111 protein-coding genes and 1 pseudogene (1 of these 112 running past the window's edge) are annotated in these 115,343 nt (G+C 53.1%); 26 read left to right on the top strand and 86 right to left on the bottom strand.

The annotated features are described in order from the left end of the window. A protein-coding gene (locus AC0LWM_RS15000) for a hypothetical protein (protein WP_474675769.1) crosses the window boundary here: on the top strand, positions 1–62 show its final stretch. The gene continues 67 nt to the left of window position 1, outside the view; 62 of the gene's 129 nt are visible here — the last part of the coding sequence; the start codon falls outside the window, past its left edge; its stop codon occupies positions 60–62. Here the strand turns inward: AC0LWM_RS15000 and thrC (AC0LWM_RS14995) are convergent. The 5 genes from thrC (AC0LWM_RS14995) to AC0LWM_RS14975 all read right to left on the bottom strand — a co-directional run bounded on the left by thrC (AC0LWM_RS14995) (position 32) and on the right by AC0LWM_RS14975 (position 7,073). After that, a complete protein-coding gene (gene thrC / locus AC0LWM_RS14995; RefSeq protein WP_474675768.1) occupies positions 32–1,312 on the bottom strand; it encodes a threonine synthase in 1,281 nt (426 codons plus the stop codon). The genes AC0LWM_RS15000 and thrC (AC0LWM_RS14995) overlap by 31 nt on opposite strands. Then, positions 1,312–2,082, bottom strand: a complete 771-nt coding sequence (locus AC0LWM_RS14990) for a DeoR/GlpR family DNA-binding transcription regulator (protein WP_474675767.1) — start codon at positions 2,080–2,082, stop codon at positions 1,312–1,314. The genes thrC (AC0LWM_RS14995) and AC0LWM_RS14990 overlap by 1 nt, the downstream gene beginning before the upstream one ends. 295 nt (positions 2,083–2,377) lie before the next feature. Continuing rightward, positions 2,378–3,397, bottom strand: coding sequence for a YeiH family protein (locus tag AC0LWM_RS14985; protein WP_474675766.1), 1,020 nt, complete (start codon positions 3,395–3,397; stop codon positions 2,378–2,380). A 327-nt stretch (positions 3,398–3,724) separates the two neighbouring features. Then, positions 3,725–6,073, bottom strand: a complete 2,349-nt coding sequence (helD, locus tag AC0LWM_RS14980) for an RNA polymerase recycling motor HelD (protein ID WP_474675765.1) — start codon at positions 6,071–6,073, stop codon at positions 3,725–3,727. 148 nt (positions 6,074–6,221) lie between these two features. Further along, positions 6,222–7,073, bottom strand: coding sequence for an AraC family transcriptional regulator (locus AC0LWM_RS14975; protein ID WP_474675764.1), 852 nt, complete (start codon positions 7,071–7,073; stop codon positions 6,222–6,224). Between the two features lie 193 nt (positions 7,074–7,266). On the opposite strand from AC0LWM_RS14975, the gene AC0LWM_RS14970 reads away from it, so the two are divergent. After that, entirely contained in the window at positions 7,267–8,034 is a 768-nt protein-coding gene (locus AC0LWM_RS14970) for a transporter substrate-binding domain-containing protein (protein WP_474675763.1), read from the top strand. A gap of 54 nt (positions 8,035–8,088) precedes the next feature. Here the strand turns inward: AC0LWM_RS14970 and AC0LWM_RS14965 are convergent, their stop codons facing one another. From AC0LWM_RS14965 to AC0LWM_RS14930, 8 genes are all read right to left on the bottom strand, one after another. Beyond that, entirely contained in the window at positions 8,089–8,802 is a 714-nt protein-coding gene (locus AC0LWM_RS14965; protein ID WP_474675762.1) for a response regulator transcription factor, read from the bottom strand. A 160-nt stretch (positions 8,803–8,962) separates the two neighbouring features. Then, positions 8,963–9,940, bottom strand: coding sequence for an ABC transporter ATP-binding protein (locus tag AC0LWM_RS14960; RefSeq protein ID WP_474675761.1), 978 nt, complete (start codon positions 9,938–9,940; stop codon positions 8,963–8,965). Between the two features lies 1 nt (position 9,941). After that, a complete protein-coding gene (locus tag AC0LWM_RS14955; RefSeq protein ID WP_474675760.1) occupies positions 9,942–10,946 on the bottom strand; it encodes an ABC transporter ATP-binding protein in 1,005 nt (334 codons plus the stop codon). A gap of 28 nt (positions 10,947–10,974) precedes the next feature. Further along, positions 10,975–11,904: an oligopeptide ABC transporter permease gene (gene opp4C / locus AC0LWM_RS14950; RefSeq protein ID WP_474675759.1), complete on the bottom strand. Its 930-nt coding sequence runs from the start codon at positions 11,902–11,904 to the stop codon at positions 10,975–10,977. 14 nt (positions 11,905–11,918) lie between these two features. Then, entirely contained in the window at positions 11,919–12,893 is a 975-nt protein-coding gene (locus AC0LWM_RS14945; RefSeq protein ID WP_474675758.1) for an ABC transporter permease, read from the bottom strand. A 115-nt stretch (positions 12,894–13,008) separates the two neighbouring features. Next, positions 13,009–14,649 (bottom strand): ABC transporter substrate-binding protein, encoded by a 1,641-nt coding sequence (locus AC0LWM_RS14940; RefSeq protein ID WP_474675757.1) that lies wholly within the window; start codon positions 14,647–14,649, stop codon positions 13,009–13,011. A 28-nt stretch (positions 14,650–14,677) separates the two neighbouring features. Then, on the bottom strand, positions 14,678–15,931 hold the full coding sequence (locus AC0LWM_RS14935; protein ID WP_474675756.1) for an S-layer homology domain-containing protein: 1,254 nt from the start codon (positions 15,929–15,931) through the stop codon (positions 14,678–14,680). 381 nt (positions 15,932–16,312) lie between these two features. After that, complete coding sequence (locus tag AC0LWM_RS14930) at positions 16,313–17,119, bottom strand: DUF92 domain-containing protein (RefSeq protein ID WP_474675755.1); 807 nt, start codon at positions 17,117–17,119, stop codon at positions 16,313–16,315. 132 nt (positions 17,120–17,251) lie between these two features. Here AC0LWM_RS14930 and AC0LWM_RS14925 point away from each other — a divergent pair, with 132 nt between their 5' ends. Then, entirely contained in the window at positions 17,252–18,367 is a 1,116-nt protein-coding gene (locus AC0LWM_RS14925) for an HD domain-containing phosphohydrolase (RefSeq protein WP_474675754.1), read from the top strand. 15 nt (positions 18,368–18,382) lie between these two features. Here AC0LWM_RS14925 and AC0LWM_RS14920 read toward each other — a convergent pair whose 3' ends face one another. The 8 genes from AC0LWM_RS14920 to AC0LWM_RS14885 form a co-directional block, all read right to left on the bottom strand. After that, positions 18,383–19,018 carry a fumarylacetoacetate hydrolase family protein gene (locus AC0LWM_RS14920; protein ID WP_474675753.1) on the bottom strand — a complete coding sequence of 212 codons (636 nt, stop codon included), beginning with the start codon at positions 19,016–19,018 and terminating at the stop codon, positions 18,383–18,385. 18 nt (positions 19,019–19,036) lie between these two features. Then, positions 19,037–19,762, bottom strand: coding sequence for a glycerophosphodiester phosphodiesterase (locus AC0LWM_RS14915; protein ID WP_474675752.1), 726 nt, complete (start codon positions 19,760–19,762; stop codon positions 19,037–19,039). After that, positions 19,759–21,198, bottom strand: coding sequence for a CapA family protein (locus tag AC0LWM_RS14910; protein ID WP_474675751.1), 1,440 nt, complete (start codon positions 21,196–21,198; stop codon positions 19,759–19,761). Before AC0LWM_RS14910 ends, AC0LWM_RS14915 begins: the two co-directional genes overlap by 4 nt. A 226-nt stretch (positions 21,199–21,424) precedes the next feature. Continuing rightward, a complete protein-coding gene (locus AC0LWM_RS14905; RefSeq protein ID WP_474675750.1) occupies positions 21,425–21,805 on the bottom strand; it encodes a glyoxalase superfamily protein in 381 nt (126 codons plus the stop codon). 20 nt (positions 21,806–21,825) lie between these two features. Beyond that, the gene (gene hemG / locus AC0LWM_RS14900; RefSeq protein ID WP_474675749.1) at positions 21,826–23,265 is read right to left on the bottom strand and encodes a protoporphyrinogen oxidase; all 1,440 of its coding nucleotides are present in this window, start codon (positions 23,263–23,265) and stop codon (positions 21,826–21,828) included. A gap of 5 nt (positions 23,266–23,270) precedes the next feature. Beyond that, positions 23,271–24,239 (bottom strand): ferrochelatase, encoded by a 969-nt coding sequence (gene hemH / locus AC0LWM_RS14895; RefSeq protein WP_474675748.1) that lies wholly within the window; start codon positions 24,237–24,239, stop codon positions 23,271–23,273. Between the two features lie 17 nt (positions 24,240–24,256). Next, positions 24,257–25,318 carry a uroporphyrinogen decarboxylase gene (gene hemE / locus AC0LWM_RS14890; RefSeq protein WP_474675747.1) on the bottom strand — a complete coding sequence of 354 codons (1,062 nt, stop codon included), beginning with the start codon at positions 25,316–25,318 and terminating at the stop codon, positions 24,257–24,259. A 195-nt stretch (positions 25,319–25,513) separates the two neighbouring features. Continuing rightward, entirely contained in the window at positions 25,514–25,714 is a 201-nt protein-coding gene (locus tag AC0LWM_RS14885) for a hypothetical protein (protein WP_474675746.1), read from the bottom strand. A gap of 211 nt (positions 25,715–25,925) precedes the next feature. Here AC0LWM_RS14885 and AC0LWM_RS14880 point away from each other — a divergent pair, with 211 nt between their 5' ends. Both AC0LWM_RS14880 and AC0LWM_RS14875 read left to right on the top strand, forming a co-directional pair. Beyond that, complete coding sequence (locus AC0LWM_RS14880; RefSeq protein WP_474675745.1) at positions 25,926–26,765, top strand: SPFH domain-containing protein; 840 nt, start codon at positions 25,926–25,928, stop codon at positions 26,763–26,765. Between the two features lie 14 nt (positions 26,766–26,779). Then, the gene (locus tag AC0LWM_RS14875; RefSeq protein WP_474675744.1) at positions 26,780–26,968 is read left to right on the top strand and encodes a type II toxin-antitoxin system antitoxin; all 189 of its coding nucleotides are present in this window, start codon (positions 26,780–26,782) and stop codon (positions 26,966–26,968) included. Between the two features lie 84 nt (positions 26,969–27,052). On the opposite strand, the gene AC0LWM_RS14870 is transcribed toward AC0LWM_RS14875, so the two are convergent. Beyond that, positions 27,053–28,183 carry a Gfo/Idh/MocA family protein gene (locus AC0LWM_RS14870; protein ID WP_474675743.1) on the bottom strand — a complete coding sequence of 377 codons (1,131 nt, stop codon included), beginning with the start codon at positions 28,181–28,183 and terminating at the stop codon, positions 27,053–27,055. Between the two features lie 197 nt (positions 28,184–28,380). Between AC0LWM_RS14870 and AC0LWM_RS14865 the strand changes: the two genes are divergently transcribed. Beyond that, positions 28,381–29,274, top strand: coding sequence for a helix-turn-helix domain-containing protein (locus AC0LWM_RS14865; RefSeq protein WP_474675742.1), 894 nt, complete (start codon positions 28,381–28,383; stop codon positions 29,272–29,274). Between the two features lie 37 nt (positions 29,275–29,311). On the opposite strand, the pseudogene AC0LWM_RS14860 reads toward AC0LWM_RS14865, so the two are convergent. The 3 genes and pseudogenes from AC0LWM_RS14860 to AC0LWM_RS14850 form a co-directional block, all read right to left on the bottom strand. Next, positions 29,312–29,401 (bottom strand): annotated as a pseudogene (locus AC0LWM_RS14860) (metallothiol transferase FosB); the annotation flags it as partial. A gap of 4 nt (positions 29,402–29,405) precedes the next feature. Continuing rightward, positions 29,406–30,152 carry a type I methionyl aminopeptidase gene (map, locus tag AC0LWM_RS14855; RefSeq protein WP_474675741.1) on the bottom strand — a complete coding sequence of 249 codons (747 nt, stop codon included), beginning with the start codon at positions 30,150–30,152 and terminating at the stop codon, positions 29,406–29,408. 132 nt (positions 30,153–30,284) lie between these two features. Next, positions 30,285–32,015, bottom strand: coding sequence for a right-handed parallel beta-helix repeat-containing protein (locus AC0LWM_RS14850; RefSeq protein WP_474675740.1), 1,731 nt, complete (start codon positions 32,013–32,015; stop codon positions 30,285–30,287). Between the two features lie 228 nt (positions 32,016–32,243). Between AC0LWM_RS14850 and AC0LWM_RS14845 the strand changes: the two genes are divergently transcribed. From AC0LWM_RS14845 to AC0LWM_RS14815, 7 genes are all read left to right on the top strand, one after another. Continuing rightward, positions 32,244–32,789 (top strand): hypothetical protein, encoded by a 546-nt coding sequence (locus AC0LWM_RS14845; protein ID WP_474675739.1) that lies wholly within the window; start codon positions 32,244–32,246, stop codon positions 32,787–32,789. An 89-nt stretch (positions 32,790–32,878) separates the two neighbouring features. Continuing rightward, positions 32,879–33,136 carry a hypothetical protein gene (locus AC0LWM_RS14840; RefSeq protein ID WP_474675738.1) on the top strand — a complete coding sequence of 86 codons (258 nt, stop codon included), beginning with the start codon at positions 32,879–32,881 and terminating at the stop codon, positions 33,134–33,136. Between the two features lie 345 nt (positions 33,137–33,481). Continuing rightward, positions 33,482–33,925, top strand: a complete 444-nt coding sequence (locus tag AC0LWM_RS14835) for a CS domain-containing protein (protein ID WP_474675737.1) — start codon at positions 33,482–33,484, stop codon at positions 33,923–33,925. A 196-nt stretch (positions 33,926–34,121) separates the two neighbouring features. Continuing rightward, positions 34,122–34,565: an Hsp20/alpha crystallin family protein gene (locus tag AC0LWM_RS14830; protein WP_474675736.1), complete on the top strand. Its 444-nt coding sequence runs from the start codon at positions 34,122–34,124 to the stop codon at positions 34,563–34,565. 15 nt (positions 34,566–34,580) lie between these two features. Then, entirely contained in the window at positions 34,581–34,805 is a 225-nt protein-coding gene (locus tag AC0LWM_RS14825; RefSeq protein ID WP_474675735.1) for a hypothetical protein, read from the top strand. Positions 34,806–34,857: 52 nt separating this feature from the next. After that, entirely contained in the window at positions 34,858–35,235 is a 378-nt protein-coding gene (gene gerPC, locus AC0LWM_RS14820; RefSeq protein ID WP_474675734.1) for a spore germination protein GerPC, read from the top strand. Positions 35,236–35,268: 33 nt separating this feature from the next. Continuing rightward, on the top strand, positions 35,269–35,589 hold the full coding sequence (locus AC0LWM_RS14815; RefSeq protein ID WP_474675733.1) for a hypothetical protein: 321 nt from the start codon (positions 35,269–35,271) through the stop codon (positions 35,587–35,589). A 77-nt stretch (positions 35,590–35,666) separates the two neighbouring features. On the opposite strand, the gene AC0LWM_RS14810 is transcribed toward AC0LWM_RS14815, so the two are convergent. Together AC0LWM_RS14810 and AC0LWM_RS14805 are read right to left on the bottom strand one after the other, a co-directional pair. Then, complete coding sequence (locus AC0LWM_RS14810; protein ID WP_474675732.1) at positions 35,667–37,097, bottom strand: endonuclease/exonuclease/phosphatase family protein; 1,431 nt, start codon at positions 37,095–37,097, stop codon at positions 35,667–35,669. 39 nt (positions 37,098–37,136) lie between these two features. Next, positions 37,137–40,232 (bottom strand): beta-galactosidase, encoded by a 3,096-nt coding sequence (locus AC0LWM_RS14805; protein ID WP_474675731.1) that lies wholly within the window; start codon positions 40,230–40,232, stop codon positions 37,137–37,139. Between the two features lie 268 nt (positions 40,233–40,500). On the opposite strand from AC0LWM_RS14805, the gene AC0LWM_RS14800 reads away from it, so the two are divergent. Together AC0LWM_RS14800 and AC0LWM_RS14795 are read left to right on the top strand one after the other, a co-directional pair. Further along, on the top strand, positions 40,501–41,553 hold the full coding sequence (locus AC0LWM_RS14800; RefSeq protein ID WP_474675730.1) for a LacI family DNA-binding transcriptional regulator: 1,053 nt from the start codon (positions 40,501–40,503) through the stop codon (positions 41,551–41,553). Positions 41,554–41,677: 124 nt separating this feature from the next. Continuing rightward, positions 41,678–42,403: a response regulator transcription factor gene (locus AC0LWM_RS14795; RefSeq protein ID WP_474675729.1), complete on the top strand. Its 726-nt coding sequence runs from the start codon at positions 41,678–41,680 to the stop codon at positions 42,401–42,403. Positions 42,404–42,514: 111 nt separating this feature from the next. Here AC0LWM_RS14795 and AC0LWM_RS14790 read toward each other — a convergent pair whose 3' ends face one another. Next, a complete protein-coding gene (locus AC0LWM_RS14790) occupies positions 42,515–43,636 on the bottom strand; it encodes a glycerate kinase (RefSeq protein WP_474675728.1) in 1,122 nt (373 codons plus the stop codon). Positions 43,637–43,680: 44 nt separating this feature from the next. Continuing rightward, on the bottom strand, positions 43,681–44,505 hold the full coding sequence (locus tag AC0LWM_RS14785; protein ID WP_474675727.1) for a phytanoyl-CoA dioxygenase family protein: 825 nt from the start codon (positions 44,503–44,505) through the stop codon (positions 43,681–43,683). A gap of 84 nt (positions 44,506–44,589) precedes the next feature. On the opposite strand from AC0LWM_RS14785, the gene araC reads away from it, so the two are divergent. Continuing rightward, positions 44,590–45,591, top strand: a complete 1,002-nt coding sequence (araC, locus tag AC0LWM_RS14780) for an arabinose operon transcriptional regulator AraC (RefSeq protein ID WP_474675726.1) — start codon at positions 44,590–44,592, stop codon at positions 45,589–45,591. 602 nt (positions 45,592–46,193) lie between these two features. After that, the gene (locus tag AC0LWM_RS14775) at positions 46,194–47,423 is read left to right on the top strand and encodes an MFS transporter (protein WP_474675725.1); all 1,230 of its coding nucleotides are present in this window, start codon (positions 46,194–46,196) and stop codon (positions 47,421–47,423) included. Between the two features lie 75 nt (positions 47,424–47,498). Here the strand turns inward: AC0LWM_RS14775 and AC0LWM_RS14770 are convergent, their stop codons facing one another. Beyond that, the gene (locus AC0LWM_RS14770; RefSeq protein ID WP_474675724.1) at positions 47,499–49,646 is read right to left on the bottom strand and encodes an alkaline phosphatase PhoX; all 2,148 of its coding nucleotides are present in this window, start codon (positions 49,644–49,646) and stop codon (positions 47,499–47,501) included. Positions 49,647–49,831: 185 nt separating this feature from the next. On the opposite strand from AC0LWM_RS14770, the gene AC0LWM_RS14765 reads away from it, so the two are divergent. Beyond that, positions 49,832–51,046, top strand: coding sequence for an MFS transporter (locus AC0LWM_RS14765; protein WP_474675723.1), 1,215 nt, complete (start codon positions 49,832–49,834; stop codon positions 51,044–51,046). 58 nt (positions 51,047–51,104) lie between these two features. Here AC0LWM_RS14765 and AC0LWM_RS14760 read toward each other — a convergent pair whose 3' ends face one another. Further along, a complete protein-coding gene (locus tag AC0LWM_RS14760) occupies positions 51,105–51,755 on the bottom strand; it encodes an O-methyltransferase (protein ID WP_474675722.1) in 651 nt (216 codons plus the stop codon). A 166-nt stretch (positions 51,756–51,921) separates the two neighbouring features. Between AC0LWM_RS14760 and AC0LWM_RS14755 the strand changes: the two genes are divergently transcribed. Then, positions 51,922–53,091 (top strand): THUMP domain-containing class I SAM-dependent RNA methyltransferase, encoded by a 1,170-nt coding sequence (locus AC0LWM_RS14755; protein WP_474675721.1) that lies wholly within the window; start codon positions 51,922–51,924, stop codon positions 53,089–53,091. A gap of 64 nt (positions 53,092–53,155) precedes the next feature. Here the strand turns inward: AC0LWM_RS14755 and AC0LWM_RS14750 are convergent, their stop codons facing one another. From AC0LWM_RS14750 to AC0LWM_RS14740, 3 genes are read right to left on the bottom strand one after another with little or no spacing between them, the layout of a single operon-like run. After that, on the bottom strand, positions 53,156–54,280 hold the full coding sequence (locus tag AC0LWM_RS14750; protein ID WP_474675720.1) for a Ger(x)C family spore germination protein: 1,125 nt from the start codon (positions 54,278–54,280) through the stop codon (positions 53,156–53,158). After that, a complete protein-coding gene (locus AC0LWM_RS14745; RefSeq protein ID WP_474675719.1) occupies positions 54,277–55,380 on the bottom strand; it encodes a GerAB/ArcD/ProY family transporter in 1,104 nt (367 codons plus the stop codon). The genes AC0LWM_RS14750 and AC0LWM_RS14745 overlap by 4 nt, the downstream gene beginning before the upstream one ends. Then, positions 55,377–56,921 (bottom strand): spore germination protein, encoded by a 1,545-nt coding sequence (locus AC0LWM_RS14740; RefSeq protein ID WP_474675718.1) that lies wholly within the window; start codon positions 56,919–56,921, stop codon positions 55,377–55,379. The genes AC0LWM_RS14745 and AC0LWM_RS14740 overlap by 4 nt, the downstream gene beginning before the upstream one ends. A 198-nt stretch (positions 56,922–57,119) precedes the next feature. Here AC0LWM_RS14740 and AC0LWM_RS14735 point away from each other — a divergent pair, with 198 nt between their 5' ends. After that, positions 57,120–59,090, top strand: a complete 1,971-nt coding sequence (locus tag AC0LWM_RS14735) for an LTA synthase family protein (protein WP_474675717.1) — start codon at positions 57,120–57,122, stop codon at positions 59,088–59,090. Between the two features lie 118 nt (positions 59,091–59,208). Here the strand turns inward: AC0LWM_RS14735 and AC0LWM_RS14730 are convergent, their stop codons facing one another. From AC0LWM_RS14730 to AC0LWM_RS14695, 8 genes are all read right to left on the bottom strand, one after another. After that, positions 59,209–60,888 (bottom strand): hypothetical protein, encoded by a 1,680-nt coding sequence (locus AC0LWM_RS14730; RefSeq protein ID WP_474675716.1) that lies wholly within the window; start codon positions 60,886–60,888, stop codon positions 59,209–59,211. 72 nt (positions 60,889–60,960) lie between these two features. Next, complete coding sequence (locus AC0LWM_RS14725; protein ID WP_474675715.1) at positions 60,961–61,299, bottom strand: hypothetical protein; 339 nt, start codon at positions 61,297–61,299, stop codon at positions 60,961–60,963. Positions 61,300–61,443: 144 nt separating this feature from the next. Beyond that, the gene (locus tag AC0LWM_RS14720; protein WP_474675714.1) at positions 61,444–62,265 is read right to left on the bottom strand and encodes an EcsC family protein; all 822 of its coding nucleotides are present in this window, start codon (positions 62,263–62,265) and stop codon (positions 61,444–61,446) included. 106 nt (positions 62,266–62,371) lie between these two features. Next, positions 62,372–62,593 carry a YuzB family protein gene (locus tag AC0LWM_RS14715; RefSeq protein ID WP_474675713.1) on the bottom strand — a complete coding sequence of 74 codons (222 nt, stop codon included), beginning with the start codon at positions 62,591–62,593 and terminating at the stop codon, positions 62,372–62,374. After that, positions 62,593–62,895, bottom strand: coding sequence for a HesB/IscA family protein (locus AC0LWM_RS14710; protein ID WP_474675712.1), 303 nt, complete (start codon positions 62,893–62,895; stop codon positions 62,593–62,595). Before AC0LWM_RS14710 ends, AC0LWM_RS14715 begins: the two co-directional genes overlap by 1 nt. 312 nt (positions 62,896–63,207) lie before the next feature. Beyond that, a complete protein-coding gene (locus AC0LWM_RS14705; RefSeq protein ID WP_474675711.1) occupies positions 63,208–63,438 on the bottom strand; it encodes a hypothetical protein in 231 nt (76 codons plus the stop codon). A gap of 90 nt (positions 63,439–63,528) precedes the next feature. Further along, positions 63,529–65,049 (bottom strand): DHA2 family efflux MFS transporter permease subunit, encoded by a 1,521-nt coding sequence (locus AC0LWM_RS14700; protein WP_474675710.1) that lies wholly within the window; start codon positions 65,047–65,049, stop codon positions 63,529–63,531. Between the two features lie 12 nt (positions 65,050–65,061). Continuing rightward, entirely contained in the window at positions 65,062–65,700 is a 639-nt protein-coding gene (locus tag AC0LWM_RS14695; RefSeq protein ID WP_474675709.1) for an HlyD family secretion protein, read from the bottom strand. 172 nt (positions 65,701–65,872) lie between these two features. On the opposite strand from AC0LWM_RS14695, the gene AC0LWM_RS14690 reads away from it, so the two are divergent. Beyond that, entirely contained in the window at positions 65,873–66,424 is a 552-nt protein-coding gene (locus tag AC0LWM_RS14690; protein ID WP_474675708.1) for an NAD(P)H-dependent oxidoreductase, read from the top strand. Positions 66,425–66,441: 17 nt separating this feature from the next. Further along, positions 66,442–66,906, top strand: a complete 465-nt coding sequence (locus AC0LWM_RS14685; RefSeq protein WP_474675707.1) for a hypothetical protein — start codon at positions 66,442–66,444, stop codon at positions 66,904–66,906. Positions 66,907–66,958: 52 nt separating this feature from the next. Here the strand turns inward: AC0LWM_RS14685 and racE are convergent, their stop codons facing one another. From racE to AC0LWM_RS14535, 30 genes are all read right to left on the bottom strand, one after another. Beyond that, positions 66,959–67,768 (bottom strand): glutamate racemase, encoded by an 810-nt coding sequence (racE, locus tag AC0LWM_RS14680; protein ID WP_474675706.1) that lies wholly within the window; start codon positions 67,766–67,768, stop codon positions 66,959–66,961. Between the two features lie 121 nt (positions 67,769–67,889). Further along, on the bottom strand, positions 67,890–69,107 hold the full coding sequence (locus tag AC0LWM_RS14675) for a polysaccharide deacetylase family protein (protein ID WP_474675705.1): 1,218 nt from the start codon (positions 69,105–69,107) through the stop codon (positions 67,890–67,892). A gap of 198 nt (positions 69,108–69,305) precedes the next feature. Next, entirely contained in the window at positions 69,306–69,638 is a 333-nt protein-coding gene (cyoD, locus tag AC0LWM_RS14670; RefSeq protein WP_474675704.1) for a cytochrome o ubiquinol oxidase subunit IV, read from the bottom strand. Position 69,639: 1 nt separating this feature from the next. Further along, positions 69,640–70,260, bottom strand: coding sequence for a cytochrome o ubiquinol oxidase subunit III (gene cyoC / locus AC0LWM_RS14665; protein WP_474675703.1), 621 nt, complete (start codon positions 70,258–70,260; stop codon positions 69,640–69,642). After that, positions 70,260–72,233, bottom strand: coding sequence for a cbb3-type cytochrome c oxidase subunit I (locus tag AC0LWM_RS14660; protein WP_474675702.1), 1,974 nt, complete (start codon positions 72,231–72,233; stop codon positions 70,260–70,262). Before AC0LWM_RS14660 ends, cyoC begins: the two co-directional genes overlap by 1 nt. Positions 72,234–72,251: 18 nt before the next feature. Next, positions 72,252–73,166 (bottom strand): ubiquinol oxidase subunit II, encoded by a 915-nt coding sequence (cyoA, locus tag AC0LWM_RS14655; RefSeq protein WP_474675701.1) that lies wholly within the window; start codon positions 73,164–73,166, stop codon positions 72,252–72,254. A 268-nt stretch (positions 73,167–73,434) separates the two neighbouring features. Further along, positions 73,435–73,698, bottom strand: a complete 264-nt coding sequence (locus AC0LWM_RS14650) for a hypothetical protein (protein ID WP_474675700.1) — start codon at positions 73,696–73,698, stop codon at positions 73,435–73,437. Between the two features lie 191 nt (positions 73,699–73,889). Then, entirely contained in the window at positions 73,890–76,271 is a 2,382-nt protein-coding gene (locus AC0LWM_RS14645; RefSeq protein ID WP_474675699.1) for a LysM peptidoglycan-binding domain-containing protein, read from the bottom strand. A 166-nt stretch (positions 76,272–76,437) separates the two neighbouring features. Beyond that, positions 76,438–77,343, bottom strand: coding sequence for a prephenate dehydratase (pheA, locus tag AC0LWM_RS14640; RefSeq protein WP_474675698.1), 906 nt, complete (start codon positions 77,341–77,343; stop codon positions 76,438–76,440). Next, a complete protein-coding gene (gene thrB / locus AC0LWM_RS14635; protein ID WP_474675697.1) occupies positions 77,340–78,308 on the bottom strand; it encodes a homoserine kinase in 969 nt (322 codons plus the stop codon). The genes pheA and thrB overlap by 4 nt, the downstream gene beginning before the upstream one ends. Next, positions 78,309–79,376 (bottom strand): threonine synthase, encoded by a 1,068-nt coding sequence (thrC, locus tag AC0LWM_RS14630; protein WP_474675696.1) that lies wholly within the window; start codon positions 79,374–79,376, stop codon positions 78,309–78,311. It lies immediately after the preceding gene. 53 nt (positions 79,377–79,429) lie between these two features. Next, complete coding sequence (locus AC0LWM_RS14625) at positions 79,430–80,716, bottom strand: homoserine dehydrogenase (protein WP_474675695.1); 1,287 nt, start codon at positions 80,714–80,716, stop codon at positions 79,430–79,432. Positions 80,717–80,740: 24 nt separating this feature from the next. Next, a complete protein-coding gene (locus AC0LWM_RS14620) occupies positions 80,741–81,175 on the bottom strand; it encodes an ACT domain-containing protein (RefSeq protein ID WP_474675694.1) in 435 nt (144 codons plus the stop codon). A gap of 172 nt (positions 81,176–81,347) precedes the next feature. Continuing rightward, entirely contained in the window at positions 81,348–82,649 is a 1,302-nt protein-coding gene (gene obgE, locus AC0LWM_RS14615; protein WP_474675693.1) for a GTPase ObgE, read from the bottom strand. A gap of 12 nt (positions 82,650–82,661) precedes the next feature. Next, on the bottom strand, positions 82,662–83,402 hold the full coding sequence (locus AC0LWM_RS14610) for a Spo0B domain-containing protein (RefSeq protein ID WP_474675692.1): 741 nt from the start codon (positions 83,400–83,402) through the stop codon (positions 82,662–82,664). Positions 83,403–84,154: 752 nt separating this feature from the next. Then, the gene (gene rpmA, locus AC0LWM_RS14605) at positions 84,155–84,466 is read right to left on the bottom strand and encodes a 50S ribosomal protein L27 (RefSeq protein WP_474675691.1); all 312 of its coding nucleotides are present in this window, start codon (positions 84,464–84,466) and stop codon (positions 84,155–84,157) included. A gap of 15 nt (positions 84,467–84,481) precedes the next feature. After that, positions 84,482–84,817 (bottom strand): ribosomal-processing cysteine protease Prp, encoded by a 336-nt coding sequence (locus tag AC0LWM_RS14600; RefSeq protein ID WP_474675690.1) that lies wholly within the window; start codon positions 84,815–84,817, stop codon positions 84,482–84,484. A 13-nt stretch (positions 84,818–84,830) separates the two neighbouring features. Continuing rightward, positions 84,831–85,142 carry a 50S ribosomal protein L21 gene (gene rplU, locus AC0LWM_RS14595; RefSeq protein ID WP_474675689.1) on the bottom strand — a complete coding sequence of 104 codons (312 nt, stop codon included), beginning with the start codon at positions 85,140–85,142 and terminating at the stop codon, positions 84,831–84,833. 216 nt (positions 85,143–85,358) lie between these two features. Beyond that, on the bottom strand, positions 85,359–86,546 hold the full coding sequence (locus AC0LWM_RS14590) for an Rne/Rng family ribonuclease (protein ID WP_474675688.1): 1,188 nt from the start codon (positions 86,544–86,546) through the stop codon (positions 85,359–85,361). Between the two features lie 79 nt (positions 86,547–86,625). Further along, positions 86,626–87,468 carry a M50 family metallopeptidase gene (locus AC0LWM_RS14585; RefSeq protein ID WP_474675687.1) on the bottom strand — a complete coding sequence of 281 codons (843 nt, stop codon included), beginning with the start codon at positions 87,466–87,468 and terminating at the stop codon, positions 86,626–86,628. Further along, positions 87,461–88,480 carry a peptidoglycan DD-metalloendopeptidase family protein gene (locus AC0LWM_RS14580; RefSeq protein WP_474675686.1) on the bottom strand — a complete coding sequence of 340 codons (1,020 nt, stop codon included), beginning with the start codon at positions 88,478–88,480 and terminating at the stop codon, positions 87,461–87,463. Before AC0LWM_RS14580 ends, AC0LWM_RS14585 begins: the two co-directional genes overlap by 8 nt. A 161-nt stretch (positions 88,481–88,641) precedes the next feature. Continuing rightward, positions 88,642–89,775 carry an FtsW/RodA/SpoVE family cell cycle protein gene (locus AC0LWM_RS14575; RefSeq protein ID WP_474675685.1) on the bottom strand — a complete coding sequence of 378 codons (1,134 nt, stop codon included), beginning with the start codon at positions 89,773–89,775 and terminating at the stop codon, positions 88,642–88,644. A 5-nt stretch (positions 89,776–89,780) separates the two neighbouring features. Next, positions 89,781–90,575: a septum site-determining protein MinD gene (gene minD / locus AC0LWM_RS14570; RefSeq protein ID WP_474675684.1), complete on the bottom strand. Its 795-nt coding sequence runs from the start codon at positions 90,573–90,575 to the stop codon at positions 89,781–89,783. Between the two features lie 5 nt (positions 90,576–90,580). Continuing rightward, the gene (gene minC / locus AC0LWM_RS14565; protein ID WP_474675683.1) at positions 90,581–91,240 is read right to left on the bottom strand and encodes a septum site-determining protein MinC; all 660 of its coding nucleotides are present in this window, start codon (positions 91,238–91,240) and stop codon (positions 90,581–90,583) included. A gap of 71 nt (positions 91,241–91,311) precedes the next feature. Beyond that, the gene (gene mreD / locus AC0LWM_RS14560) at positions 91,312–91,836 is read right to left on the bottom strand and encodes a rod shape-determining protein MreD (RefSeq protein ID WP_474675682.1); all 525 of its coding nucleotides are present in this window, start codon (positions 91,834–91,836) and stop codon (positions 91,312–91,314) included. A 2-nt stretch (positions 91,837–91,838) separates the two neighbouring features. Beyond that, complete coding sequence (gene mreC / locus AC0LWM_RS14555) at positions 91,839–92,717, bottom strand: rod shape-determining protein MreC (RefSeq protein ID WP_474675681.1); 879 nt, start codon at positions 92,715–92,717, stop codon at positions 91,839–91,841. Positions 92,718–92,781: 64 nt separating this feature from the next. After that, positions 92,782–93,816, bottom strand: a complete 1,035-nt coding sequence (locus AC0LWM_RS14550) for a rod shape-determining protein (RefSeq protein ID WP_474675680.1) — start codon at positions 93,814–93,816, stop codon at positions 92,782–92,784. 194 nt (positions 93,817–94,010) lie between these two features. After that, complete coding sequence (gene radC / locus AC0LWM_RS14545; protein ID WP_474675679.1) at positions 94,011–94,700, bottom strand: RadC family protein; 690 nt, start codon at positions 94,698–94,700, stop codon at positions 94,011–94,013. Positions 94,701–94,766: 66 nt separating this feature from the next. Then, positions 94,767–95,366: a Maf family protein gene (locus AC0LWM_RS14540; protein ID WP_474675678.1), complete on the bottom strand. Its 600-nt coding sequence runs from the start codon at positions 95,364–95,366 to the stop codon at positions 94,767–94,769. A 23-nt stretch (positions 95,367–95,389) separates the two neighbouring features. After that, positions 95,390–95,632 (bottom strand): DUF4321 domain-containing protein, encoded by a 243-nt coding sequence (locus AC0LWM_RS14535; protein WP_474675677.1) that lies wholly within the window; start codon positions 95,630–95,632, stop codon positions 95,390–95,392. Positions 95,633–95,899: 267 nt separating this feature from the next. On the opposite strand from AC0LWM_RS14535, the gene AC0LWM_RS14530 reads away from it, so the two are divergent. After that, the gene (locus AC0LWM_RS14530) at positions 95,900–97,285 is read left to right on the top strand and encodes an N-acetylmuramoyl-L-alanine amidase (protein WP_474675676.1); all 1,386 of its coding nucleotides are present in this window, start codon (positions 95,900–95,902) and stop codon (positions 97,283–97,285) included. A gap of 98 nt (positions 97,286–97,383) precedes the next feature. On the opposite strand, the gene AC0LWM_RS14525 is transcribed toward AC0LWM_RS14530, so the two are convergent. After that, on the bottom strand, positions 97,384–98,667 hold the full coding sequence (locus AC0LWM_RS14525) for an SPOR domain-containing protein (protein WP_474675675.1): 1,284 nt from the start codon (positions 98,665–98,667) through the stop codon (positions 97,384–97,386). 146 nt (positions 98,668–98,813) lie between these two features. Here AC0LWM_RS14525 and AC0LWM_RS14520 point away from each other — a divergent pair, with 146 nt between their 5' ends. Continuing rightward, positions 98,814–99,053 (top strand): hypothetical protein, encoded by a 240-nt coding sequence (locus AC0LWM_RS14520; protein ID WP_474675674.1) that lies wholly within the window; start codon positions 98,814–98,816, stop codon positions 99,051–99,053. Between the two features lie 28 nt (positions 99,054–99,081). After that, entirely contained in the window at positions 99,082–99,390 is a 309-nt protein-coding gene (locus AC0LWM_RS14515; RefSeq protein WP_474675673.1) for a hypothetical protein, read from the top strand. 63 nt (positions 99,391–99,453) lie between these two features. Here the strand turns inward: AC0LWM_RS14515 and AC0LWM_RS14510 are convergent, their stop codons facing one another. The 13 genes from AC0LWM_RS14510 to AC0LWM_RS14450 form a co-directional block, all read right to left on the bottom strand. After that, a complete protein-coding gene (locus AC0LWM_RS14510; protein ID WP_474675672.1) occupies positions 99,454–99,993 on the bottom strand; it encodes a glycerol-3-phosphate responsive antiterminator in 540 nt (179 codons plus the stop codon). A gap of 29 nt (positions 99,994–100,022) precedes the next feature. Further along, complete coding sequence (locus AC0LWM_RS14505; RefSeq protein WP_474675671.1) at positions 100,023–101,723, bottom strand: glycerol-3-phosphate dehydrogenase/oxidase; 1,701 nt, start codon at positions 101,721–101,723, stop codon at positions 100,023–100,025. 50 nt (positions 101,724–101,773) lie between these two features. Next, the gene (glpK, locus tag AC0LWM_RS14500) at positions 101,774–103,276 is read right to left on the bottom strand and encodes a glycerol kinase GlpK (protein WP_474675670.1); all 1,503 of its coding nucleotides are present in this window, start codon (positions 103,274–103,276) and stop codon (positions 101,774–101,776) included. Between the two features lie 244 nt (positions 103,277–103,520). Continuing rightward, entirely contained in the window at positions 103,521–104,270 is a 750-nt protein-coding gene (locus AC0LWM_RS14495) for a GntR family transcriptional regulator (protein WP_474675669.1), read from the bottom strand. Positions 104,271–104,363: 93 nt separating this feature from the next. Further along, on the bottom strand, positions 104,364–105,305 hold the full coding sequence (locus AC0LWM_RS14490; protein WP_474675668.1) for an ABC transporter permease: 942 nt from the start codon (positions 105,303–105,305) through the stop codon (positions 104,364–104,366). Positions 105,306–105,308: 3 nt separating this feature from the next. Beyond that, positions 105,309–106,388 carry an ABC transporter permease gene (locus AC0LWM_RS14485; RefSeq protein WP_474675667.1) on the bottom strand — a complete coding sequence of 360 codons (1,080 nt, stop codon included), beginning with the start codon at positions 106,386–106,388 and terminating at the stop codon, positions 105,309–105,311. Then, complete coding sequence (locus tag AC0LWM_RS14480) at positions 106,385–107,914, bottom strand: ABC transporter ATP-binding protein (RefSeq protein ID WP_474675666.1); 1,530 nt, start codon at positions 107,912–107,914, stop codon at positions 106,385–106,387. The genes AC0LWM_RS14485 and AC0LWM_RS14480 overlap by 4 nt, the downstream gene beginning before the upstream one ends. Before the next feature lie 67 nt (positions 107,915–107,981). After that, the gene (locus AC0LWM_RS14475; protein WP_474675665.1) at positions 107,982–109,037 is read right to left on the bottom strand and encodes a BMP family lipoprotein; all 1,056 of its coding nucleotides are present in this window, start codon (positions 109,035–109,037) and stop codon (positions 107,982–107,984) included. A 32-nt stretch (positions 109,038–109,069) separates the two neighbouring features. Further along, positions 109,070–110,011 carry a nucleoside hydrolase gene (locus tag AC0LWM_RS14470; protein WP_474675664.1) on the bottom strand — a complete coding sequence of 314 codons (942 nt, stop codon included), beginning with the start codon at positions 110,009–110,011 and terminating at the stop codon, positions 109,070–109,072. Then, positions 110,008–110,967, bottom strand: a complete 960-nt coding sequence (locus tag AC0LWM_RS14465) for a nucleoside hydrolase (protein WP_474675663.1) — start codon at positions 110,965–110,967, stop codon at positions 110,008–110,010. The genes AC0LWM_RS14470 and AC0LWM_RS14465 overlap by 4 nt, the downstream gene beginning before the upstream one ends. 47 nt (positions 110,968–111,014) lie before the next feature. Continuing rightward, a complete protein-coding gene (rbsK, locus tag AC0LWM_RS14460; RefSeq protein WP_474675662.1) occupies positions 111,015–111,959 on the bottom strand; it encodes a ribokinase in 945 nt (314 codons plus the stop codon). A 157-nt stretch (positions 111,960–112,116) separates the two neighbouring features. Beyond that, positions 112,117–112,806: a deoxyribose-phosphate aldolase gene (gene deoC / locus AC0LWM_RS14455; RefSeq protein ID WP_474675661.1), complete on the bottom strand. Its 690-nt coding sequence runs from the start codon at positions 112,804–112,806 to the stop codon at positions 112,117–112,119. Positions 112,807–112,880: 74 nt separating this feature from the next. After that, positions 112,881–114,188, bottom strand: coding sequence for a DUF455 family protein (locus tag AC0LWM_RS14450; RefSeq protein WP_474675660.1), 1,308 nt, complete (start codon positions 114,186–114,188; stop codon positions 112,881–112,883). Positions 114,189–114,353: 165 nt separating this feature from the next. Here AC0LWM_RS14450 and AC0LWM_RS14445 point away from each other — a divergent pair, with 165 nt between their 5' ends. Beyond that, positions 114,354–115,247, top strand: a complete 894-nt coding sequence (locus AC0LWM_RS14445; protein ID WP_474675659.1) for a sugar phosphate isomerase/epimerase family protein — start codon at positions 114,354–114,356, stop codon at positions 115,245–115,247. Positions 115,248–115,343: the final 96 nt, after the last annotated feature.

Below are 115,343 nucleotides of genomic sequence, written 5' to 3'. Positions count from 1 at the left end.
TAGGCGGCAAATCCACGTTCATGCAAAAATCTCAGCAAGAAGCCCCCGATAAAAGCGCCTGAACATTCGATAACGTCAATGCGGCATGGTGAACCGGATTCGCATATTGCCCGTTCCACAATGCATCTGTATGATACTCGCGCAGCGCATCCGTATCCTTGAGCATATTCCCGGTTAAAATACATGCCGCGGTTTCTTCCCGATGAATCACACCTTGCGCAACTAACTTCTTCAAGCCGGCAACCGATGCCGCCGAAGCAGGCTCGCAGCCGATGCCGCTGCGGTCGACCACCGCTTTCGCTTCGAATATTTCCTGATCCGATACCGAAACCGTTACTCCGTTCGTTTGCTCAATCGTATATTGGTATGCTTTTTTCCAGCTGGGCGGATTGCCGATATTCATCGCCGTCGCCCGAGTGTAAGGCGAGACGCGTGCCGTTAGCACCTTGTTGTCACGGCTGCACATATCATGAAACGGACTGGCGCCTTCGGCTTGAACGACCGCTACCCGCGGCAGGCGACTGATGAAACCTAACGTATACAAATCCTGCAACCCTTTGCCCAGCGCCGTTGCATTGCTCAGTGCGCCTCCGGGAACAATGATCCAATCCGGGAGCTGCCAGCTCAAGGATTGCGCCATTTCATATACGATACTCTTCTGCCCTTCAATGCGGAACGGGTTAATCGAGTTGCAAATGTACATGCCGAGCCGGTCGCCGTATTCCCCATAAAATCGAATGCCGTCGTCATACGTCCCGTCAAAAGCGAACACCTTCGCGCCATATGCCTGCGTTTGCAGCACTTTATTCGGCGAAATGTCGCTGCCCGGCACAAGCACGACCGCTTCGCTGTCCGCCAGTGCCGCATACATCGCAAGCGAAGACGACGTATTGCCTGTCGAGGCGCATGTAAATCGGCGGAAGCCCAAAGCACGCCCATGCGACACCGCTACCGTCATCCCGTTATCCTTAAACGATCCGCTCGGATTTTCGCTTTGCGCCTTCAGCCATAACTTGCGAACTCCCGCATACGCCCTAACCGGTTCCGATGCATACAATCCGGTATTCCCTTCATATTTGGTCACAATGTGCCCTTCGTCCAGCTCCGGGTAGATCAGCTCTTTATACCGCCACACCCCGCTTGCATAAGGCGTCATTCGCTGCGACAGTCTTTGTTCGAACAGCCGTTTCAGCCGTTCGCCGTCGACTGCCTTCCAATCGTGAACAAGGTCGAGCATCCCGCCGCATTCGCAATAATACCTGACTTCCATGCCGTCGTAAACCGCTCCGCAATCCACGCAAACCATATTCATCAGGATTCTCCCATTTCCGCGATAACATGTATATTTTTTTTCGCCAGGTGGCCAATCGTCTGCGGATCGGCTCCGTTCGTAACGACGACGTCGATTTCATCCATGCCGCATACGTTATAGATTCCCGGGCGACCCCAGTCCTGCTCCTCGACCAAAAGAATGACCTTTTGCGATTGTGCAACCGCCGTTTTTTTGATCGCCAAACTTTCTTGAAATCCGGTCGTTACCTTCCAGTCGGCCGTAATGCCCGCAGGCTTCAGAAACGCTTTGTCAAAATTCATTTGCTGCAGCAGCTGCAGCGCGAATGGTCCGCCGCTGGACTCGTCCTCCCGGTGAATCGTGCCGCCCAGATGGATGACGTTCACCTTGCGCACAAGCTCCGGCAAGCCGTAAATGCTGTTCGTGACGACGGTAACCCCTGGCAGGTCGGCGATTTCATCGAACATCAGGTTCGTATAACTCGAGGACTCGATAAAAATCGTATCGCCGGGTTCGATCAAAGCGACCGCCGCGCGGGCAATCGCCTTCTTCCGTTCCGTTGTCCCGCGTTCCCGATAAGGAACGAACCCGGTAACTTTCGCAGGCAGCACCGCGCCGCCATACGTTTTATTGGCCAGTCCCTGCTTCTCCAAATAACGCAAGTCCTTGCGAATCGAATCTTCCGTGACGCGAAATTGCTCCGCCAGCTCCTTCACCTGAACCCGGCCGTTTCTTTTCAACTGTTCGATAATTTGCTGGCGCCTTTCCTCGATAAATAACGGTTCGGACATGCTGCTTCCCGCCTTCCCGCTCGGCCTGTACTATTACTTTCGACCTCGCATTCTATCTTTGTCTTATTGTTTGTTATTATTTTATATTATTTATTATCGTTTATCTACACTCTATCACAAAATAATGATAAAAAACTCCATTCGCTTCAAAGTCTTCTTTTCGCGAGTGGAGTTTTTTCATTGACAGATCACCTTACACTTGGATTCATCCGTCTGCGGGTCAAGCTTATTCCAAGTGAAACTTTTTCATTTTCTGATTACGCCTAATTCCGGATAAAGCTCGCATATCAGCGAGTCACGCTTCGCTTGTCGCCGCGATCATCGCCATACTGACGGCAATGACAACGATCCATACGAGGAAGCCGAAGACGAACGGGCGGAAGCCGCTTTTGGCCATTTTCCGAAAGTCGGCGCTAAGCCCGACGGCCGATAAAGCAACGACAATGCAAAACTTGCCGACGTGATTTAACGCCGTAATAACGGATTCGTTAAAAACACCCAGCGTATTCATCAGCGATCCGATCAGGAACAAAATAATAAACGTAGGGACAATCTTTCTCCAGGAAAAACTCAAATGATGATCCGCTGCATCGTTGGAATCGGCCGTGCGCTTTTTCCGAAGACCGCTTATAATCGCAAATCCAATCGAAACGGGAATGATCGTCATCGATCTGGACATTTTGACTATGGTAGCAAAATCGCCGGCCTGATCGCTGTAAGCATATCCCGCCGCAATGACCGACGAAGTATCGTTGACCGCCGTGCCTGCGAATACGCCGAATTGATGGTCCGTGTATCCGAATAAATGGCCCAAAGCCGGGAACAGGAACGCTGCCATCATGTTGAACAAAAAAATAACCGAAACGGAATACGCGATTTCCGTTTCTTCCGCCTCGATAATCGGAGATACGGTCGCGATCGCCGAGCCTCCGCAGATCGCCGTACCGACGCCGATCAAATTGCGGACGTTCGTGCTTAGTTTCATCCAGCGGCCGATTAGAAACGAAGCGGTTAATGCCGCAGCCAGCGTCGCCAGCATGATCGGAAGCGTCTCCCGGCCTACGATGGCCACTTGGGTCAAGCTCAAACCGCAGCCAAGCAATACGACGGCGACTTGCAATATATATTTGCTGCTGAACGCAACTCCCGCTTCGGTACGGCGCGGCTTGCCCGTCAAATTGTTCACGAGCAGGCCTAGCAGGATGCCGAAGATCGGTCCGCCGACAAGCGGGGCCCATTCGCCAAGAACAAAAGCGACAGTCGCAACGAACAATACGAGTACTGCTCCGGGGAGCAGCTTCTTCAACTGGTTCATGTCAACACCTCGAGTGGTTTGTCTTCTGGTTTGTCATCTGTTTCGATGGATTGTACGCGTACGTTGTTCTGTCGTTAATGTTAAGCCTTGCCCGCGAATAAAGCCAATTGCACTATTTTATTATATTTATAATATTGTCTTATAAATAAAATCTTCTGAAAATAAGGATTTAATAAATAAATTATATTTATTCCTATAGAAATAGAAGGATTATGATGCCCCGAAAACACAACAAAAAAAACGATCCGAGATGCCGAGGGCAGACATATACCCTTGATCGGCACCGGATCGCTCTGTCCGAGAAATATATGATGGAGCTTGTATTCGCTATCGTTTCAAGCAGCTTTCCAGGCTTTTCGCCGGAATGAACGGTGTTAAGTTCCCGGTGTAGTATACGAGAAGCCGGTGCATCGCACGCGTGCAAGCCGTATAAAATAGTTTGCGCTCCTGTTCCCGGACGTAATGCCCGCTCCCCGCATCGTATAGGAGTACAGCGTCGAACTCTACGCCTTTGGCCAAATAAGCCGGGATGATTAGCGTCCCCTCCGCGATGGCACGGGAATGCTTGCCGATCAAGCTTACCGGGAACAGCTTGCTTAATTCATCGTATGCTTCCAGACTCTGCTGCTCGGTTTTGCACAGGATCGCGACGGATTGTATGCCTTCCGCCCGCAGTCTTTCGACGTCTGCGGCGATAACCCGGTGCAGTTCGTCCCGGCTGCCGGCCGAAACGATTTCCGGGGGTTCCCCCGAACGGTTGAACGGCTCGATGGATTCTCCATCCGGCAGCATGCTCCGGGTAAAATCAACGATTTGCCGCGTCGATCTGTAGCTGCGGAACAGGTTGAACGTCTCCGTTTCCTCTTCGCCGAACAACCGCTGAATCGGAAGCAGAGCACGATCGTATGATCCGTGAGCCATGATCGCTTGGTTAAAGTCGCCGAGAATCGTAAACCGGCTGAACCGGAACATACGCCGCAGCAGCAAATATTGAAACGGGGTAAAATCCTGACCCTCATCGATAAATACATATTTGACCGAAGCTACCGTATCGAAACCTTCAATCAACTGCTTGAGCAGGAGCAGCGGAGGCGCATCCTCGTACGCCAACTCGCCGCGCTCAAGCTTTGCTGTCGTTTCGGCGCATATGCCATCCCACATTTCCGGTACCTCGCCGGTTAGGCCGCTCGCAAGCAGCTCAACTAACGGCCGATTCGTGAATAGCGCCGCGTAAGTTCCAACAATGTCTACAAAGGCCAGTCCTTTAACGCTGTCCCGAAGCGGTTGGAACTGCTCCTTCACGATCATCTTCGCGAGAATGAGATGCTCCTGCGTTGCATCGTCGAACGTATCGCCTTCCATCCGGCCTTGCTTGCGCAGCATTCGCATCGCATGGGCATAGTCGTCTTTGTCGAGAAGCTCGATTTCATTCGCCACCCACTCTTCGTAGATAACGCTTTGCTCGATCCGATCCAATTCCTGCTGCAGCCATTGCTGCAGCGCCTCTACCCGATTGGCCAGCTTTTTGCCCGCATCGATGCCATAAAACCGCTCGCTCATTTGCTCGCCCGAGATGAGTACCCGCTCTCGGAACACGATATCGCGAAACAGAAGCCTTCCCTTCTCCAGCTCCAGCTTATAAGCTTCGAGCAGCCGATAGAACCGCTCGGAAGCTTTGAATCGAATGCCTTGCATTCGCGCCTCGTATCCCGGCTGGTCGACGGAAGTCAGCGTATACTCGAGCTGCCCGAAGCTGTCCTCCAGCTTCAGAAGATTCCCGAGCCGATGCTCTACGTATTGCTGGAACGTCGTTTGCTGGACATTGGACTCCCCAAGCTCGGGCAGCACGTTCGAAACGTAAACATTAAATATCGGATTCGGCGAAAACAATACCATTTGCTCTACGCCGACATTCTCACGGAATTTATATAGCAAATAGGCGATGCGCTGCAGCGCGACGGACGTTTTGCCGCTGCCGGCCGCCCCTTGGACGATGACGGTTTTGCCGCGGCTGCGAATAATTCGATTTTGCTCCTTCTGGATCGTCGCCACGATGCTTCGCATGTGCGTATCGGCTTGCTTGCCGAGCACTTGATGCAGCACCTCGTCGCCGATGGACTCGGTTGTATCGAACATGTAACGGATCTGCCCGTTCCGGATCATATACTGCCGTTTCAGCTCAATCGTTCCGCGGACCGTATCGAACGGAGCAATATATTCCGCTGGCCCGGTCGCATAATCGTAGAACATGCTCGAGATCGGTGCGCGCCAGTCATATACGTAGTAGGCGTCCGCTTCTTCATCGATGAAAGATGCGATGCCGATATAGATGGACTCCACCTCGCGCTGTCCCTCTTCCCGAAAGTCGATTCGGCCAAAATAAGGAGACTCATGCAATCGGGTCAGCTTAAGCAGCGATTCGCTCGAATGTTTATGGCGGCGCTCCGATTCGGCCAGCACCATCGACATTTGCCGGATCGAATCAAACGTTTCTTGGAAATCCTCAAACGTTTCCACATTGATCGAAATCTCGTCCCAGAAATGCTTGCGCCCTTCCACAACCGTCGTTTTTATTGCGCCGACGTCAGCTTGAAGCTGTTCAAGCCGTTCTGCGACTTTACCGATCACCAGCTGTACGCGCTGCTCTTCCAACTGCTTGTCGTTTTCCGTCATCATGAGACCACTCCTTCAAAAAATAAGTTGACACCATTTGTCTTTTGTGATAATATAATATTAGGATAATTATGATTATAACAATCGAAACAACGCATTCTAATTTAGATTACCACAATTATAATTCGATTTCAATACAGAAAAGGAACCTTCACAATGTGAAGGTTCCTTTATTTTTTGGCGCCAGCGCCCGAAATGATGTCGGGGTGTAGCCCGTATGCTCCTTAAACATGCGCGAGAAATAGAACAGCTGGATGCCTACCTTTTCCGCAATATCCGAAATGCTCATCTCCGTTGACGTCAGCAGCTGCTTCGCCCGTTCGATGCGGGCCCGGTTCATATACTGGATCGGCGAGCAGCCCGTAAAGTTTTTGAACACTTGAATGAAATAATTCGGATGGAAATGTACGATTTTGGCCAGCTCCTCTACGGTTACGTCTTCGGCCAACCGTTGTTCCATGATTTTCAGCACGGTATTCATTTTGTCCATGGAGGACGAAGCCTTCAAGTTCAGCTTCACGCCTTCGCACCGTTCCAGAAAATAGGAGATAATCTCCAGCATCGCCGCCTTAAGCCGGAAAGCCGAGGCCAGCTCATCGCTTCGAAAGTGACGGATCAGCACTTCGAATGCTGTCGATAGCGATTCCGTATCCTCGACCTCGACATAAGCCGGTGTTTCAATCGCCTGAAACAGATTTAATTCCCCTACCCTTGCCGTAAAATGGCACCAATATTTCCTAAACGTGTTATTTTCATTCGTAGTAGAGTAAGACTGCTTCACATCGGCAGGAAGCAAATACAGCTGATTCGGTTTCGGATAATACTCTTGGCCTTTCACCTTTAAGTAACCTTCGCCTTCGCGTATGAAGTAAAACCGGTTGAAATCGTGGACGAAATCGATATCTCTCCAACTGGGCGAAACTTTCGTGAACGAAGCGTGATCCACGTCGATCTGCGTATTGGCCAAATAATTTTTCCAAAATTTCTTGTCATCATCATTCATGGAATCGCCACCATATCCTCGTTACATTGCCGTTCGGTCCCCCCTATTATAATCGATAGTCGTATGAATGTAACGGTGGTTTTTTTTGTCCACCTGTCAATTTCCATATTCCAGTCCTACCTATTATTTGGTATATTATAAGAGTACAGCGTTTTCAGTTTAACTAAAACTTTTGCCAGGAGGGTCTTATTTCATGAAGAAATGGTTGATGCTCACACTAACGGCAATTCTCGCAGTAACGGTTACGGCATGCGGCGGAGGGAAGAAAGATTTGGGGGGAACGGACAAAGACGGCAAAAAAATCAAGCTTGTCATGGCTACCTCTCCGGACTATGCGCCATACGGTTCTCTTGACGAAGCAGGCAACATTGTCGGATTTGACGTGGACATCGCCAAATACTTAGCGCAAAAACTGAATTTTGACCTCGAAATCAAAAACATACCGTTCGACGATCTCATCAAAACTTTGACCGATAAACAAGCCGATTTTGTAATGGCGGGCATGATCCCGAAGGAAGACCGCAAGAACGACGCGGATTTCTCCGATATTTATTATGAAGCACACAACTCCATCGTATCGAAAAAAGACAGCGGCCTGAAGAAAAAGGAAGATTTGTCCGGCAAAAAAATCGGCGTAAAAGCAGGCACGGACCAAGAATCGTTCGCCGGCGAGCTGGGAGCCGAGGTTGACTCCGCGGAACAAACATCCGAATTAGTCGACCAGTTGAAATCCGGCGATATCGATGCAGCCATTATCGAAACTCGCGTCGCCAAAAAAATCGTCGAGGCCATTCCGGAGCTTTCGTCCAGCGATATTGAAAAGGAACAATCCGAGGAGCCGGCCGGACCTGCAATCGCCTTCCCTAAAGGCTCCGATTATGTGGACGATATTAACGGCGCGCTGAAAGAAATGAAGGACAGCGGCGAATTGGATAAACTGATTGCCAAATGGTTCGAATAAAATTGCTTTACCCAAACACAAAAGCCATCGATTCGATGGCTTCTTTTTTTTCGTTTAGTTGGTGTGTGCTTTTTGGGCCGGACTGAATACCCATTCGATTTTGTAGCCGATGCCCCACACCGTTTTGATGACGATGCTCTGGTTGTAGCTGCTCAGCTTCTTGCGGATCCGATTGAGATGCGTATCGATCATACGGTCGTCGCCTAAATGATCGTAGCTCCAGACGATTCGCAGCAGCTCGTTCCGGCTGACGATTTGATTCTGCTTGGACACGAGCATCCATATAATCGAGAATTCCTTGCGCGTCAGCATCAGCTCCTGCTGATCGATGTAGGCTCTGTGCGTCATTTTGTTCATGACAAGCGGCCCGAGATGGATCGAGTTTCGTTCATCCTCGATCGATTGCTGCTGAACCGACCGCCGAAGCAGCGCATTCATCTTGTACAAGAGCTCCTTGTCCCCAACGGTCCGATCCACCACATCGTCAGCGCCCGACTCGAAGCAGGCAATTCTGTTTTCTTGCGGCCAGCCGTCCGAAATAACGACAATGACAGCTTGGGTATGCTGGCGAAGCTGCTCGCATAAGTCATAAACCGAAATTTTCGTCGCTTCGCAATGGAGCAATACGATATCCGGATTCGATTGAACAGCTTTTACAATGCCGGTTAAGCTGTCGGCTTCGGCATGCGTATCAAAGTGAACTTGAAAGAATTGCTGGAATCGCCTTCGTTGCATTTCATCCGATACAATCATGAGCATACGATTCATTCGCTGACCCCACCCGTATGAAATTCATTCAGACAAAAACAAATTACGTTCACAATTCGTTCATAGTTCAATTATTCTACGGCTGCTACTATTTTCCTTCTTATTTTTTAGAATATTGTAAAAATTATCTTCGTCGGAATTGCCGCCGTTTGAAGTTTTTTTACAGCGGGAAATGACAGGCGGCGAAATGGCCCCCTCCATGATCTTTGAACTCAGGCTCTGCCTCTTTGCATTTGCTTTGTACATAAGGGCAGCGCGTATGGAACCTGCAGCCCGCAGGAGGATTGATCGGACTCGGCACTTCGCCTTCAAGGACGAATTTTTCGTCGCTGCGCTGCTGCGGTTTGGCAATCGGATTCGCCGAGATCAACGCCTTCGTATACGGATGCTTCGGATTGTCGAACAGTTCGTCCGAAGTTCCGAGCTCCACCAGTTTACCCAAATACATCACGCCTACACGATTGCTAATATGACGGACGACGTTCAGACCATGCGACACGAATAAATACGTCAGCCCCAGCTGCTTCTGCAAATCCTCCAGCAAATTGACGATTTGCGATTGGATCGAAACGTCCAAGGCCGACACTGGCTCGTCCAGAACGATCAGCTTCGGATTTAATGCAAGTGCGCGCGCGATGCCGATCCGCTGCCGTTGCCCTCCGCTGAATTCGTGCGGATACCGGCGAATATGGTAGGGACTTAAGCCGACAAGCTCAAGCAGTTCTTGTACTCTCGTTTCGCGTTCTTTGGCATTGCCGAGTCCGTGGATCTTCAGCACGCGTGCGATCGTTTCGCCTACGCTGAGCCTCGGATTGAGCGAGGAGAACGGGTCTTGGAAAATCAACTGCATATGCCGGCGCGTCGATCGCAGTTCTTTGGGCGACAACGAGAATAAATCTTTGCCGTCAAAATGGACAGCCCCTTCGCTCGCATCGATGAGCCGCAAGATGGTCCGGCCGATCGTCGACTTGCCGCAGCCGCTCTCGCCGACAAGACCAAACGTTTCTCCGCGCATAATTTGAAAGCTCACTCCGTCTACCGCCCGGACATGGGCCTGTACTCGATCCAGCAGCCCACCGCGTATCGGAAAATGTTTTTTTACATTTTGCACGTCAACTAGCACTTCGCTTTGGACCATCTTATTGCCCCTCCCACAAATCCGTATATTTCAAGCAGCGAACCGCTTCGTTGTCGCCTATTGGAATCATCTCCGGCTTTGTTTTGCGGCATAGGTCTGTCGCGTATTCGCATCTTGGGGCAAAACGGCAGCCGGCAGGAAAATGGAGCGGATTCGGTACGACGCCTTGGATGGCATAGAGCTTATCGGTGCGTTTGCCCGAATCTGGCATAGATCGAAGCAGTCCCTCCGTATAAGGGTGCTTCGGTTTCTCGAATAACGTGAACACGTCGGCTTGCTCGACGATTTGTCCGGCGTACATGACGACGACGCGGTCGGCCATTTCCGCCACAACGCCCAAATCATGCGTAATGAGCACAATGGACATTTGTATTTCGTTTTTCAGCTTTTTCATCAGCTGCAGAATTTGATTCTGAATCGTGACGTCAAGCGCCGTTGTCGGCTCGTCGGCGATAAGCAGCTTCGGGTTGCAGGCGAGCGCCATCGCGATCATGACCCGCTGCCGCATCCCTCCGCTCAGCTCGTGAGGGAACGCTTTGATTCGTCGTTCCGGCTCGGAGATGCCGACCAGCTTGAAAAGCCTGACGGCTTCCTCCATGGCCTGCTTCTTCTTCAATTTCTGATGGAGCATGATCGATTCGGCAATTTGATCGCCCACCCGAAATACGGGATTCAGCGAGGTCATCGGCTCCTGAAAAATCATCGAAATGTTGTTGCCTCGGATGGACCGCATTTCTTTTTCCGATTTGGCAAGCAAGCTTTCGCCTTCGAACACGATGTCGCCGTCGACAATTTTGCCGGGAGGCGACGGGATGAGGCGCATCATCGACAGCGAGGTTACGCTTTTGCCGCTGCCCGATTCACCTACAATTGCAAGCGTTTCTCCTTTGCGCACTTCAAAATCGATGCCGTCGATCGCCGGGACGACGCCGTCTTCCGTATAAAAATGCGTCTTGAGCCGCTCTACGCGCACGAGCGGAATGGTTTTGTTCTCCGTAATGGCCATCACGACTTCCTCCTCTTCGTCCGTACGATCACTTCTTGGAACGCGGATCAAGCGCGTCGCGAAGCCCGTCGCCGATAAAATTGACCGATAGAACCGCCAAAATAATGAAAATACCAGGGAATATCGCAACCCAAACGTTATCTAGCAGCGTGGACAGCTCCTGCGCCGAAGTCAGCATGTTGCCCCAGCTCGGCGTCGGAGGTTGAATGCCAAGACCTAAATAACTGAGCGTTGACTCGGCAATGATGTTGCCCGCTACGTCGAGCGTTGCAATAACGATGATCGGCGCAATCGTATTCGGCAAAATATGATAAAAGATAATGCTGAACCAGCTTTCGCCGGACGCTCTTGCCGCTTCGACATAATCCCTTTGCTTGATCGACAAGATTTCACCACGGATAATGCGCGCCATCCGGGTCCATCCGAAAATACTAAGCGCCAGTATCGTCGACCACATCGTCGGAACCATCATCGCCGCAATGATCAGGATGAGAAAAAACGTCGGGATCGATTGAATCGCATCCACGATCCGCATGAGAATATTGTCGATGATGCCGCCGAAAAATCCGGAAATGGCCCCATATAGGATACCGATGACCAGCGTGACGAGCGTTGCAAGAATAGCAACTGTCAAGGAAACTCGTGCACCGTAAAATATTCGCGTCATTACGTCGCCGCCCATATCGTCCGTACCAAACGGATGGTCCAAGCTAGGCGGCATATATTGATCGATAATATCGAACGTTTCCGGATCATGGGGTGAAATAAGCGGCGCGAATATAGCAATCAGCAGCAGAAGTGCGAATACGTATAATCCGAATACCGCCAGTTTATTCCGTTTATACCGCTTCCAAATCGACTTCATTCGGCTTTCGATCGCGCCTTGCTCCGTCCATTCGGATTTTGTCGCCGCTTGATTCGGGTTTTGTATTTGATTGCTGGGGACAGGCAAACTCATATCGACACCTCGCTTTAATTTTTCCCGAATTGAATTCGCGGATCGGCTGCGGCATATAAAATATCCGCGATGAGATTACCGATAACGACAAGAACGGCTGTCACCATCGTTACGCCCATAATGACTTGATAGTCACGCAAGAAGATTGCGCTGAGCGACATTCTGCCCATTCCCGGCCATGCGAAGATTTGCTCGACGATAAAAGCGCCTCCAAAAATGTTCGGAAGCTCCATGCCCATGAGCGTAATGATCGGTAGCATCGCGTTCCGGAGACCGTGTTTCAAGATGACGACCTTCTCAGCCAGTCCTTTCGCACGCGCCGTACGAATATAATCCAGTTTAACGACTTCCAACATGCTGGAGCGCATAAACCGGGAAATGGAAGCGACCGATCCGAAAGCGATGACCGATGCCGGCAAAATCAAATGGCTGACCCGGTCCCACAGGTTGAATTCGTCAAAATATTCGTCGCTTTGCATGCCGCTGGAAGGCAGCCATGTCAGTTTTAACGCAAACAGGAGCATCATGATTAGCGCGAAATAAAACGTCGGAATTGAAATACCCAAAAACGAATACGTGGTCAGCAGGTTATCCGTCTTCGAGTATTGCTTGATTGCGGATAATATGCCTAAAGGTATCGCCAGCAAAAAAGACAATATGATTCCTGTTCCCATCAATAGCAATGTCGCCGGCATTCGTTCGACGATTTTTTCCGTAACGGGGCGTCCGTCCTGGAACGAATAGCCTAAGTTCCCTTCCAGCAAAATTAATTTCATCCATTTGTAATATTGTACATAAATCGGCTCATCAAGACCGAGCTTCTCCCGCATAACGGACAAATCCTGGGTTTTGCCGCCCGGAGCGTTCGGATCCGTGAACATCGCCATCGGATCGCCAGGCGCTAGGGTCATGAGCAAAAACGACAAAATCGATATAATGAACAGCAGCGGTATCGCTTGCACTGTTCTGCGAATAATGTAAACGAACATAGGCTTCGCCCTGCTTTCCGTACGAGTAATGGAGGAAATGGAGACAGCCGCAGGCGACGAAATGTAATCGCATGCGGCTGGCCTCCTTCATAACATGTTTCTGCCCGTTTCGTAATTAACGCCCGCTGCTCGTTTTTTTCCAATACCAGTCTTGAATGTTGAAGAAAGCGGAAGCCATCGAAATTTTAACGCCCATCAGATTTTTGTTCATGCCGGCCGTTTGTTTCGGATGGTGGGTAAAGATGGCGAACTCTTGGTCCGCGATATATTTGTGCAGTTCTTGATAAATTTTGATTCGTTTCTGCGGATCCGCTTCAACGTTATATTGATCGAGCAATTTGTCGACCGTTTTATCTTGGACGCGCAAGCTGTTATTGCCACCGCCGCCGTCATCCGTGGTCACTTGTGAGGAATGGAAGAACGTATTATGGTTCACCATGCCGTCGTAACCGCCCCAAGCGAGAACCCACATATCCAGTTGGCCTCTATCCATTTTGTCGATATAGAGCGACCACTCATAGCTGCGTGGCGTTACTTTGATGCCGAGCTTCTTCCAGTTTTGCTGTGCCAGCAATGCGATTTTTTCGCGGATTTTGTTGCCGTTGTTGAACGCAACTTCGATTTCGAGCTTTTTGCCGTCTTTTTCGCGAATGCCGTCGGAACCCATCTTCCAGCCCGCTTCATCAAGCAATTTATTCGCTGCGGCAACATCGTACGGATACGGTTTAACGCTTTTGTTTTCTTGCGGCAAGTTCGGGTGCATTGGACCGCTCGACAGGTACGCCCGGCCCAGGAAAATTTTATCGACGATGGACTGGCGGTCCAGACCTAAAGCTAGAGCCTTGCGCAGTTTGACGTCTTTAAACAACGGATTTTGGTTGTTCAAGCCGATAAAGTCGAAACGGCCTTCGTCATATACAAGCGTTTTCAAATCGCTGTCCTTGTTCACTTGGGAAATCGATTTCGCATCGAGACGCTCGACGAAATCGACGGAGCCGTTGAGCAGGTTGATGACCTCAACGTTGTTGTCCGGAACGATCCGCGTAATGACTTCGTCCAGGTAAGGACGGCCTTGCCAATAGTCCGTATTGGCGACTAACACGATCCGCTCGTCGGCTTTCCATTGCTTGAACTTGAACGGGCCCGTTCCGATCGGATTGCGGTGAATTTGATTGTTGTCGTTGTAATCCTTTATCCCGTTCGGGAATTGATGCTTTGGCAGGACTCCCGCGTCGTTGGCGGCATCCGTCAAGAAAAACGCGTCGTTTCGGTTGAGCTCGAACTTGATCGTATAATCGTCGACCACCGTAATTTTCTTGATCGATTCGAATTCCGCTTTGTACGAGTTGACCGATTTCGGATCCATGTACATATCGTACGAAAACTTAATGTCTTTGGTCGTCATCGGCTTGCCGTCATGGAATTTTACGCCTTTGCGAATGAAGAACGTGTACGTAAGGGATTTGGGGTCGAACGTCCATCGCTCGGCCAATCCCGGTATCGGCTGGCCGTTGAAATCGGTTGCGACCATCGCTTCGAAAATCATCCCCTGCACGTCGTTCGATGCCTGGTCGTTCGTCGTAAGCGGGGTTAATCTGACGGCGTCGGCAAAGGTAGTGAGAACGACTTTACCTCCAACCTTCTTCGAGTCAAACCCCGGTCTCAGCGAATTGGCCGCCCCGGCCGATCCGAGTGCAGTAAACAACATCGCAGCTGTCAACGTAACCGCTGCTACGGTTCGTGTCCATTTTTTCATTGGGTCATATCTCCTTTTCTCCTCAAAATTACTTCGCCGCTTCCTCAGCTTTTGGCGTAGTTGCCGTAACCGCCGTAATTTCTCCGGCTTGGTTCATGTCGAAGACTACGTCCAGCTGCGCGCCGCCTTTGATTTTGCCGCTCAGGTCGGACAACGTGATATCTTTGCCGTCCAGCGTCGCTTTGGCGCTTTCGCCCATGGCGAATGTCAGGTTGCTGAGAGCATCTTCGGAGAAATCGAGCGTTACTTTCGAACCGGACACCGTAAACGCCCTGCCGGAAATTCGGCTCACGTACGGCGTCATCATGACGACTTCGTCGGTTCTGTAGTTGATATAAGCTTGACCGGAGAATTGGACGCCGGCAATGCTGTATTTACCGTAATTGTCGAGCGTGAAATCTTTGCTAGGATTGTTAGGCAGCGGCGCGAAAACCGCGTTCAGGTCGAAATTTTTCACTTTGCCGCTGACGTTGAGCTTGCCGTCCTTATATTCCAAAACGCCTTCTTCGAGTTCTTTGCCGATTGCGGAAATGAAAGCCAGCTCGCCTTTTTTGTTTAATTCCACTTCGGCTGCCGAACCGACCGAAAGGCTTGACGTATTATCGCCTTGATCGTCGATGAATACGGAAACGCCGCTCGCGAATTTATAAAACACTTTGCCCGAGCTCGTATTTAGCGAAACGCCCGCATCGGTCACCTGGGCGATAACGCCTTTGTTTGACTTAAACGTGTTTTTGAGCTCGATAAATTTATCAAGCGCAACCGCAGCGCCTTCTCTCGTAACGACGGCATCAAGATCCGTGTCGATGCTCAGCACGCCTTTGCGGTCGAGGTAAAACAAATAATCGATCGGGCGATCCGTCCAAGACGATTTCAATCCGAGACCTACTGCCAGCGCACGGCTGAGATCGGCATAGGTAACGCTTCCGTTCGCGTTGAACTCGCCTTTGCCGTTCAGTTTAAGAAGACCGCTATTCACGGCTTTCGCAATATCGCTGTTCGCGCCGTTTTTCGTATTGACGTCCTTGATCGCAATCGCCTTCGGTTGGCTTAACGAGACTACCTTGTTCAGGATACTGGCAAATTCCGTTCTCGTGAGTGCAACATCCGGTTGGAATGATCCGTTTTTAATAGCGATGACGCCCAAGGAAACCAATTTGTTGATGGACATTTCGCTGTCCAGTCCGGCCGTATCTTGAATCGATGCGGCAAAAACGGAACCGCTGCTCATTGTTAAAGCTGCTGACATAACGCCTGTAACAACCCATTTGCGTAATTTCAAGTTCGCTTCCTCCTTGACAGTGGTTTCTAAAGAATATTAGTGCGATATCCGGATCTCGGAATTTTCAGCCGATCGCCTGTCCCCCCTCGAACATATTTGATGAAATAACATACGCAGCTCATCCTAGAATAATGCGCTACGTTGATATGACATTATTCTCTTTCATTTTCGTTATCTCCTTTCCTCAAATCTTGCGAAAACCTAACGAATTCGTAACGAAAAACTAAAAAAGACCATTGGTCGAAAAATTATATGAATTCGCTTTCCACTTCAGCACGACAATCCGTACAAGCGACAAAAAAAATCCCTTTACCGAACAAGCCTCGAATATCGAAGCCTCTTCAATAAAGGGACTGCCAACAAAAAGCAATCGCTTTGCGGTTATCCAATCCACAGCGCCAATAGAAGCGAAACGGCGGCTCCGCAGACGGAGCTGACGGCATTCACCGCATCGTTATTCATGAACGCCATGCCGCGGAACTTGATTGACGGCACGCCGCAGTGCGTTTTCCGCTCCATCGCCTTCCCGCAAGCCGGGCAGCGGTACATGATCTGGCACGTCGCGCCGAGCAGCGAGTCCACCATGGCGCCGAACGTGCCGGCGATGCCCGCAATCGCCACGGTGCTCCAGCCGGCCGCGGACGAGCCGCCGCCGGAAGCGTCCAGCAGCCAAGCCGCGGCGCCGATGAGCAGGCCGCCCGCCAGCGCCGCTCCGGTGCCGAGCGGCGTAATGCCGCCGGAAGCTCCCGCGGGCACAGGGCGCCAATTGACGACGGAGCGTGGCGTCCTGCGGCTCAAGCCGCCGATTTCCGTCGCCCACGTGTCGGCGGTAACCGTAGCCATCGCGCCGAGGAATAGCCAGAACCAGGCGTCATGCGGCCATATCGCGTGCGCGACGCACAGCACAAGCCCGATCCCGCCGTTGGCCAGTACCTGACCGGCGTCCCTCCGTCCGCTTTTTTCATAACCGCTTTCCACTTTCGCTTTCGCTTTGCGCTTATATTTCGACCATAACGTCGAAGAGATAAAAAATACAAGCAGCGTCCCGAACCACGCTAGGCTGCCGAGCGCGTAAAACAGCGTGCCCATCAAGACGGCTGCCGCTGCGCCCGAGCCGGACAACGATTTTTTCGAGTAGGCCGCACCCGCGACGGCGATGCTGCCTAATCCGCCGATCATCCAATCCATAGCCGAAAGCCTCCGATTCAAAAAAAATTACATGTCATCAAATCTAATAAAAGCAGGATTCGACAAACTTCAACACGAATAATAAGGATTAACGAATAACGATAATCAAAGGTGATCTGGGGGGAAACGAATTTGGCTTCACCATCACAGGATTTAACGCCGGAACAAATGCTGCAAATCATCTTTCATTATACGGCAAAAATCGCCAACGAGCGAAATTTGCAAAACGTTCTCATATGGATGGCGAATATGGGTCGCGAAATGACGGTTGCCGATCGATGCGCCGTATGGCTGATCGATCATGACCGGAACGAGCTGTTCACGACGGTTGCCCACGGCGTACAAGAAATCCGCATTCCATACGGAACCGGCTTTGTCGGCCACTCCATCATGACCGGCAAGCCGATCATTATCAACGACGCTTATCTTGATCCCCGCCACAATGCCGATAACGACCTGAAAACCGGCTACCGCACCAAATCGGTCATCACCGTTCCGTTCCGCAACAACGATGGCGAGATGATCGGAGCGTACCAGGCGATCAACAAGAAGACCAAGCAGCAATCATTCTCCCAGCGCGATCTTGAATATTTGACTTTGGCCGCCTCGTATTCGGGTAAATCACTGGAATCCGTTATGCTTCACGAGGAAATAGTCGAAACGCAAAAAGAAATCATATTCACGATGGGCGAGATCGGTGAAATCCGATCGAAAGAAACGGCTCATCATGTGAAGCGTGTGGCGGAATATTCCTACATTATCGCTTTCGGGCTCGGACTAGGCGAGGAAGAAGCAAACCTGCTCAAAACCGTTTCGCCGATGCACGATATCGGCAAAGTCGCCATCCCCGACAGCGTGTTGAACAAAGCAGGCACATTGACAGCGGATGAGTTCGAACTGATGAAATCCCACACGACGATCGGCTATAATCTATTAAAAAGCTCAAAAAGAGATTTGTTGAAAGCCGCGGCTATCATTGCGCACGAGCATCATGAAAAATGGAACGGCAAAGGGTATCCGCGAGGTCTCTCCGGCGAGGACATTCACTTGTACGGGAGAATTACCGCGATCGCCGACGTATTCGACGCGCTTGGCAGCAACCGGGTTTATAAAAAAGCGTGGGAGCTGGACCGCATTCTCCGGCTGTTCGAGGAAGAACGCGGCCAGCATTTTGATCCGAAAATCGTCGTTGTGTTCATGAAGCAGCTGCCGGCGATTTTGGCAGTCCGCGACCAGTACACGGACTAACCGGTGGACGGCTCCTTATTCGGCAAGCCGAATGGTGCATTCGCCGAGCCGTTCGTCTCCCCACATGAATTGCAGGAGGTCTCCGTCTGCGACTGCCGCTACCCCAGCCGGCGTACCCGTGAAGATGACGTCTCCTGCGCCAAGGCCAAAATGTTTCGCGATATGGTCCACGATCGCTTGAACGTTAAAGATCATATCCCCCGCATTGCCGCGTTGCGCTTGCTCGCCATTCCTCAGCAACGCAAAGTCTCGCGACGCCAAAGCCTCGTTTCCGGGAAAAGCGATAAACGGCGTTATCGGGGCGGAGCCGAGGAACCCTTTGGCGGCAAGCCACGGCTGTCCCTTCTTCTTTAATTCGCTCTGCACGTCGCGCAGCGTAAAATCGATGCCGAGCGCCATACCGTCGATCAGCTCATCCACCGGAACGCCAGGCTCATAGCTGTGGCCGACTCGCAAGACGAGCTCCGTCTCATAGTGGACGGAACCGCTTGCGCCCGGCAGCGTGATCGTTCGCCCGTCGGCCGGTTGAACCGCGTGCGTTGGCTTCATAAAAATCATCGGTTGCTCGGGAACGTCGTTCCCGAGCTCTAACGCGTGCAGCTTGTAGTTTCTGCCGACGCAGAATATGTTGGTAAGACCATCAAAAGCCATGCCATTCATCGCCTTTCGTTATGTAAGATCCAGCGTGTCTTTCCAGCGATTCGGGAAATTCGTGCAAATCATAATGTCAGGATGCATCGAAGCCACCTGTTTTATGTGAGCCGGGTCGTCGATGGTCCAGGCCATGACGCGGATTCCGTTTTCGATCATATCCGCCGCATATTCGGGTGTCAGCTTCCAATAAGCGATGGAAAGGAACGATGACCCCAATTCATTCAGCAGCTGACGTTCCGGCTTTCCGTCGATAATAAGCCCGATCGTCGAATTCGGGGCCAGCTCCTTCATCTGGCGAAGCGTCCCGATATCAAACGAAGTATAAACGACTTCTTGTTCCATGTCATATTGTCGAACTAACTCGAGTACGCGTTCAGCGAGCTTCGGATACATATTCCCCGTCGTTTTCAGCTCGATGTTCAGCTTACTGCGCCCTTTGACCAGTTGGAGCACTTCTTCCAAAGAAGGAACTCGCTCGCCCGCATATTTCGGGGAAAACCAGGAGCCGGCATCCAACTTCCGCAGCTCCTCTAACGGCGTTTCCCTCACTTCTCCTCGCCCGTTCGTCGTTCGTCCCAGCGTGTAGTCATGAATGACAACCGGCACTTCATCCTGCGACAACTGTACATCAAGCTCAATCCACTCCACATAAGGTACGGACAATGCCAATTCCATGGCGGCCAGCGTATTCTCCGGCGCATCCCCCGACCAACCTCGGTGCGCTACGCACACATTTTTCATTGACTCGTTTCCCCTTTCCCATCGGTAGAAATGATATGACCCTCGTCGGTAATTGCAACATGCTCGGAAATGCTCTCGATTCTTCGAAACAGGTTTTGTCCCGTTTCCCGGTCCATCAGCGCCGGCTGCGCGTTTTTAGTCAGCATCGGCACAAGCGTCAACTCGCATCCGCCGTCCTTGCGGCAGGATGCTTGGAGGATTCCGGTCTCCCATGTTTTTGCGTTAGTACTTGTCGTAAAAATAAAATTGCCCAAACTGTACGCGATCCATTTCCCTTTGTACCGCTCCAGCCCTTGCAGTACGTGAGGATGGCTGCCGATGATCAAATCGGCTCCCGCGTCGATAAATTCCTTGGCCAGCTGCAGCTGATGCGCTACCGGCTTGTCATAGCGCTCTTTGCCCCAGTGCACCATGATGACGACCAAATCCGCTTCTTCCTTCGCTCTTTTGATCGCTTGAACAGGCAATACCGAGCTGTAGGTTTCCGCCACACCCGGTTTTTTCGGGCCTGCCTTCCATTCCGTTTTAGGAATGACGCGCGTCAAACCGAGGAAGGCGATTTTGATGCCTTTCTTCTCCACGATGATGGGGGCGTAAGCTTCCTCGGCGTTCGAGCCCGCTCCGATATGCTGAATGCCGGCCGCATCCAGATGAGCGATCGTGTCCAGCATGCCTTGGGTGCCTTGATCAAGCACGTGGTTGTTCGCCAGATTGACGATGTCGATACCGGAATTGAGCATCTCCGGCAACGCTTCCGGCGCCGTCTTGAACACGAATTGCTTGTCCTCGGCAGGAACCCCTTTTGTCGTTACGGGAGTTTCCAGGTTGGCGAGCGAGATGTCCGCTTCTTCGAAAAATTTGCGCGCATAGACGTAAGGATAGTCATAGCCGCTTTTTTTCATCGCTGCAGCAACCGTGCCGTCCAGCAGCACATCGCCGACAAACGTCATGCGGACGACGTCCTCGTCTCCCGCGGGAACCGTTCCTTCCGCGGAGTTATCGGCCGGATTTCCTGCCGGATCATTGTCTGCTCCAGTGCCGGAATTATTCCCTCCGGAGTCGGAATCCCCGCCTGCGCCGGACTCCCCACCAGCCCCTACGTCAGGCGATGCCGTTCCTCCCGTGTTCCCGGTTGTTCCCTCGTCGGACGATGCCTCTTCTCCCGTGTTCCCGGTTGTTCCCTCGTCGGACGATGCCTCTTCTCCCTTATTCCCAGTTGTCACGCCGGACGATGCCTCGCTTTCCGCCTTCCCGGACGGGTGCTCGCCTTGGGAAGCGCCCAAGCTCTTGCCTTTCAAGCTCGTCCCGATCATCACGTAAGCGACGATGCCGACCAGAACGACAAGCAAAAATACGTTGAGGTACATCAGCTTCCTGAATCTGCGCTGTCTTCGTTTCTTCCGTAACTGTTCCGCTTCGGATCGAGATACGAACATTACCATACTCCTTCACATGCACCTAGCGCATATTGGAAAAACATCCCCATCATTATAGCACAAAATATTTGGGTGCGAACAAGGAAAAGGCAAGCCCCGTCTAGCCGGCGCATTCATTTTGCCGATTCAAGACGCGTACGTAATTCAGGCTACGGGATAACGGCAAAAAACCGCAGGACGCCGCTTTGATACCAAAGCGTTCCATGCGGTTTTTGTTTCCGTATCGCTAGTCAATCGATTCAAAGAAGGTAAGCCGGTTGCCGAACGGATCTTGAACGGAGAACTCCTTCGTTCCCCAAGGCGCCGTCTCTAAGCCGGGGCGCGCGTATTTGTAAGCTTTGGCCAACAAGCCGGCATGATACGTTTCGATTCCATCGATCTCGATGCGAACCGCGCCTCCCGGGGTGCAGTCTCCATGATGCTCCGACAGATGGAGCACGCTGCGCCCTCTGGATACTTGCATATACAGCGGAAAATTATCCTCGAACCGGTGCTCCCAATCCCGTTGAAATCCTAAAAAATCGATATAAAATTCCGTCGCCTTGTTCGTGTCGAATATGCGCAGTATTGGAGTGACGGTATTGCGTCCAAGATCTTTTCCACTCATCTTGTACCCTCCGCGTATCGTTATTTGCCGACGAATAAGTCGACAACTTGCTTTGCCGTGTCCCGGCCTTGACGGATGCAATCGGGAAGGCCGACGCCCTCATAAGCCGCCCCGGTCAGCAGCACGCCCGGCAATTGCTCGGCGAGCCGTTTGCGCAGCCGATCGACCGACTGCAGATGACCTACCGGGTATTGCGGCATCGATCGGTGCAGCCTCGTAATTTCGTAAAACAACGGTTCGGCCGTAACGCCCATCAATTCGCCGATATCCCGTCTCACCCGCGCGATGATTTCCTCATCCGGCAAGTCGACGACCGCCTCGTCCCCCGCGCGTCCGACATAACAGCGCAGCAATACTTTGCCGTCCGGGCTCGTATGTCCCCATTTCGACGAGGTCCAAGTACAGGCGGTTATCGTGCGCCCTTCCTTGCGCGGGACGACGAAACCCGAACCATCCAGCGGATTGTCGATCTGGCTGCGGTCGAAGGCCATAATAATATTCGCGACCGACACATAACGTATCGCTTCCAGCTCGCTTACATCGGCAATCGGCGAGAGCAGATCGGCGGCCGCGAATGCCGGCAGCGCAACGATGACCGCATCGGCGGAAACCGGCGGCAGGCCGTCGCCCAAGATCAGGTCGTAGCCGCCTTCCTTGCGCCGGGCGATGCCTTCCACTTTGGCGCCCGTCACGATACTCGTGCCGCTTTCGCGCAGCGAATCGATCAGCGCTTCGACGATCGTTGTAAGCCCGTTTCGATACGAGAGGAACATGCTGTTCTTCGCCACCGAGGGAAGTCCCTTCACCTCGGCCGAGTTGGCCCGGCTGGCTTTCATCCCGAGAATAAGGCTGCGGCTCTTCTGCTCGATCGCTTGGAACTGCGGGAACGTCGCCTGCAAGCTAAGCGCGAACGTATCCCCGGCATAAATGCCGGCTAGCAGCGGTTCTGCGATCCTGTCCAGCACCTCGCGTCCTAATCGGCGCGTCAGGAAACCGCCCAGCGATTCGTCGTCCGTCCCCTGCCGCTTAGGCAAGATCAGATCCATCGCCGCGCGTGCTTTGCCGAGTGGGGAAATCAAGCCCGATTTGACGAACGGCAGCATGGAGGTCGGCACGCCTAGCGCAAGCCCCGGAGGCAGACGATGCAGCTTGCCGCCGTGGACGACATACGTCTTTTTCGCCTGCGGATTCGTCGCGACAAACTGTCCTTCGATGCCGAGATCACGCGTCAGATCAACGATCGGCAGCTTGCGTGCGAGGAACGAGTCCGGTCCTTTCTCAATGACGAAACCGTCCTTGCGAAGCGTCTTGATCTTGCCGCCTAAGTGATCGCTGCGCTCAAGCAGTGTGATCTGCACGGGAATTCCCCGTTCGCGGCTGATCTTTCGGGCGTAAAACGCCGTGCTGAGGCCGGTGATCCCTCCGCCGATTATCGCAATGCTCATCGTTCGCTCAGACATGCAGATCAGATCCTTTCCAGTTTCTCGGTGACGACGTCAGCCAAGGTCTCCATATACAACGGATCGGTATTCAAGGACTCGGTTCGTTCGAGTCGAATGCCGAGCTCGCGGGCAACGGCTTTCGCTTCGATATCGAGATCGTACAGCACCTCGAGGTGATCCGAAACGAATCCGATCGGGGCGACGAGCACATTCGCGACGCCTTCGGTTTCCTTTAATTCGCGAACCGTATCCAGCACATCGGGGCCGAGCCAAGGCATGGCCGTTTGGCCGGCGCTTTGCCAGGTGAACTGCCAGTTCGTGACTCCTGTCCGGTCGGCGATCGCTCGCGACGTTTCCAGCAGCTGCTCCGGATACGGGTCGTTCATCTCCAGAATTTTGGCAGGCAAGCTATGCGCGCTGAACAGCACTTTAACGGAGGTACGGTCGATGCCGTCGGCCGCAAAACCCGCAAGCGCCCGGTCCACCCGCTCCGACAATGCCCGAATGAGCGACGGATGGGTCTGGTAGCTTTTGACGAACGTCATCCGCAGCCCATGCGCCTCGGCAGCCTCTTGCGCTCTTTTGATATAGCTGCCCACGCTCATCGAAGAATAATGCGGCGCCAGCACGACGCCAACCGCTTCGGTAATGCCATCGTCCGCCATTTGCTTCACGCCTTCCTCAATAAGCGGATGCGCATGCTTAAGCCCTTGATAGCATACAAAACGGCATGACTCCCCATCCGCCGAGACACGGCCCACGTAGCTTTCGCGGTTTAGCGTCTCTTCCAGCGCCTTCACTTGCTTGTTCGTATTTTCGCGAAGCGGAAAAAATCCGCCGACGATCGCTTCGTACCGTGCCGTCAGCTCCTCCAGCTGCTCCTTGGAGGGCGGGGATCCGCGGCGAATATGCGTATAATAAGCTTCGATCTGATCCATGCTTTCCGGCGTGCCATAGGACATCACCAGAACGCCAATCGTCCGTTGTGCCATGGGTTTCCTTCCTTTCGCTACACGGTCGCGCGCGGTTTGCTTGCAAGCTGAGCGCGGGAATAGTCGTGTACGTAATCGGTCAATTCCTTTAATTTATCCAATGAGGCCTCGGGGAACAAGCCGTGACCGAGATTGAACACAAACCCCGGCTGTTCCAAACCTTGATCGATAATTTCCTTTGCATACGACTGTATAACCGGCATCGGCGCCGTCAGAATGTAAGGATCGAGATTGCCTTGAACGGCAAAACGGCCGCCTGTGCGCTTGCGCCCTTCGGCGATCGATACGCGCCAGTCGAGGCCGATGACATCGGCCTGAAGGTTTGTTAGCGTCGGAAGAAGCTCTCCCGAGCTGACGCCGGGGAAATAGATTTTCGGAACGTCCAGCCCCGACAGCTCGCGGAAAATCCGTTCAATCGTAGGCAGCACAAAACGTTCGAAATCGGCCGGGGACAACGCGCCGACCCAGCTGTCGAACAATTGGAACGCTTTGCCGCCGGCTGCGACATGCGCCTTCAAATACGTAATGACCATATCGCCGAGCTTGTCCATCAACATATGCCACACTTTCGGCTCGCTGTACATCATCTCTTTGGTCCGTATGTAACTTTTGGAAGGTTTGCCTTCGATCAAATAGCTGGCGATCGTAAACGGGGCGCCCGCAAACGTAATAAGAGGCACGTCCAGCTGCCTGTCCAGAATCCGGATCGTTTCGATAATATGGCCTAGGTCGTTCTCTACATCGATCGGGCGCAGCCGCTGCACATCTTCCGCCGTGCGGACGGGATTGTGAATGACCGGACCGATGTTCTTGACGATATCGAAGTCGATGCCAAGCGAAGCGACGGGATTCATAATGTCCGAATAGAGAATCGCCGCGTCGACGCCAAGCTTGTTCACCGGCATCATCGTCACTTCCGCGGCCAGCTCGGGTTGGAGGCAAATTTCGAGCAAACTATATTTTTCCTTGATTTTCCGGTAGTCCGGGTCGTATCTTCCCGCCTGACGCATATACCAGACCGGAACCTCGTCTACGCTTTCCTTCCGGCATGCTCGAATAAAACGGTCGTTATAACTCATGGATGTTACCTCTTTTCACTTGTATTCCTTAGCTACCATTATGCCCGTTTTCAATAGGCGTAACAACAGGGCGGGAGCTTTTATAGTTGACAATCCTATGACAATGACGCTACTCGCGCCTTGCCGACAAAAACAAAATGACATTCAAACGGATCCGTTTGAATGCCATTCCGGTTTCGACCATAAGCCGAACGGCTACAAGGTGATATTGTTCATGACGATGACAAGCAGCACCGTGCAGCAAACCGCCGAAACCAAATTGATAATGCCCGAGCGGAAACGCTGCTGAAACAGACGGAGCACGCCGAAGCTCAAAAAAGAACCGATCGACAAAATAAATACCGTCGCAAGCAGGAAAAACCCGAGCGTTACCCCCGAAATATCGACAAGACCCACACCAAACACCCCTTATGATAGATGCATCCTACATACTTGTTCCCTCAATTATACGAAAATATCCCGGAATCTCCAAGCGGGTAAGGTCAGGAAACGGTTAACATTGTGTTACATCCAAATTAATGTTTTACATATAGTTACATATGTGATATCATGTAAATATCAAATGAATATTGCAATAACAGACTTGACACATCAGGAGGGAAACGTTATGGTTGAAAAAAAAGCTTGGGCCGTAAAAGGATTCGCCGCGTTATTGCTTTGGTTCGTCATTATGGCGGCAGGCGTGCTGCTCGTCGTGTTCGCGAACGAAGGCGCCGGCATCGCGATGATGATCGTTGATTTGCTGCTGCTCAGCTCCTTTACGATCGTACAGCCGAATCAAGCGGTCGTCGTAACATTTTTCGGCACTTATCTCGGGACGATTCGAGACAGCGGCATTTTTCTGACGGTTCCATTTTCGAACCGCAGCAAAGTATCGCTTCGCGTCCGCAATTTTAATTCCGCAAAGCTGAAAGTGAACGACGTCGAAGGAAACCCGATCGAAATTGCCGCCGTTATCGTATTTAAAGTGACGGACTCGGCCAAGTCCAAGTTCGATGTCGACAACTACGAGCAGTTCGTCGAAATTCAGAGCGAGTCGGCTTTGCGCCACGTTGCGAACCGCTATCCGTACGACAACTACGGCAATAACGGCTACTCCCTGCGCGGCAATGCCGAGGAAGTCGCCGAGGAGCTGACCCGCGAGCTGCAGGAGCGTCTCGCCGTTGCCGGCGTCCAAGTACTCGAGGCGCGCCTCACGCACCTCGCTTATTCGCCGGAAATCGCAGCCGCCATGCTGCAGCGCCAACAGGCGACGGCTATTCTCGCGGCGCGGCAGACGATCGTCGAAGGCGCGGTCGGCATGGTGCAGCTCGCCATCGCCAAGCTGCAGGCCGACGGACTCGAGCTTGACGATGAGCGCAAAGCCGCCATGGCGAACAACTTGATGGTCGCGATCGTATCCGATCGTTCGGCCAGTCCGGTACTAAACGCCGGCTCGTTATACTAGAGGGGCTGATTGTTATGTCTCCGAAAAAAAGCTTCCTCTTGCGAATCGATCCGAAGCTGTATGAGGCGCTCGAGCGCTGGTCGGAGGACGAGTTCCGCAGCGTAAACGCGCATATCGAATTTTTGCTTCGCGATGCGCTTCGCAAGGCCGGAAGATTGAACAACCTGCCAAGGCAACCCGGAGAACCCGAAGATAAAGATTAAATAACCCCGCAACCCGCAAAGAAGGAACCGCCATAACAATGACGGTTCCTTCTTTGCATTTGACGCCGGCATCAACAATTCGGCTTATTTATTCCACGCAAGCTCCTGAAACGTGCCGGTCAATGCCGACTGCTTTGCCTTCAGGCACAACAGCGCGCTGTCAAGTCCCGCTTCCAACGGACTAACCGACGTTTTGCCGCCGTCCATCAGTTCACTGAAGCTGCGGACAAGCGCCGTATCGCCGCCGAAATGATCGTCCCCGGCTTCGATACGGTATGTTTCCACACGCGGCGTATGATGCATGTACACTTTTACTTCACTCGTATAGAAGTCGAATTCGACCGTTCCTTTATAGCCCATGAACCGCGCACCGCGCGCGCCCGCGCCGCGGCGGACGAAGAAGTTCTGCGAATAGGACATGTGCATGCCCGTTTCATAGCGAACGAGCGCGCTGCCCGAGTCCTCGTTGCCGGTATCTTCGGCGAAAGAACAATATTCCCATTCGGGCGGGGCATCGGGACGCGTTGCACTTTCCGCGCAGGTGCGGTTCTCCTCGCAGTCAACGCATTTCAAGCCTGCGGGCTTGTCGCCTTTGAACAGCTGCTTCGACATCATCGCGCAAACCGATACCGGCTTATAACCGATGATGTGGTTGATATAGTCGAAGTCATGCGTCGCTTTCTGCAGGAACAATCCGCCCGTCTCGTTTTCATCGCGGTACCAATAATGGAAGTAGACGCCTCCGTAAGGAACGTTATTGATGGCCTGAGCGTGCTCGATCGTGCCGATTTTGCCGGAGTCGACAATCTCTTTGACCATATTGACGAGCGAAGTGACGCGCAGCGGGAACGAAACGACGACCGGAGACGTCGACGCCTCGTAGCCCTGCTTTAAACGGTACAAATCGTCAAACGTCGTGGCGACCGGCTTCTCCAGAAACAACGGCAATCCCGACGGCAATACTTTTAACGCCATCTCCGTATGCAGTGAGCAGCGTGTGCCGATCATGACGCCGTCCAGGTCCGCCTCGGCGATCATTTGCTCCGGCGTATCGAACCAGCGGGCCCCCGCCAGCTCAGGCCGATCCTTGCTTAGCTGCTGCTTGCGAATTTCCACGATCCCGGCGATCTCGCAGGACGGATCTTCTCTCAGCAGCCGGCCGACAACCCCTTGCATCCTTCCGCCATAGCCGATTAACCCTATTCTTTTTCCCATGAACAGCCCTCCTACATATCATCGATAAATGGTCCAACTTCGATGACTTCATTATAAGAGGTGCCGGCATCGTTTTCTTTGTCCGCGAAGCCGGATTTGTTGTCGAATCGGACACGGTCTTTTGCCGTGCGCGGAATTGCGGTATGATGGGCTTGAACGTCCTGCGACAATGCCAGGCAAAGGGGAATTTGCAAACGATGCGGCAATATCCGAGAACGATCATTAAGCCGACGGTGGCCGTCGGTCATATCATTTCGTTGTTTTATTTCGAATTCGGCAAAGATTATGTATTCTCCGGGGAGATGCACGATTTCTGGGAGTTTCTTTACGTGGACAAAGGCGAAGTCGATGTGATGGCCGATTCGCAGCGGCATCGGCTTTCGCAAGGCTCGATCATCTTTCATAAGCCGAACGAATTTCACAGCATATATGCAAACCGTGTCAAAGCGCCGAATTTGATCGTCATGAGCTTCGAATGCGACTCGGAAGCGATGCGGCAATTTGAGAACCGGATCATCGCGCTGGACGACGAGGAACGAAATCTGCTTGCGCAAATCGTCAAGGAGGGGACAAGCGCGTTCCGCTTCCCCTCTACCGTTCCGCTCATCCGCCGCGACGATGCCGAGCTCGGTTCCGAGCAGCTCGTCAAGCTGTATTTGGAAATTTTCCTCGTCAAGCTGCTGCGCAAAACGTCCCGCTCCGCGGACAATAAGCCGCAATCGTTCGCCCCTCGCGAGAAGCAGGACGACATGACGGTACGCGCCATGATGGCGTATATGCGGGAGAAGCTTGATACGAAGCTGTCGCTCGCCGATATGAGCGAAGCGCTGCATGTATCGAAGACGCGGATGAAGGAGCTGTTCAAACGGAAAACCGGCTTCACCGTTATGGAATATGCCACGAAGCTGCGCATCGATCAAGCGAAAACAAGCATTCGCGAGCAAGCCCACAATATGACCGAAATTTCGCAATCGTTAGGCTTCGGCAGCGTGCATCATTTTTCCAAAGCATTCAAAAAATCGACCGGGATGAGTCCTTCGGAATATGCCAAGTCGATCAAATTAATGGTGGAGGCGAAGCCAAAAAGCTGAGCGGGCCGAGGTCGTCGAAAATAATTATCGCAAGAAACTATTCAAAAAATTGCATGTGCCCCTTCGCTTCCCGGGAATAGCTGAGCCGGTCTTCAAGCGTCCCGGTATGGAACTCGAACTTGTGGCCGTGTTTAAGCCACCGTCAGAATGATCGGCTTGCCTTTCGTAATGACGATCGTATGCTCGTGCTGCGCGGCATAACCTCCGTGCGGCACCTTCAGCGTCCAACCGTCCGGCTGCTCGACGACATAGTTCGGTCCCGTGGACAGAAACGGCTCGATCGTCAGCACGAGGCCATCATGCAATACCGTTTGGTCATGCGGATTATAGAAAGGCAAAATTTGCTCGGGCTCTTCGTGCAAAGCGCGTCCGATGCCGTGGCTGCACAAATTTTCGACGATGCGGTAGCCGCCCTTCTTCGCTTCGGTTTGCATGATTTTGCCGATTTGATTCAATTTTACCCCATGCGACAAACTGGAAATGACCTTCATCATCGTATAATGCGTATAATCGCATAACCGGACCATCTCCGAATTATGCGGAGCGATTTGAAAAGAATGTCCGCTGTCTGCATAATACCCGTCCAGCTCCGCCGAAACGTCGATATTGATCAAATCTCCAGGGCGGATCACTTGGGAACCCGGAATGCCGTGCGCAACATCATGATTGAGACTGATGCAGGCGGTGCCGGGAAAATTGTACAACTTCTTCGGCGCGGCCATAGCGCCATGCTGCTTCAACACTTTTTCGCCGATTTCGTCAAGCTCGCGCGTCGTCATGCCCGGGCGTGCATGCTTCTTCATTTTCTGAATGGCAAGCGCGACGACTTTGCCGATCTTCTTCAAGCCGTCCAAGTCTTTTTGTGAGCTAATGGTCATAAATGAACACTCCCTTACTGTAAGCAAACCGCGGAGTTCTAAGATGAATCCGCGGTTTATCGAGTTATGTTTTATAGTACCCACTTATTCCCACAATCGCAACAAAAAAAAGTAAAAATTTAATGGAGCCGCTTAATTAATATCGCTCCATGTAACGCCATCCTCATCGCGGCCATTAAACGTATTGCCTTCAATGACAACGTCGGCACAGCCCTGTAACCGAATGGGAGGACGCACGTTATTACGATCCTCTCCTGCCGACGTCGCCTGTTCAAGTCGATTGTTGACGAAATGCAATCCCTGCGTACTCTTCGCCTGCAGAACATGATCGCCCTTCATGTAAAACTCGTTGCTCTCGATGACAATATTTCGATGGACCGGTGTATCTGCATCGATATGCTCGTTCTCCGGCAAGATGCCGATCACCGGCTCGCCGCACGCGATAAACCGATTGCCGCGAATCGTCACGTCGGTGACCATGCCCGATTCGTACCAGCTGGCCGCATCGTCCGCGATCAGGATGCCGCTCATCGCCATCCGATCGAATTCGTTGTCTTCGATGACGACTTTGCGGCGCGTCGTCATCAATACACCGCGGGTCGGAATGCGAGCGAATCGATTGCCGCGAATTTCGACCTCCGGCGTCCATGTCGCGTTTTCCACGACATCCCTTGGCTCGATCGAGTCGGGCGCAGGATGCTCCAGCGTCAGCAGCGTTTCCCTCGGATTCAATAATTGAGCCGTCTTCACGGAATTGCTGGCATAAACAAGCAACGAGGTTTCGCGGACGAAGTCGATCTCGTCGCCAGGGTGAAACGCTTGGAATCCATAGCTCTGCCCATGCATGAACCGGACGATCAACTGATCGGGCGCCGGTCTGCCGACAATGCGCAAATGCGTGCCGTGCACGTTAATCGGATCGTCGTGCGCCCCTTCGAACAAGCTGTTCAGTACCGTAATTTTCCCGCGGCAGCCCGACAGATGAAGGAAGTCGGCGAATGCAGCCGCTGTCCGGCCGGAGTTCGGACGAGGGGCAAGCGTAATTGCGTCGAATACGAGATTTTCACTGTATTGACCGACGATGCCAAGTCCATGCATGAAATGCATCCCGACCCGCTTCAGCTTCACGTTGCGACTTTCGTTGATGAACGCGCCGACTTGATCGCGGATGCCGTCGCGCATCTGGAACGTATGTCCGACGGCGGCAACCGGCGGCTTCTCGAAATGAAAACGAAGCCGACCAGGTTCCAGTTCCTCAATCTTCGTAGCGATCGTTGCGGGATTCGGCACTCGCCATGTCGTATTGTTGGACGGATCGTATTGCTGCGCCGGGCCATGGGTGAACCGCCAGCCCTGACCAACCCACTCCAAGCTTCCTTGCTCCAGTTCGTACCAGCTGTCGGGATGCACGCGAACGTCCATCGTCAGGTCGCCGACAGCCTCCACCGTCATCTCCGACATCGTCGGCCGTACATAATCGGTGTTCAAGTTGCGGATCTCGATTTGATCGCAGCCGATGACCCCGATCAGCGTCATTTTGCCGTGGAACATCAACAACGAGCCGTTGCCCTCGATCGTCACATCGCTCATGTCTTTCAGCAAGATGCCGAACGTTTTCGTGACGTCCGGATTTTCTTCCTCCGTCGTCGTATTGGAAATATAATAAGGAGCTCGAATCGCATGTTCCGGGTAAAGATCGTACCGGCCATAAGGAAAATCAATGATAACGGGTCCTGTCGCCAGAGCTGCGGCGGCAATGGCTCGCTGCACGGCTTGCATGGCATCTGCCCCGGAATCGGGTCCGGCGCCGTAATCGGTTACACGAATCATCGTCGCGGCAGGCGACGGTTGAAGCTCGTTCATCGGAAACTCACATCCTTCGTCGTTGATGGAAACAGCCTATACTTCCCATATTGTGAATGATCCTGCTTTAAACGGCAAGAGGCTTATTCTAAAAGAAAATGAGAGTTTTGCACCGGGGCAAATTTGAAATTTCGACATTTTCATGCAACAAAACAAACGGCCGGAATACAATATGGGCATATACCTATCGCAGCAAAGCTTGGCAGTGATCAGGCGGGAGGGTTCACATTGATCCTAGGGCAGCAGAAAGCATGCGTCATTTTTAACAAATTGTTCGTGAACAATATCGAGAATTCTTCCGGCATATTTATCGGGACGAATCAAGCGTTCGGCTGGTCGAATTACAGCAAGAGCAATCAGGGCTTCGGCACCCTCAGCAATGCTGCGCTGACAAACGTGGTCAGCGTCGTGCAGGATCCCGATTTCATCGATACGCCGATCGAAGATGTCAGAACGATTACGCTTGCCGAATCAAGCCATTCGATGCAGCAAAGCGCCATCGATTTTAACGCCATCCATGCGAATTCCATAACCAACGGTTCGGCATTGGACTTGGGAGACAACAAGCAATTAGGGTGGAGAAGTTCCCGGAAAACGAATTACGGATTCGGCAAAAGCTTGGGCGGCAACCGGGTTCAGCAAGTCGCCAGCGTTACTTTTGACGATGACGCGGTTGACGCGCCTGTTCATTATAAAGGAACCATCATAGAAAACGCCAGCAGCGCAGAGAAGAACATTCGAATTTCCCAGAAAAAAGCCGATGTCGATTCTTAGATTAGGATTTCCGTTTCATACACGATTTTTAAACCTGTAACCCTCAGGCATGAGCGGAATATGATAAAAGCAATAGGCCTCTATCGGGGGTGAACAATTTGGCCGTTTTTATTTCATTGGCGAACGGAGCAATCAACGTAAATACATTAAATAGAGGAAGCGTCATTGCGATCGGGGAAGTGTCGCAGCCGGGTTGGAATCAAAATGGCAAGTCGAACTACGGGAACGGCCAATTATACGGCGCTAACATCGAAACCGGCTTTGTGACCACTCTTTTTGATAACGATCTTATCGATAATCCGATCACCGGAGTGGATCCCGCAACATCGATTCAAGGCCCCAACTAGGATAAGAAGCGACATGAGATCGTGAAAGGAGAATTGAGGTGAGCAACAAGCAACAAGAGCCTTGCACCCGATGCAACAAAATCCCGAACGAAAACGATAAATACTGCACCGATTGCGGCGCTCCCTTGCAAAATCGCTGTTCTGACGAACCCGGAATATTAAAAAAGGGATGCTCGTTTCTAAACAAGCAAGATGCGGCTTATTGCGCCAAGTGCGGGGAACCTACGATGTTTCTCCTTCACGGGCTGATTACGCCCGCATATAAAAATATGAATAAACCGGTATTCGGCTTCGTGAATCAATGGCAACAAGGCATGAATCATGAACAACGGGGGAAAAGACGGTATGAATAACGGCCAAAATCCGATCAAGCATTGGCGGGAGCTGCAAAAATCGTTGATTCAACAAATGCCTCTGCCTGCCGGAAGTACCGGTATCGACAATTTCGTGCATAAAGCAATCAAAAACTTCATGCAGCACTCGCTGCCTCATCAGGCAGCCTATCCCCTGTTTTCGGCTGAAAACGAAGTCGAATGCGATTTGTTTGAAAGTCAACGAACCATATTTGTTCGGTGTAAAGTTCCAAATGAAGCATCCAAACGCGTTCGATTTTTTGCGAACAAAAATAAGCTGAAAATCGACTGCTCCGGAAACATCCAGGAAATCCCGCTGCCAAGCGATGTACAGCCCGTTCGGTCGTTCGCCAGAATGGACGGAGATGTCGTGGAAGTTCTTTTGCCCAAAACACGCGATGCCGAACCGTTCCACGAAATAATGATCCGTGAGTAGGCGTAGGCGCAACCGGACAGCTGATCTCGGCCGACAGCGAGCCGTTTCCAGCCCGGTATCGGGGAACCTGGGACGTCCCCTTGCCGCGCTGCTCCAAATTGGACAAGCTTGCCGTTTATGCACGGAGAATCATTTTGCTTCCGGAACATATACATAATTAATGATCGAAGCTACCTGGCAGAGGTGGTGATGAAAGTTGGAGGACAAAAAAAGACAACAATCGATGAAAGATTTGAATACATTTCAAAAGCAAGCCAGCGAAGTGTTGGGAGAAGAGTTTTGGCAGGATATCGCCGTTCTTCTTCCCAATGCGGGGCCGCGCATCGATATTTATCATACTCCGACAACTGTCGTTGTTCTTGCGGAATTGCCCGAGCTTAGATCCCCGGAGCAAATCGGCATCTTTCTCGACGGACAAACGCTGGTGCTGGAAGGAGAGATTCCTTGCATGTACCCCGTTACGGAGAATCGAATTTCCCAGAATGAACGTTTCTTCGGAACGTTCCGGCGTTCCTTGCCGATGCCCCATCCGGTTTCCAAAGATAACGTCAACGCCAAATATAGCCGAGGGCTGCTGATCATTGAGCTGCAGATCGAAACTTCCGCGCAGCAAACCCAGATCCCGATTGATTTCTCTTAGCGAGGTGGATAAGCGATGGTACGAATCCAATTTCACGACCTTCGGATCGGAACGGTTTCCGGCTCGTCAGGAATATTCCAGGGCAGAAATTTTCAGTGGAAATATAAAATTGCCGCGAAACAAAACCTCGCCTTCGGAACAGTGAACGGGCGGCAGTGCGTCATTTCCGACTTTCGGGCGTCTTTGGACGACGGCGATCGAATCGACGCTCAATCCAGCATCAAAACACGTCAGACGTGATATGATGTTTTGGAAAAAAAGAACCCCTCCATCCCCAGCACTAATCAAAGAAATGGATAGACGGTTTCAAGATTTAAACCTCCGGTTCAGCAAAATCGAACAATCGCTTGATCAACTTCGAAACAATACGACAACGATTAACATTGAAAATGTTCATATCCATCAACCGGTACTGGAAAAAATGGAATATCGTCTGGACAGCCTGGACATCGAGCAGTTAAGCGGTTCGTTAAATCTGGGAAACAACTTCGGCGCCAAAATCGACCCGGCCTCTTCTTCTTCGGCATCGAGCTTGCGGCCCAAAACAGATGCTTCCGTACCGTCCGAGGATCGCCTGCAAAAACATGCGGCCCCGTCCCCGAAGCCGGCTGACGAAGCTTTGCCGGGCCTGCTGCGCACGCAGACCGGTTACCGGTTAACAAGGAACTGACCTGACATCTCCCTAGGATCGGAGGTTATGGATATGTCTTCATTTTTATCGCCGCAATTCGTGATCGGATCGATCCATATCGGCTCCGTCGAGAACGCTTCCTGCATCAATATGGGCAATAACTGGCCGACCGGCTTCGAGAGCCATCAGAAGCTTACGCAAGGTTTCGGTTCGGTAAGCGGGGATCGCAACGTTGTTTCCGGCGTTCGCTCTCTTCTGAACGATTCCGATTTTTTGGATATGCTGAACATTTCGGATTCCGAGGCGCCGGAATGGCTTCAGAAATTGATCGTCTCCGCGAATGAACCGCAACTGCATGCGGCAGAGCCGGAGATCGGAAAAATGCAGGAATAATAACCCCACAAAAAAAAGGGGCTGTCCGGTCCGAAATGACCTGACAGCCCTTATGCATGCTCCGAACGGCAGCCGGATTATGAGCGCAAACGGAACGTCGCCGTCACCGCCGCATGATCGGAAGGATAATGCACCGGATGGCCAGCGATGGCGGACGCGTCCACCACCGAAAGCGCCTTTCCTTTGTAATAAATGAAATCGATCCGGTCGGCCATGCTCGTGTGCGAGGCCGGATCCGCCGGCCAAGTCGTCGCCGGGTCCGCAAGCGGATCGGGATGAATTTCCCGGTACGCGTCGCGGAACCCTTCGCCCAGCATCGCAACGCTCTGCGGGAACGAATAAGCGTAGCCGTTATGAAGCCCCTTCGTCGCTTTCGTCCAATCAAGATGCGATCCGCTGTTGAAATCGCCGCAAACGAACAGCGGGACGGAGTCGGCTTCCGCGATATGAGCTTCTATACCCGTAATGATCTTCAGCAGCTCGGGCATCCGGTTTGTATGCTCGCCTTGAATAAAAGCTTCCTCGGAAATGCGCTCCGGCTTCTTCATGTCGGCCCAATAATCCGGCAGCCAGTGGAGCCAGAGCGTGTATAACCGGATCGTCTGGCTGGGGCTCAGCAAAATTTCGGCCCCTCCGCAATGAAACGGTTCGAAGACGCGATACGTTTCGCCGATCGGATACCGGCTCATGATCGACAGATTGGAGCTGCGCAGGTAGAAATAATACCCGAGCCGATCTGCGATAATCGGTCCGGAGCCGTACGTTTCCTGCATGGAAATTACGTCGGCGCCGGAGTCGCGGATGACGTCGATGACGCGCTCGACGCCGATTTCTTTGCCCGACTCCCTGCCGCCGTTCCAGATGTTGAAGTTCATCGCTTTAAGATCCGAGACCGCTCTCTCGCCAGTCACAGCAACTTTGCCCGAGAGTGAGGCGACTTCTGCGGCCGACAGCACGCGATCGTAGAAGGAGACGTCGCTTACCGTTCCGTAGAACGCGGTTTTTTCGGCTTCATCTTCCGCCTTGGCGGCACTGCCGCCGATCCACACTTGCGCCGCATCGTTCAGTCCGCTTAAGCCTCCTGCATCATAAATGGCGACATTCAAGCCGTCATAATACAGCCGGACTTCAGCCTTCTCGGCGCTGTAGCTGAACGCAACTTGCTTGGCCGCTTCGCCTCGGATCGATTGACGCCGCGGAGTCGGGCTATAATCATAACCAGCTCCGCCCCCGCCCGCTTTCCAAAACCATGCCCCGTTCGCCTGAACGCCGATCCTCCAGCCCGTTTCGCCTTGCTCCCCCGGGACGGCAGCGGTTACGATATCGTACGCTTCCGCCGAATGCGATACCGCGGCGGCCTGCAGCACAACGGTGAAATCACCGTTATGCCCGGGCAGCGGATGGTCGATGACAAGCGGCAAACGTTTTTTGATTCGTCCGGTCAGATCGTGGCCGATCGCGGTTTGCACCCCGCCGTCGCGGGACAACCTCCATATCGAATCCCTCATATTCGTTCTCCTCGCTGCAACCGCAGCCTTTTCCATCGTTTATTTAACGGCGACTTGAACTTCTTCCGGACGGTAAACCGCACGCAGTTGGCCTGCGCTGTCGGTTGCGAACATGACGGTACGTTCTTTCTCCACCATAAACGAATACGATTTGCCGGTCGCAGGATCCGTCACTTCGATCTCGCTGTCCACCGCGTATTCCGATACGAAAATAAACAACGCGCCTTGCGCAAAAGTCAATTTGCGGCCGTAGATGCCCGCCAAATCGCCGCCAACGTTCCACTTCAGCTCCGCCTCTACGCCTGCACGGTTCATTGCGTAGCCATATAGCTCCGTCAGCGCCGATGTGCGTTCGTTCAGCTCTACCGGCAACGGGCTCCACAGGAGCGTGCCTTTGCCGATCGCCGCTTCGCGCAGCTCGACCGGGCCTTTGCTTCCGCCGATCGCATATTCCTTGCACACCTGGGCGATCCGCTCCCCGCCGAACGATACCGGTACGCCCCGGCCGTTCACGGACAGCAATTCCTCGCGCAGCACGTTGCCGATTTCCCGCTCGCCGAATTCGGCGGTTAACCGAAGTTTCGGCTGCCAGTAGGTGTCCAGGCTGATCGGCCCGGTGAACAGCAGCGTGCCGCCGTTCTCGCGAATATGCGCAAGCAGCGCGTCGAGCGCCTCGTCGCTGAAGTTGTGTGCCGAAGGAACGATGATCAGCTTCGGCGCCGTTTGGTCGGCGAGTGCCTGCAGATGGTATTCGCCCATCGCCCGGAACGGCACGTTCATCTCGTACGCGAGCGTACGGGCCAGCTTTTGCGTGCCGCCTACCGCCATCGCGCGGTTCGAGAAGTCGTTCGAATAAGGGAAAATCGCCACGACCTCCTCCAGCTTGCGGTCCACGAACAGGTCGCCGATTTGCGCCATGAACCGGCCGAAATCGTACGAAACGTCCGCTTCCGGTTTCTCCGTGCCGTCCGCGCGCAGCGCGCCGATGTTCGATTCGTTGACGTTATCCATATGGTAATTGATGTTCCATATCCATTGCACCGCCCCGGCGCCGCCGGTCGAGAACGTATACGCGTATTTGCGCTCCAGAATGTTGCGGAGCTCCTCTTCCGATCGTTTCGCGCGTCCGTCCGGTGTCTCGACGTACATGATGCCCGTTTCCTGAATCATATTCGGCTTGTACGGCGTTTTCGTGAAGATGCCGTCCCACACGAGATAATCCATCATCCACCAGGAGTGGCACGTCGTATAATCAACCGCTTCCGCGTAGAAGAACGGAGACGGACGCTGCATCGCCAAGGCTTCGTCTTGGCCGACGGTCACGAGCTGGCTCGGCTGCACATCCTTGATTGCTTTCGTCAGGTTGCTCGCCCAGCCGTTATGAACGTCTTGGGTGAACAACACAAAATCAAGCCACTTCATGCTGCGGCGCGGTTGAATCGGCGTCGTGCCGAAGTTGATTTCGCTGCGCTCCGGCGCCCGCACGCTTTCGAAGCTCGGCAGCTCCTGCGCCGTCATGTTCCAGCGCTCGCGAAGCGTATCGATATCGCCGTGGCGTTCCTTCAGCCAAGCCGCAAACGCCGCCTGCTCGAATGGATCCTGCGCCGCGTTCGGCACCCACAGCCGCTTCGGATCGTTCATCGACGGTTCGTTGATCAAATCCCACTGCACGTTCGTCGTGTGGATGTGGCGCTCCACGACCGATGTGATCAAGCGCTTCTGCGCTTCGACGCTGCGCGGATCGAGGTATGGATTGACACCCTCCCACAGCTCCGGCGTAAAGGCGAAGAAGTTGAACGTCACTTCGAGATCATGCTTTTTGGCCGTCAAAATAAACGCATCGATCGCGCGAAGCACTTCTTCGTACGGATGGCCGTCCATGAACATGACGCTTTTGAACGCCGTCCACAAGCCCGTCCGGATGAAGTTGATGCCGGCCTTTTTCATTTGGGCCATGTCACGGTCCCATACGCTGACGTTCGGGAGCAGCAAATATTTGCGCGCCACGTCGGAAGCCATGTACGTCATGCCGACGATCGGCAGCGGCTTGCCGTTTTTGACGAAATAATCGCGTCCGGCCGACAACGGTTCTCCCGATTGCAGCAGCTCCTCGTCCCTGCCCCAGATGCCCTGGCGCAGCACGCGCGTTTCGCCGCTATCCGCGGTTGCAATGCATTCAATGCTGTAATAACCGGCTTCCATCGCAAAAGGCAGCTTGATCCGGTGATGGCGCAGCAGCGGGGAGCCTTGCATCGTAAATTCCGTTTCGAACAACACGCCGCCGGTACCTTCCTTGGCAATTTGAAGGCGGAACGTCCACTCGCCATTCTTGACCGCACCGAGCTTCAGGCTTTGCAGATGAAGCGACAATGTCGCGCGCTCGCCCGGCTCATACGTCACGAAGTTCGGCTTCAGCCACATTTCGGTGACGCCCCGCGCGCTGAAGTTCGCCAGCTCGGTCAACAAGGCGCCGCCGTCGCCGTTCCAGAACGCCGCGCCGACCGTTTGGTTCACGAATACCCAGCGCGTGCCTGCGAATTTGCCTTTCGTATTCTCGAGCAATACCGCAGGTGCCGCTACCTCGCGATCATCGCGCGAAATCCCTTTGAGCAGCGGATACAGGTGAGCATCCATCGGACCGGCCGAGCCGTCGTCCGTCGGCACGTCTTTCGTCCGGGTGACATGCAGCACGAGGCTGTGCGTCGGCTCCACCGTGAACAACGATTCTTTGCCTTGGAGCAGCGGAATTGCGTCATACGCCGCAAAATGCCGGATCGGCTGCGGATTGACCGGGTTCGCCTCGTGAATTTGAAGATATTGATGGAATGCCGTCTGACGTCGCTCGACGACCCATTCTCCGTTCGCGCGACCTACGGGATACTGGAACGGCGCGCCGCCGATATTGACGAAGCCGCCCTTCCGGTTAATGAATCGAACGATCGCATTCCAAGACGCTTTCGGAAAATACGGTCCATGCAAATGAATGAAAGATTCCGTCTGCTCGTTAGCCAAAGCTTGCTCCAGCCCGCTTGCATCGACAACGACGGCGTCGGATCCAAAGTTCAGCTGAGCCGTGTCGGGACGTTCGCCTGCGTACGGGAAAGACGGATCATAAAAAACAACGATAGATTTCATCGGAACGCTCCTTTTATTTTGTTTGTTTTGTTAGGTGAACTGCAGCAACGCTATGCGAAATGTATCGAAAAGAAAGCGATCCGTCAATAGCGAATCCATGTCAAATCGGGCACTTCCGGGCCGCTGGCCGACCATTGACGCAATACGGCGCTGCACGGCCGCCGCGGGCCTGCGAAATACGCCGGTTGCATTGCGCAAATCGAAACCGCATAGTAAGATGTCGGTATATATGGTTTTGTTATATTTGTTAGTTATATGAGGTGCTTGGATGAGCAAAAAAGTAACCATGCAGCAAATCGCCGATCAGCTTGGCTTGTCCAAGTTTTCCGTATCCCAGGCGTTGTCCGGTAAACCCGGCATCAGCGAAGGGACGCGGCAATTGATTTTGCAAACCGCCAAAACGTTAGGCTACCGTGCCGCCAATAAAGGCAATGCGGAATCGATCGCCGCAGCGGCGCAAGCCCAGGACGAACGCGAGGTCAAACCGTTTATTCTCGTTTGGGTGAAGTCGACGCGGCTGAAGGAACCCTCCTTCTGGGAAAAAGTGATGTTAGGCATCATGAATGGGTGCGCCGAATTCGGCTGGGAGCATTTGATCGTCCCCGTCCAGGAGGAAAGCAAAATGGAAATTTCCATTCCTCCCTACATCAATCGAGCTTCTTGTGTCGGAGGTATCGTGCTCGGCACCTATCCTGCCCAGACCATATTGCCGATCAAACATTCCGGACTGCCGCTTGTCCTTGTCGATCATGCGGACCCGCTTGCCGATCTGGATTGTGTCGTCAACGCCAACATCGAGGCTTCCAAGATGGTATGCCAGCGGCTCATCGCGCTCGGCTGCAGCTCGTTCGTTTTTGTCGGCAACGACACGTTCGCCGTCAGCTTTCGCGAGCGGTGGTGGGGCTGCAGAATGGCCGTCGAAGAACTTGGAGGCAAAACCGGGGCCATTACGTTGAAGAAATGGGGCCTGAACTACCGCAACGAAGAGATTATCACGGAGTATTTGGAAAGAAAGCTCGATCAAACGCCGCAAGGCGAACTGCCGGACGGATTTATATGCGCGAACGACCGGATTGCGCTCGAGCTCATCTCTTGTTTGAAGAAACGAGATATCGCCGTTCCGGGGCGCTGCCGTGTCGTCGGCTTCGACAATATCGAAAGCGCGGCGTATGCGACGCCAGCATTAACGACCGTGCATCTAGGCAAGGAGGAGCTAGGCTACAGGGCGGTCGAAACACTGGATCGGCGCGTCAGGCGTCCCGGCAGCCCAAGCGAAACGATCGTGCTGAACGCTCGCCTCGTCATCCGCGATTCCGGATGAATTTGGATCGTGAAGCCAGTTGGCCGGGCAATTTTTTCATGATAGTCAAACGTTATGAACATGATTTTCCGACAAATGTTATATAGGCATATGAGACGAACGTGAACAATGGAGGGATTCCGAGGTGGCACAATCCGCGATCGACCTGGCTCCGCAAGGCAAAATATTAATCGTCGAGGATGAGCCGGAAATTCGCGATTTGGTGCGGCTGTACTTGCATAACGGCCGGTTCGCGACGATCTCCGCCGAAAACGGCGGCGAAGCCATCCGGCTGCTGGAGCAAGAGCAGCCCGATCTGATTCTGCTCGATATTCTGCTGCCGGACACCGACGGACTTTCGCTGTGCAAAGAAATCCGCAAACGAAGCGGCGTGCCGATCATATTTTTGACGTGCAAGCGCGATGCGGACGATATCGTGAATGGCTTGGATACGGGCGGGGACGACTACATGACGAAGCCGTTCGATCCCGTCGTCTTGGTAGCGCGGGTGAAAGCCCATTTGCGCCGCGCGGGAATGAAGGAAATTCCGAAGGAAGAATCGATTTGGCAGGACGACCGGCTCTCGGTCAATTGGAAAAACTTCGAGGTTCATGTCGCGAATCAGCCCGTGCCGTTGTTCGCCAAGGAACGCCAACTGCTGCTGTATCTCGTTCGCCACGCGAACCAGGTGTTCAGCGTGGAACAGCTGTACGAGCACATCTGGGGCTGGGACAGGGAAAGCGACGAAAGGACCGTTATGGTTCACATCAGCAATTTGCGCAAAAAAATCGAAGCCGATCCAGCCAATCCGAAATATATCGTAACGGTTCGCGGTTTCGGCTACAAATTCAGCACGGAAACTTCTTCGTAGCGTTGCCCTCGGTATTTGCGCCGCTTCCGTTTTAAGACGATAAGAGCCTCTATGCACATTTTTCGTGCAAGGAGGCTCTTGTTGCTTAAGGTCAAGGTGCCGTAAATTGTCTTAGCGCCAAAGTCTGGCGATGTTGCTCATCTTTTCGTACAGCAGCCGCTCGGCGCCTGCGATCGATTGTTCCACCGACATCGGACCGCTGGCAATGGCGTGCATGCTGTCAAAATGCGGATAAAGCATGTCCGCGTCTTCCAGCGCACCGGAGACGAGCAGCGTGCGGACGCCGTGCTTGCGAGCGAGCCCGGCGACATAGAACGGCGCCTTGCCGTTTAACGCCTGGCGGTCGGTCTTGCCTTCGCCGGTGATGAGCCAGTCGCAGCCGCCGAGCCGCTGCTCGAGCCCCACCGCGGCGGCGACCAGTTGCGCGCCGGGGGAGATCGCGCCGCCGAGCGCGAGCAGCGCGAAGCCGAGCCCGCCGGCGGCTCCCGCCCCCGGGGCGTCGCTCAGGCGCGCGCCACCGCCGAGGGCCGCTTCGACGCGGCGGGCGTACGCGGCCAGCGCCTCGTCAAGCGCAGCGACCTGCTCTTGCGTGGCGCCCTTCTGCGGCCCGTACACGCGGGACGCGCCGCGCTCGCCGCACAGCGGGTTGTCGACGTCGCTGGCGATGGATAGCGACGCTTCGCACACGCGCGGGTCGAGTCCCGCGAAGTCGACGCTGCGCACCGCCGCGAGCGAGGCGGCGACCGGCGCGACGTCAGCGCCGGCGCTATCTGCGAAGCGCACGCCAAGCGCCTGCAGCAGGCCGAGGCCGCCGTCGTTAGTCGCGCTGCCGCCGAGGCCGACGATCAGCCGGCGGTAGCCGCGGTTCAGCGCATCGCGGATGCATTCGCCGACGCCGTACGTCGTCAGCGGCAACGGGTTGCGCCGCTCGGCCGGCACCAGCGTCAAGCCCGCCGCGGCGGCGGCTTCGATCACGGCCGTTTCACCGTCCGCAAGACCGGCGTAGACAGCCTGAACCGGTTCTCCTTCCGGTCCCGTGACGCGTGTCGTGATGCGGGTGCCTTCGGTTCCCCGCAGGAAGGCGTCCACCGTCCCTTCTCCTCCGTCGGCGATCGGCACGACGTCCGTGACCGCCGCGGGCATTTCCATCATAATCGCTTTCCGTATCGTCTCCGCCGCTTGAACCGATGACAAACTCCCTTTGAAGGAGTCCGGGGCAATGACAAATTTCATCTGCACACTCCCTCAGGCTTCACGGCGGCACGGCCGTTCAGCGTTTAGTGGGGGCCGCGTGCCGCGCCGTATTCCGTTCCGCACGGGCCGCTGTCCTTGTTTCCTTCCAGTGTAATCACTTCGCCGTCGATTGTATACAAAGGATTGTAAAATTCACCGATTTTCGTCGTCGAAATGCCGGTATAGTGGCAAATAAACGCACGGCGGAAGCGGTCCTTCGATTCGTTCGGATACGAGCCGTGGATCACGCTGCCATTGAAGAACAAGACGTCCCCCGCTTCCATGATCGCCGGCACGCTCGACAACCCGGACGGAATGTCGACCTCTTCTGTCGTAAACGAAACCTCGGGGTCGGCGGCATGCGGACATTGAACGTCCAGCTTATTCGACTGAGGCACGATGACCATGCCGCCATTGTCCATATCGGCGGCGTCAACGGCCAGCCATGCGGCGATGCACGTTCCCGGCTCGACTTTCAAATAGAAGTTGTCTTGATGCAGCGCCTGCCCTTTCGCGCCCGGCGGCTTGAAATAAAACATGCTTTGCGCGGCCAGCGGCTCCTCGCCGAACAAATCGGCCAGCCGGCTCATGATGTGAGGGTGCAGCATCATGTCGCGTGCATAATCGTTAAAGCGGTGTGGATGCATAATGCGTGGATATTGCTTCAAAATGTTTCCTTCCGCTTCCTCTTCGGACACCGGATGAAAATAACCCGGAACCGGTCCTGCCGCGTGAATGCCCATAAACGTATCCCGAAGCGTCCGCATCTCCTCGTCGCTAAATACATGTTTGACGATCAAATATCCATTCTCATGAAACTGCTGCACCTGCTCCGGCGACAGCACTCCTTTTCGCAATCCTTCAGCCATGTCCATTCCCTCCAAAGTTCAATTGTCACTAGATCCGTGATACAATCAGTGTATAAGGAACCGTACCGGAAAGGAATGTTTTGCATGGTCGACAACTTGCACAATTCTGCTGCAAGCTCTAAGAACGCTACAGTTAGGACTGGGATTGGGACTGGGTATGAAAAATTACCGGATTTGATCGACGGCTCGACACCGGCGCCGCCTCCCGGCATTCTCGTCGCGGGTCATTTCGACATGCCGTACGGCTATTTCGCGACCCGTCCGTCGGGCACGCGGGACTGGCTTATTACGCTGACCTTCGCCGGGAGCGGCTCGTATCGTTTCGGCGGCAAAGATTATGTATGCCGTGCCGGAGATGTCGCCATCCTCTCGCCAGGCACGCCTCACGATTACAGAACTTCGGCCCCGGAGCAATCGTGGGACTTCCAATGGGCTCATTTCGTGCCACGTCCGCATTGGGCGCAGTGGCTTCAATTCACGGAAACGGAACGCGGCTTCGTTCATCTCCACATCGCCGACGATGCCGTACGCGCTCGCATCGGCGCCGCCTTCGGCCGCGTCGTTGCCGACAGTGTCGGCCAAGGAGCGCTAACGGAAGAGCTTGCCTTAAACGCTCTGGAAGAAATCGTACTGCTGCTTCAACGCACCGACCCGGGCGGGGAACGGCAGCCGGTTGATCCGCGGATCAGCCAAACGCTGGAGGCGATGGCACGAAATCTCGCCGACGACATTACCGTGCAATCGCTTGCCAAGCTCGTCCATCTGTCGCCTTCACGGCTCGCCCATCTATTCAAGGAACAAACCGGCGATTCGGTTATGGAAACCGTTCAGAAGATGCGGCTTCGCCAAGCAGCCCGGCTGCTGGAGTATACGCAGCGCCACGTTTCCGATATTGCCGGGGATGTCGGCTTTCATTCGCTGTATTATTTTTCCCGCCAGTTTTCCGCTTATTACGGCATGAGTCCTACCGCTTACCGCAAGGTGACGCAGCGGAACAAGGAGCAAGGAGCTTCGTCTGAAGCCATTCCCGCTATTGACGAATTCCCGCTCCAGGCGCACAATGGGAAGACCGACACACAAGGGTAGATGGCCGGCACGACGGATTAGATCTCGTTTATGAAAAAGACAAAAAGCCGTTTATCATATTACTCTACATTTTGTTTGATTGTATTTTGTACAATAGGTAAAACATTTCGCGCAGCTATAATTTGAATCTATTGTACTTTGTGCAGTCACTTCTCCTGCTTCGGACGAATACGGCAAAAAAAGCCGTCTCCCGTTGTACATTTTGCAATGAGAAGCTCTATTTTCTAAGTATAAGAGATATTCCATTGCACTTTTTGCAATGATGCGTTCTCCGAGATTCGAGTGTTTTCCATTGAACAACTTGCAATGAGCTGCTTAAGGTTTCGGGGAATAATTAGTTTTCCGCTGCACTTTTGCGATGATGCATTCCCCGTGATTCATGGGTTTCAGTTAACAATTACTATGAACAGCTTTTTTCCGAATATACGAGATCCATGAACTTTTGCAATGATGCACTCTCCCTGTATGCACTTTTTGCAAGAGAGAGTGTTGAACAAGTTGCAAAAAGTTCCTTAACGGAACAATAGGTGTTCATTAGCTTCTTGCATTGGGGATACAACGCTTCCAACATATGAACAACAAGGAGAGGAATGATCTCATCCATGCGGCATTCAACAGAACCGGCCGGCGGCGGCGCGAACTCTTCCGTCGCACTAGCTCCGACCGAGCATGCCGGCTTTATCGCCGTGACGCTTCTTTATTGGGCTTCTTTATACATCTATGTGCCGATTCTTTCTCCTTATGTGGAATCGCTCGGCGCCAGCCTCGCTTTTGTCGGCATCGTTCTAGGCAGCTACGGCTTCATGCAACTGCTCGTGCGGCTGCCGCTCGGCATCCTGTCAGACCGGATGCGCGTGCGCAAGCCGTTTATCGCCCTCGGGATGGCGACGGCCGCACTAAGCTGCATCTTGTTCGCGGCATCGCAGCAGCTTGGCTGGACTTTGGCGGCACGCGCCGTCTCCGGAATCTCCGCTTCGTGCTGGGTCGCGTTCACTGTGTTGTACGCAAGCTATTACGCAAAGCACGAAGCGACGAAAGCGATGGGCGTTATCAGCTTTTTGACGGTTGCAGGGCAATTGATCGGCATGGGATTAAGCGGCGTATTATCGCATTGGACCGGAACTGCATCGGTATTCTGGACCGGCGCCGCTATCGGCGTATCTGGACTTGCCGCATCGTTCTTCGTTAAGGAGCCGAAGGAAGGCGTATACCGCGAACCGATCCGAATGAAGGATCTCGCCCCCGTCATGAAGGAAGGCAGCTTGCTGAAGGCTTCCCTCCTGTCCGTACTCGCGCATTGCGTCTTATTCATCACGATGTTCGGCTTCACCCCTTCGTACGCCGCGACGCTGCATGCGGACGATCTTGATTTAAGCTTGCTCAGCATTGCCTTTATGGTTCCGCATGCGTTCGCCTCGCTTTACTCCGGGCGGCGGTTCGCTCCGCGCTGGGGCGCATGGAATGTCATCATGACAGGCTTTGCGATCAGCGCCGTCTGTACGGCCGCGATCCCTTTCATGCCGACGCTCGGCTGGCTAATGGCGACGCAAGCCGTGAACGGCCTTGCCCAAGGGCTGCACATGCCGCTGCTGATGGCGCTTGCGATTCAATCCGTCGAGCAGGACAAACGGGCGACCGCCATGGGATTTTATCAAGCCGTCTATTCGGCGGGCATGTTCGGAGGCCCGTTCATTGCCGGATGGCTGAACGAATCGTATGGCTTGGGCGGAGGATTTACATTCGGTACCGCAGCCGCCATAGCGGCATTCGGCCTTACTTTCGCCTGGACGAGAAGCACGGCCAAAGTCCGGCGCAACCATCTTAGCATGTGACGATCACCGCATCGTCCGAAACGAAAAAAGATCATCCGTCGTCGTTGAACGGATGATCTTTTCGTTTTCATTCGATTATTTCAAAAATTCCGTTATTAGGCTCGCCGGGAACATCGTTTTCCCCTTTTCCGCCCGAATTGCTTCCTTCAACTGAATCGTTTGCCCGTTAACGCTCACTTCAGAATCCCCGACTTTGAAGAGCAGCGACTGTCCGTCTTTCATAACCGCGACGGTATGCGTTTCTTCGCCGTAATATACGGTCGCGCCGGCCGCTTCCGCGAAGTCGCGCAATGCTACGACGGATGTATCGGCATCGCTCCATTCCACCGTGCTGTTCAATCCAGGCAAGCCGCTGATGTAACCGACCGAGCCGGAACGTTTATTGTCGAAGTTTTTGTTGATATACCCTTCGACTTCCGTTTTCAGCGGGTCAGGCAAAATCATTTCATCGCCGGGATGCTGAATGTTGCTCATCACGTAGCTGAAGCCATTGGCATCGTCGACGACTTGCAGACCGGTTGCTTCCGCGCCGGACGGCGTCGACAGGATGCGGGAAAGCTTCTTCGTGTCTATGTTATAAGCCCATAAAAAGTTGTTTGCGTGCATGCCGCTGTCTTCGCCGATAAACAAAGTCCGCATGCTTTCGGAATAAGCGATATTGTCCGGATTCGCGACTTTGTCGACAACCGCGGTGTTTCCATGCTGATCCGGTTTGGCGAGATCCTCGCCGACAACGAGTGCTTTCATCGTTGAAGCTACGAAGGCACTATCGATCGCATGGCCGTCGCGGTCCTTTTGCCCGCCCTGCATCGCAAGCTCGTAAGTGGCGCCCGCTTTAATTTTTTTCAAATGAATATCGTCGGCAGGATCGGCGCCCTTGGCGTCTTTCTCCATTGCTTTTTCCAAATACGAGATGGCGACGTACGCTTTTTTGTCGGCGGCGTTGATCGCTACGCCTTCCATTTTGTTGAATTCGGCGGTAGCGCCGAGCATTGCACCATAGCGGCGGGACTCGAGGAAAGCTGCCGCTTTCTCCATGCCCGGCTTCACCTTCAGCCATTCGGTTTTGCCGCTCGGATATGCCTTAATCTTGCTGAAGCCCGCCGTATCTTTTTCCGCCGTTTCGAACATATCGCTGAACTTGATGCCTTTGTCGACATAAGCTTTGATTTCACTGTCCGAAGCATGACCGAGTTTGATCCATTGTAAATCGGCCGAACCGCCGTTTTCGTCGCTTGTCTGGAGCCACTTGGCGGCGTACAAGGTTCCTGCGGAAAGGTCTTGCGCTTTGTCGGCGACATACATGAACAGCATCGTGTTGCCGCCGTCGTCTCCGAAGAACACCGTTCTGTGATCAGGCGCAACGGATCCGAGCTCGTGCGAGAACCGGCCCATGCTATAATGCTTGACGACGCTGGTCGTACGATCCGCGTTTACGGTTACTTCCGGAATAAAGCCATAAGCATATGGGTTGCCGGCTTTTTTATCGTCCTGAAAGTAGTTTTTCGTAAACGACGCGACGTACGTTTGGGTCGGATCCGCTTCATATGCGCGCGCATCAGCCTCATACTCCTCGCTGCCGAGATGGGTATTCCAAGGCGTCAACGATCCGTTGCACGGAATCCACAATCCGCCGACGGCCGAAAAATCGATCTTCTTCAAGTCGGTAACCGTCAATTTCCCGGTTGCCTTATTCTGATCGATTGTGCTTAAGCTCATCGATGCCGGCACGATTCCGTATGCGGATTTGCCCGCATTGTTGCTCGTGATGTATTCATAATGCGTCACAAGCGACAGCGGGTTACCGCCTTTGCCCGTTGCAGTTGCGCCCTGGATGTTGATTAGAGAGTTCGAATCCGGATCATCGGATACGAATGGCACCGGGTGTTCGGGTACGCTGTTGTCCATTATCGGTTTGCCGTTAACGTCAACCGACACGCCGGCCGGCGTTCCGTTTATGACGTCCGTCGTTTTGAACAAAGTTTTATACGACAGCGGAAACGATTTGGTCGTTCCATCCGTATAGGTCACGTTCACCGATGCTTTCGTATATAATTTCGCCATCTCTTGCGCAGTCTGCGGAGCGTCCATTCCGACGAATTCAACCGTCTTCACTTTTGCGAGTTCGCTTGCCGAGGCAGCGAGCGGGAATACCGACGGAGCAAGCAGCGTTAATCCCAGCGCCGAGATAAGCCACTTTTTATTGATTTTTCTTCTTTTCATCGACCTCAACCTCTACCTTCATATAGTATAGACCTGTACATAGGATAAAGGTTGTCTGTAAACGCAGTTTAAACCCAAATGCGGATTAACGTTAAGACGAATTAAAAGTTATGTAAAGATCGTTGTGATATACTGAACATACTTTCACATACTATATGCAACCGTGCGGGAAAGAAGGGAATTGTATGGAACGCTGGAAAATGAACCTGGTCGTGCTGTGGATCGGCAATTTCCTTGTCATGGCGGGGATGACGATGATCGTCCCGTTTTTGTCGCTGTACTTGCAGCAGGATCTGGGATTGACCGATCCGCACCAAATCGGCGTATGGGCCGGTCTTATATTCGCGGGCAACTTTGCGACTTCGTTTATATTTCAGCCGATATGGGGAAAAGTGGCCGATCGTTACGGCCGAAAACCGATGCTCCTGCGCTCCGGCTTCGGCATGGCGATCGTCATGACGTTGATGGGGTTTTCCTCTTCCGCGTGGCACTTGCTGCTGCTGCGGATGCTGAACGGAACCATCTCCGGCTTCGTGCCGGCCGCAACCGCGCTTGTCTCCGCAACAACGCCGAAGAAGCGTGTCGGCTTCGCCATGGGCACGCTGCAATCGGGCGCCGTCGCCGGATCGATTCTCGGGCCGCTGATCGGGGGAGCGCAGGCCGATTGGGTCGGCTTCCGCCCGATTTTTTACATCACCGGAGCATTGTTATTCGCAGCTTCCTTGCTGGCGATGTTCACGGTCAAGGATTATAAGTTCAACAAGGAGGAAGCAGCCAAAGCGCCGCAGCAGTCGGTCCTGCAAGGGTTTCGCGAATTAACCCGGGTGCCCCAGCTTACCTCGCTGTTCGCGGTCACGTTTATGATCCAATTTGCGATGCTGAGCCCGATGCCGCTGCTGCCGCTGTTCGTCGAGCAGCTCCACGGCCAAACGGCAAATCTGGCCTTCTTCGCGGGATTCGTCAGCGCCGTTTCCGGCTTGTCCAATATGATCGCAGCGCCCGTGCTCGGGAAAATTTCGGACAAGCATGGCGCGACGCGCGTGCTGTTGTTCTCGATGATCGGCGCGGCTTTGACGATCATTCCCCAAGCTTTCGTACATACGGTATGGCAGCTTATCTTCGTTCGGTTCCTGCTCGGCCTTTGCCTTGGGGGCATGATGCCTTCGGTGAACGCGCTCATCCGCAAATATACGCCGGACGGCATGGAAAGCCGCTCCTATAGCTTCAACGGCAGCACGCTCAGCCTCGGCAATATGGTCGGGCCGATCGTCGGCGGCGCCTTGTCCGGCCCGTTCGGCATCCAGGGCGTTTTTATCTTTTCCGCGATTTTGCTGTTGATCAATGTGGAATGGATCCGCAGAACGCTGATCGGACGCAAACAAACCCGGAGTACCGCTTAGGTGCTCCGGGTTTCTTATTTGTTGCGCTGGAGAGCTGCTTATGTACCGCCGAGCCTCATTATATAACGATGGCTACGGCCAATCCGTCGTATGCAGGCAGCATTGTGCTCATAAGCCGTCCGTCGCGCGCGATTCTTTCGTTGAACTGCCTCATCGCCAGCACAGACGGGCCGTTTTTGTCCGGATCGGTCGTTTTCCCCCGCAGAAACGTGTTGTCCGCGGCAATGACGGCCCCGGGGTTCGCCAGCTTAAGCGCCCAGTCCAAATAATTCGGGTAGTTTTCTTTGTCCGCATCGATGAAAAAAACGTCAAACCGCTGCCCTTCCTCCTCCAGCTGGCGCAGGCTGTCGAGCGCTTCGCCGATCCGGTATTCGACTTGATCTCCAAGGCCCGCATCCTTCAGGTGACTATGCGCAAGCTCCGCGTATTCCGCTTTGAGCTCCAACGATACGAGCTTGCCGTCACCGCCTAATCCGCGAGCCAGGCAGATTCCGCTGTATCCGCCAAGGGCGCCGATTTCCAGAACACGCTTCGCGCCGGACATCTTGACCAGCATCGTCAGCAGCCTGCCGTAGCCCGGAGCAACCGATATTTCCGGCATGCCGTGCGCCCTTATTCCTTCCATCACCCGTTCAAGCTGTTCATCCTTTTCGTATAACGATTCCGAATATTGCTCTTCCGTATGTCCCATGCGCAATCTCTCCTCCATAGCAAGAAGTTTCGTCTTTCGTTTAACCCGAAAGTTCTGCCTTGACATCAATTCGTTTGTATCAGGCGGAATTATCGCCTATACTTAATTGTATGGTTTTCGGCGCGTCGCCACAACCTTAACGACAATCAACCAGTAAACGAATCGATGGAGTGAAACGTTCAGCATGTCCCGTATCCAATTGATAGCAACATCCCCTATGGGGCTCGAAGCCGTCGTGGCGCGCGAGCTCAAGGATTTAGGTTATACCGACGTAACAGTCGAAAACGGCAGAGTGACCTTCATGGGCGAATTAGCGGACATTTGCCGCGCCAATCTATGGCTCCGTACCTCCGACCGGGTGCTCGTCAAGATGGCCGAATTTCCCGCCCGTACGTTCGACGAGCTGTTCGAAGGGACGAAGGCGCTCGATTGGGCGCATTGGATTCCGGAGGACGGGGAGTTTCCTGTTGAAGGCAGGTCGCACAAGTCGCAGCTCTCCAGTGTCCCTGCCTGCCAAGGCATCGTCAAGAAGGCGGTTGTCGACAAATTGCAGCAGCATTACGGTACCGAATGGTTCAAGGAAACCGGACCGCGGTACGTGATCGAAGTATCGCTGCTGAACGATATCGCCACAATTACGCTGGATACGACCGGCCCGGGGCTGCATAAGCGCGGCTACCGCAAGCTCGTGACCGAAGCGCCGTTGAAGGAGACGATGGCCGCCGCACTCGTGCTGCTCAGCCGATGGCGCCCGGAACGGCCGCTTTACGACCCGTTCTGCGGCTCCGGCACGATCCCGGTCGAAGCGGCCATGATCGGCTGGAATATCGCGCCCGGCTTGCGGCGCACGTTTAACTCCGAAGCATGGACGGTCATCGATCCGGAGCTTTGGGAGCGAGCCCGCGAGGAGGCGTACGACTCCGTTCGCGACGACATCCCGCTCCAAATCGTAGGCTCCGATTTCGACGCCGCCGCGATCGAAGTCGCAAACGCCGCGGCGAAGAGCGCGGGACTGGGCAAAGAAATTACGCTGAAAGTGCTTCCCGTCGCCAAAATCGCTCCGGAAGGCGAATACGGCTGCATCATTACGAACCCGCCGTACGGCGAACGGTTAGGCGACAAGAGCGAAGTCGAAACCGTCATCCGCCAGCTTGGCAACGCCGCTCTCCGGCTGCCGACCTGGTCCTTCTTCGCGATAAGCCCTAGCCGCAGCTTCGAGCATTATTTCGGCCGCAAAGCGGACAAAAACCGCAAGCTGTTCAACGGTCGAATCGAATGTCACTACTATCAATATTTCGGTCCGGGCGGGTTGTTCCCGAAGGCGCTGCGGGGCCAATCAGACAATCGCGAGTAATCATAATGCCGTAACCGCGCTACAGTACAAACGTCCGAAAGCCTTATGCTTCGGACGTTTGTTATTACTGTACGCTTCCCATGCCGCGAATCTTTGCTTGTACCGTCACTTTTACTTCCGATTTGGCGAATACCTCTCCCCAGTTGTCCTCTACTTGCTTCCATTGCTTATATTCGAATGCTCTGGCATATATTCCAAAACCGAACGGATCGAGCTTCTTCTGTTGGCATTTGCGAACGAGACTTTCAAATTGCCGTTGCAACTCCTTTTCCACCATTTGCTCGAATTGGTTGAATTGCTTGCGCATATCCATAGGAAACAAACGCTCCGATATAACGGCCGGTACTTTGACATGAACGTCAAACCGGAAGCGTCCGTTTTGAAATGAAGTTTTTGTTTTCACGCTCGGACTTCGAAGCGCCAGAGTCGTCGTATTGGAATGAAGAATACGAGGGACGTCATCCGGCTTTACAGGCATCGTTAAAGTTAATGTCGTATCGCCAGGTTGCATTTTGCGCTGCAGGATAAGCAGCAACGGATTTTCATGGCCGGCTAGTCTTGTCACGTATTGTCCTTTGTGATTCAACAATGCGGTACCCGCAACGTTGACGTTTTTCTTTTTTTTAATTATCGGCACCGAAGGCGTTATCCCCCTCTCCTTCATTTCCCGGTGCAGTTGGAGCAGCGTTTTCCGCACCATGTTATTTCGTTTGTTGGCCGTATCGATCAGCTTGGCCAAATGAATCGGAAGACGCGGTTTATCTTTGGGCGAGAACATAATGACTTCGGACACCGGTCCGTCGACGATGGCTACCCGGGCATTGAGCGAATTCCTCGCATCCCGGAAAAACGAGTCCGTAAGCACGAACCAATCGGGATGCTCCAGCACCCGTTTGCCGACGAGCATCACCTGTACTTTCCCCGCTACGGTTAATGCCGTGACGACATTGTCGAGCTTGCGCCGGGATTGCTTGAAGGTCAGCGCCTCGACTCCATATTCTTCTTCCTTGTCCTTGGCTTCTTTATTGAACACCGGGCTGGACGAATAATAGACCAGCTCGTTTTTTTCGTTCAAATCAACCCCAGCCGCCAACGTAAGCGTAATATCCTCCAAATTCATTTGATCGGCGCACCCCGGCAGAACGACAAGCATCGTTACGGCAATAACAAGCGCCATAAACCTGTTCATGCTGTCCCCCCCTTTCGGACGACCCGACCGTAAATGGACACAAACAACCATAAAAGAACCGGGAACAAGAAAGCGACGATCATCCCGTACAAGTTGATCATATCCGTCATCTTATCGTTGAGTTCGAACGATGGACGTACGATATAAGTAACAATAACGAGAATGCAGCAGAACCAGTAGAAATGCTTGCTATGATTCTGCTTGCCTAACAATTGGCTTGTCGTAAACACGGAGCAAAATGCGACAGGCATCCATGTTGTCGATACGTAGAACAAATAAAATGCGAGAACGAGCATATCGAACCGCTCCAGGAAACGAAATTCGATAATGCGAAGCGCCGTAAGAGTTGGTTCGTTGAAAGTCGTTATTTGGTCCGGACTGAAAAATAGAAAGGAAGTGATCGTAACATGCAGATACACAAGCAGCGTCAACGAGTTCGCCACTACGATGCCGGCGGATGCATGCTGTTTTTTTTGCAGAAAAGGATATATAAAGTAGGCGACCTCGAAACCAAGAAACGAAACCACAGTGGATTTTGCCGTCTTGACCACAGATAAAATGCCATCCTTGAGCACAGGAAGCAAATAAAGCCAATTGGCATCCTTGAGCACATAAAGAAATAATAGAGGCAGCCATAAAGAGAAGAAAAAAACGAACTCCGAATATCTTCCTAAAATACGAATGCCGTTACGGACGACGAATACGCCAGGAATCAAGAACAACAAAATCAGGACATAATCCTCCGTTCTTTGCAGTATTATTGCTTTTATATATAACACCGCTCTGTCCAGTACGATAAAGGCGAAGATTGCAAAATAAACAGCAAATCCAAGCGATAGAAGCGCCCCGATCCATTTGCCGAAATAATGCTTCAGCAAATCGATGATCGTATATTGGGGGTGCCGTTTCATCACTTGAATAATGACCAGACTGGCCAGAAGGGAGACAAGCCAGCCGATCACGATCGATATCCAGCCGTCGGTGCCCGCGGTTTCCGCGACAAGCCGCGGCAGCGCGAATAAGCCGATGCCGACTTGGGTGCCATGAATGAGCATAATATATTGCATCGTCGTAATTTCATTAAAGGCGTATTTCTTCATGACTTCTCTCCCTCCTTCCGGTTGTTGTTCATTCGATCGGATTGAACCGCACGCGTACTCTTCGGCCGTTTCTCCATTTTCCAAATTGGCAAGCGGATGAACGTATCTTTCCAATCCGCAAATCGTACCGGGGCAAGCGGGCTCCCGAAAGGCGTCCCGAGCGACTCCAATGACACGAAATGGGCAACCAGAACCATAAACCCGATAACGATTCCGACAATGCCAAACAATGAGGCGATGATCATCATCGGGAATCGGAGCAATCGAATGCCGGACGACATATCATAGCTAGGAATGATAAATGAAGCGATGGCGGTTGTAGCCACCACGATGACCATGATATTGCTCACAAATCCCGCTTGTACCACCGCCTGTCCGATGACGATACCTCCGACCAGACCTACGGTTTGCCCAATCGGCGCAGGCAGCCTGATCCCCGCTTCGCGAATCATCTCCAGCGTAAGCTCCATCATAAGCGCTTCGACAAAAGGAGGAAACGGCACACGTTCTCTGGATTCGCCAATGGATAATAGGAGCTTGAGCGGAATGATCTCGAAGTTGTAGGAGATTAGAGCGATATAGAAGGCAGGCAGCATGACTGCGGCCAAAAACCCGACAAACCGGAGCAATCGAAAGAAAGAGGCTATCAACCAACGCGTGCTGTAATCGTCCACGCTTTGAAAAAACGAAATGAATGTCGCCGGCGCAATCATGACGGCCGGCGACCGATCTACGATCACGCATATCCTGCCTTGCAGCAGCTGTGAAGCAGCCGCATCGGGACGTTCAGTCAGTATAAATTGCGGGAATGGCGAATACGGGTTGTCTTCGATAAATTCCGCAAGCTCCCCGGTATTAATAATCGCGTCGACGTCGATTTGCGATATTCGATCCACCAGCTCTTGCAATACTTCAGGATGGCAAATATCTTCCATATATAGGACGGACACTTTCGTATGTCCTTTTCGCCCGATGGAATAATTGATTATTTTTAGGTTGGTGTCGGGTATATAACGGCGAATCATCGCGATGTTCTGGGTATCGGTTTCCAGAAAGCCTTGATGCGCCCCCTTCAGCGAAGATTCCAGCTGCGGGTCCTCGATCGCCCTTTGAGGCCATCCTTGCGTATCGTAAACGAGCGCTTCCGCATGACCATGGATGAACATGACGCTTTTTCCCCGAAGAATCGCAAGTTCGATCGTTCTCCAATCCGAGGACGATTGAACGTCCCCGATCGTAGCAAACGGTTTTAAAGGCGCGGCCGGATCCGCCGCATTCGCGTTCATCGTTGATTTGATGATATTGTTTTCCACCGCGTTTTTGTCGGACAAGCCTTCCAAATAAACAAGCGCGGATTGAACCCCGGTTTCGGGATTGGTGAGCTTGCGCATGATCAAATCAGGCGCTTTATCGAATACGGAATTTAGCCTCGAAATATTGTCCGATAAATTCGGGCTTATCGGCATTTCTTGGACAGCAGGCTGCCGGCGCTGCTGCGGCTGGGCATATTTTTTGCCACGTAACCAGTTAAAAAAATGCATACCTTCAGCTCCATCGGTTCCATATAGTCCTTCGGCACCATCGATTCCATCTGTTCCACTTTCATCCACCGGTTTAATTTTTGTAATATATGGCTCAATTATTCAAAGGCGTCGGATAGGAATTCGACACGATTCGTTATATAATATAGAAATGCTATCGTTCATGAAGAAATTGTAAAAGAAAGGATTTATCCCATCATGAGTATGCCAATCCAACGCGTATCGGCAAGAAGCCCTTTGCTTTCGCTTGGGCTGCAGATGCTGCGTTTGCGTTTTGTCGACTATCTGCTGTTTGTCGTTTTGCTTTTATTCAAGCTTGTCTGGTTCGACATTATGATCAATGTGCCGACGATTAAATTCGTCACTTCCGATTATTTGGTTGCGGTCGGCGCGATCCTTCTCATTTCGTTTTGGGTTGCATTTTTATCGCCTCGATGGCGAATGCTCGTACTTATTTTGCTCAATCTTGCAATCAGCGTGCTCGTTTTTGCGGACCTGGTCTATTACCGGTATTTCCAAGACTTCATTACAGTTCCTGTGCTGATGCAGGCGAATCAAGTCAGTTCGCTCGGCGACAGCATCGAGTCGCTGCTGTTCTGGGGTGACTTGCTATTTTTTATAGATTTGCTTATCCTTCTCCCCTTGGGCTTTTATTGGTTTTTTCGTTCGCGCAGAACCTCTTTCCATCGAGGATCTTCAAGCCCTTGGTGGCAGCTAGCGCTGATTAAGCTCAGTGTCGTAATCGTTTTGTTCACGGCAGGGGCCTCGCTCGTTCATTTTCCGGTACAGCGGGCGACCCATACATGGGCGCAAGGATTGTTCGTAGGCAATTGGTGGAATGTTGCGCTGTACAATGTCACGGGGCTCCTTGGGTTCCATGGCTACGACATTTACCGTTATGCGGACGAGCATTGGCTGTCCAGCCCGCAGCTCGACGAATCGAAAGCGCAAGAAGCGAAGCAATGGTTCGAGGACAACAAGCAAGAGCGGACGGCAACCACCGATTTGTTCGGCAAATATAAAGGAAGCAACGTCATCGTCATTCAAGCGGAGGCTTTCCAAAACTTCTTCATCGGCAAAAACATAGGCGGTGTCGAAGTGACGCCGAACATTAACAAGCTGCTCAAGGAAAGCATGTATTTCAGCAACTATTATCATCAGACGGGACAAGGCCGTACGTCGGATGCCGACTTCTCGTCGCAATGCTCGCTTTATCCGCTGCCGACCGGTTCCGTTTTCATCCGGTATCCGAGCCATGACTACGACTGCCTGCCCAAAACCTTGAAGTCGGACGGCTACGATACTGCGGTGTTTCACGCGTATGATGGCAGCTTCTGGAATCGATACAACGTTTATCCGAATATCGGCTACAACAAGTTTTACAGCAAACCCGATTTTGCGATCGACGAACCGCTGGGCTGGTCGCTTGCCGACGAATCTTTTTTCCGGCAATCTGTCGATAAAATGATGACGATGAAACAGCCGTTTTATTCGTTCCTGATCACGTTGTCGAGCCATCATCCGTATAAGCTTCCCGAATCGTACCAGAAGCTGGATATCGGCGATTTGAAGGATACGATGTTCGGCGATTATTTGGAAAGCGTACATTACGTGGACGCATCGCTTGGAAAGCTGATCGATCGATTGAAGCAAGAAGGCTTGTGGGACAAGACGATATTCGCTTTCTACGGGGATCATGACAACTCCATTTATGATGCGGAGCTGTATTCCAAATTTTTAGGCAAACCCGTCACGGAATTCGACATGTACAAAATACGCAATCAGGTGCCGATGATCGTCCACCTTCCGGATGGCGCCAAAGCCGGCGAGTATAAGCAGCCCGCAGGCCAGCTCGATATGGCTCCGTCGATCCTGCACTTGCTTGGGGTTCCTACGGAGGACAAATACTTTATGGGCCATAACATGTTCAGCGGCGATAACCATCTCATCGTACTGCGCAACGGTTCATTCACGGACGGCAAGCTGTTCTACGTCCCTTCCGCAGACCATCAATTGCAGAACGGAAAATGCTACGATGCCGTAACCGGTTCGACCGTCGAGCCTTCGGCATGCAAAGCCGGTTATGAGCAAACGATCAAAAACCTCGACGTCTCGGACAACATCGTCGTTCACGACCTGATTGCCGAGTTTCGCAAACGACAAGGATAAACGGCTCGCGCCGTCATCATCGGCCATTCGTTTACTTCTAATCGAAGGGACTCCCGAACGACAAAAGCCGCTGGAGCGATTTCCAGCGGCTTTTGTTTGCTTGTATCGGATATGCGGATTAAAGGTTGCGAGATTGGTTCATGAATACCTCTGACGTCAACCAGCGCCTGAACAACAACAGCAATAGCAAGCTTGGCACGCAGATCAAGGCTCCGTAACGCATGATGATCGGATCTCCGGGAGGTATGCCGAGCGTACCGCCGCCTACTGAGATGGTGCGGAATAACATTGTCGGTGAAAATCGTTCTTCGTTCGCTGTATAGATAAAGGAGTAGATATAAGAGTTCCACAGCGTGACGAATTGCAGCACGCCAAGCGCAAGCAGCGGCTTCCAAATCTTCGGAATGAAAAGATAGAACAGCGCGTGCAATTCTCCGAGTCCACCTTCGGCTGCTTGCCGCTTCAGGTCCGAATATTTGCTGTTGAATATGCTTTTCAGCACAAAAACGCTGATGATTGAGAATAGGCCGCCGAACAGGGTCGGAAACACCGTATTGACCATTCCCATGCTGTGGAACAGCATATATTCCGGAAGCGTTGCGCCTCCGAGTGTCATGACGGCCATTAACACGACCTTATACAGCCCGCGGCCGGGCAAATCTTTAACAGTAAGAGGATATGCAAGCGTTAAGGTGATGAACAAAAAGCCGATGACCGACAACAGCCCGATAGACAAATGCGGCAAAACGTTTCCTTTCGACACGATTTCCCACAAGCTTATGCCGGAAGCGCTCGGAACGGTAAACGGATATACCAAAACGATGAACAATAACACGAGCGGCACGATGCCATAGATTATGGACAATATGGTGCCGGCAAATCCTCTGCTTCCCCCCGATCGTTTCGTCTGCGCTGCCGGAAACATGCTGAACAGATCCTTTGAAAACAGTCCGCGAACCAGCACGTAAGCCAGCAGCGTGCAAATCAGCTGTACGACGAACTGCACAAGCCATACGGCACTGGCGCGGCTGTACTCCGCCATGAAGAATCCGACCCTGAAATTATACGTTTCGAGCGTATCTCCAACTTCGTAAATGAGCGGGTTCAACAAGCTGTTCGCTAACTCAAAATCCGTCGTCAATACCGCGGAAAGCTGGACCAGCATAAAGGCGGCAATCGATCGAACTGCAGGGGCGATGTGCGTATGCAAGTAATTTGCTGTTAAAGGCACCGCGGCGATTCTGGATTGGATTGCAGCCAAGGCGACCAATACGGGAATGCCTACCGTCTTCACCACTTCAACCGATACAAGCATAGGCTGGTAAAACCTCGTATCGCCGAGAACGGGAACGTCCAATCGGAAAAGCGGAGAATGATCCGGCGACAAAACAAGCATCGTGGCATAGGCCAATACGACGGACGGGATAAAATATGGCGCCATGAACAAGGCGGAAAGCGCCGACCTCCATCTGCCGCTCCGGATGTGGCTTAAGCCCAAGGCAAGCAGGAACGCGAGCAATCCGCCAGCCGCCATATACTCAAGCTTGATCGCAAACGTATTCGACAGCGCATTGACAAAAGCCGGATCGTCCCATAACGACGAAAAATTGGCCCAACCTACATCGTCGCTCCCTGCCAGCCCGGCAAATATTTTATAATCGACGAACGCCATCCGAACGCCCTGAATAAACGGAAGCCCCTTGAATATAAAAATAAGCAGCAGCGCCGGCAATACGATGATATAGTGCAGCTTATACTTCCAGATGCGGCCCCATACGTTCTTCTTGATTGGATCCAAAATAATTTCCCTCCTTCAAAGAAAAAAGCCGGAGTTGATTCCGGCTTCATGTTGCGGGTATGATTCGATGGGTTAAAATTGCTGCGGCGGCTGGCCATAATACGGCGGCGGCGGCGGAGGCTGAACTTCCTTCTTCGCGGCAGCGACCATCAGCAAGATCGCCGTAAGCAAGTGCATCACCCAACCTACGAACGGAATCCAAGCCACGCAAGACGTGACGATGCCGAGAATGCTGGCCGCTTTGGACGTTTTCTCCTGCGAACTGACCACCAACGTTACGATATGCAGCGCTAGCATGACAATCAACGGGATATAATAGAACCCCATAACAATCGTTCCGCCGATTAGCGGGATTGCCAATAATAGTTCCAATGCCCCGGTAACCCATTTCCAAACCCTTGACTGACTCATTGCATTTCCTCCTGAACGTTTCTCTTTGGAATTATTTCCTTCGATTCCAGCAACATCACATATTATAGTTCCAAGGTCACGTTTTTGACAAGGCTTTTCGAACTTTTTGTGTCGACAAAAAAAGAAGCTTAGGGAAACTTGTCCCTAAGTCTCAAGCTCAGCCAGCTTGCGCAGCGCTCTCCGTTTCCTGTACAGCATCTTGCCCGTCTCCGCTACATCGTCAACGGTAGACCGGTTTAAGAATGCGCCGAACACCATGCCGGCAACCGGAATGAGCTGAAACAGCTTCTTCCATCCGTAATTGTCGGCATAAGCGATAATCGCTTCCTTCCACCCCTGCAATTGGGAAGCCGTCTGCCGCTGCCGGTCTTCGTTGTCGAAATCGGCCAGCTCCTCGATGATCGCTTTTTTGCCGACGATGTCGGAGGAGGAGAACTGCAAGCATTTTACGATAAAGATCCGCTCCGCCTTATCATTCGGATCGAAGCCGTAACTGACGGCGATCTCTTGCAGCACCTTCAGCGATAACCCGAGCAGCGCCGGAATATCGATCGCCAGGGTGAACACGCCGCCGAAACCCGTCGTCGCTCCTTGGACGGTGGCGTATTTCTTGCGCGACGATTGCAGCTCCTCGGCAAGCTGGTCCATGGCCGCTAAAGGCATATTGCCGGCATTCTCGAAAGTAACGGGCCCGTATGCTCCGAACTGGGCCGACTTCTGCTCCAGCGTCCTTAAAACGCCCTGCTCGCTTACGAGAAAATTGCCGCCCGTTTGAATATAACCACCGATCTCGTCGATGACCTGTCCGACTTTATCCTGAACGAGCTTGGGCGTCAACCGGTCCAGCAGAACAAACGGAAGCCTGCCGAGCTTCTCCCAGAACCATAAGTCCTTTTGGTCGTCTTCCCATTTCTTAACTTCCTTTAATGCTTGCAATATGGCTTCTTTGTTCTCGATGTATGGCAACCGCGCCCACTCCTATCGATATTCGATTTGATTCTAATACGTCGAAAAACGGCTACAGGATTCATAATTGCAAAATAACCGTCCTCCTATCCGGAGAACGGTTATTTTATTTCACGTATTTTTTCGCCGCTTCGATCGCTTCGTCTTCGGTCGCGCCTTTAATATACCGTCCATTAATAAAAATGAATGCGTAACGATCGCAAGGACCGCAATACGACTTGCAGCCTACCTTGATGTCGGCGTCCGGTGCGAGCTGCTTCAGCTTCGGCAGCATCGTCTTCAGCTTGATATGCTTGCACTTGTCGCAAATTCGAATATCGTTAGCCATTAGTGATCCCCGTGGTTGCCTTTCGCCGGATTCGTAATGACGAAGCCTTCCTCCGGCATATATAAATAATCGATTTTGACGCCGTCCAGCATCGGTTCGTTTTTGGCCAGCAGAACATCGATTCCTTTATCGGTTGTGACGACTTCATCGTTGTCCGTCGGCTCGTCCAGGTCCATGCCGTAGTGGGCGTGGTCGCCATGGGAATGGGTAACGATAACTCGAAGCTTGAGTGATTTATTCTCTTCTTTATCTAGCTCTTGTTGAATAATTTTTGCCGCGTTGCGCGTAATTTTACATTGCATCGGTAACATCTCCTGTATGCTGATAAGCTTCAGCTCCGCTGAAAACTTCTACTTCAGCTCCGCTAAAAACTTCTACTTTCTGATATTATAAGAAAAACCCCTATTCGGAGCTTCTCCACGATGAATGCCCCTGCGTAAGAGGAAGTTTTTCTTGAAATATCAGATAGCTTCAGCTTCGCTGAAAACTTCTACTATCTGATATTATAAAGAAAGCGGGACGGTAAAGCAACAACGGATCTGCAGCCAGCTTCACTACAACACGAGGGCATCAGCGTTGTCCGCAGCGTTCGGACGCCTACCCGGCCAACCCCGTTACTGCGGATATTTGCGCTCCATCCGGTCGGAGAACCAGCTTGCCAGCATCATCGTCACGGCAATATCGTCGATCGGCATAAAGGGCAGCACATCCGGCATAATCCAGTAGACAACCACCGGAATACCGAATAGAAGCTTTTCCCCCAAGGGGACTTGAGGAGATAGAAGTAACCGCCATACCCGGCGCAATACGTGAGCCCAATGGCGCAGAGAAAATAATTTACGCACAGATGCCACATCCAATCGGTATTCGGCTATTCGACGCATGCTTAAGGATAAGGCGTCTTTCCCCAAGCATTCTACAGGATCTGATTTTCTTCAGGTTTCGGCCGGTTTCGTCTTCCGCAGAAAAATCGAGATGACCAATCCGACGATCGTGATGACCGTCGCCACGATGAATGCATCGTTGATGCCGCTGATCGACGATTCCCGGCTGGCCAATCCCGCGAGCAGCGAACCGGTCGTCGCCGCCCCCGCCTCCGGCGTAAGTCCGCCCGACACCGTTAACGCCGTCTGTACCGATGCATACATATCCGACGCAATCGGATTGGCCGACGTTACATTGTTGATGTAACCCGCCATATGCACCGTCGTCCGCGACGACATGATGGTGACGAGCAGCGCCGTGCCGAAGGAGCTTGCCACCTGGCGCATCGTATTGGACATCGCCGTACCGTGCGTTTTCAAAGCCCGAGGGAGTTGGTTCAACCCTGCGGTCATGATCGTCATCATGATAAAGGACATCCCGAAGCTTCGTAAGGCATACAGGATGAGCAAGTGAGTGTATGTCGTATCCGATGTCAGCTTGGTGAATTCGAATGTCGTGACCGCCGTGATCGTGAGCCCGATTATTGCCAGCGGCCGAATGCCGATCTTGTCGAAGAGCGCCCCGGAAATCGGCGACATGACTCCCATCAGCAGCGCTCCCGGCAGCAGCAGCAGCCCCGATTGAAGAGGCGTATAGCCCCGAATGTTCTGGACGTAAATCGGCAGCAGCAGCATAGCTCCGAACATGGCCATGTTAACGACGACGCTTACGAGCGTAGTTAACGTAAACGTGCTGTACTTGAACACGTCCATCCGGAGCAGCGGCTGTTCGGCCGTCAACTCCCGCCATATGAAGAAGACGACAAAAAGCACGCCTACGACGACGAAACCGATAACCGTCCCGCTTGTCCATCCTTTGCTTCCCGCCTCGCTTAACCCGTACAGCAGCCCGCCGAAACCGATGGTGGAGAATACGGCACCCCACAGGTCGAACTTTGGATAAGTCAGCTTCATCACGTTCGTCAGCCATTTCAGCGCCAGCAAAATTTCGATCACGCCGAGCGGAATCATAATATAGAACAAAAGCCGCCAAGAGTAGCTTTCGATGATCCATCCGGCGAACGTCGGCCCGATCGCGGGAGCGAACATCATCGCGATGCCCATCGTCCCCATCGCTTTCCCCATTTTTTCAGGCGGGAACGTACGTAGAAATACATTGGTCACGAGCGGCATCATAATGCCCGCGCCGACCGCTTGCGTCAGCCTGCCGATCAAAATGAGCGAGAAAGTCGGGGAAAAACCGCAGATTGCCGAGCCGATCGTAAAAAAGGCCATCGCTGCAACGAACAGCATGCGCGTGCCGATCGTTTCCATCAGAAACGCGCTGATCGGAATCAGCACGGCGTTTACCAGCATAAATCCGGTGGACAACCATTGGATCGTGGTGGTCGATACGTTCAAATCAACCATCATATGCGGAATGGCCACATTGATGAGTGTCTGGTTCAGGATCGCGATGAACATGCCCAATACAAGCACCGCAATGATGCGGGATGTATTCTCCTTAGCCACAGCGATCCCTCCTTATTTATGAATTCTGACGGATACGCTCATCCCCGGAACGAGGCTCGTCCCCCGATATCCGTCCAATTTGACCGTAACCGGGATGACTTGCGTAACCTTCGTATAGTTGGAGGTCGTGTTCGAGGTTGGCAGCAGCGAGAAGGTGCTTGCCGTAGCCAGTCCAATTGCCGATACTCTACCCGTGAGTGTAGTACCAGGGAAAGCATCTACATATACGTCGACCACTTGATCGATCTTCACGTCATTAATGCCCGTTTCATTGACATTGGCGGTGACCCAGAGATTATTCAGATCGTATGCCCGTGCCAGCGGCGAACCGGCCCCAACGATCGCATTCGTAACAGCCGACTGCTGAACGATCGTACCGCCGATGGGAACCGTTATTTGGACACTGCCGGCAGACGTTTTGACCGTGCCGATACGATCGCCGGTCATGAAGGATTTGCCTACCTCGCCGCGCCACTCGGTTAATTGCCCGGCAGCCGGGGAAGCAACCGGTATGGGCTGGCCGTCAACGCGCGCATTATCGGTTGATATGTAGTTGATCGATTGCGTGTAATAATAGAAGGCCGTTCCGCCTCCGGCAATGAGAAGCAGAACGACGATAACGTTGATGATGACAACGCGAGAGCTGTTCATGGTTTGGATTCTCCTTTTGATACAGATGTCGCTGATAGGCTTGCCTAAGCGAAACCGCTTTATGCATCGGACTTCCGTGTCCGCAACCTATAGAATAAAGCCGCGAAATGTAGGCATAGTATAAGGAGATTGTATATCTTGCCGATACTATATTGCTTGGAGTTGAACATGGATGAAAATATATATCGTTTACGATAGCGATAACGGCCATACCGCGGTGCTCGCGAAATCTATCGCCGAAGGGGCGCGCAGTGTGGAAGAAGCGGAAGTCATACTGGAGGACGTAGAGCGTGCCGATATTCACATGCTGTCCGAGATGGACGCTATCGTATGGGGCTGTCCCGGCCATTTCGGCACGATCAGTGCGGGTTTGAAAGCGTGGATCGATAAGCTCGGTTACCTATGGGCTCACGGAAGTCTCGTCGACAAGATCGGAGCGGTATTCTGTACGACGGCCACGGAGCACGGCGGGTTGGAGGCGACCATGCTCAACTTGATTACGCCGATGATGCATCACGGCATGATTATCGTAGGCTTGCCGGCGAATTTGCCGGAAAATGCATTATACGGATCGTATTACGGACTCGGTGTAACTTGTCCGGTCGAAGCGTCCGAAGATGCGCCGCTTAATCTCCCTACGGAGAGCGATATGGCGCTCGGCAGGACGTTCGGCAAAAGGATCGCTCTCGTCACGAAACGATTTGCCGCAAGCCACCATACTTAGGCAAGGAGCCTCAACTTATGGCAACATTGATTATATTCGGCGTCGTCGCCCTGATCGTCGTTGTTCTGCTGATCGTCTTCAATGTACGAGCCGCCGGCAATCAACGTAGAAACGCAAGGCAGGCGAATCGGGAACCTGAGCAAGCCGCGCCCGTTTCAAATACGCTAGCGAACGAGCATTCGAGCATCAAACCGAATGGAGACCGGTCTTTGGCCGCCGACAAAGCGTATGCCCTTCGGGACGAGGAGGCAAGTCGGAGCAAAGCCGATCGGACGATGCGCGACAAAGGCGACAAGCAACGATTAAACGATAGCAGCTACCGGAATGCGCTTCGGCAATTTCAGTCGATGACGACCGAAGAGCCGGCGGCCAAACGTTTGCACATGACCGATGCGCAGTACCGGGACGCCTTGCGCAGCATGCAGAAGCAAGAGTCTGAACCATTGGAAGCGGAGCAAAAAGGACGTTCCGGGGGGCCGTAACGACAGCAATAAAAAGCCGGCGTTCGGGAGGAACGCCGGCTTGATCGAGTATTTAAACGATTTTGGGCACTTGCCAGACAACCGGCGTCAGCTGAATTTGTTCGCCAAGCCACTGCTGGGCAATGCTTTGGAACATCCTCGGATTGCCGCTGCAAAAAAACTGATGGATCGGCACATCGTCGAATCGGGCCAATTGACCTTTATGATACAGGATTGCGCTAATTTCCCGGGCTGTCTCTTCCGCCGAGCTGATCAGCGACACGCCCGGCCCCATCACCTCGGAAATCGTATCGGCCAAAAACGGATAATGGGTGCAGCCTAATATTAAACAGTCGATCGGTTTCCCTTGCAACGGTTCGAGTGACCTGCTGACCGTAATCCAAGTTTCCCTTGTGCGGAATATGCCGTTCTCGACAAGGGGCACGAAGGCCGGGCAAGCCTGGCTTACGACATCGATATTCGGCGACAATTGCCGGAGCGCACTGACATAAGCGCCGCTGCGGATCGTCCCTTCGGTTCCGATCACGCCGACGACTCCGGTTTTGGTCGTTTTGATGGCTGCTCTAGCTCCCGGATGGATGACACCAACGACGGGGATCGACACTCTTTGACGTATATCCTCAAGCGCAAACGCCGTACCTGTATTACATGCAATAACGATCATTTTCGGTTGGAACTGTAACAAATAGTCGACAATTTGCCGTGTAAACAACACAACTTCTTCAGCAGAACGCGGCCCGTATGGCGCGCGTTCCGTATCGCCGAAGTAGATGATCTTCTCACGGGGGAGCTGCCTCATCACTTCGCGGACGACCGTTAAACCTCCCACACCGGAATCAAATATGGCGATTGCTTGCTGCACGAACACACCGCTTCCTTTTCTGTTGGATGGTTTAGGTTTTTATACATGGTTAGAATATGTATGACGTTTACAAAACGTACCTGGGCTCGAGTGGAGCCGAATTGCTCTTGAATATCGTAACTCAATTCTGCGAAGGGGTCAAATCCGAAACCAAGGAAAAATGATACCCTTCTTCCTCGATTTTCCTAATGATTCGCGGAAGCGCCTCGACGTTCTCCTTCGAATTTTGATGCATCAAAATGATGTCCCCGTCATGCAAATGATTGATGACGTCGTTATAAGCATCGTCCGCGCCGTTTTTGCGCGGCACCCAATCCTTCATAGCAGTTGACCAGAATACCGAGGTGTAACCCAGATCGGCGACCAGCTGCAGCAAATGCGGATTGTATTTTCCGTACGGGAACCGGAAAAATTTATCAAGCTCCTGTCCGGTTACGGCTTTGTAAGCCGCCTCCGTATCGGCGATTTCCTTCTTCACTTCATCATCGCTCATTTCGGTAAAGCTGCGGTGCGACATCGAATGGTTCAAGACAAGATGACCTTCTTCAACCGCTTGTTTAATAAATTCGGGATTATTCTTAATGTTGCGTCCCGTCACGAAAAATGTCGCCTTCACGCCGCCATCCTTCAATGCCTTGAGCAGCTTATCCGCATCGCCAAGGCCTGAGCCGGTATCAAAAGTCAAATAGACGTTTTTGCCGGTGCCGACCCAAACGACGTTCTGCTCGGGTTTAAACGCTTTTGCAGCCGGAAAATCAGGTACAACGCCTTTTTTCTTCTTCATATAGTACCACGAAAGCTCCTGCTGAGCCTTTGTTGGTTGTTTGGGCTTCGCCGCGTCCTTTGCGGTTGGCTTGGACGGCTTCTTATCGACAACAGCCGCGCCTCCCTGCCTCGGTCTGGTTTCCGTCGTAGTCGACGAGTTCGCAGCCGGTTTGTCCGCCGGTTTGTCAGTTGGTTTGTCCGCCGTAGCATCAACCGGTTTATCGCTTTGCGTGCCGTTCGGCTCCTGAGCCGGTTTGGCAGTCGGCTTCTCTTCCTGTGGAGCATCCGGTGCCGCTGCTTCTGCCTCCGGTTCTTCCTTCGGCGGTTCCGTAACCGCAATATCGCCCGTGCCTTCTGACGAAGAGCCGATTGACGATGCATTAGGCGCAGGCGGTTCGGACTTGGTTGTGTTTGATGCTGGCTGCATCCCGCTTGCAATCGGCTTGGCGGCACAACCTGAAAGTGTGAGCGAACCGACAAGTACAAGGGCTAATGAGGTTTGGAGCCAGCCCTTCTTCATTGGGATCGTTCGCTTCTTCGCCCGGTGGCGCGGACGCGATTTACCGGATTGCATGATCATCACCTCTTTGCACCTTAGTATCCTCCCCGGCAGAAGCATTGTCAAGCGTCTTTCGACATAGGACGACTTCTTCGGCCGAACACTGCCGCATTGCCGTTTATGATCACAACCGCCTGCAAACACAAGATACAAAAACGCCCGATCGAAGAGACCGGACGTCTTTGCGTCTTGCGTATTTTGACAAACCGTGAATCAATGCGCCACTTGGTTGTAGGTCATGATCCAGATGGAGCCCGCGACGATCGTCACCAGAATGACGAGGCCAAGCACCAGCGCCGTCATGTTCCAGCGGGAGTTTTCGCCTTCCTTCAAATGCATGAAGAATATGAGCTGGACGGCGAACTGCAGCACCGCCATGATCAGAATGAGCACGATCGTCCCCGACCGGCTAAGCATGTCGTTCAGCACGACGACGAGCGGGATGATCGTCAGCACGATGGAGAGCAGGAAGCCGATCACATAAGATTTGAGCGATCCGTGCGAGCCTTCGTGTTCATGACCGGCGGCGTTCGTATGCTGTTTCATGCTACATCACCCCCATCAAATATACGACCGTGAAGACGAAAATCCATACGACGTCGAGGAAATGCCAGTACAAGCTGATGACTTCGACCTTCCGCTTCGTTACCGGCGTGATGCCGCGTTTGCGCAGCTGCAGCATCAGCCCAACCATCCAGATCAAGCCAAGCGAAACGTGCAAACCGTGCGTTCCGACCAGCGCGAAGAAAGCGGACAGGAAGGCGCTTGTCGACATCGTCGCGCCTTCGCCTGCCATATGGACGAACTCCGTCACTTCCAGTCCGATAAAAGCGGCGCCGAGCAGCGCAGTGACGGCCAGCCAGCCGATCAGCTGATTTTTGAGCCCTTTGTGCATCGCGAGCACAGCCAAACCGCTGGTGAAGCTGCTCGTAAGCAGGATAAACGTTTCCGCGATGATGCCCGGCATCTGGAACAGCTCTTCTGCCGTCGGTCCGCCGTTCGTATTGCCGTGCAGAACGATATATGTCGCGAACAAGGAACCGAATAAAATACAGTCGGTAATGAGAAATATCCAAAATCCGAACGTTTTCAGCGACTCCTGGTCATGGTGCTCGTGATGGTCGCCATGCTGATGGTCATGTCCGGAATGTGCAGCCGCATGTGCCATTAGACCGTCGCCTCCCTTAACGCTTTTTCTGTCCGGTCGACTTCATCCACCGGGATATAATAGTCGGTATCGTACGTGAACGAGCGGGCAAGCATGCAAATGCCTACGCCGATCAGCGACGGGATCGCCATCCACAGCCAGCCCCATACGAAGCCGAAGCCTACGAAAAACCAAAGGAACGATTTGATGAACGGAATCGCCGAGTTTTTCGGCATATGGATCGGCGCAAGCTGTGACCTCGGAATCGGCGTCAGCGGTTTTTCTCCGCGCTCCTTCCGCTCCCACCAATCGTCGGTGTCTTGGACGTGCGGGATGACCGCAAAGTTATAATGCGGCGCCGGCGACGAGATCGACCATTCCAGCGTCCGTCCGTTCCATGCATCGCCCGTCGTGTCCTTCTTGTGGTTTTTGATGCTGTATGCGATTTGCCATACTTGGAAAATAAACGCGATGCCCATCAAAAATCCGCCGACGGTCGATACGAGGTTCAGCGGTCCCCAACCCATATCGAAATCGTATACGTACGTCCGGCGCGTCATCCCCATCAAGCCGAGCAAATATTGCGGCATGAAGCAGACGTAGAACCCGATGTTCCAGAACCAGAACGCCCATTTGCCGAGCCGTTCGTTCAGCTTGAAGCCGAACATTTTTGGCCACCAATAATATAGTCCTGCAAAATAACCGAATACGACGCCCCCGATCAGCACTTGGTGGAAATGCGCAATCAGGAAGTAGCTGTTATGGAACTGGAAGTCCGCCGGTGCAACCGACAGCAGCACGCCTGTCATCCCGCCGACGACGAAGCACGGAATAAACGCGATCGCCCACATCATCGGGGTGGAGAACTGGATTCGTCCCCGGAACATCGTAAACAGCCAGTTGAATACTTTGACCCCGGTCGGAATTGCAATGAGCATCGTCGTTAACGCGAAGAACGCATTGACATCCGCCCCCGAACCCATCGTGAAGAAGTGATGGAGCCAAGTGAAGAACGAAAGGACGCTGATGATGATCATGGCGAACACCATCGAGTTGTAGCCGAACAGCTTTTTCCTCGAGAAGGTTGCCACCACTTCGGAGAAAATGCCGAATGCAGGCAGCACGACGATATAGACTTCAGGGTGACCCCACATCCAGATGAGGTTAATATACATCATCGGGTTGCCCCCGCCGTCGAGGGTGAAGAAATGCGCACCCGCAAATCGGTCGAGGAACAGCAAAGCTAACGTTACGGTCAAAATCGGGAAGGCGAAAATGATCGCGATACAGCTCGATAGCACCGACCACGAAAACATCGGCATTTTCATCAGTTTCATGCCGGGTGCACGCATCTTCAAGATCGTGACGATAAAGTTGATGCCTGTCGCCAAGCTGCCGATCCCGGAAATCTGTATGCCCCAAATATAGAAATTTTGGCCGACGCCGGGGCTATGCGACATTTCCGACAGCGGCGGATAGGCGAGCCAGCCTGCATCCGGCGAACCGCCGATGACGAACGACACGTTGAACAGCATCGCGCCGAAGAAGAACAGCCAGAAGCTGAGCGAGTTCAGGAACGGATACGCGACGTCGCGCGCCCCGAGCTGCAGCGGGACGACGATGTTGAACAAACCGAACATCAGAGGCATCGCCATGAAGAGAATCATAATGACGCCGTGCGTCGTAAAAATCTGATTATAATGGTCGGCCTGCAGGAATTCCAAGTTGGGCATGGCCAGCTGAAGCCGCATGAGCAGCGCGTCGACGCCGCCGCGGAACAGCATTAGAATCGAACAAATGATATACATGATGCCGATTCGTTTATGATCGACGGTCGTGATCCATTCACGCCACAGCCAACCCCATTTGCGAAAATAAAACAGCACGAACACGATGGCGACCATTGTCAGAGCGATGCTGACTTGCGCACCCAGAATGAGCGGATCGCCGGTGACGAAAAAGTCGGATGTAGCTTTCATATAATTATTTAGCATGGAATGGGCCTCCTCTCGTTAGTCTTTTGGGGTTTCGGCAGAAGTCGCGGATCCGCCGTGTCCGGCATGCGAGCTTCCTCCGACCGCATATTTGGTGACGATTCGCTGGAACAAGCCTTCCGGGAACGAAGAGAAGTACTGCACCTTGGAAGAGCCCGGCTTCGCCAATTGCTCGTACCCTTCGACGGTCAGCGCAGGAGAGGATTTCTTGATCCCGTCGACCCACTTGTCAAAATCGTCTTGCGATACGGCCTTGACATTGAATCGCATATCGGCGAACCGTTCGCCGCTGAAGTTCGCTCCGGTGCCGTAATATGTGCCGAATTCGTCTGCCTGCAAATACAATGTCATCGCCATACCGGACATCGTATAAATCTGTCCGCCGAGCTGAGGAACCCAGAAGGAGTTCATCGGTGCGTCCGACGTCAGCTCGAACTTGACCGGTACGCCCTTCGGAATTTCGATATAGTTAACTGTCGCAATCCCTTGTTCCGGATAATTGAACAACCATTTCCAATCGAGCGAAGTCACTTGGATGACGATCGGCTTCTGCTCGGAAGCAATCGGCTTGGACGGCTCCAGCTCATACGTACCGCGAACGGTAAAAACGGCGAGAATAGCGATGATGACGATCGGGATTCCCCACCATACCGTTTCCATCCATGTGCTGTGTGACCAATTCGGCTTATATGCCGCTTTGTTGCCTTTTTTGTCGCGGTAACGCCAGACGATGTACGCCGTCAAGATCAATACCGGGACAAGGATGATGGCGCATAAAATGATGGAGATCCAAATCAGCTCCATTTGCTTTTGCGCGACCGGTCCTTTCGGGTCCATGACGATGATCTGATCCGCACAGCCTGACAATGTAATGGCCATGAGCAGCAGCATCAGCGGAACCGCGATTTTGACTACTGTTTTACGTATTTTCATGTCGGTGCTCTCCTTACGAGGAAAGTGTGATCTTTTTCATAATCTAACAGTAACAGATTGAAAGCATGGTTTGGAGGTGTGTAACAAACAAGTCAACATTTCGTCTTACTTCTGTAAAACATTTTTCACGCGGCGGACATATATGTAGAAATTGCGAACATCGGAGGTCAAAATCCCGTTACGAGTATTCAAATTCGCTATTACGAATGGCAAAAAACCCCTCGGGAAATTTCCCAAGGGGCTCGCGGTATGCAATATTCGATTGATCTTAACTTTCGTTGTCTTCCGTTCCGGGGCGGGAATGAACAAGATGAATGGCCGTGCGGATCACATAAATATGAACGCTGCCGACCATAAAACCAAGCCCTACCATAAGCGAAGTGTTGCGGTCGCTGAAATGCCCTATATTCAATAAACAAAGCAGCAACCCAATGCCGAGCAAAATCCATGCGGCCGCCGTCATAATCGTTACTAAACTTTGAACATCCCGTTCCTTGCGATGCTGATGAACAACTGCCGTTTTCGTAGTCACTTACGATCACTCCTACGTTCTAATGAAAGTGTTTTCTTAAACCTAGTATAACATATATTCTTCATTTTGTTCATAAAATTTTCACTTATTGATCAATAAAATGACAAAAAGTTTTGAAACCTCGCCTCCCCTGTTCCAAGCCAAAAATCCCTCTCGATCATCGAGAGGGATTCGGTATGACGAACGCTTTTTTACATGTTCACCCACGGATAGCTGGTTCTCCTTTTGGAAATCGTTTTTTTCCGCGGTTTATGAGCTACTTTTGTCCTTGATTTTTTTCTGACGGGCGAATCGTTGGCCACACGAATGGTCGCAGTGCTTCCCGATGAACCGGAAGAAGTCTGATCCGTACCGACTTCGGCCTCGGCGAATGTTGCAATCGGCTGTTCTACTTGTTGCTCCACCTGCGTTTCGCCCTCGCGCATGCCGCCCCCGCAGCCGCAATCTTCTTGAGCATGAAAATACGCTTGCGGATAATGGTACATATACGGATTAACGACGACAGAGTTGCTGTACAGGTTCGGGGCAGCATTGCCCATGCTCATCTCCATGCTATACGGCGATATGTTGTTCGGAGATGCGCTGTACGGTGAAATCGTGTTCGGTGTTGCGCCGTATGGCGATACGTTGCTCGGTTCTACGTTAAATGACGAAATGTTATTCGGAGTTGCGCCGTATGGCGATACGTTGCTCGGTTCTACGTTATATGGTGAAATGTTATTCGGCATTGCTCCGTATGGCGACACGTTGCTCGGCTCCACGTTAAATGGCGACATTTTATTCGGCGATGCGTATGGCGATATGTTACTCGTTGTTGCTTCGCCGTACGTTGAAACGTTGCTCGGCGAAACCATATATGGCGTCATGTTCATTTGCGATGCGGCTTGAATTGCAGCAGCCTCTTGACACGATTTGCAGCCGCAGCCCGGCTTCGTAACCGGCATTTTCTTCGAAGGTGCGGCAAGCGGCATCACATTCGGCTCGCTGTACGGCATCATGTTCCCACCGCCGTATGGCATCATGTTCGACTCAGCGTACGGCATGATGTTCCCTTCGCCGTAAGGCATCATGTTCGACTCAGCGTACGGCATGATGTTCCCCTTGCCGGATGGCATCACGTTCGACTGAGCGTACGGCATGATGTTCCCCTTGCCGGATGGCATCACGTTCGACTCAGCGTACGGCATGATGTTCCCCTTGCCGGATGGCATCACGTTCGACTCAGCGTACGGCATGATGTTCCCGCCGCCGTACGGCATCATGTTTGACTCAGCGTGCGGCATGATGTTCCCGCCGCCGTACGGCATCATGTTTGACTCAGCGTGCGGCATGATGTTCCCGCCGCCGTACGGCATCATGTTTGACTCAGCGTGCGGCATGATGTTCCCTTTGCCGGATGGCATCACGTTCTCCTCAGCGTACGGCATGATATTCCCTCCGCCGTAGGGCATCATGTTCGACTCGGCGTGCGGCATGATGTTCCCTCCGCCGTATGGCATCATGTTCGACTCGCCGTACGGCATGACATTCCCTCCGCCGTATGGCATCACGTTCGACTCGGCGTACGGCATGATGTTCCCTCCGCCGTATGGCATCACGTTCGACTCGGCGTACGGCATGATGTTCCCTCCGCCGTACGGCATCATATGATCCGGCATTGGATACGGATATCCCATATTGTCCATCGGCTGCGCGTACGGTGAGATGTTCTTTTCCGCTTGCTGCGTAATATTCGGCATTTTCACGTTCGACGGCTGCATGACATTCGGCATCATGATGTTTGTCGACGGTTTCTGCATCGTGTTGGACTGCATGACATTCGATTTATTCACGTTTGTTTGTGCCAACGAGCTGATCGAATTTGCTTCAATTGCCGGTACTTTCTGCTCTTTGAATAAATTGACGTTCGACTTTTCAACCGCATGTGCCACAGGTTTCTTTTCTTCAACTGAAGCTGCCGGTTTTTGTACGGGAGCGGCAGGTTTGACTTCCGGAGCCTTCACCGCTTCTGCCGGCTTTTGTGCCTGCTCAACTGGCTTCTGCACCACTTCGGCCGGTTTCTGGACCACTTCCGCCGGCTTTTGGACCGGGGCGACCTCAGGAGCAGGTGCCGGCGCCGGGGCCGGTGTCGGAACGTTAGCAGGCGGAACCGGACCGGTGAAAGGTTTTTGCCCCGTAAACGGCTTCTCTCCCGTGAACACTTTGTTCGTTTCGTTAGGCATATTGGACATGTTCGGATCGTAGCCGGATCCTGCGGTCGGTATGAACACCGATTCGCCAATCATCAGCATGTTCGGATTTTTCAGATGCGGATTCGCTTGAATCAGACTTTGCAGCGGTACGCCCCAAGCTTTCGAAATTTTCCAAAGCGTATCGCCTTGAACGACGATATGCTTTTGCATCCCTTCCGGCGTGGTTGGCATCGTCGACGGAATTTTGACTTTCATACCAATCGTCAGCTTGTTAGGGTCTGCGATTTCCGGATTCAATTCAATAATTTTTTCCAGGGGCACGTTATATTTTTGTGATAACAAATATAGCGTATCGCCTCTTTTGACAATATGAATTTTCACGCGTGAGAACCTCCTCATGGGATTTGGGGAAAGGCACGGCATTAGCCCGGTTGAAATTACTACATTGTATGCAAAGGGTGGGCTTTTGACATCATGAGTACAAAAAAAATCCCGTTCGCCCTATTCGGGCAAAACGGGATTTCATCGATCGAACACCGCGTAAACCTTATACAATCGGCTCATACGCGTAGCTCGGGTACGTGCCTAATATACGAACCTGGCAGCCGATTGCCTCGATTTCGGCAATGGCGGACGGCAGCAGCACAGAATCCATCGGAGCTTCGATATCGATATAAAAATAATAGTTGCCGAGCTTCTTCTTCGTAGGCCGCGATTCGATTTTGGACAAATTGATTCGGCGCCAAGCGAAAGCCGACAATACTTGATGCAGCGCCCCAGGATAATCCTCTGGCAAGGTGATCAGAACGCTCGTTTTGGGAGTGCTCGTCTGCAGCTTCGCCAAGCTGCGCTGAACGGCTTCAGGTCCGGCAAGAACGAACCTCGTATAGTTATTGTCGTGGTTTTGAATATTTTCCGCAAGCAGCTGCAGTCCATTCAGATGCGCGGATGTGGCATTGCCGATCGCAGCGACGCCGTCGCCGGGAGCGCAGCTTTTCACATACCGGGCTCCTTCAGCCGTACTGCCTACGACCTCGACTTCCACATCCGGGAGGTACTCGCTCAGAAATTGCCGGCATTGGGCGAATGCAGGCGTGTAAGTCGCCACTTTTTTGATCCGGCCGAACTTCCGCTTCAGATCCGTTGAATCGGTCAGATCAAGGTCCTCTGCGTATCCGATTAAATTCATCGTGATCGGATATACCCATTCCGTCTGGATCGGCAGATCAACCTCGTGCACAAACCAGTCGATGTGAAGACTGACGGAGCCTTCGATCGTATTCTCGATCGGAATCGAGCTCCAGTCGGTTTGCCCGTTAACCGTGGCGAGAAATACGTCCGGAATCGACTTATACCGGACGAATTCAACCGACTTGTCCGCCGCGGGGCCTAGCAAATATCGGGTCGCTTCTTCGGTGAACGTACCCGGACCTAATAATGCGATCCGTTTCATACCCGTATTTCTCCTTTGATCTGTTCGAAGAATGAAGTGCTCGAGTCAGCTGCCGGAGTAACTTCCACGCCCGCAACGCTTGGCTTAAGCCATAGCGTGGTCGCGGTAATGTTCTCCCGGCGCAGCGTGTCCAGCAGGAAGCGTTCGAGCTCGGCCTTCCGGCTGCTGCTTGCGTCAACAAGCGCCAGCAGGGTCGGTCCCGCGCCGCTTAAAGCGACGCCGAGTGCGCCATAAGCGGTCGCCCCGGCCAGAATGTCGCTCATACCGGGGATCAGCGGTGCGCGATACGGCTGATGAAGAGAATCCTTCATCGCATGCCGGATCATGCCGAAGTTGCCGGTTGCGAGCGCCGCGACCAATAAGGACGAATGGCTTACATTGTATACGGCATCCTTCATCGGGATTTGCTTCGGCAGCACATTACGCGCTTTCTCCGTCGACAGCTGGAATTCCGGAATTGCGACAAGCACCTCGAGCCGCTCGTCCGGCGTAAGCCGGATATAGTCGGCACGCTCGCCGTCCCATGCCGCCACGACGATTCCACCGAATAAGGAGGCGCCGACATTATCCGGGTGATCCTCCAGCTTCGTCGCAAGCAGGAACAGCTCATCGATGCTCAGTGCATCACCTGCCAGAGCGTTAGCCGCCGCCAAAGCGCCGATAATAGCCGAAGCACTCGAGCCCAGCCCGCGCGTCAGCGGGATGTCGCTGTACATCGATATTTCGAGCTCCGGGATATGAACGCCCGCTTGCTTGAATACCATCTGCGCAACTTCGTAAATCAGATTCGACTTATCGGTCGGAACGCCGATCATGTTGTCGCCGTGCAGATGAATCGTCGTTTGTTCCGCGACGCCCATCTCGATCCAAGCATATAAATTAAGCGCCATGCCGAGCGTATCGAAGCCCGGTCCGAGGTTGGCCGTACTGGCCGGAACTTTGACGCGAACTTTGCGGGGTATCATTTACTTTTCACCTTCCAGCCGACGGATCGCCTCCATGACGGCTTCTTCCGAATCCTTCACGACAAGCGGCTCCGCATCAACCGTTTTGATGGCGATGTTCGGGTCCTTGAGGCCATGGCCTGTCAGCACGCATACAACCGTTTCTCCGCCCGCGAAGTAACCTTGCTTCTTCAGCTTCATCACGCCGGCAATGGACGCTGCGGATGCCGGTTCGGCAAAAATTCCTTCCCGTGCGGCAATCGTCCGGTAAGCATGCAGAATTTCATCGTCGGTGACGAAATTGATTTGACCTTTGGATTCTTCAGCCGCCTGCACCGCCGTTTTCCAGCTGGCCGGGTTGCCGATCCGAATCGCGGTCGCGACCGTCTCCGGTTCGGCGATCGGCTCGCCCTTCACGATCGCCATCGCGCCTTCGGCTTCGAAGCCGATCATGACCGGCAGCTTGTTCGCTTTGCTTAGGGCATGGTATTCCTTGAAGCCTTTCCAATAGGCGGAGATGTTGCCCGCGTTACCGACCGGAATCGCGAGATAGTCCGGCGCTTTGCCGAGCTGGTCGCACACTTCGAACGCCGCCGTCTTCTGGCCTTCGATCCGGTAAGGGTTCACCGAGTTGACGAGGGTGATCGGATGCTTCGCCGTAATTTCGCGCACGATTTCAAGCGCGCGGTCAAAGTTGCCTTCGATCGCGATGACTTTCGCTCCGTAAATAATCGCTTGCGCCAGTTTGCCAAGCGCAATGTTGTTGTTCGGGATCAGCACGATGCAGTTCAAGCCGCCGCGTGCGGCATAAGCGGCCGCCGCCGCCGACGTATTGCCGGTCGACGCGCACATGATCGTGCGGCTGCCTTCCTCCATCGCTTTCGCCACCGCCATCACCATACCGCGGTCCTTGAACGATCCCGTTGGGTTTAAGCCTTCATATTTAAAATAAATATCGAGATCGAGCTCATTCGATAAATTTTCGGCGCGTACGAGCGGCGTGTTGCCCTCCTGCAGCGTGAGCAGCGGCGTCTTCTCCGTCACCGGCAAATACGATTTGTACGTTTGCAATAATCCCTGGTATCTCATATGGTATAACTCCTCTGTTTGAAATAGAAGCCAAACATAGAATCAATGATAGGTTAGCCTTCCACGCGGTAGACGCTTTTCACTTTGCGGATGACCGGCACACTCTTGAACTGATCCAATACTTTGTTCATGCTCGCTTTGCTTGCATTGTGCGTGATGATGATGATTTCCGCATCCGGGTTGTTCGGATTCGGCTGCTGCAGCACGGATTCCAGGCTGACGTTGTATTCGCCGAATACTTGCGTGATTTTGGCGAGTACGCCCGACTTGTCTTCCACATGCAGCAGCAAATAATATTTGCTTTCGATTTGCTCGTCGCTCTTTAATCTCTTTTCCTTATATGGAATGATCGTTTGCATGCCGTTGACGCCCAGCTTCATATTTTTTACGACAGCCACGAGATCGGCAACGACGGACGTTGCCGTCGGCAGTTCGCCTGCGCCCGGACCGTAGAACATCGTTTCGCCGACGGCTTCGCCGTATACGTACACCGCGTTAAACACGCCGTTGACGGACGCGATCGGATGCGTATTCTTCACCATCGTCGGCTGAACGCCGATGCTGATATAACCGTCCTTGCGCTCCGCAATGCCGAGCAGCTTCACTTCGTAGCCAAGACGTTTGGCATATAGCATATCTTCGCGGCTGACATCCGTAATTCCCTTGACGCCGACGTCATCCAGCTTGATATCCGAGCGGAAACCAAGCGTTCCGAGAATCGTCATTTTGCGCGCCGCATCCAGTCCTTCGACGTCCGAAGTCGGATCAGCCTCGGCATAACCCAGCTCTTGGGCTTCCTTCAGCACATCTTCATACGATGCGCCTTCTTGGCTCATCTTCGTCAGGATGAAGTTCGTCGTCCCGTTGACGATGCCCATGATCTTCGTGATGCGATCCGAAGAGAAGCTCTCCGACAATGTGCGGATAATCGGAATGCCGCCCGCAACGCTTGCTTCGTACATGACATCGCAGCGCTTGTCGCGTGCTTTCGTCAATATTTCCGACCCGTGAAGCGCCATCAGGTCCTTGTTGGCCGTAACGACATGCTTCCCGTTCTCCAGCGCACGCAGAATGAATTCCTTCGTATGCTCGATGCCGCCCATCACTTCAACGATGACATCGATATTCGGATCGTCGATAATGTCCCAGATGTCTTCCGTTAGCTTCGCAGGATCGACGCCGATATTGCGGCGCTTGTCGCGGTTTTGAACCAATATTTTATCAATCTGAATGGGCGATCCAACCTGGCTTTGCAAATCTTCCTGGTGGCCTTCCACAATGCGCACGACTCCGGTACCTACCGTTCCGAGCCCTAGCAAACCAACCTTGATCGGCTTCATCTCTTCTTCTCTCCTTTAATGCGATTATCCTTGGCCGATGACCGACGCGCGCCGGACGCCGTCCTGCTTGCGCAGCTCTTCGAGCAGCGCTGTGAGCTGCTCCGCCATCATCGACGTTTCGACCGAAATGACGACATTCGCCATGCCCTGCAGCGGAATCGTCTGATTGATCGTCAAAATGTTGCCTTCGGAACCGGCGACCAGCCCAAGTACCTTCGACAGAATGCCTGAACGATGCTCCAGATCCATCGAAATCGTGACGATGCGCTCCCGTTCCAGCTGATTCAGCGGAAAAATGCCGTCTTTATATTTGTAAAATGCACTGCGGCTTAGTCCCACTTTCTCCACCGCCTCATGCACCGTCTTCACTTCGCCGCGGGTCAGCAGCTCTTTCACCTGCATCGTCTTCAGCACCGCTTCGGGCAAAATGTCTTCGCGAACCAAATAATAACGTTCCATTATTTCGTCCTCTCATAAAAGACTGCTGTTTTCCTATAGTGGACATTATATCGAAATTGGTTGCGAAGAGCAATAGACATTTACGTTATTCGCCGCGTTTTATTGGCGCCGGAAACAAAAGAAAGCTTCGAACGAAGCTCTCTGTTTGTACTGATATCAGTTGAACAATATTTTACTCGGCTTCGACGAACTCGAATTCAAAATCCGCAATGCGTACGTAGTGGCCGTCCTTCGCGCCTTTTTTGCGCAATGCGGCCTCAATGCCCATTTTCCGCATGATGCGCCCGAAACGTATGATCGCATCGTAGGAATTCAGGTTCATGCGCCGGACGAATTTTTCGATGCCCGGGCTTTCGACGATGAACGTATCGTTCTCGCGTCGAATCGTAAACTGATCGTCGCCCTTCTTCTCGTACCGATATATTTTCCGTTCCGTCACGTCGACGACTTCCTCGACCTCCGGAGTATCCGGTATTTGATCCAGAATATCCGCCGCGCGGTACAGCAGTTCTTGAATGCCTTGCTTCGTAAGCGACGACATCGGAATGATCTGGACCTCGCCCTCGTGTTCGGCAACCTGCTGCCGGAACCGCTCGAGATGCTCCGCCGCCTCCGGCATGTCGATTTTGTTCGCGGCGACGATTTGCGGCCGATCCGCCAACTTCGGATTGTACAACACGAGCTCCTCGTTGATCTTGACCCAATCCTCGTAAGGATCGCGTCCCTCGGAAGCCGCAATGTCGACAACGTGTATAATGACGCGCGTCCGCTCGACGTGACGCAGGAAATCGTGGCCGAGGCCAACGCCTTCATGCGCTCCCTCGATCAGTCCCGGCAAGTCCGCCATCACGAAGCTGCGTCCGTCGCCGACATCGACAACGCCCAAATTTGGCGTAATCGTCGTAAAGTGATACGCTCCGATTTTCGGCTGGGCCGCCGATACAACCGACAGCAGCGTTGATTTGCCTACGCTCGGGAAACCGACGAGCCCTACGTCCGCCATCACCTTCAGCTCCAGCACGACCCAGCGCTCCTCGCCTTCCTCCCCGTTCTCGGAAATATACGGCGCCGGATTCGCCGGCGTTGCGAAGCGCATGTTGCCCCGTCCGCCGCGGCCGCCTTTGGCGACAACGACCTGCTGTCCATGGCGCGTCAAATCCGCGATGATTTCCTGCGTATCGTCATCGATGATGACCGTGCCCGGCGGGATACGAACGATCATATCTTCCGCATTGGAGCCTTGGCCCGCCTTTGTTTTCCCTTTTTCCCCGCGCTCCGCCTTAAAGTGCTTCTGATAGCGGAAGTCCATCAGCGTACGCAAACCTTCGTCCACGCGGAAAATGACGTCGCCGCCACGGCCGCCGTCGCCGCCCCAAGGACCGCCGTTCTCCACGTATTTCTCCCTGCGGAACGAAATGAGTCCGTCTCCGCCGTTACCGCCTTTGACGAAAATTTTTGCCTTATCTACAAACATGGTGCCACCCTCTTATGTATGAAATGGAACACGGAATTGCACGTATACGGCATCGCCCTCGCCGCATTCGCCGAACTCGCTTAACGGAGCGGGGCTGCTGACTTTTAACTTGGCCCCAAGCTCGTCCATCGCGCTTTTGTCCTTCGTGTCGATTCGCACGATCAGCTCCGTTTCGGTTCGGCGAAACGTTAAGATGAGCGTTTCCGGTTCTCCGAAAGGCGAAGGTTTTACCGCAAATCGAAAGTGGTTGAGCGTAGCAATCACGAGCTCGGATATCTGCTTGACGTCGATCGGGAGATCGGCCAGGTTCACTTCGTTTTCGACGCGAACATCAAGCCGCAACGTGTTGCATACGGTGCGAAACGAGTGCAGATACAAAGCTAGCGAAGGATCGCCGAGCCTGGATACATGGCTGTCTTTGGCCATGTTTTCACTTATCTTGTCCACAATGTGCGGTAATTTTTCATATTTTTTTAAACGGATATATCCGTACAAAACTTGCAGCTCGTTCATCCAATCATGCCGGTGGTGATTCAATGTACGTAAAAACGTCAGGTGATTGGCTTCGATCATTCGTTGAAACGACTGCGCTTGACGTTGCCGATCGATGTAGATCCATGCGATAAAAGCGATGACGACAAGCAGCGCCATGACTAAACCAAGCAGCCACGAACTATTGTATGCGATCAACACGACAATCGGGATGAGCGCAGCTCCTCCCAGCAGCAATTGAATCCTTCGCCAATGCTCCATGATCGTTTCCCCGTTTCCTCTTATTCCCCCGTGAAACTGAACGCTTCAACTTGATGCAACCGGCTCAATATAAGAAAAGCTTCTATTCGGAGCACTTTCAACGATGAATGACCCTGCGTTAGAGGAAGCTTTTCTTGACAAATAGAATTTTGATTCACTGCGTTATCTGCGGAAAATCTTATAAATTCCATATTGTTAAGAAAAGCTTCTATTCGGAGCACTTTCAACGATGAATGACCCTGCGTTAGAGGAAGCTTTTCTTGACAAATAGAATTTTGATTCACTGCGTTATCTGCGGAAAATCTTATAAATTCAATATTGTTAAGAAAAGCTTCTATTCGGAGCACTTTCAACGATGAATGACCCTGCGTTAGAGGAAGCTTTTCTTGACAAATAGAATTTTGATTCACTGCGTTATCTGCGGAAAATCTTATAAATTCAATATTGTTAAGAAAAGCTTCTATTCGGAGCACTTTCAACGATGAATGACCCTGCGTTAGAGGAAGCTTTTCTTGACAAATAGAATTTTGATTCACTGCGTTATCTGCGGAAAATCTTATAAATTCTATATTGTTAAGAAAAGCTCCTTTTCGGAGCCCATTCCACGATGAATGACCCTGCGTAAGAGGAAGCTTTTCTTGACAAATAGAATTTTGATCCACTGCGTTATCTGCCGAAAACTTATAAATTCTATATTGTTTGCAAAAAATCCCTGACGACGATTGGCCGCCAGGGATGTAATGGACTTCGGACTAAACTTCAACAGCAGCTGCAACCGGAGCAGCGGTTACTGGGTAGACGCTCACTTTTTTGCGATCGCGTCCCCAACGCTCGAATTTCACAACGCCGTCCACTTTCGCGAACAACGTGTCGTCCTTGCCGATGCCCACGTTCGTTCCCGGATGAATTTTCGTTCCGCGTTGACGAACGATAATCGTTCCCGCAGGGATGTTTTGTCCATCCGCACGTTTAACGCCAAGTCGCTTCGCGATGGAGTCGCGTCCGTTTTTCGTGGAGCCTACACCTTTCTTCGAAGCGAATAGCTGAAGATCTAATTTCAACATCGTAGTCTACCTCCTTCATTTCGTAATGTCTTGCACCGAAACATGTTTGCCGTAGCTTTGCCGGATCGTTTCCAGCATGACGACCATCGATTCCAGCAGCAGCTGGACGTCGGCGCGTTTACTCTCGTCCGCCGTCCGAGGAACGACCGCTTGCAGCAGTCCGCTCTCCATCCGGGTTTCGAGCTCTATGCCCGACAAGGCTTCGATTGCATTGACCGTACCGACCGATACCGCGGATACGCCGGCGCAGACGATATCGTTGCCCGGGTTCGCGAATAAGGCGTGGCCTTCAATCTTGAAGCCGCCGATCGACCGATCATGCGCGTTGCGCTCGATCGTGACGCGTATCATACGCCGTCACCTCTTACGCTTGGATTTTTTCGATCGTCACTTTCGTATACGGTTGACGATGGCCTTGCTTACGACGATAGTTTTTCTTCGCTTTATATTTGAAAACGATAACTTTCTCGCCTTTGCCTTGTTTCTCTACTTTCGCAGTAACCGTTGCGCCGGAAACGACCGGGCTGCCCGTTACGAAGCTGTCGCCTTTGGAAACGGCCAAAACTTGATCAAACGTCACGCTTTCGCCTTCGCCGGCATTCAGTTTTTCGATGTAAAGAACGTCGCCTTCTTGAACTTTGTATTGCTTGCCGCCAGTTACGATAATTGCGTACATTGCTTGCACCTCCTCATGTCTCAGACTCGCCCTACGCCAAGGTGATGCCGCCGTCCTCAGGAACGCGCCATGCTTATCATTCTACCCGGTTGGTGCGGTTACAGCATGTTAAAAAACAACACACTCCAATATACTATCACATCCGCCTGCAAGAAGCAATGCTAGGCGATTATTTGTTGGACACTCCAACACCCTTACAGTTCGCATGTCGACCAATCAACGTTGAAGCGCAACCGATTCTCGCACTTTCTTCCTCGTAATCTCCAATAAGCCCAGCTTCGTCCATCCGACAACGGCGTTTTTCGTCCGGTCCTTCTTCATCCCTTGCTCCAGCCGGTCTACGATTTGCTGGCGATGCTTCTCCGTCTGCATATCGATGAAATCAACGATAATAATGCCGCCGATATCCCGCAGCCTGAGCAGCCGCGCAATCTGGTCCGCCGCTTCCAGATTCGTCTGGAAGACCGTTTCCTCGAGGTCCGTGGAGCCGATAAACTTCCCGGTATTCACATCGATGACGGTTAACGCTTCGGTCGGATCAATTACGATATAACCGCCGCTGGCCAGCCGAATGCGCTGCTGGAAAGCTTGGTCCAGCTGCTCCTGCACGTGATACTGCCGGTAGAGCGGCGTACCGCCCCGATGCACCTTGACTCGCTCGTGAAGATCCGGGGCCACGATGCCGATAAGACGGCTAAGTTCTTCGCCCTTGGATGCATCGTCGATAATGACTTCATCCATGTTCCGCGTGAACACATCCCGGACGAGCCGGTGCATCATATCGAGATCGCGATGGATTTCGCTTGGCACAGGGCTTCCGTGCTGCTTGGCCACAATGCCGTCCCAGACTTCGCGCAGAAATTTCAGGTCGTTCTCCAGCGCTTCTCGCGTTTCCCCTTCTGCGACGGTGCGCAGGATGACACCTTCTCCCGGCAGCCGCAAGTCGTCGCCGATATGCTTCAGTCTCGTACGCTCGCTTTCGCTTTCGATCTTGCGCGAGACGCCGACGTAATCCGCATTCGGCATATACACGAGCCAGCGCCCCGGAAGCGAATAATGCGTCGTTACGCGGGCTCCCTTGCCGCCGAACGGCTCTTTCATCACTTGTACGACGATCGTTTGTCCCGGCTTCAGCAGCTCGGCGATCGAAGGTTTCACTTTCGGTTGTTTATCAAGGTGCGGATGAAGAACATCATCGATATATAAAAAAGCGTTTTTTCCTTGTCCGATATCGACAAAAGCCGCTTGCATGCCTGGCAGCACGTTCACGACCCGGCCGACATATATATTGCCTACCAACTGTTTCGTTTGCGGATGCTCAACATAATATTCGACAACCTGCTTGTCCTCTACAATAGCAACCTGCGATTTGTTGTGCTCGCAATGAACGATCATCTGTTTCATGGCTCCACCTCGTCATCGCACAATGTATGTATATTTTACATCAAAAATTTCAATTGTGCACGGCTCGATTTGACCGCCATCACGGTTTCTGGAAGTATGTTTGAATTAACCGCTGTTCAGGAAGCACGGCTACGATTTTCCCTTGTTCGTTCATCACGTAGATCAAATGGTATCTCTCCCGCATGAACAACCGAAGAATGGCGCCGACGCCTCGCTGCCGGCCCACGACGATCGGCTGGGCGAGCGTTCCCTGAGCGATCAACGGAATCGTCCGATATTCGCGGTCCATCAGGAAACGCATGAAATAAAACGGGACGTTGCGGTACGCATACCAATTCGAATACAGCAGAAACAATCCGATCGCGAGCAAATTAAGCGGGATGCCGCCGAAGGCGATATGGACGAGCGCATACCCGATCAGCAGGAGGCTGAAGGCCAGGCTGCATACATAGGTGAGAACGATCGTCCGGTGAAAGGAAAGCCACAAGCTGCATAGCGATTGCAGGACGCGTCCTCCGTCAAGCGGCAGGATCGGCAGCAAATTGAATAAAGCGATCATTTCGTTCGCTCGGATGAAGTATTGGCTCCATGCTTCGCTCCATAAACCAAAATAAGACATCGCGAACGCGAACAAGATCATCATGACGTTCTGCAGCGGTCCGGCCAAGGCAACGATGATGTCTTCCCTTGCCGGTACGGCTCCCGGCTTATCCATGACGGCGACGCCGCCGAAAGGCAGCAGCTCGACGGCGACCACATTCCAGCCGAATGTGCGCGCAGCCGCGACATGGCCGAGTTCATGAATCAGTACGATGGCGAATAATACGACGACCTCCGTCAAATAACCGGTCGCAATCGAACCGAGCAGCACAAGGACGAACAATGGGTGCAGCCGGAACGTCATCCCCTTCCATTTAATCAAGCGGGATCACATCCGCCGGATTGACGTATTCGCCTTTTTTGCGAATCGATAAGTATAAGCCGGGAGAAGCTCCGGATTTGCCGGTTTGCGAGGCAACGGCGCCGATCGTCTCGCCTCCTTTGACCCAATCGTTCGCCTTCACATATACGACACCCAATCGGGCGTATACCGATTCGGTCTGGTCGGCGTGCCGGATCGTAACCGTCGACATGCCGTCCTGCGCCGTCTGCACGCCGGATACCAATCCGGCGTCCATCGCCGCTACCTCCGCTTCGGCTTTCGTCGCGATCACAACGCCTTTCGAGCCGGACGTAAACGGCTCCGCCACCGTTCCGCTGACCGGCTTGAAGCGAGGGCTTGCCGCATTGCCGTTAACTTTTTTAGCTTCGACCGGATCATTGTGGCCGAATATCGGAATAAACGACGGCGCGCCGTCAAACCATTGCTCATATAAAGCGGCAACCGCCGTAAAATCGAAGCTCTCGTTCAGGGAGCTTGCGATAAATGCTTTGCTTTTGTCCGCCCACGGCGCATCGGTCAAACGGAACAGCGCAACGACGCCAATATACAGGACGAAGCACAAAACAAGCTTCAGCTGCAGCTGTTTGCGCGTCGGCGGCGCCATCCACAATGTCCATCTCGATTCTTCTTCATCGTGTGGTGACGCTGGCTGCACACCGCTCGTACGCGTATAGCCGAAACGCTCGTTCCAGTTACGGCCCGCGTTTTTTTTCCAAGCGACCTCGGGATCGGGCTCGAATTCCGCGGGCTCGTCCGTATCGCGCGGCGGATCCCCCGCATAAAGTCGGATCGCGCCGTGCTGCAGCAGATCATCGATCGTCGGATCCGCTTGCGGATCTTGAGTGATCGGCGGTTTCGCCCGGCTAAGGCGTTCTTCCGCCCATTCCCCCCGCTCCGAGCGGCTATCCGTCATTCCGGCGGCCTCCGGAAGCTGCGACAGCTGATTGATCCGATCGCGTCTGCGCCGCCTCACATTTTCTTTGACATCCATATCCGAATCCCCTTTGAACGCCCGTCTTGAGAGCTTGTTTACTTCATAACTATGACAAGCCGGGTCGGAATATGAGCAAGCCTATGCCTCCGGTCATTGCGGCGAAACGCAAAAAACGCCGCAAACGGAATCTCCGCTTGCAGCGTCTCATAAGTCGTACGTTAGAACATTTCGTATTTTTCCTGGTGCACTTTAATGCTGAGCACAACCCCGACGCAAATCATGTTCAACAGCAGCGACGTTCCGCCATAGCTGATAAATGGCAGCGTAATGCCGGTAATCGGCATAAGTCCGATCATCATGCCGACGTTTTCGAAAATTTGGAATACGAACATCGAAACGATGCCGACGATAATAAAGGCGCCGCGCTTATCGTAACATTGAATGGATATGAGAATCATTCGGTAAATTAGCAGAAAATAGAGGAGCAGCAAAACCGAAGCGCCGACGAAACCGAACTCCTCGCCGATGATGACGAAGATAGAGTCCGAATAGGTGTACGGAACGCTTTTTTTCGAAGTCCCTTGCATGAAGCCGTCGCCCGACAAACCGCCGGAGCCTACCGCGATTTTCGACAGCTTCGATTGCAGCTTGTCGTCGCTCGAAGCATTTTCCGGGTCCATGAACGTATTGATCCGCTTATACCAATGCCCTTTGTTATGACTGTCCAGATAATCCTTAATTTCCAAATTATACGTATTGAACAAATAAAAAAACAAAGCGAGAAAAGCGGCTAAGGTCGCAACGCCAATCAACACATGCGAATATTTGACATTTCCGATCCAGAGCATCCCAAGCAGGATAACAAAATAAATAATCGCGTTGCCCAGGTCCGGCTGGATCAACACAAGCAAAAACGGCACGCACACAGTGGCGAAGATCGGCAGCAAGTCGGATGTCACCTTAAGCGGATTGCCTTCCCGTTTGCCGAGAAAATAAGCGACGGTCAAAATCAGGCATAGCTTCATCATTTCGGCAGGCTGAAACTGCAAGCCTCCCGGCAACTGGAACCAGCCGCTTGCTCCGTTGATCCCCGCGGTAAAATAAACCGCGACGAGCAGAACGATGCCGACACCGTAAAAATATAACGAGCCCTTCAGCAATAACCTATAATCGAATATGGCAACGGCCAGCAAAGCGATAAAACCGACTACGAAAAAAATCGCTGTTTTGATTTCCGAACCGGCAAACTTCGTGCCGAACGTTGCGCTGTAAACGACAATGACGCTGATGACCATAAGCATGGCCAAAATGACGACGATGCCCCAGTCTATTTTCTTAAGCTTTAACAGCAATACGATCAACCCATTCCGAAAAACTTCTTGAATCTGTAGAAGACACCGGGCTTTTCTTCAAGCTGCATCAGCGGAACCGCATCCCCCAAAATCCGGCGGGCGATATTGCGATAAGCAATGGCTGCGCGCGACCCGGGATTCATGACGGTGGGCTCCCCGCTATTGGCCGCCTTGATGACATGTTCGTCATCCGGTACGATCCCGATCAAATCGATCGCCAGCACTTGGCATATTTCGTCTATGTCGAGCATTTCGCCGTTCTTCAGCATGTTCTGGCGAATCCGGTTAATGATCAGCTTCGGCGATTCGATTTCCGTTTGCTCCAGCAAGCCGATGATCCGGTCCGCGTCTCGAACCGCCGCTCGCTCAGGCGTCGTTACGACAATGGCGCGATCCGCTCCGGCAATCGCGTTTCTGAACCCTTGCTCGATACCTGCCGGGCAGTCGATGATGACATATTCGAACTCCTTCTTCAGCTCGGCGACGACGTCTCTCACCTGCTCTGGAGAAACCGCGTGCTTGTCTTTCGTCTGCGCGGCCGGAAGCAAGTACAGCTCGTCGAACCGCTTATCCTTAATTAACGCTTGCTGCAAGCGGCAGCGTCCTTCAATTGCATCAACCAAGTCGTAAATAATCCGATTTTCCAGCCCCATGACGACGTCCAAATTACGCAAGCCGATATCGGTATCGACCATGCATACTTTTTTCCCGAGCAAAGCGAGCGCAGTACCGAGATTGGCCGAAGTCGTCGTTTTGCCGACGCCGCCTTTGCCGGACGTGATTACGATTGCCTCTCCCACACGAATCACACTCCTCTATATTCCATTGCCGCAGGACGCATGCGATGAAAATGCGTCAGCTTGTCGATTTCCATCTTGCCGTCCTTCAAATATGCGTATTCCATCGAAAACTGTTCGACGCCCCACTCTTCGGGCGGCCGGCTGATCACATCGGCGATGCGCAGCTGTGTCGGCTGCAGCAGAGAAGCGGCAATGACCGCCTCCGTGTCGCCGTCGACGCCGGCATGCGCCATGCCGCGCAATGCACCCATCACGTAGATGTCGCCGGTGCATACGATCGTGCCACCCGGATTCACGTCGCCGAAAAATATCAGATTTCCGTCATGGTGCAGCGTTTGCCCCGAACGAACGATGCCCGACAACGTCTTTAACGATTTGCCGGGCTTGCCTTCCACAGGTTCGTCCGATTCGATCGATTGGATCGATAAATTGCCCACCTGCACGATCAGGTTGCGGATTTCTTCCTTCTGTTCTTCGGTCACGATACGACCTCCGAGCTTGACATCCACTTGGATTTCCGGTCCCGACAAGATGCGGGAGTGCGATTTTTCAAGCTTAAAGCGCAGCTCCTTGAGCAGATCGGAGAATAAACATGAGTCGTCTAATATAAAAACGAGGCCATCCCGCACCCCTTTAATTGTGACATATCGATTAGCCGCAGACATTGACCTCGAGCCCCCCAACGAATACAATTCGCCCTCGTTTTGCTGATATCCTGCTATCGCTGCGAAAAGTTTTAGCTCTGCTCCTCTTCCTTCTTACTTTTATCGGCACCTTCCCATAGCTTTTTCAATGGCAAGTACAACGCCAGAGCAAACGTGACGTTCAGCAGCAAGCTCGGCAGAATATGATGCACGAGCGCCCATGTGTAGGGTTCATGAATAACCTTGAACAACGTATAAATGCTCCAGACGGTGGAGTCGAACAGCACGTTGCCGATCAGCAGAATGCCTGTCATGAGAGGAAGGCTTAGACGGTTTTTGTTCAGAACAAGCCCCGTCGCATAACCGCCGAGCCCCATGGAGAACGTATATACGCCGATCATATGGCCGTAAAACACGACGTCGTGCAGCATGCCGAACAATAATCCGAAAAAAAGGGCATAATGGCGGTTCATATAAACGGCGGAGTAAAGCACGATCGTGAAGACGAAATGCGGAACGATTCTTGTATGCCATTCGTCCGGAATAAGCCACGGCATAACCGTTCCTTCAAGCAGGAATAAAACGAACAAAATAAGGACGATAATATGTGGCCGCATCGTTATTTCTCCTCTAGCTTCGGCACTTCGATAACGAACACTTCCGTCCAATGCGAGAAATCGGCGGCCGGTTTAATCGTCGCCGTGCTGGTCAGTCCCGCTTCGCCCACCTGGCGGGAAACGACCGTCCCAATGACAACCCCGCGCGGGAACACAAGTCCGATACCGGAAGAGATGATCGTATCCCCCTTGGCGAGCGGATCGTTTTCCGCGATTTTCGTCATGGTCAGCATGCCGGTTTGCTTGTCGTACTTCTCGATCATCCCGAACGACTGATTTTCCTTGTTATAAACCGTTGCGGCGATTGCCTTGGTCGTGCCGGAATTTTCGTCCAAGTCCGTAATGAGCTGCACCGTGGAGTAGAAATGGGCAACCTCCGTCACCCGGCCGATCAATCCGTCAACCGTGGCGACAGCCATATTCGGCTCGATGCCGTCGCTGGAGCCAAGATTGATCTTGATCGTGCTGTTGAACGGATCCGGGTTCGCCGCGATCACTTGAGCGATATGGTATTTGTAATTGTACATGTTTTTTTGCTTTTCGGTAAAATCCAGCGCTTTTTTCAGCCGTTCATTCTCCTGCTGTATCATGTTGTACGTATATTTGTCACGGTAGTAATGAGCCGCCGTAATTTTCAGCTCTTCGTTTTCCTTGTAGATGATACGCATCTTCCGAATATCTTCAAACAAGCCCGCTATATAAGAAGCGGGCTTGTAAATTAAGCCTTGTGCGAAGGAAACCGTATCGTTCACGAATTTTTCCGGCCAAGACAACTCATCGCGTTTGTTCAAAGTAAATCCCATGAGCGCAATGAAGAAGATTAACGCGAACAGCAATAATATCAATCGTTTGTTCCCGAGCAGCTTAAACAGAATAAACACCTTCCAACTCTAAGATAAACGGCTCCCGCCGTCCAGTTCGGCGCATTCGTTTACCGATGAAATATTACCTTCTGGATTTGCCGGCAGGCCCTGTCTTTGATTTGAACAGATGGATGTTCTCGAGTGCGCGGCCGGTTCCGATCGCTACGCAATCCAGCGCGTTTTCCGCAACAAGCACGGGCATGCCGGTTTCGCGTGCCAGCAGCCGGTCGAGATTGCGCAGCAGACCGCCGCCGCCGGTCAAGACGATGCCGCGATCCATAATATCGGCCGCAAGCTCCGGCGGGCATTTCTCGAGCGTCACTTTTACTGCCTCGATAATTGCGTTAACGGTATCGGCGAGCGCTTCCGTAATTTCGTCGGACGTGACGGCCATCGTTTTCGGCAAGCCGGATACAAGATCCCGTCCGCGGATTTCGATCGACTCCACTTTGTCGAGCGGCAGAGCCGAGCCGATTTCCAGCTTGAGCTGCTCCGACGTCCGCTCCCCGATCATCAGGCTGTACGTTCGTTTAATATAGCTGCTGATCGCATCGTCCATCTCGTCGCCGGCCACCCGGATCGATCGGCTGGTCACGATGCCGCCAAGGGAGATAACGGCTACCTCGGTCGTGCCGCCGCCAATATCGACAACCATGCTGCCCGTCGGCTCCCAGACGGGAAGATCGGCGCCGATTGCCGCGGCGAACGGCTCCTCGATCGTAAACGCTTCACGGGCACCCGCTTGCTTCGTGGCGTCCTCGACGGCGCGCTTCTCCACCGCGGTGATGCCGGAAGGCACGCATACCATGACGTTCGGGTGACGCGGGAATAACGATCTTTGCTTCTGGGCTTGTCTAATAAAATATTTGATCATCGTCGCCGTCGTTTCGAAATCGGCAATAACCCCGTCCTTCATCGGACGAACGGCACGAATGTTGCCGGGCGTGCGGCCGATCATTTTTTTGGCCGATTCGCCGACCGCTTCGATTGTTTTCGTATCGGTACGCAAAGCAACGACGGAAGGTTCTCGGACGACAATGCCTTTCCCTCTTACATAAACAAGCGTATTGGCCGTGCCAAGGTCAATACCCAGATCTTTCGAAAAACTGCCGAACATGGCATTCATCTCCCTTTCCTATCCGCAAAATAACCCCACAAAGTGCAGTCTTGCTTCGAAGCTGATTCAGGTACTTTGCGGGGACCCCGAAACTTATAAATTCTAAACCTTCAAGGATAACGGCTTGCGCCGTTCTAATCGCTTTTACCGAGCTTCTGATCGAAGCCTATCGATGATCCTGAAATATTATTATATTACATTAGCCCCTGCTCCTTCAAACTTACAAACGTCCGGTCTCCGATCACGATATGATCCAATACGTCGATGCCGATAATTTGGCCGGCTTCAATGAGCCTGTTCGTCAAATGGATATCTTCCGGGCTCGGAGTCGGGTCGCCGCTAGGATGATTGTGAGCGCATAATATTGAGGCGCTGCTCCGCTTAATGGCGGCGCGAAAAACTTCACGGGGGTGAACAAGCGAGCTGTTTAGCGTGCCCATCGACAGCGTCTCTTGCCCGATGACATGATTTTTCGTATTGAGGAACAAACAAACGAAGTGCTCTTTCTGCAAATACCTCAAGTCTTCCATCAAATAGTCGGCCGCATCCTTCGGCGAGCGGATTGTGACCGCCTCGTTCATCGCGCTTCGCGCCAGCCTCCGTCCAAGCTCGATGCCGGCTTGAATTTGCGCGGCCTTGGCCCGCCCGATGCCTTTGATTTCGATTAGTTGATCCGTACTCATATCAACTAAATTGCGCAAACCGTCCGTTTGCTTCAGCAGTCTTTGCGCCACATGAACGGCCGATTCGGAAATCGTCCCCGTTCGCAAAATGATGGCGAGCAGCTCGGCGTTGCTTAACGCCCCAGCCCCGAATTGCAGCATGCGTTCTCTAGGTCGTTCCTCATTCGGGACATCGCGCAATGTGTAATTGAGCGATTCCATGAATTCCCCTCTTTCATCGGTATGGTGGCACTACAATATTCGACGACGATATTCGCGACAAAAAGTTTACAGCACCTCCACGCCAAAATCGACAAGCATATTCGCAAGCAGCGACAGCGGCAATCCGACAACGTTGAAATAGCAGCCTTCGATCGACTCTACGATCGTGGCGCCCAGCCCCTGAATTGCGTAAGACCCGGCTTTGTCCATCGGCTCGCCCGAAGCGACATATCGCGCGACTTGTTTTTCGGTCAGCGGCTTCATATGTACGTCCGTAATGCGGTGCGCAACGGAAAGGCGTCCGTCCGCGGAATTCAAGCAGGCGACGCCGCTGTACACCAAATGCGTGCGGCCTTGCAGCAGCTGCAGCATAAACTCGGCGTCCCGTTCGTCCTTCGGCTTGCCCAGCACCCGATTGTCGATGACGACAATCGTGTCCGCGCCGATGACGATGCCTTGCTCGTCCGGTTTGAGCCGCTCGGCAACCGCCTGAGCCTTGCGCACGGCAAGCGTTTCGACGATTTGCGCCGGGCTCCAGTCGTCCGGCGTCGTTTCGTCCACATCGCTCACTTTCACCTGATAAGGCAGGCCAAGCGCGCGGATCAACTCCTGCCGACGCGGTGATGAAGAAGCTAGGATAAGCGGCAAATGCGATGTCATGTTCATTCTGAATCCTCCTAAGCTTGAAACTACAACTTGCGATAAATCCAAATGGCTGCAATGACGCCGATTAAGCTCAATACGCTTATTTTAACCTGAATATGTATTTCATATTTTAGCGCATCCAGATCCAGTTGCGGCTCCCAGGCAATCGTGGTCGATTGGGTCAAAAAGGAAATGCCCGGCACCGGGGCGAGAAGATGCGCCGCCAGCGATCCTGCTATAAGTCCGATAAGCAAAAAAACAATTAAGACGAAGTTGTTTTTTTTCAAAAGCCGATCATCCTTCGCTCGTCATTATCGCTTCGGCAATCGACGATTGATACGGTCCATCGACGGCAGACCGGAAAAATCGACAACGAAGCTCTATTCTATTATACGGGCAAAGCGGAATCAAGACAATGAACCGGCATTGGACCCAAAGACTCAAATTCGTCACTTTTGAGTACCGAAAACCGCGCGCCAGAAGGATTTGGACATATTTTCCGGCTTACTCCCGCAGTAAACTCTAGTACAATTGTTTGGGAAGGAGGGCATGTGATGAACAAAATAGCAACGATGCTGCTCGTTACCGTTTTGCTCTTCGTGTTCCCTGCCCAAGCTTTTGCCGTCAAAATTGTCGTTGATGCCGGACATGGCGGCAGTGATCCAGGCGCGATCGGAGTTAATCAACTTCGCGAGAAGGACGTCAATCTCGATATCGCCATGAAGCTCAAACAGCAGCTGATTGAGCGGGGCTACGAGGTCACGCTTACGCGCATCGGAGACAACTACATAAGTTTAAGTAACCGGGTCGATTTCACGAATCAGGCGAAGGCCGACCTGTTCGTCTCCATCCATGCCAATTCGCATTCGTCGTCATCGGCGCGAGGAAGCCTTGTCCTGTATTACGATAACGCTTACCCGCAAGCCGATTATCCGTCAAGCCCGGAGATGGCGGCGCTGACGCCGAAGAGCAAAAAACTGGCGACGTCCGTGCTTGACGGGGTCGTAAGGTCTGCCGGAACGGCCAATCTCGGCATCGTGCCTAGCGCCGTTTACGTCGTCCGATCCGGGACGATTCCAAGCGTACTGGTTGAAACCGCTTTCTTATCGAATGCACAGGACGCGGCCATGCTCTCACAGCAGTCGGTACGCCAGAACATGGCGAATGGCATCGCAAACGGCATTGCCGCCTATTTGCCCGCCGTATTCTCGGACATTCGTTCCGACTACTGGGCCTTCGATTCGATCGCCCGATTGAAGGAGAAGGATATCATCCATGGCGATAACGGCAAATTCGCCCCGGAACGCAGCATTACGCGAGCGGAATTCACGGCGATGTTGTCGCAAGTCGTGCAATTGTCCAAGGTGACGCAGAACGGAGATGCATCCAATGCCTCTTCGAATAGCGACACAACCTTCCCTGACCTGCAGCAGTCGCACTGGGCATACGGCGCGTTGCAGCAGGCGATCCGGCTAGGCATTATGCACGGTTATCCCGACGGGACGATCCAACCGGATTCGGCCATATCCCGTGCGGAAATAGCCGTCATGCTCGATCGCGCGGTCCAAATCGCGAATGGGACGCCTTCAAGCGAAGGAAACGCGGGCACAGGCACCGGAAGCGACGGCAGCGACAATGCCGGAGCCGCATCGGAACCGGAAACCTCCGGCAACGATGCATCTTCCGATGCAAAAAGCGAAGCAACACCCGGGCCGGTCACAACGGCAGCAGCAAGCCCGCAGCAGGAAGACAATTCAGCGTACGAAGCGATATTCGGCGACGTGCCTGAACAATTCTGGGCCGCAGCTTCCGTGTACAAATGGAACAAGCTTGGCATCATTAAGGGAACCGAAGCAAACGTATTCGAGCCGAACCGCTCCGCCAAACGCGCCGAAACGGCCGTCATGCTGGATCGGTACATGCAACAAGCAGGAAAGTAACCATCTCAACATCTCGTAAGCAATCCTATTGTCATACTTAATAAGACCGGAGAATCGACGGGGTGCAGTGCTCCCCTCGCCTCTCCGGTCTTTCCTCTTTATTGAATGCCGATCGTCTCGAGCAGCTCTTTCTCCGCCAAGATATAGCTCATCGCGGACGATTGAACCTGCCATAACATCGACGAACTCGGATTTTTGTTGTATTTGTCCATCGCGACAATCGCTGTATTCACCGCATTGTTCAACTGTTGCTGCAAAGCTTTCGTTTGCTCCGGCAATCCGGCTGCCGCCTTCGGCACAAGCTGGGTCCAAGCCTGGTGATCGCTTTGAATCGTTTTGACCGTGGCGGCATCGAGTGTCCCGGGCGTCAGCTCGGCTAAATGAACAAGGGTCAGCTTGATCAGTGAATCCATAAGAGACGCGCCTTGATTAAAATACGACTCGGCTTCGTCCTTCGCGCCTGAATAATAAATCCGATTTGCTGCAGGCAGCTCTATCGGTTTCGCATATACTTCCGTTACTTGGCTCTCCAGTTGGGCTTTAATTGCAGCCGCATTGTCCTTCGTATCGCTGATGCCCGCATATACCCGATACATGTCCTGATCCTGCGAAGCGGCGGCTAAACCCAATTGTCGGAGCTCCTCTTGCGCGGTTTGTGCGCCGTCCTTCGTGCTGAATACGCCGTACTGCAGCATATAATACGATTTCGGCTCGATTTGAACGTCGACGGCCGTCAGATTATCGGTATTGAGCACGGGCTTCGCCCCGTCCGTCGAAGCTGTGCCTTGTCCGTTGTCCGGCTGCTTCAGCGGAATAACCCCACTTTCACCGGACACGGCCGTGCTGTTTTCTTTGGGCTCCGTCACTTGCGACGTTCCCTTCTTGTCCTGGTCGGAAGTAAACATCGATAGCACGAGGAAGCCGAATACCGCTCCCGTGACGATCGCTCCCGTCACCGTGATGAATATTTTCAGCCATGACGGCTGTGTGCTTCGTCCATAACGCATCGATCGGTGCAGTTCCTCTTCGATGACGGGCACGTGGTATGGCTCTTCCTCCCTGTAAGATCGGCCGCCGGTTTGACTTTGCGCCTGATTGCGCATAGGCGTCCGGCGGTAGGAGCGCTCGTCCGGCTCGGATCTGCGTTCGCCGCTATCCCGGATCATTTGCTCCAATCGGTCCGTTTCATCGTTATATGGGGCATTCCAGCGTATATCTTCATTTCTGATCGATTGAATCGTCTTCGGCCGATCTTCGCGCTCTTCAACGACTTGAAAGTCCTCCTCATACAAGGGAATAATGTTATCCTGTTTATCCGCTGCCGGCAAATCGACCTGACGTCCGTCGCGATCGAATCGATATGTGATTCTCGCCTTGTTCATTTCGCTCTCTCCCTTGTCCGATTACTCTTTCATGTACAATCTATGAACGAGGCGCCGATTTTATGATCTCTTTTATTTCCATAAATGATCGCCGCAAAAACTGGGAACGCTACAGCTAAGACAAAGAAGCGAAAGGGGCAATAACCGTGAGCCCGTTTTACCAAACGTTAATACTGTTGGTCGTGGCGATACTGATTGTAGGCTCTGTCGTTACGGTGCTGGTCGGACGCAGGCAGAGGTCGGGCAAAGACCACGATGTCAGCTATACGCGGCAGAAGCACACGATTTTGGCAAATCCGATTTTTTATTTGTATATTTTGATGCCGATTGCGGTTATTATCGGCGCATATATCTTATATGTCGCATCCGGAGAAATAAACAAATGAAATGAAACATGATCACAGGAGGAAATCCGTGGAGAAACGCAAATATTACGTGTCGGTGCAGGCGGGGACGGTGCTGTCCGATCAGGGAGCGGCCGCTTACGAGCTCGAGATCCTTGCGACGGACGAGGAAGCGGAGCATATCCGCATGCTGATGGACGAGAAGAGGGAGGCCGAAGATCCGAACTATCTCCACTCGCACGTTCCGGGCATTCCGTACCATCACGATTTGGTCAACGATGTGGACGATTATTATATTCAGGCGCTTTATGAGGAAATTTACAAAGTGGGAACCGAGGAAACGAAAAAGTTTATCGACAGCATGGATATTATGAATTAGCCTGGCCCGAGGGGCCAGGCTTTTTTGCGCATACCGATTGTCATTTCCGTTCAGCGTCGGCCGTCAACGCCAAAGCTCTCCTTGGCTGGTCGACACGGCAATCGCGCCGGACTGGAATAGCTCGGGCAGCTGCGCCGCCGAGTCCACGAAACCGCCTAGAATTATATCGATCCCCGTTTCGCGGCGGACCTCGCTTAGTTTAACATAAGCGAAGCAGGGCATCAGCTCGATATAATCCGGTTTGCCGCTGTCAGCCGTCTTTATAATCGTGCGAATCGAATGCGAATCGATCATAAAGCCGCGCTGCACCGTAGACATCCCGTATTTCTTCGCATGAACGAGCGTCGAAGCCCGCGTGCTGATTATGCCGTTCACCTTCATATCTTTGGCTAAAAAATGGATCGATGCTTCGTCCTCCTTAATTCCTTTCAAGAGATCGAGGTGGACGTACAGCTTCTTGCCCGCCCGGCGCACGGCGTCCACGATGCCCCGCAAATGAATGATTTCGCCCTCCAGCAAAAAAATCGAATCGGACGGGGCGGCGAACGCCTTCTCCAATTCCTTCATATGGCGGACAGCCGGTATGACCGAACCTTGTTTCATCTGAACCGCTCCGCCTCCTTCCAACAGGTTTATTCGAACCGGACGACCGAATGGTACTCCTCTTCAAAATGGCGCAGCTGCTCCTCACGCTCCTCTTCGCTCCAACCGAACAAAGATGCGAGCTCCTCATGCAGCGAAACGTATACGCCGGCCAGCTTCCGCCGCTCGAAAAGCAGCCGGCCGGAGCGACGGATCAGAAAATCGCTTAACGTGCAGATCATTTCGGCTTCCGCGCAATATCGCAGCTCGGCGGACAACAGTAACCGCTCGATATCCGCAGCTTCGCCTTCGCCGCCTTCGGCAATCCGCGACGCCGCATGTTCCACGATGCGCTTCGCGTTTGTGCCGTATTTGCCTACAAGCGCTCTAACGTCATCTTCTCGGATGTGAAGATATCCGTAACGATTCGCCAGGTCGGCGATAAAACCGTTCACGGCTTCAGGCGAACCGAAATTGCCTCCCGACAGCACGATTCCGTCCGTCGTGCATCGATCGAATCGGCGGCCTTGCTCCGCTTGCAGCTGCCGTACGACTAGATCGACAACGCGCTCGGCCATTTTACGGAAGCCGGTCAGCTTGCCGCCCGCGATGGAAATGAAGCCGGACGGCGCAACGAAAATTTCGTCCTTGCGAGACAGCTCCGACGGAGATTTGCCGTCTTCGTGAATGAGCGGACGCAAGCCGGCCCAGCTCGACTGGATATCCTCTATGTTAAGCTTCAAGTCCGGGAACATGGAATTGACCGCGCTAAGAATGTAATCGACATCCTGACGCGTAACGACCGGTTTGTCAATGCTCGCTTTGTACTCCGTGTCCGTCGTGCCGACATACGTTATTTTCCCGCGTGGAATCGCAAACAGCATCCGTCCGTCCGGAACGTCGAAATAAACCGACTGGTTAATCGGAAACCGGTCATGGCTGATGACGAGATGGACGCCTTTCGTCAAATGCAGTCTTTTGCCGTACAACGATTTGTCGCGCTCCCGCAAGCCGTCGACCCAAGGGCCGGTTGCATTGACGATTTTGCGCGCATGGATACGATAGCTTTCGCCGCTCCGCCGGTCCGTAACGACGATGCCGATCACCGTGCCGTTCGGGTCGTAAAGCAATTCCGTCGCTTCGGCGTAATTAACGCAGTATGCGCCGCGCTCCGCCGCCGTTTTCATAACCTCAACCGTTAATCGGGCATCGTCGGTCCGGTATTCGATATACAACCCGCCGCCGACGAGCACGTCCTTGCGGAGCAATGGCTCCAGCCGCATCGTTTGCTCTTTCGATACCATGACCCGTCTTTCGTTCTTGACGACCCCCGCCAGCCTGTCATACACCCATAGGCCGACCGAGGTCGCAAGCTTGCCGTACGAGCCGTTCTTAATGAGCGGCAGCAGCATTTTCTCGGGGATGACGATATGCGGCGCATTGCGGTACAAGATCGCGCGCTCCCGGCCGACCTCTTGAACGAGCTTGATTTCACCCTGTTTCAAATATCGAAGTCCGCCGTGAATCAGCTTCGTCGAGCGGCTACTCGTCCCGGCGGCGAAATCCTGCTTCTCGACGAGACCCACCGTCATGCCTCGCGCTGCGGAATCGAGCGCGATGCCCGCGCCCGTAATGCCGCCGCCGATGACAAGCAGATCCAGCTCCCGCTCCGCCATGCGCTCAAGCGTCGCCCTTCTTCCGTAATAAGACAATTCGGCTTGCTTCGCTCTCTTGACCTCATGCTTCTCCATCGTTCCTACCCCTTGTTATCGTAAGTTATTTATAACGGGCCGCGATTCGGTCAATCGTCGTCGCGTTCCCAATCCATCGTTCGCTTGACGGCCTTCTTCCAGCCTTTGTATAGCTTGCTCCGTAACACTTCTTCCATCTCCGGCTCAAATACGGTCCCGCTCCGAGTTTGACCGGAAAGCTGCTCCATCCGCCAGAACCCGACGGCGAGCCCTGCCAAATACGCCGCGCCTAGCGCCGTCGTTTCGGTCAGCTTCGGTCGCTCGACGCTCGCGGCCAAAATATCCGCCTGAAACTGCATCAGAACCTTGTTCGCCACCGCGCCGCCGTCCACGCGAAGCGATTTGAGCGTAATCCCGGAATCGGCTTCCATCGCCCCGAGCACGTCCTTCGTCTGGTACGCAAGCGATTCCAGCGTCGCCCGGATAAAGTGCTCCTTCTTCGTCCCTCGGGTGAGCCCGAATACCGCTCCGCGCGCGTACATATCCCAATACGGCGCGCCTAGCCCGGCAAAAGCCGGCACGACGTAAACGCCGCCGGTATCGTCCGTTTTCCCCGCCCACAACTCGGAATCTGCGCTGGATTCGATCATATGCAATCCGTCCCTCAGCCACTGAATCGCCGCACCTGCGATAAATATGCTGCCCTCCAGCGCATAGGTCACTTTATCACCGATTTTCCATGCAATCGTCGTCAGCAGCCCGGACCCAGAGCGGATCATTTGGATGCCGGTGTTCATCAGTAGAAAGCACCCCGTCCCGTACGTGTTCTTCGCCATTCCCGCTTCAAAGCACGTTTGCCCGAACAAGGCCGCCTGCTGGTCGCCTGCGTCGCCGGCTACCGGTATTTCCGCGCCGCCGAACGTATGCGGGTCGGTTACGCCGTAGATCTCGCTGGACGACTTTACTTCGGGCAGCATAGCTTTAGGGATGTCGAGCGCCTCGAGCAGCCGGTCGTCCCATTCGAGCTTGCCGATATCGAACAGCATCGTTCTCGAGGCGTTCGACACGTCGGTCACATGCTTCACCCCGCCGGTCAGCTTCCAAATCAACCAGCTGTCAACCGTGCCGAACAGCAAGTCGCCGTTACGCGCTTTGTCCCGAGCGCCTTCGACGTTGTCGAGCAGCCATTTGATTTTCGTCGCGGAGAAATAAGCATCCACAACCAAGCCTGTTCGTTCCAAAATATAAGGCGCAAGTCCCTTTTCCTTCAACTCGTCGCAGAGCTCCGCCGTCCGGCGGTCCTGCCAGACGATCGCATTGTAAATCGGTTTACCGGTCGTCTTATCCCACACGATCGTCGTCTCGCGCTGGTTCGTAATGCCGATCGCCGCGACCTCCTGCGGCTTTACTCCGGTTTTCTCCAGCACTTCGCGGGCGACGCCGCTCTGGGTGCCCCATATTTCCATCGGGTCGTGCTCGACCCAGCCCGGTTTCGGAAAATGCTGCGTGAACTCCTTTTGCGCCGTGCCTGCGATTTCCCCGTTCGCGTCGAATAAAATCGCCCTGGAGCTTGTAGTTCCTTGATCGAGCGCCAATACATATTTTTTGTCCATCCGCGAAAGCCTCCCCTAATTAAGCTCCGGCCTGGCGGCCGTCCATACTCCCATTATACGGCAAACCCGGGTTCGGGAGGTGAAGAAAGCTCCATTCATGACAAAAAGACAGCCAATATGCATGTGTAAAGAAGCGTTCTTCTTTAACACCATATCGGCTGTCTCCATCGTCTCACAGCGAAATTATTTACTTATGGCTTATTGTATATGACGAACGGCGAATTGTAAACCGCTCCGATCCGCCTTATACGATCTGATTCCGCTTCAGAATCGAAGTGAGCTTGATCTGATCGTTGCGGATCCAAACTTTCGAATATTCGATCGGCATGTCGTTGTCCGTATACGTCGTTTGCTCCAGCATCGTAATCGGAGTGCCTTTGTCGATCTGCAATATTTTCGCGATCCGCTCGTCGGCGCCTTTTGCCAAAAAGGACCGTTTGCCCCATACGATTTTTGTTTTGTACTCGTGCTCGATAATGGAAAATAACGTCGCTTGTTCAAAATCGTATTGGTCGAGTCGCGGGTAAAGCTCTACCGACAAATAGTTTTCAAGAAACACGACCGGCGTTCCCTCAAAATAACGGAGCCGCTGCAGCTTGTACACATCGCTGCCCGTGCGCAGCTTGAGCAATCCGTCAATCGGCTTCGCGACCGCGATCGTTTCGACCTTCATCAGCTTCGTGACGAAGTTTTTCTGATTTTCGATCATCGTTTCGGCGATGGATATGAGCCTTTCCGCAAGCGGGTACTCCAGCTGCTCGCCGATCACGAACGTACCCTTGCCATGAATTTGCACGAGAATGCCTTCGGTGATCAGCTGCTTGATCGCCTGCTTGATCGTTCCGCGGCTAATGTCGAGCAGCTCGGCCAAGTCCGCCTCCGACGGCAGCTTTTCTTTGGCCTTCCAGTCGCCGTTCGCGATTTTTTCCTTAATCCAATTCTGCACCTGAACGTACAGCGGTTCAGGGCCGCTTTTATCAATCGTCGGTTTCAATCGGTTCACCCTTTGTGCTTAGATACTACCACTATAGCATGTTCGGATTTTTTTACCATAATAGAATTTGTAAGTTTCCCGCGGGCGGCGTGATTAGCGTTCGCCTTTTTCGTATGGAATGCCGCTTGCTTTAGGCGGTCTTGCTCGCCCGACGAGACCGGCAAGAATGAGAATCGTCAGCACGTAAGGCAGCATTTGAATGAACGCCACCGGCACATATTCGGCGAATCCGAATACTTGCGCGGACGAGCTGATCGCCTGCGCGAACCCGAAGAACAACGCGGCCAGCATCGCTCCCGCTGGATGCCATTTGCCGAAAATGACCGCAGCCAGCGCGATAAACCCTTGCCCGGATATCGTGTTCTGCGAGAAATTGCTCGTTGTCGTAAGGCTGATGATCGCTCCGCCGAACGCCGCGAACGCACCGCTCAGCATAACGCCGATATAACGCATTTTCGCAACGCTGATGCCCAGCGTATCGGCCGCTGCCGGCTTCTCCCCGACAGAGCGCATGCGAAGCCCGAACGGCGTTTTGTATAGGACATACCATGATACGATGACTAGCGCAATCGCGATGTATGAGGTCGGATAAGCCGTGAATAACGCCCGGCCTACATACGGAATGTCGCTGAGGAATGGGATTTCCCACTTCTTGATCAACGTTTGGATCGTTTCGGTTTGCGCCGCGTCGTCGAACATTTGCTTCGTCAAATAAACGGACAAGCCTAAAGCCAAGAAGTTCGTCGCGATCCCGCTGACGACCTGATTCGCTTTGTACGTCACCGAAGCGACCGCATGCGGAAGCGAAAACAACGTACCGACAAGGATCGCCGCCAGAATGCCTACCCACGGGGACCCTGTCGCCAGCGTCGTCACCGCGCCGGAGAAGGCGCCAATGATCATCAGCCCCTCCAGGCCGATGTTGACGACACCGGAACGTTCCGAATAAATGCCGCCTAACGCCGCGAAAATGAGAGGGGTGGAATAAACGATCGTGTTGTGGACGATACTCGTCAAATTGTTAAGCAATTCCATAATCTAGGCCTCCTCCTTCTTTCCGCGGACGACCGCTTTGCCGATCCAGCCCGTAAAATTGCGCACGAGCCGGCCTGAAGCGACGAAGAAAATCACAAGCGCAATGACGATCCGAATAATTTCGTACGGAACGTCCGCCGCCATCTGCATGCTTTTGGCCCCGAACGTCAGTCCGCCGAACAGAATCGCCCCAAGCCCGATCCCGATCGATGTGTTGCCGCCGATGAGCGCGACGGCGATCCCGTCGAAGCCATATCCCGGAAATGCCGAAGAAATCGCCATGTACCCGAATACGCCAAGTCCGTCCGTCGCACCCGCGATGCCTGCAAAAGCGCCGCTGATGCACATCGACAGGACGACGTTGCGATTGACTTTCATCCCGGCGTATTCCGCGCCGTGAATGTTGTGGCCAACCGCCCGCAGCTCGAACCCTTTGGTTGTCCGCCACAGCAGCACGTACATCACGATCGCCGCAATAATCGCCAGCACGATGCCCAGGTTGATCCGGGATCCGCCGAACATCTGGCTCAGCCAGTCAACAGTTAACGATGCCGAGCTGTGAATGTCCGTCGTCCGCTCCCCTTGGCCTTTGAAATAGGTGCGTATCAAATGGTTGACCAGAATAAGGCCGATCCAGTTCATCATGATCGTCGTGATGACTTCATGAACGCCGCGCTTCGCCTTCAAGTAGCCGGGTATCGCTCCCCAAATCCCCCCGGCGACCGCTGCCGCAAGTATCGCGAGCGGAACATGGATGAACCATGGCAGCTCAAAGGAAGTACCGACGATAACGGCGGCCAGTTGGCCGACCATGAACTGTCCTTCGGTACCGATATTGAATAAGCCTGTCCGAAAGGCAAAAGCAACCGACAAGCCGGTCAAGATGAGCGGAGTAATTTGCCGGATCGTCTCGCCAATCAAATAGGGGCTCCCGAACATGCCGTCGAATAACGCCCTATACGCGACGATCGGGTTATACCCGCCAATAAGCAAAATAATCGCGCCGCACAACAAGCCGAGCACGATCGAAATGATAGCCGTCGACAGCGTTTGGTTTCGCATACGATCGAGAAGCTGCTTCATACGACTGTTTTCCGCCCTTCCTTCACCGAGCCGGACATCAGCAACCCAAGCTCCCGTTCTGTAGTCTGTTTCGGATCGACAATGCCCACGATTTCGCCTTTGAACATCACGGCGATTCGATCGCAAAGGCCCATGACCTCATCCAGCTCAAAAGAAATGAGCAACACGGCCTTTCCCTGATTGCGCTGCTCCACCAGCCGGCGATGGATGAACTCGATCGCGCCTACGTCGAGACCGCGCGTCGGCTGCGCCGCGATCAGCAAATCCGGATTGCGCTTGACTTCGCGCGCGATAATCGCTTTCTGCTGATTGCCCCCCGACAAGGCGCGAATCGGCGTATCCGCGCTTGGCGTCCGCACGTCAAATTCGCCGATCAGCGTTTCGGCGTTTTTGAGCGTTTCGTCCCGGCGGATAAACCCGCCGCTGCTGAACGGTGGCTGATAATACGTATTCAGCACCATATTCTCCGCCACCGTAAAATCGAGCACGAGCCCGCGTTTTTGCCGGTCTTCGGGAATGTGCGCCATTCCGCGTTCCGTCATGCGGCGAGTGGACAGCTTGGTGATCTCTTCGCCATTGAGATAGATATGACCGCTGTCGATTTTGCGCAGTCCGGTCAGCGCCTCGATCAGCTCGGATTGGCCGTTGCCGTCTACGCCGGCGATCCCGACGATTTCGCCTCCGTGCACTTCCAAATTAAGCCCGTTCACGGCGCCGATGCCCCGATTGTCGCGAACGACGAGGTTCTCGACGCGAAGCACCGTATCGCCCGTTTCTTTGGCTTCTTTGTCCACGGTGAAGTTCACCTCGCGGCCGACCATCTTCTCCGCCAGCTCATGCTCGTTCGTATTCCCGATCGGAAACGAGTCGATCACTTTGCCGCGGCGAATGATCGTCACCGTATCGGCGATGGACATGATCTCCTTCAGCTTATGGGTGATCAGAATGATCGTCCGGCCTTCTTTGGCCAAACTGCGCATAATTTCAATCAGCTCTTGGATTTCCTGCGGCGTCAGCACTGCCGTCGGCTCGTCGAAAATTAAGATTTGCGCGCCGCGGTACAATGTTTTCATAATCTCCACCCGCTGCTGCATCCCGACCGAAATATCTTGGATCAGCGCACGCGGGTCGATTTTTAAGCCGTATTTTTCCGAAATATCGCGGATGGACGCTTCCGCCTTGCGGTAATCGATTTTGATCCCTTGCTTCGGTTCGGAGCCGAGGATGATGTTCTCCGTAACGGTAAACGGCTCGACAAGCATAAAATGCTGGTGCACCATGTTAATGCCAAGCCGGATCGCCGTGTTTGGATCGACAATGTCAACCTGCTTGCCGTCGACGTAAATTTCGCCTTCGTCCGGCTGGTAAAGACCCATCAGTATATTCATGAGCGTAGATTTGCCTGCGCCGTTCTCCCCGAGCAGCGCATGGATCTCGCCTTTTTTCACTTGAAACGAAATACGGTCGTTCGCTGTAATGCCCGGAAACCGCTTCGTGATATTGCGCATTTCGATCGCGATGGACATGGCTTCCTCCCTTGGCTGCAATGACGACAACAAGGCATACAGAGTATACCTTGTCGCCTGAAGTCAGCTAAGCTTTAAAATTGCTGAACTCTTCTTTAGTTGCGGGTACTTTGATTTCCCCTTTGATGATTTTTTGCTTGAACGCTTCGACTTGGTCCAAAATTTCTTTGGATACGTTCACGCTGGAAGTTTTCGAAATGTCGACGCCGTTTTCGGCGAGGCCCAGCTCGGTTTGCTTGCCGCCCGGGAACGTTCCGTTCAAATATTGCTCGGAGATCGTGTAGATCGCTTCATCTACGCGTTTGATCATCGAGGTCAAGGTGATGTCGGTTCCGAATTTGACCGATTGGTCTTTGTCAACGCCGATCACCCATACATTCTGGCCTTTATCCTTGCGTTCTTTCGCTTCGTTGAATACGCCGTCTCCCGTTGCGCCGGAAGCGTGGTAAATGATATCGACGCCTTTGTCGTACATCGTTGCGGCCGTTTGCTTGCCAAGGTCCGGAGCCGCGAAGGAGTTCGTATACACCGCGGACACGGTCGCTTTTGGATTTGCGGCTTTGACGCCCGCTTTGAAGCCGTATTCGAATTTATTGATCGTCGCAAAATCAACGCCGCCGACAAAGCCGACTTGATTCGTTTTGGTTGTTAAACCTGCGATGACGCCAACCAAGAAGCTGCCTTGCTCTTCCTTGAATGTTACGGATGCGACGTTAGCCGGAATTTTGCCTCCCAGGTTCGAGTCGACAACGCCGAACATTCTGTCCGGATTCGCAGCGGCAATTCGGCTTAACGCCGTGTCCATCGAAAATCCGATCGCCCAGCTCAAATCCCATTTTTGCTGCACGAATTGATTGAGGTTCGTTTCATAGTCGGCGTCGCTTTTGCTTTCGAGATATTTGACCGTGACGCCCTTATCTTTGCCCAACTTCTGCAAGCCTTCCCAGCTCGTTTGGTTATATGAGTTGTCGTTGACGCCGCCAAGGTCTGCGACCATGCCGATTTTTTTGGCGCCTTCGCCCGCCGCTCCGCCGCCTCCGGCTTCTTGCTTCTTCCCGCAGCCGACAAGCGCGATGCTGAGAACAAGAATGATGGCGGCCGTTAAAGTGACTACTTTTTTCATTTTTGATGTTACCCCCGATTTTTTATGTGGATTTAAACGATTTGTTTGAGCACATTCACCAGTATGTTCTTGAAACGGTCCCGATCGACTTCCTCGCATACGGTGACGTTCGCTTCGCGTCCTAACCTGCCGTTGATGTCTACGACGCTATAGCCCCGCGTATACTCGCCGGCCAGCTCGACATCGACGAAATAGTCGCCGCTCTTCGACATGACGGCTGGATCCGCAGCGACGGCAACGAGCAGCGCGTCGGGATGCGTCGTCCCCTTCAGGCGGTGCACTTCCTTGTTGAATTTCATGACGACCCGGTTCACGTCGTGGAAGAAACGTGTTCCCGTCGTGTTCAACGCCGTGATTTCGGCATGATCGTTGTCATCCATAATGGAATACCGCGTGCACATTTCCCAGCCGACCATCGTGATCGGAATGCCGGAGCGGAGCACGATTCGCGCTGCTTCGGGATCGACCCAGAAGTTGTATTCCACGGTCGGCTTAATGTTGCCGAGCGCGTTATTCGTGCCGCCCATCACATAGATCCGCTCGATTTTGCCGGCAATGCTCGGATCGCGCTGCAGCGCCATTGCAATGTTCGTGAGCGGCGCGATGGCCAGCAGCGACAAATCTCCTGCATATTGATGCGCCTTCCGGATGATGATGTCTACGGCATGTTCCTTCTCGGGACGTTGAACCGCCTTGTCGAAAAACGAATCGCCCATGCCGTCGCGGCCATGGACCGCTTCGACGGTTTCATGCTTGCCGAGCAGCGGAGCCTCGCAGCCTTTGTATACCGGCACGGTGCCGCCTTTGCCTGCAACCTGAACCGTATACAGCGCGTTTTCCACCTGCTGGTCGAAGCCGACATTTCCTCCGGCGATCGTTATGGCTTCAAGCTTCAAATTCGGATGCATGAGCGCGATCAAGATCGCGAAACAATCGTCTCCGGCCGTATCCGTATCGAGTATGACTCGTTTCATGACACACCTCCGGGCAATGTGAATCGTTTCATAACCTCCGTAATATATCCGTAAAAAGCGTCCGCATCGACCTCTTCAACCGTCGTTACCGTTTTACCCTGCTCGGAAAGCTCGATACGCCCTTGGCTCGGACCGCTTGCATGAACGATGCAGCGAACTTCGGCCGTCTTCAGCAAATGATCACGCGAACCGACGGACGACGTCGCCAGGACGTCCCACAAATAGTAGGTCGAGTTCGTCGCGAAATGAACGAGTGGAGGAGCCATCGCATAACATTGCCCGATAAAATCAACCGCCGGATATTTGCGCAGCGACGCCCACAAATTGCGGCGACCGAGCGTCATCGGCACTTGGTTCGTCGCCTTCAGCGGGAACATCTCGATCGCGATGCCGCTTTGCCATACGCGGTACGCGGCTTCCGGGTCCCAGTAAGCGTTCCATTCCGCCGTGCCGTCATGATCCGGCTCGTGCACGTTGCCGTCCTTCGTGAACGTGCCGCCCATCCAGACCAGCTTGGCGATCTTCGCTTCGATATCCGGCGCTTGATCCAGCGCCCGCGCCAAATCGGTCAGCGGTCCGAGAAACACGAGCGTAACCGGCTCGTCCGACGCGCGGAGCAGGTTGATCATATGCTCATGAGCAAGCTCCTGTGCTAGCGGCGTGCGAATATGACCCGCTTCGTTCAGCACCGGCAGCGCATCGACGAAATAAGCGTGCATTCTCCATTCGTGCGGGAACGGGTTTTTGCCGCGCGAGTTCGATTCGGCGACCGTAATGGGGGAACCGTCTCCGAACACGTCGATAATTTTGCGGGAAGCCGCAACGGCAGGCTCCAAATAGCAGTCCCCGGGAATGACCGATACGCCGATGAGTTCCACGTCCGGCATTTGCATTAACAACAGCAGCGAAACGAGATCGTCGACGCCTCCGTCATGGTTTAAATACACTTTTGTCATCGGAAAGCATGCTCCTTCGTTATTTATTGTGCACCGTTTTCTTCCTTTTATTTTCGATTCATGAACTCTTCGATCTGCTTGCGAGTCGGCAGCGCCGGAATCACTTCCTCCTTGGTCACGCAAAAGGCGCCGACATGGCAGGCAAAATGAACCGCCTCGCGCAAATCCTTGCCTTCGGCAAGGGCAACCGCAATCGCGCCGGTGAACGAATCACCCGCTCCGGTCGTATCCACCGCTTCGACTTTAGGTGCGGGGAACGATTCGGCGATGCCGTCTTTTGTAACAAGCAGCGCCCCATGTTCGCCGCGCGTAACGATGACAACTTCCGGCCCTTTCGCAAGCAATCGGCCGGCCAGTTCCTTGCACGCCTCCACGGTTAAAGCGTTGGACGGCTCCATGCCGTTCAGAATGAGCAGCTCGGATTCATTCGGCGTGACGATCGTAGCTTCGGCAAGCAGCTCGTCCAAGTTCGGCTTCGCCGGCGCAGGGTTCAGGATGACCGTTTTGCCTGCTTTCTTGCCGATCCGCATTCCTTCCAAAATCGTTTCCACGCGGTTTTCGAGCTGGAAAACGATAATATCGGCTTGCTCGATCACGGACCGTTTCGCTTGCAAGTCAACAGGGCTTAACAAATGGTTCGCACCCGGGTCGACAATGATGCAGTTGTCCCCGTGCTCGTTCAAAAATACGAAGCCAACGCCGGTTTTGGCCGACTCCGAGAATAACACGTCCTCCGCGCGGACGCCTTCCCGCTCCAGCATCGCCACGCTCGCCCGTCCATAAGCGTCCTCGCCTACATAACCGACAAACGACACTTCTCCGCCGAGACGTGCCGCGGCAACGGCCTGGTTGGAGCCTTTGCCCCCGTCGCTTACCGAGAACCCATTCCCTAACAGCGTCTCTCCCCATACCGGCATGCGCGCCGTTTTACACGTGAAACCGACGTTATAGCTGCCGACTACGACAATTCGTTTTTGCTGGTTTTTGTGCATAGGTTTACCCCTTTTATTCGCTCCTAAAATCGCGTTTATTGTGTAAACGTATACAAACGTATATACACATCATAAAACGATATGAACCGTCTGTCAAAGCAATAATTTGTCATCCTGACGATTCGAAAGCTCCCTTGGAGGGAAGAACAAGCAGCGGTCAATAGACGCTGCTTGTTTCTCCTCGGCCGGTTACGATTTTGACGCTACCGCTAGTTCCGATCATATTTGCTCCTGCCGACAATATGTTGACGGCGTCGTCCATCGTACGAATCCCGCCCGAAGCTTTGACGAGCGTACGATCGTTCGCGATCCGCTTCAAGAGCTGAATGTCCTCCACCGTTGCATGTCCGCCTTGTCCCCAGCCGCTTGAGTTTTTCAAATACGTCACGCCCGCGTCTCTCGCCAGCGTAGCCGCCAGTTCCTTCTCTTCTTCGTTCAGCATGCCGAATTCGAGCATGATTTTGACAACCCGTCCGTTCGCCGCTTCGACGACCGCTTTGATTTCCTGCTGAAAATCATCGTACCTGCGGCTCTTGAACCAACCGTAGTTCGGCATAAAATCAATTTCGTCGGCCCCGGCCGCGATAATGTCGCGCGTTTCCGCGACTTTCGTAAAAGTCGTCGCTCCGCCCATCGGATAACCGAAAGCGGTACAAACGTTCACGCCGCTGCCTTGCAGCAGCTTTTTCGCAAGCGGCACCCACGTCGGCTGGATCATTGCGCCGTTGAACCCGTAAGTCATGCAATCCTTGCAAACCTGAACGATGTCGTCCTCCGAAGCGTTCGGCGTAACGAGCGTATGTTGAAGTTTAGCGGCTACTTCTTGTACCGTATACGAATTGGACATGGTGAAGACTCCCTTCGGTCTTTGGAATGTGACGAGCAAGCGTTATTTTCTTGAAACGCATATGCTGCAGTCCATTATTGCTGACCCGACACTCCTGCTTTGGCGAACATAGCATTCGCAATTTCGGTAATTTCTTTAATTTCCTCTTGCGTTACCGTTTCCAGCGTGCGTCCGACGATCTTCTCGCATACCGCTTTAATTTCGGTATAATCGTCCGGATCTTCACCGCGCTGCTTCAAAATCGCAGACAGCCAAGTTTTCCCGTAGCTCGTATGAATCGTTTCGTCCGCCCAGTCAAAATCCATGTCGTGCTGGCTCATCCGGTCGTTCATCGACTCGAAGCTTTTGACGCGGTCGAGCTTTTTGCCGATATTTTTCGATTCGAAATAAAACAGCATGCCGAGACGGTAAATCGGCTCTTGGCCTTTGCAGCTGTCGTAAATGTAAGTTCCAAGCGGCAGCTCGCGGTCTTCGAAGCCCCACGACTTCAGGCGTTCATAACCCATTCGGCAGTGACGGCTTTCGTCATACACCCATCTTGCCGCATCGTATACGAATTCCCATCCGAGCTGTTCGGCAAACGAATATAAAACGAACCCTGCATTTTCGACGGCCCATACTTCGTTAAAATGGCTCACCGCGCTGCGGATTTGCAGCTGGCCGCCGCTGCCATAGCCGAACGATGGGTCGACCATGTCCGGCCAATAGAAGCGAAGGTTGCGGAATTGGTTGCCCCGTGCAGGCACTTCCAACGGCGCAAACGGCTTCTCTGCTTTCAGTTCTGTCGAAGCCGGCTTCGGCGTATCCAGTCCGATGCCTCCGATGCCGTCGACAAGCTCTTGAATGTGCGCAACCCAATCTTCGGCTTCCTTGCGCTCTGTTTCGCTCATTTCGGTCCATAGGATGCCGAGGCGCTTCTCGAACGCTTCGATTTGACGGCCTTTTTCAACGATCGCCAGCTCCATGAAGCGGTACGTCGGCCCGTCGCCGATCTCGTCCGCGAGCTCAAGGTACGTTTCGTAAGCTTTTTTCAGCGCGGGCTTGAACACGCGGGACAATACAGCCAAATAAGCGGCTGCGTTAGGCGCCGATTCCGAATAACGAATTACGTCGATCAGCGCTTGATCCTCGTTGATTTCGAGAATGCGGCTTGGGAAGCGAAGCTCGAATACCCGTTCCCGCAACGCATTTGCGGTCATCGCGTCTTCCCATAAAATTTTTGGCAAAAGCGTTTTCATATCAAAATAAGGGATTCCCGGAAGCCAACCGGCTTGACCGATCACCATCGTTTTTTCGCACAAATAAAATCGTTTCAGGATAACAGCCGTATCATAACGCATATACTTTCCTCTGTGGACACCTGGCAAATACGCTGTACTCATCTGTCTGTTCCTCCTATGTCTGAGAAGTTGACGTATCAGGTAAACATGTCTATATTTGAATATAGACCTCTATATACGTCTTGTTAGATTTATCATAGTTGATTCTTGAATCGGTTGTCAATTCTTAATTCCTGTCAATCTACAAACCCAGTAAGGAGCATACCAATGAACATGACAACGAACTTGAACATGAACGACGGAAGCGAGCGCGCCCCCCGGATGGAACTGCACCAATCCTGGTGGGCGATGCGCGGAGTCGGCGACGAGAGCGGCGAATGGTCGTTGCAGCGTAAATTCGAGAAGATCGCCGAGGCCGGCTTTGACGGCATTATGGGCCGCTTGCCTGCGGACGACGAAGCGGACACATGGCGCAAGCTGCTGGACGAATACCGGTTTTCCTTCGGCATCGAGGCGTTTCCGGCGGAACGGGCGGACTTCGCTGCATTTATGGAACGTGCCAAGGCGTTTGGCGTCAGCTACGTCAATGCGCAGGTCGTGGACTCTTTTATCGTTGGACAAGAAGCCGTTGACCGGCTACATGGCTTGATTGAGGAGGCGTCTTTGTGGGGCATTCCTTTTTTCGTCGAGACGCACCGCGGGCGAATCACGCAAGATTTGCTACGAACGGTAGGTTACGTTAAAGAGCTACCGAATATGCGGCTGACGATCGATTTGTCGCACTACGTATTGGCTGGAGAAATGATTCAACGTTCCGAAAAGGCCGAGCCATACTTCGATCGGCTTCTTGAACGAACGTCCTGTATTCACGGGCGCATCTCGAACGGAGAGCAAATTCAAGTGGATATCGGGCCGGAAGGCCAGCATCCGATGGCCGCGGTATTCGCGGATTGGTGGAGGAAAGGAATGAGCCATTGGCTTGGCGAGGCGAAGCCCGGGGATGTATTGCCTTTTGTATGCGAGCTCGGTCCCGTGCAATACGCGATCACGAAAATCCCGTACACGGTGCCGCCGCAGGACGAGCTATCCAACCGTTGGGAGCAAAATATGGTCCTCAAACGTCTCGCAACTGAAGCTTGGAGCCTGGCATTGAAGCGTTAAGCAAGATAATCTTCTATCGGGGGATTCCACTGACCTCCGGGGCGCGCTTGCCGGCAAACGCGCCCCGCGCGCGAGGCACGGCTTCATCGATGTTGA

The sequence above is a fragment of the Paenibacillus sp. sgz302148 genome (assembly GCF_056120465.1).
Note: the sequence above shows the minus strand (reverse complement) of the source record. Positions and strands in the feature narration are given on the sequence as shown.

Bases quoted from the DNA above. Each gene is read 5' to 3' on its own strand.
- hemE (WP_474675747.1), bottom strand. From the start codon at position 25,318: ATGAGTTATAACGACCGTTTTATTCGAGCATGCCGGAAGGAAAGCGTA.
- helD (WP_474675765.1), bottom strand. From the start codon at position 6,073: ATGATGACGGAAAACGACAAGCAGTTGGAAGAGCAGCGCGTACAGCTG.
- AC0LWM_RS14620 (WP_474675694.1), bottom strand. From the start codon at position 81,175: ATGGAACGTTATTATTTGGTTCGCGAAGACATTTTGCCCGAAGCGGTG.
- AC0LWM_RS14910 (WP_474675751.1), bottom strand. From the start codon at position 21,198: ATGTTCGTATCTCGATCCGAAGCGGAACAGTTACGGAAGAAACGAAGA.
- minC (WP_474675683.1), bottom strand. From the start codon at position 91,240: ATGTCTGCGGCTAATCGATATGTCACAATTAAAGGGGTGCGGGATGGC.
- AC0LWM_RS14800 (WP_474675730.1), top strand. From the start codon at position 40,501: ATGAGCAAAAAAGTAACCATGCAGCAAATCGCCGATCAGCTTGGCTTG.
- AC0LWM_RS14870 (WP_474675743.1), bottom strand. From the start codon at position 28,183: ATGGGAAAAAGAATAGGGTTAATCGGCTATGGCGGAAGGATGCAAGGG.
- AC0LWM_RS14760 (WP_474675722.1), bottom strand. From the start codon at position 51,755: ATGGAGGAGAGATTGCGCATGGGACATACGGAAGAGCAATATTCGGAA.
- mreD (WP_474675682.1), bottom strand. From the start codon at position 91,836: ATGCGGCCACATATTATCGTCCTTATTTTGTTCGTTTTATTCCTGCTT.
- AC0LWM_RS14740 (WP_474675718.1), bottom strand. From the start codon at position 56,921: ATGCATTTTTTTAACTGGTTACGTGGCAAAAAATATGCCCAGCCGCAG.
- AC0LWM_RS14940 (WP_474675757.1), bottom strand. From the start codon at position 14,649: ATGAAAAAATGGACACGAACCGTAGCAGCGGTTACGTTGACAGCTGCG.
- AC0LWM_RS14625 (WP_474675695.1), bottom strand. From the start codon at position 80,716: ATGAAGCCGATCAAGGTTGGTTTGCTAGGGCTCGGAACGGTAGGTACC.
- AC0LWM_RS14580 (WP_474675686.1), bottom strand. From the start codon at position 88,480: ATGGATGTCAAAGAAAATGTGAGGCGGCGCAGACGCGATCGGATCAAT.
- cyoA (WP_474675701.1), bottom strand. From the start codon at position 73,166: ATGAAAATACGTAAAACAGTAGTCAAAATCGCGGTTCCGCTGATGCTG.
- AC0LWM_RS14815 (WP_474675733.1), top strand. From the start codon at position 35,269: ATGTCTTCATTTTTATCGCCGCAATTCGTGATCGGATCGATCCATATC.
- deoC (WP_474675661.1), bottom strand. From the start codon at position 112,806: ATGTCCAATTCGTATACGGTACAAGAAGTAGCCGCTAAACTTCAACAT.
- AC0LWM_RS14835 (WP_474675737.1), top strand. From the start codon at position 33,482: ATGAATAACGGCCAAAATCCGATCAAGCATTGGCGGGAGCTGCAAAAA.
- AC0LWM_RS14755 (WP_474675721.1), top strand. From the start codon at position 51,922: ATGTCCCGTATCCAATTGATAGCAACATCCCCTATGGGGCTCGAAGCC.
- radC (WP_474675679.1), bottom strand. From the start codon at position 94,700: ATGGAATCGCTCAATTACACATTGCGCGATGTCCCGAATGAGGAACGA.
- AC0LWM_RS14450 (WP_474675660.1), bottom strand. From the start codon at position 114,188: ATGAGTACAGCGTATTTGCCAGGTGTCCACAGAGGAAAGTATATGCGT.
- AC0LWM_RS14880 (WP_474675745.1), top strand. From the start codon at position 25,926: ATGGTTGAAAAAAAAGCTTGGGCCGTAAAAGGATTCGCCGCGTTATTG.
- pheA (WP_474675698.1), bottom strand. From the start codon at position 77,343: ATGAAACGGATCGCATTATTAGGTCCGGGTACGTTCACCGAAGAAGCG.
- AC0LWM_RS14985 (WP_474675766.1), bottom strand. From the start codon at position 3,397: ATGAACCAGTTGAAGAAGCTGCTCCCCGGAGCAGTACTCGTATTGTTC.
- AC0LWM_RS14865 (WP_474675742.1), top strand. From the start codon at position 28,381: ATGCGGCAATATCCGAGAACGATCATTAAGCCGACGGTGGCCGTCGGT.
- araC (WP_474675726.1), top strand. From the start codon at position 44,590: ATGGTCGACAACTTGCACAATTCTGCTGCAAGCTCTAAGAACGCTACA.
- AC0LWM_RS14540 (WP_474675678.1), bottom strand. From the start codon at position 95,366: ATGAACATGACATCGCATTTGCCGCTTATCCTAGCTTCTTCATCACCG.
- gerPC (WP_474675734.1), top strand. From the start codon at position 34,858: ATGGATAGACGGTTTCAAGATTTAAACCTCCGGTTCAGCAAAATCGAA.
- AC0LWM_RS14690 (WP_474675708.1), top strand. From the start codon at position 65,873: ATGAAAATATATATCGTTTACGATAGCGATAACGGCCATACCGCGGTG.
- AC0LWM_RS14750 (WP_474675720.1), bottom strand. From the start codon at position 54,280: ATGAACAGGTTTATGGCGCTTGTTATTGCCGTAACGATGCTTGTCGTT.
- hemH (WP_474675748.1), bottom strand. From the start codon at position 24,239: ATGGCACAACGGACGATTGGCGTTCTGGTGATGTCCTATGGCACGCCG.
- rpmA (WP_474675691.1), bottom strand. From the start codon at position 84,466: ATGTTGAAATTAGATCTTCAGCTATTCGCTTCGAAGAAAGGTGTAGGC.
- AC0LWM_RS14735 (WP_474675717.1), top strand. From the start codon at position 57,120: ATGAGTATGCCAATCCAACGCGTATCGGCAAGAAGCCCTTTGCTTTCG.
- AC0LWM_RS14875 (WP_474675744.1), top strand. From the start codon at position 26,780: ATGTCTCCGAAAAAAAGCTTCCTCTTGCGAATCGATCCGAAGCTGTAT.
- map (WP_474675741.1), bottom strand. From the start codon at position 30,152: ATGACCATTAGCTCACAAAAAGACTTGGACGGCTTGAAGAAGATCGGC.
- rplU (WP_474675689.1), bottom strand. From the start codon at position 85,142: ATGTACGCAATTATCGTAACTGGCGGCAAGCAATACAAAGTTCAAGAA.
- AC0LWM_RS14970 (WP_474675763.1), top strand. From the start codon at position 7,267: ATGAAGAAATGGTTGATGCTCACACTAACGGCAATTCTCGCAGTAACG.
- obgE (WP_474675693.1), bottom strand. From the start codon at position 82,649: ATGTTTGTAGATAAGGCAAAAATTTTCGTCAAAGGCGGTAACGGCGGA.
- AC0LWM_RS14960 (WP_474675761.1), bottom strand. From the start codon at position 9,940: ATGGTCCAAAGCGAAGTGCTAGTTGACGTGCAAAATGTAAAAAAACAT.
- AC0LWM_RS14550 (WP_474675680.1), bottom strand. From the start codon at position 93,816: ATGTTCGGCAGTTTTTCGAAAGATCTGGGTATTGACCTTGGCACGGCC.
- AC0LWM_RS14695 (WP_474675709.1), bottom strand. From the start codon at position 65,700: ATGAACAGCTCTCGCGTTGTCATCATCAACGTTATCGTCGTTCTGCTT.
- AC0LWM_RS14505 (WP_474675671.1), bottom strand. From the start codon at position 101,723: ATGGAGAAGCATGAGGTCAAGAGAGCGAAGCAAGCCGAATTGTCTTAT.
- AC0LWM_RS14490 (WP_474675668.1), bottom strand. From the start codon at position 105,305: ATGGAATTGCTTAACAATTTGACGAGTATCGTCCACAACACGATCGTT.
- AC0LWM_RS14745 (WP_474675719.1), bottom strand. From the start codon at position 55,380: ATGAAGAAATACGCCTTTAATGAAATTACGACGATGCAATATATTATG.
- thrC (WP_474675768.1), bottom strand. From the start codon at position 1,312: ATGAATATGGTTTGCGTGGATTGCGGAGCGGTTTACGACGGCATGGAA.
- AC0LWM_RS14470 (WP_474675664.1), bottom strand. From the start codon at position 110,011: ATGAAACGAGTCATACTCGATACGGATACGGCCGGAGACGATTGTTTC.
- AC0LWM_RS14465 (WP_474675663.1), bottom strand. From the start codon at position 110,967: ATGACAAAAGTGTATTTAAACCATGACGGAGGCGTCGACGATCTCGTT.
- rbsK (WP_474675662.1), bottom strand. From the start codon at position 111,959: ATGCACAAAAACCAGCAAAAACGAATTGTCGTAGTCGGCAGCTATAAC.
- cyoC (WP_474675703.1), bottom strand. From the start codon at position 70,260: ATGGCACATGCGGCTGCACATTCCGGACATGACCATCAGCATGGCGAC.
- AC0LWM_RS14825 (WP_474675735.1), top strand. From the start codon at position 34,581: ATGGTACGAATCCAATTTCACGACCTTCGGATCGGAACGGTTTCCGGC.
- AC0LWM_RS14685 (WP_474675707.1), top strand. From the start codon at position 66,442: ATGGCAACATTGATTATATTCGGCGTCGTCGCCCTGATCGTCGTTGTT.
- AC0LWM_RS14530 (WP_474675676.1), top strand. From the start codon at position 95,900: ATGAACAAAATAGCAACGATGCTGCTCGTTACCGTTTTGCTCTTCGTG.
- thrC (WP_474675696.1), bottom strand. From the start codon at position 79,376: ATGAGATACCAGGGATTATTGCAAACGTACAAATCGTATTTGCCGGTG.
- AC0LWM_RS14955 (WP_474675760.1), bottom strand. From the start codon at position 10,946: ATGGCCATTACGGAGAACAAAACCATTCCGCTCGTGCGCGTAGAGCGG.
- AC0LWM_RS14920 (WP_474675753.1), bottom strand. From the start codon at position 19,018: ATGGCTTTTGATGGTCTTACCAACATATTCTGCGTCGGCAGAAACTAC.
- AC0LWM_RS14975 (WP_474675764.1), bottom strand. From the start codon at position 7,073: ATGAATGATGATGACAAGAAATTTTGGAAAAATTATTTGGCCAATACG.
- opp4C (WP_474675759.1), bottom strand. From the start codon at position 11,904: ATGAGTTTGCCTGTCCCCAGCAATCAAATACAAAACCCGAATCAAGCG.
- AC0LWM_RS14715 (WP_474675713.1), bottom strand. From the start codon at position 62,593: ATGGCTAACGATATTCGAATTTGCGACAAGTGCAAGCATATCAAGCTG.
- AC0LWM_RS14590 (WP_474675688.1), bottom strand. From the start codon at position 86,546: ATGAAACAGATGATCGTTCATTGCGAGCACAACAAATCGCAGGTTGCT.
- AC0LWM_RS14790 (WP_474675728.1), bottom strand. From the start codon at position 43,636: ATGAAATTTGTCATTGCCCCGGACTCCTTCAAAGGGAGTTTGTCATCG.
- AC0LWM_RS14805 (WP_474675731.1), bottom strand. From the start codon at position 40,232: ATGAAATCTATCGTTGTTTTTTATGATCCGTCTTTCCCGTACGCAGGC.
- AC0LWM_RS14810 (WP_474675732.1), bottom strand. From the start codon at position 37,097: ATGAGGGATTCGATATGGAGGTTGTCCCGCGACGGCGGGGTGCAAACC.
- AC0LWM_RS14725 (WP_474675715.1), bottom strand. From the start codon at position 61,299: ATGAGTCAGTCAAGGGTTTGGAAATGGGTTACCGGGGCATTGGAACTA.
- AC0LWM_RS14445 (WP_474675659.1), top strand. From the start codon at position 114,354: ATGAACATGACAACGAACTTGAACATGAACGACGGAAGCGAGCGCGCC.
- AC0LWM_RS14905 (WP_474675750.1), bottom strand. From the start codon at position 21,805: ATGAGTGGAAAAGATCTTGGACGCAATACCGTCACTCCAATACTGCGC.
- AC0LWM_RS14600 (WP_474675690.1), bottom strand. From the start codon at position 84,817: ATGATACGCGTCACGATCGAGCGCAACGCGCATGATCGGTCGATCGGC.
- AC0LWM_RS14775 (WP_474675725.1), top strand. From the start codon at position 46,194: ATGCGGCATTCAACAGAACCGGCCGGCGGCGGCGCGAACTCTTCCGTC.
- AC0LWM_RS14915 (WP_474675752.1), bottom strand. From the start codon at position 19,762: ATGAAAAATGTGTGCGTAGCGCACCGAGGTTGGTCGGGGGATGCGCCG.
- AC0LWM_RS14485 (WP_474675667.1), bottom strand. From the start codon at position 106,388: ATGAAGCAGCTTCTCGATCGTATGCGAAACCAAACGCTGTCGACGGCT.
- AC0LWM_RS14945 (WP_474675758.1), bottom strand. From the start codon at position 12,893: ATGTTCGTTTACATTATTCGCAGAACAGTGCAAGCGATACCGCTGCTG.
- AC0LWM_RS14475 (WP_474675665.1), bottom strand. From the start codon at position 109,037: ATGAAAAAAGTAGTCACTTTAACGGCCGCCATCATTCTTGTTCTCAGC.
- hemG (WP_474675749.1), bottom strand. From the start codon at position 23,265: ATGTCTGAGCGAACGATGAGCATTGCGATAATCGGCGGAGGGATCACC.
- AC0LWM_RS14675 (WP_474675705.1), bottom strand. From the start codon at position 69,107: ATGCAATCCGGTAAATCGCGTCCGCGCCACCGGGCGAAGAAGCGAACG.
- AC0LWM_RS14990 (WP_474675767.1), bottom strand. From the start codon at position 2,082: ATGTCCGAACCGTTATTTATCGAGGAAAGGCGCCAGCAAATTATCGAA.
- thrB (WP_474675697.1), bottom strand. From the start codon at position 78,308: ATGATACCCCGCAAAGTTCGCGTCAAAGTTCCGGCCAGTACGGCCAAC.
- AC0LWM_RS14610 (WP_474675692.1), bottom strand. From the start codon at position 83,402: ATGGAGCATTGGCGAAGGATTCAATTGCTGCTGGGAGGAGCTGCGCTC.
- AC0LWM_RS14965 (WP_474675762.1), bottom strand. From the start codon at position 8,802: ATGAATCGTATGCTCATGATTGTATCGGATGAAATGCAACGAAGGCGA.
- AC0LWM_RS14765 (WP_474675723.1), top strand. From the start codon at position 49,832: ATGGAACGCTGGAAAATGAACCTGGTCGTGCTGTGGATCGGCAATTTC.
- AC0LWM_RS14510 (WP_474675672.1), bottom strand. From the start codon at position 99,993: ATGAAACAAGGTTCGGTCATACCGGCTGTCCGCCATATGAAGGAATTG.
- AC0LWM_RS14930 (WP_474675755.1), bottom strand. From the start codon at position 17,119: ATGGATTGGATGATCGGCGGATTAGGCAGCATCGCCGTCGCGGGTGCG.
- cyoD (WP_474675704.1), bottom strand. From the start codon at position 69,638: ATGAAACAGCATACGAACGCCGCCGGTCATGAACACGAAGGCTCGCAC.
- glpK (WP_474675670.1), bottom strand. From the start codon at position 103,276: ATGGACAAAAAATATGTATTGGCGCTCGATCAAGGAACTACAAGCTCC.
- AC0LWM_RS14710 (WP_474675712.1), bottom strand. From the start codon at position 62,895: ATGCAATGTAAAATTACGCGCAACGCGGCAAAAATTATTCAACAAGAG.
- AC0LWM_RS14525 (WP_474675675.1), bottom strand. From the start codon at position 98,667: ATGAACAAGGCGAGAATCACATATCGATTCGATCGCGACGGACGTCAG.
- AC0LWM_RS14480 (WP_474675666.1), bottom strand. From the start codon at position 107,914: ATGTCCATCGCGATCGAAATGCGCAATATCACGAAGCGGTTTCCGGGC.
- AC0LWM_RS14660 (WP_474675702.1), bottom strand. From the start codon at position 72,233: ATGCTAAATAATTATATGAAAGCTACATCCGACTTTTTCGTCACCGGC.
- AC0LWM_RS14770 (WP_474675724.1), bottom strand. From the start codon at position 49,646: ATGAAAAGAAGAAAAATCAATAAAAAGTGGCTTATCTCGGCGCTGGGA.
- AC0LWM_RS14785 (WP_474675727.1), bottom strand. From the start codon at position 44,505: ATGGCTGAAGGATTGCGAAAAGGAGTGCTGTCGCCGGAGCAGGTGCAG.
- AC0LWM_RS14850 (WP_474675740.1), bottom strand. From the start codon at position 32,015: ATGAACGAGCTTCAACCGTCGCCTGCCGCGACGATGATTCGTGTAACC.